Origin of the sequence: Streptomyces sp. NPDC050674, from assembly GCF_040654575.1 — a bacterium.
In the GTDB taxonomy this organism is placed as follows: Bacteria; Actinomycetota; Actinomycetes; order Streptomycetales; family Streptomycetaceae; genus Streptomyces.
Genome location: NZ_JBFAIG010000006.1, coordinates 56485 through 171827, shown reverse-complemented (window position 1 = coordinate 171827; position 115343 = coordinate 56485). Strand labels below are relative to the sequence as shown.

Genomic DNA, 115343 nt, shown 5'->3' with positions numbered 1-115343 from the left:
CCACCATCAAGCACGTCTTCATCGGCCACGGCGACAGCGACAAGCTCGCCAGCGTCAACCCGTACAGCAAGGTCTACGACGAGGTGTGGACGGCCGGCCGCGCGGGCCGCGACCGCTACGCCATCGCCGACGTCGGTGTCCGCGACGACGACATCGTCGAGGTGGGCCGCCCGCAGCTCGCCCCGATCCAGACCTGGCAGGGCGTGCCCGAGGGCCGCATCCCGACCGTGCTGTACGCCCCCACCTGGGAGGGCTGGGACGGCAACCCGGGCAACACCTCGATCGTGCTGGCCGGCGAGAACATCGTGGAGAAGCTGGTCGCGGCCGACCCGCCGGTCCGTGTCCTGTACAAGCCGCACCCCTTCACCGGCACGGTCAGCAAGGAGGCCGGCGCCGCGCACCGGCGGATCACCGCGCTGGTGCAGAAGGCCGCTGAGGAGCGCGCCATCAACACCCGGTTCATCGCCGACACCGCCGTCCAGGCCCAGGCCAAGGCCGAGCTGGAGCGGATCGAGGCCCGTCTCGCGCAGCTGTCCCGCTCCGGCGGCGACCGCGGTGACGAGGCCGAGGCCACCCGCGACGGGCTGATCGACACCGCGAAGCACCAGGAGGTCGCCCGGCTCCGCGCCGAGTGGAACGACGCCTACTGGCGTTCCTTCCCCTCCTGGGAGCACCGCGTCATCACTGGCGCCGAGCCGCGGCTGTACGACTGCTTCAACGTTTCCGACGCGATGGTCTCCGACATCTCCAGCGTGGTGTCCGACTTCATCGCGAGCGGCAAGCCCTACGCGGTCACGGACTCCGCCGGGGTGGGCGTCGAGGAGTTCAAGCGGAACAACACGGCGGTGCGCGCCGCGGTGATCCTGTCCAACAGCGCCTCCGAGCTGGGCGAGCTGCTGGGCGCGGTCCGTGACCCGGCGGCCGACCCGCTGGCCGAGGACCGCAAGGAGCTCAAGCAGTACCTGCTGGGCCCGGACGAGCCGACCTCCCTGGAGCAGTTCAACACCGCCGTCGCGAACCTCGCGCTCAAGGCCGAGACGCGCAACGTCGGCCAGGCGTCCCGGATGGCCGCCGCCGGAGCCGACACCGAGCTGGCGAACGCCGTTCCGGGGCAGCGGGTTTCCACCGCCGGTGACACGGACGGTGTCGGGACGGGCTGACCCGCTCCCGCCGCGCACAGGGCCCGGCCCCGAGGATTTCTCCTCGGGGCCGGGCCCTTTCGTTTCTCCGTTTCCTGTCCGTTCACTTTGTGAGCTGAACCACTAACACGTGTGTCCGAGGCAACCGCTTGCCTCGATCACCCGTCTACCAAGTAGCGAATGAGGCGATACGGGGGGAATATCCCAGTGACTAGGGGGAAAAGTGACCGTTGCGCAGCCTGATGTGAGTGTGATCATCGGGGCGTACGAAGCGATGCCGTATCTGATCGAGTGCCTGGCGTCCGTCGAGGCACAGACCATCGATCCGAAGCGCGTCGAGGTCATCGCTGTGGACGACGGGTCGACGGACGGAACCGGGCAGTACCTGGAGGAGTTCGCCGAGCGCGCTCCCATGCGGGTCCTGGTGATCCGGCAGGAGAACTCCGGCGGCCCCAGCGGCCCGCGCAACGTCGGCCTGGGCAAGGCGAGCGGGCGTTACGTCTTCTTCCTCGACGCCGACGACCGGCTGGGACCCGAGGCTCTGGAACGCATGGTCGCCATGGCCGACCGCGCCGGCACGGACGTCGTGCTCGGCAAGGTCGAGGGGGTCAACCGCTCGGCGCCGAAGTCCATGTGGGGTGCCACGGTGGAGCGGACGGACGTCTTCTCCTCCAATATCAAGTTCACGCTCAGCGCGCAGAAGCTGTTCCGCCGCGCGCTGCTGGAACGGCACGGCATGCGGTTCGACGAGTCGCTGTTCACCGGCGAGGACGCGCTGTTCACCATGGAGGCGTACCTGCGGGCGGACGGCGTGTCCGTGGTCGCCGACCACACCTGCTACTACCTCGTCGGCCGGGACGACGGCAAGCACGTGACCAAGAGCGGCAGTTACACGCTGCGCTTCGACTCCGCGCGGGCCCTGATGGAGCTCATCGCCGAGCTCGTCCCCGCGGGCGGCCGGCGTGACCAGCTGATGGTCCGGCCCTTCCTCATCACGCTGCTGCCGCAGTTCGGGCCCAAGTACCTGACGGACAGCGAGGAGATCCGCCGGCACAAGTTCGAGCTGGCCAAGCCGCTGATGGACGCCTACTGGAGCGAGGGGGTGGCCCAGCGCCTCAAGGTCCACGAGCGGCTGCGGCTGCACCTGGTCGCCGAGCAGCGGCCCGAACTGCTCCTGGACGTCGTGAAGTTCGTCAAGGCCAAGAAGCAGGCGGCGGCCCTCCTGGAGAGGAAGGGCCGCCGTGTCTACCTGGCCTACCCGCACTTCCGCGACCGTGCCGCCGGTGTCCCCGACTCGGTCTACCTCGCCGAGCCCCGGGAGGCCCGGGCCTTCCCGGGCTACCGCGAGGGCGGCGTCGACACGTTCATGCGCCGGGCGGTGCGCAAGGCGCGACGGGTGCTGACGGCCCGTGAGGTGCGGCACGCGGCGTGAGCGCGCGTACCGCCGCTCGGCGGGGTGTGGACGGGACCGTTCAGCGGGGTGTGGACGGGATTGTTCAGCGGGGTGTGGACGGGATCGTTCAGCGTGGCGCGGTCGGGAGCGCGGTCCCGGTGCGCTGACCGGGCACCGCGGCCAGCCGCTCTGTCACCCGTGCCCGGTGCTCCCGGGCCTCCGCGCTCAGCGCCCGGACGGCCTCGTTGAAGCGCTCCTGAGACGTCGGCTCCGCCGGGCCCAGCAGACGCAGCTTCAGCTCGGCTCGCGCCTCGGCCAGTTCGTCGTGCTCCGGGTGCCGGACCGCCTCCAGCAGGTCCGGCACACCGGCGGCGTCCGGCGTCAGCACCGTCGCCGCGACCACCGTCGGGAACGCCGTACGGAAGGTGTCCTCGGGCAGCCCGCTGGTGTTGGCCACCGCGTACGGCTTCTCGCTGGCGAGGAAGTCGCTGATCACGCTCGACACATCACTGATCAGCAGGTCGGCCACGTTGAAGCAGGAGTACAGCGTGGGCCGGGCCTCCGTGATGATCTGGTGTTCGCCCTCCGGCAGCGAGGCCCAGTACGCCTCCTCCCACGCGGCCGTCGCGCGCGCCACCGCCTGTGCCCGGCCCGGCTCCGGCGCCGACTGCACCAGCATCCGCTCCACGGTGTCGGCCCCGGCCCGGAACACCGACGTGGTGAGCCGGTCCAGTTCGGCGGTGCGGCGGGTGAGCTCCGCCCCGTCCGACGCACGCGCCCCGGCCCGCTCCCGGTTGGCCGCCCGGATCAGCTCCCGGATCCGCAGATCGGCCGCGCCCGCGCGGGGATCGACCGAACCCGTCAGCGGGTGCGGCTTGTACAGCAGCCGTACTCCCGGGTCGGCGAGCAGCGCCCGCACCAGGTTCTCGCCGGCCGCGATCACGGAGGTGTTGCCGGGGTTGCCGTCCCAGCCCTCCCAGGTCGGCGCGTACAGCACCGTGGTCCTCGGCCCGGTCGGCGGGCCCGCGTAGGGCAGCACCCCGTCCAGCTGGGGGCGGCCCGTCTCCACCACGTCCTTGTCCTCGACCCCGACCTCGGCCAGCGCGTACCGCTCGCGCGCGGCGGGCCCGGCCACCCACACCTCGTCGTACGCCTTCGCGTACGGGTTGCACGAGGACAGCTTGTCGCTCTCGCCGTGGTTGACGAAGGTGTGCTTGATCGTGGGGATGCGCAGCACCTGGGAGGTCTTGCCGGAGTTCGACGGATGGATGAGGACCTGGAGTGTGGAGTGCTCCAGCCGCATCAGTGTCGACACCTTCGGCAGGCACACGATCGGGATGTCCGTCGCGGCGATCTTCTGCACCATGAACCGCTCGCGCAGGATGATGACCGGCCTGCCCTCCAGCCCGGCGATCGGCTCCAGCCACATGTTCGCCTGGTAGGCCGAGGCGGCACCGCCGGAGAAGTACAGGCCGACGGTCGGCCGGTAGTCGGCCAGCCACCCGTCGAACCATTCGAGCACCTCCTCCTCGCCGGCCGGACGCCGACCGGGCAGCAGCCGCAGGAGCAGCACCCCGAGGCCGCACAGCCCGAGGACGAGGGAGAGGGCGATGCCCGCCGCCGCGTACACCGGCCGGTCGCCCGGCGCGCTGGCCAGCAGTCCGGCCGTCGCGGGCAGGCCGAACACCAGCAGCCGGTGACCGGGGCGGCGCAGCAGCACGGCGGGGGCCGGCGACAGCCGCAGCGCCGAGGCGTCGATGTTGCGGGTCACCACCGGCAGGGTGCGGGTGCGGCGCACCAGCACGGAGACCGCCTGGATCGCGCAGTGCAGCGCGTAGAAGACGAGCAGCCCGGCCACCAGCGGGGCGTACACCGTCTCCCGGTCCTGCTCGCCGAGCCGCAGCAGGCCCACCACCAGCAGCAGGTCCCGCAGGACGTGCCGCACGGTGATGTCGGCGTGGGACTTGGCGAACAGCGACAGCACCCCGCGCTGCCAGCGGTACAGGACGCCCTCGGTGGCGAGGGACACGACGGTCGCGGCGAGCAGCAGTGGAACGTGGGGCAGCAGGGCCGCGACCGCCTGTGCGGCGAACGCGGCGGCCAGAACGACGGTGACCAGCCCCTTGAGGAGGGCCTGTGGGCGGGGGAGAGGTACGGGCACTGCGGTCACTCCAGGAGCGTCGGGTCGGCGCAGGTCGGCCGTCCGGGTTAACGCGCGGCGACCTCCTGACGACACGCGCGTGTCGTCAGGGCGTGGGGGCGGCGGGCCGTCCGGCGTGTCGTCGGACGGTAGCGGAAGATCCCGTTCCTGTCGTGAGGTGAGTCCGGAACAGGCGGAAGGTCGGTTTCCGGCCATGAGCGGCCGAGCTGGGCGGGCGGACGATCGGCTCCCCGTCATGGGCGCGAGGCGGTGGTGATCGGCTGCTGCCATGGGGCGGAGAGGGGCGAAGGGCCGGCTCACGCCGTGGGCCGAGAGGTACGGGACGTCGACTTTCGGCCAGGCCGGGGCCGAGCCGAGGGGCGGATGACCGGCTCCCCGGGGGTGCGGTCAGGGGACGGTCGGTCGACTCTCCGGTGTGGGGTCCAGGGAGACGGTCAGTCGACTCCCCGGTGTGGGGCCCAGGGGGACGGTCGATCGGCTCCCCGGTGTGGGACCCGAGGGGACGGTCGGCCGACTCTCCGGTGTGGGGCCCAGAAGGGACGGTCGATCGGCTCCCGGGTGTGGGCCCCAAGGAGATGGTCGATCGGCCGCCTGCCCCGGCCTCGAAGGGGGGACAGTCGCTCGGCTCCCTGCCCGAGGCCCGCGAGGGGCGGCGATCGGCTCGGTCCGCAGTCGTGCGGACCGGGGGAGGGCTGCCGTGTTCCCGTGACGTGGGCGGCACCGTCCGTAACGTGGACCGGCGCCGCACCACGCCCGGCAGTCCCGTAGATTTCCTGGTGAGGGAGCGAATCGACGCGAGGGGACGGACGGCGACGTGGCAGGGGCAAGGCAGGCCGTGGGCGAGGCCCGCAGGATCGTCGTCAAGGTCGGGTCCTCTTCGCTGACCACCGCCTCGGGCGGCCTGGACGCGGACCGCGTGGACGCGCTGGTCGACGTGCTCGCCAAGGTGCGCAGTGGAGGTGAGCGCGAGATCGTCCTGGTCTCCTCGGGCGCCATCGCCGCCGGCCTCGCCCCGCTGGGCCTGCGCCGCCGCCCCAGGGACCTCGCCCGGCAGCAGGCCGCCGCCAGCGTCGGCCAGGGCCTGCTGGTGGCCCGCTACACCGCCTCCTTCGCCCGCTACGGCGTCCGCGTCGGCCAGGTGCTGCTCACCTCGGACGACATGAGCCGCCGCTCGCACCACCGCAACGCCTCGCGCACCCTCGACGAGCTGCTCGCCATGGGCGCCGTCCCGATCGTCAACGAGAACGACACCGTCGCCACGGACGAGATCCGCTTCGGTGACAACGACCGCCTCGCCGCCCTCGTCGCCCACCTCGTCCACGCCGACCTGCTGGTCCTGCTGTCCGATGTGGACGGCGTCTACGACGGGGACCCCGCGAAGCCCGGTACCTCCCGCATCGACGAGGTGCGCGACCCCGCCGACCTCGCACACGTCGAGATCGGCAGCGCGGGCAAGGCGGGCGTGGGCACCGGCGGCATGGTCACCAAGGTCGAGGCCGCCCGGATCGCGGCCGCCGCCGGCGTGCCCGTCGTCCTCACCAGCGCCGTCCACGCCGCCGACGCCCTGACCGGCCAGGACACCGGCACCTTCTTCCACCCCACCGGCAAGCGCTCCGCCGACCGGCTGCTGTGGCTCCAGCACGCGTCCACCCCGCAGGGCGCGCTGACCCTGGACGAGGGCGCCGTGCAGGCCGTCGTGGACCGCCGCAAGTCGCTGCTGCCCGCCGGGGTCGCCGCCGTCGAGGGCGAGTTCAGCGCCGGCGACCCGGTCGAGCTGCGGGACCGCACGGGGCACGCGGTGGCCCGCGGGCTGGTCAACTTCGACGCCAAGGAGATCCCCCGGCTCATCGGCCGCTCGACCCGGGAACTGGCCCGCGAACTCGGACCCGCGTACGAACGCGAGGTCGTACACAGGGACGACCTGGTGGTCCTGCACCCGTAATGTGTCGAAACGTCCGCCCCCGGTGGTGGACGTTCCGCAAAACCGCCACGCGACGCCGTGCGGCCTGCTCAACTTTGTCCCAGGGAACTGTTCCGCAGCAGAGCCGAGCGCGAAGGAGGCCGTCGTGAGACGAGTGCGCCCGGGGACCCAGGCGTCCCGCGGTGGTGCCGGCTCCCGTGCGGCCGGTGAGGAGCGGGCCCTGACGAGCGTGGCCGCCGGGGACCGCTTCCAGGGCGAGGAACCGGGCGACACCCCGCGCCTGTGGCACGTCACCCTCAGCGTCTCCGGCAAGGAGGCCCCGCTGACGGAGGTCCGGCGCGCCCTGGAGCAGCTCGCCCATGACCACCCCTTCTTCCTGACCAGCCGGTACGCGGTCGACCACGCGGAGATCCGCTACTGGGAGGAGGCCCGCGACCTGCACGACGCGGCCGCCGTCGCCCTGCGCCTGTGGGGCGAGCACCGGCAGACCGCGGGGCTGCCGCCCTGGGAGATCGTCGGTCTCGAGGTCATCGACCGCGTGACGTACCACCAGCGCATCGCCGAGGGATACGGACCGCCCCCGGCCTCACCGGTCGGAGTTCACCCGTTTTGATCCGGTCCGGGGCGCGTCTCGGGGTGTGAAACGCGCGATGAACGGATCCGCCCGGCGCACTACCCTTCCCTCATGACCACGCTTTCGCCGTACGACTCCATGTCCCCGGTCACCGAGGCCGCCTACCGCGCCAAGGCCGCCGCCGCGACCCTCGCGCCGCTGCCCCGGGCCGAGAAGGACGACGCGCTGCTCGCCGTCGCGGACGCGCTGGAGGTCCGTGCGAGCGAGATCGTCGAGGCCAACGCCAGGGACGTCGCCAAGGCCCGCGAGGCCGGCATCAGCGAGGGCATGATCGACCGGCTCACGCTCACCCCCGAGCGGATCCGCGCCATCGCCTCCGACGTACGCGACGTCGCCGCCCTGCCCGACCCGGTCGGCGAGGTCGTGCGCGGCAACACGCTGCCCAACGGCATCGACCTGCGCCAGGTCCGCGTGCCGCTGGGCGTCGTCGGGATCATCTACGAGGGCCGGCCGAACGTCACCGTCGACGCCGCCGCCCTCTGCCTGAAGTCCGGCAACGCGGTCCTGCTGCGGGGCTCCTCCTCGGCGTACCAGTCGAACACCGCCCTCGTGCGGGTCCTGCGCGACGCCGTGGGCGGGGCCGGGCTGCCCGCCGACGCCGTCCAGCTCGTCCCCGGCGAGAGCCGGGACAGCGTGCGCGAGCTGATGCGCGCTCGCGGCCTGGTCGACGTGCTCATCCCGCGCGGCGGCGCCTCCCTGATCAACACGGTCGTCCAGGAGTCCGTCGTCCCGGTCATCGAGACCGGCACCGGCAACTGCCACGTCTACGTCGACGCCCAGGCCGATCTCGACATGGCCGTCGAGATCCTGATCAACTCCAAGGCCCAGCGGGTCGGCGTCTGCAACGCCGCCGAGACCCTCCTGGTGCACCAGGACATCGCCGCCGCGTTCCTGCCCCGCGCCCTGGACGCCCTCGCCGAGGCCGGGGTCACCGTGCACGCCGACGAGCGCGTGCAGGCCTACGCCAAGGACTCCAAGGCCACCGTCGTCGAGGCCACGGCCGAGGACTGGGAGACCGAGTACCTCTCGTACGACATCGCCGCGGCCGTCGTGGACTCACTGGACAAGGCCGTCGAACACATCCGGCTGTGGACCTCCGGGCACACCGAGGCCATCGTGACGACCTCGCAGCAGGCCGCCCGCCGCTTCACCCAGCTGGTCGACTCCACCACCGTCGCCGTGAACGCCTCCACGCGCTTCACCGACGGCGGCCAGTTCGGCTTCGGCGCGGAGATCGGCATCTCCACGCAGAAGCTGCACGCCCGCGGCCCCATGGGCCTGCCGGAGCTGACCAGCACGAAGTACATCGTCACAGGCGACGGGCACGTGCGGCGCTGACCGCTGCGCGCCTGTGCGGTGGGCCGAACGGCCGTACGGGCCGCCCGGGGGTGCGCAAGCGCGCGGACGGAGTGCGCCGGGCGTGCGTGCGCCGTCCGCACCCCTGTGGACGCCGTCTCAACCGGCGGATGAATTTCCGTACCGTCTGCCCAAAATGACCCCCCAGGTCTACTCTGGATCCGTGCCGGAGGACGTGGGGGGCACGCCGTTTCCGGACGGCCGGGAGCCCGACGACGACCACGACCGCGGGGTGTCGGACGAAGAGTTCGCCTCCGTGGTCTTCGACGAGGCCTTCGTACGCGCGGCCGTGGTCCACGAGCCGAGCGCGGTGGAGCGCCTCCTGGCCGCGGCACAGGCGAGAGCCGAGGCCTCCGAGGCGGAGGCCCGCCGCACCCACCCCAGAGGCGAGCGCTACGACGACGGGTACGGCAGGGGCCGGCGCGGCGATTTCGGCCATGATCCCGATCTCGACGACCTGGACGACCCCGATGTCCTGGAGGACCACTACGGCAGCACGGGGTCCTACTCCAAACAGGTGCGCTGGCACCGCCCCGTGGCCTGGCTGCTCGCCCTCGTGATGGGCATCGGCATGGTCGCCCTGGCCTTCACGGCGGTCTACCGGAGCGCCTCCTCCGACCGGGAGGAACCCGCGCCGCCGCCCGCCTCCACCGGGCTGGAACAGGGCGCCGGAGCAGCCCCCTCGGCGTCCGCCGACTACTCCCGGCCGGCCGTCTCGGTGATCCCTCCCCGACCCTGACCGGAACCCGCCCGTCTTGGTGAGAACCTGTCAGAACTTGTGGCGCAGGGGGGCGTTTACCCGCGCTTGTGGCGACCTACCCTGAAGATATGGGCGGGCCTGGAAACCCACCTGAGGGGACTCCCGAGGGCGCCCCCGGAGGTGGCGAGGACGAGTACCGATCCGTCGTCTTCGACGAGTCGTTCGTCCGTGCTGCCCGCCTCCAGGAGTTCTCCGCCCAGGAGCGCATCGCCGACCACGCGCCGGCCGTGCGACGCCGACCGCCCCTGCGGCGGGGTCTGTCCCGGCAGGCGCTGGTCCTGGTCCTGCTGATCGCCGTCGCCTTCGGCACCGCGATCTACATGGGCGTCCGGCAGCCCTATCAGAGCCCCGCCGCCCGGGAGCCCATCGAGCCCCTGCGGATGACCGTCATCCCGCTCGTCCCCGAGGGCGAGGTGCCCGGCACGGCCGACGCGGCGTTCCTGTACGAGCACAGCCCCGCCGCACAGTTCAAGACCGGCGCGGAAGGGGTGCCGCTGCCCGCCTCCCGGCGCACCGCGCACTTCTCGGACAGCCAGGTCGTGAGCGCCCTGACCACCGCCAAGGACTACGTCGTGCGGTCCTCCCTGGACCCGGAGGTGCTCACCGGCGGTGAGGTCCGTGCCGTCCGGGTGCTGCTCGACCCCGAACAGCTCGACCAGTTCGACCAGAGCTTCGCCCGGCCCACCCCCGACGGACGCCACGCTCCCACCGGCTGGCTGGTCCGCTTCGACCCCTCGCGCGCCGAGCTCGCCGACCGCAGGGTCAGGGTCCAGGGCACCTTGCAGGCCGCCGAGGCCGACGCGTCCACGCTGGAGGTCACCGCCGACCACACGTCCGTGTACGCGCTGCGGGCGGCCGGGGGCGGCGACAAGGACAAGGTCTCCCTGTTCACCCTGCGCCGCGAGCTGCACTTCCGCTTCGACCGCGACGACCTGCGGATGCACCAGGCCCAGCTCGTCGTCTCCTATGTCCAGGCCGGCCCGCTGTCCTGCGCCGAGGACTCCACGAACCACCTGAGGCCCCTCCTGGCCGGCCAGACGGCCAAGGAGGGCGGCCCGGCGGGCACGGACCCCTACGCCACGGGCGGCGCGACGGCCCTGTGCGGCTCCCTGGCGAGGAGCGCGCAGCCCAAGGTGTGAGGCGAGCCCGTCGAAGTGCCTAGCTCTCGCCGCGTGGCGGCCGGTCGTCCCCCGGGGCGTCCGGCGTGTCCGTCCCCGGCCCCTGCGGAGGCTTCGCGGACGGGGCGCCGAAGCCGCCGAAACCGCGCCGGACCCGGTCGCCCAGGTCGCCGGCACCGCCCGCGAGGTCCGTGACCAGCTTCATCAGGGGGTCCTTGGAGTTCTTCACCTGGCTGGTGTAGTGGTCCGCCGAATCCCGCCAGGAGTCCCGCACCGAGGTGTCCTTGTCCTCGTCGCGCCGCGGGTAGTGCCCGTCCATGATCCGCTGGTAGTCCCGCGACTCGGCCCACTTCTTCAGCTCGGCCGCGCGCACGGTGGTGAAGGGGTGGGAGCGGGGCAGCACGTTCAGGATCTTCAGCACCGAGTCGCGCAGATCGCCCCCGGCCTCGTACTCCTCGGCCTGGGCGAGGAACGCGTCCACGTTCATCTCGTGCAGGTGGTTGCCGCCGGCGATCTTCATCAGACCCCGCATGGAGGCCTGCACGTCCTGCCCGACCAGCAGCCCCGCGCGGTCCGCCGACAGCTCCGACTTGCGGAACCACTCCCGCAGCCCGGTCACGATCCCCATGATCGCGAGGTTGCCCAGCGGGATCCAGGCGACCCGGACGGCGAGGCTGGTCAGGAACAGGAGGATCGTGCGGTAGACGGAGTGCCCGGACAGCGCGTGCCCGACCTCGTGGCCCACGACCGCCCGCATCTCCTCCTCGTCGAGCAGCTCCACCAGGCCCGTCGTCACGACGATGATCGGCTCGTCCAGGCCGATGCACATCGCGTTGGGCTGCGGGTCCTGGTTCACGTACATCGGCGGGACCTTCTCCAGGTCCAGGATGTAGCAGGCGTCCCGCAGCATCACGTTGAGGTGGGAGAACTGCTGGTCCGAGACGCGCACCGAGTCGGACAGGAACAACAGCCGCAGACTGCGCTCGGGGAGCAGGCCGCTGAGCGCCTTGAACACCGTGTCGAAACCGCTCAGCTTGCGCAGCGCCACCAGGGCGGAGCGGTCGGCCGGGTGCTCGTACGTGCGCGAGGAGATCCCGGGGAAGCGCCGGCGCTGCCTGCCCGGCACGTGCTCGTGGTGCTCCTGGCCGTCGGACATGTCTTCCCCCATGCGTCTGGTGTGACCTTTGCGGCCCCTTGTGCGGCCTTTTGCTTCCCCGAGGCGAGGCCCAGCCTAGGCGGAGTTACGGTGGTCGGGCAGTACGGCGAAGGGAACCAACCGTCATGGAGCACCACCCCGCGACCGCCTGGCTCGCCTCGGCCGCGAACGCCGCCGAGGGACACGGGCCGGGGATGCTGAGGATCGTGCTGATCGTGATGATCCTCGGCTGTGTGCTGACCGCGTGGTTCCTGCTGCGTGGCTACAGACGGAAGGACGACTGAGGCCACCCGAAGGTTCCCCGCCGGGCCCCGGGACCGGGCCCGGCGCGGCGCGTACCACCGCCCGGGGCACGAACAGGCGGAGTCGGGGTGATCGCGAAACGGGCGCCCGCTTACGATGAGCCGACGTCTTTATCCCGCCCACACGCGATAGGTCCTGCCGAAGATGAGCTTCCACAGCACCGCTGCCCAGTTGGTCACCCTCGCCGCCGAGGGCGAGGAGCACGGCGGAAACCACGAGAGCCTCAGCCCCTACCTCACCGGTGGCGGTGCGCTCTTCATCCTTCTGCTCCTGCTGTGGGTCACCACCCGCTTCAACCGCGACCGCTGAGACCGGCAGGGCATCCGGCGGAGGATGCCCGGGGGACCACGGGGGCGGCCGGAGCTCCCAGGCGGGGCCGGTAGGGTCTGCACGCATGGGAGAGCAGGACATGCCTACCGGTCCGGCGAACGAGACGCCGCACGACCCGGCACAGGACACGGCGAGCGGCACCGAGCCACACTCGGAGCCCCGCCGTGCCGCCGCGGTGGCCCGCCGGGCCGACGGCACCGGGCGGAACCCGTCACGGCCGGGCAAGCGCCGCCTCGGCGTCATGGGCGGCACCTTCGACCCGATCCACCACGGGCACCTGGTGGCGGCCAGCGAGGTGGCCGCGGCGTTCCACCTCGACGAGGTCGTCTTCGTCCCGACCGGCCAGCCCTGGCAGAAGAGCCACCGCAGTGTCTCCCCGGCCGAGGACCGCTACCTGATGACGGTCATCGCGACCGCCGAGAACCCGCAGTTCTCCGTGAGCCGCATCGACATCGACCGCGGCGGTCCCACCTACACCGTGGACACCCTGCGCGACCTGCGCGCGCTCAACCCCGACACGGACCTGTTCTTCATCACCGGCGCCGACGCGCTCGCCCAGATCCTCACCTGGCGCGACAGCGAGGAGCTGTTCTCCCTGGCGCACTTCATCGGGGCCACCCGGCCGGGCCACCACCTGGACGACTCAGGACTCCCGGAGGGCGGCGTCTCGCTCGTGGAGGTTCCCGCCCTCGCCATCTCCTCGACGGACTGCCGTGCGAGAGTCGCCAAGGGGGACCCCATCTGGTACCTGGTGCCGGACGGAGTCGTGCGCTATATCCACAAGCGCGAGCTGTACCGCGGCGAGTGAGCCGAGAGGGGCACCGGTGAACGACCGATACGACGCGGGAGCCGCGGACCACGGGGCCGACCCGTACGAACTCGTCGGCTACGACGAGTACGGCCGGCCTGTCTACCGGCAGGTCCCGGCCCGACAGACCCCGCAGCAGACCTACGACCCGTACGCCCAGCAGCACCAGCAGCACCAGCAGGGCTACGGCTACGACCCGTACGGGCAGCAGGGGCAGCAGACCCCTCAGGCCTACGACGACGGCACGGGCCGGCAGGCCCCCTCCTCCTACGGCGCCTACGACCCGTACGCCACCGGCGTGTACCAGGGCGGCCCCGTACAGGACCCGGCCTACGACCCCTACGGGCAGGCCCAGGCCGGCAGCGCCACCGGCGGGCAGCCGCGCGTCGCCGAGCAGGCCGCCCCGCAGACCGCCCACATCCCGCAGCAGGCGGGCCCGGCCGACCACGAGGACGCCGCAGAGCCGCAACGGGAGTACCACACCGAGCAGTTCGCCTTCGTCGAGGAACCGGACGCCCACTCCGAAGACGTCATCGACTGGCTGAAGTTCACCGAGAACCGCACCGAGCGCCGCGAGGAGGCCCGCCGCCGCGCCCGCGGCCGGATCGTGGCCCTGGGCGTCGTCCTCGCGCTCGTCGTGACGGGTGGCGTCGGCTACCTCTGGTACGCGGGGAAGCTGCCCGGCCTGTCCTCCGACGACTCCACGACGGGCACCGCGACGGCCGCGGGCGCCCAGAAACGCGACGTGATCGTCGTCCACCTGCACGACACCAAGGGCGGCGGCACCTCCACGGCCCTGCTCGTCGACAACACCACCACCCGGCGCGGCACCACCGTCCTGCTGCCCAACTCCCTGGCCCTGACCAGCGACGACGGCACCACCACCACGCTCGCCAAGTCGGTCGAGGACGACGGCTCCGACGGCACCCGCGACGCGCTCGACACGGTCCTCGGCACCGACATCGAGGGCACCTGGCGCCTGGACACCCCTTACTTGCAGAACCTCGTCGACCTCGTCGGCAACATCGACGTCGACACCGACGCCGCCGTCCCCGACCCGGACGCCAAGAAGAAGGGCCAGGCCCCCCTGGTCAACCAGGGCGAGGACCAGACCCTCAGCGGCAAGATGGCCGTCGCCTACGCCACCTACCGCGCCCCGGGCGAGAGCCAGAACGCCCAGCTGGAGCGCTTCGGGCAGGTCATGCAGGGCGTCCTGCGCAAGCTGTCCTCCGACCCGCAGGGCGCGACGGTCACCATCCAGACGCTGAACCAGATCCTCGACCCGTCCCTCACCGACAAGGACCTCGGCACCTTCCTCGCCGGGCTCTCCGACCTCGCCAAGGGCGGCGACGTCAAGACCGACCTGCTGCCCGTCCAGAACGACGGCACGCTCAGCCCCCGGGCGAGCGCGGGCGTGGTCAAGAACGTCCTGGGCGGCACCGCCAAGAGCCCCGACAAGGACGCCGCCGTCAGCGTCGCCGTCCAGAACGCCACCGGCGTCGAGGACAACACCGAGAAGGCCCGCGTCGTGCTCCTCAACGGCGGCTTCACCTTCCTGGAGAGCGGCACCGCCACCGCCCGGGCCACCTCCCGGGTCGTCTACGCCGACGCCGCCGACAAGGCGAACGCCGCCGAGGTCGCCAAGACCCTGGGCCTGCCCGCGAGCGCCGTCACCCGGGGCAAGGTCTCCGCTAGCGCCGACGTCTCCGTGGTCCTCGGCCAGGACTACAAGCCGTCGTCCGGCTAGCCGGCACCCGCGCGCTCCCCACGTGATCCCCGCCATCGCGTGGGGGGCCCGCTGCGGTCCGTGAGACCCTTGGGTGTCAAGTGTCCGACGACCGAAAGCCGCGCAGTGACCGTGACCGACCGCTCTCACGAGCTGATCAACACCGCCGCCCAGGCGGCCGCCGACAAGCTGGCCCACGACATCGTCGCCTACGACGTCAGCGAGGTGCTGTCCATCACGGACGCCTTCCTGCTGGCCTCCGCGCCCAACGACCGCCAGGTCAAGGCGATCGTCGACGAGATCGAGGAACGCCTCTCCAAGGACCTCGGCGCCAAGCCGGTGCGCCGCGAGGGCGACCGGGAAGCACGCTGGGTGCTGCTGGACTACGTCGACATCGTCGTCCACGTCCAGCACAGCGAGGAGCGCGTCTTCTACGCCCTGGAGCGGCTGTGGAAGGACTGCCCCGAGCTCGAACTGCCCGAGGAGGCCAAGGCCACCCGCGGCAAGGCCGAGGAGCACGCCAAGCTGCGCGCGGCCGAGGAGGCGGCGGAGCTGGACGGTGACTGGCGGTGACCTCCTCCGGTGAGGCGACCGCCGGGAAGGGCCGGGGCCGCCGCATCATCCTCTGGCGGCACGGCCAGACCTCGTGGAACGTGGAGCGCCGTTTCCAGGGCAGCACGGATGTCGAGCTGACCGAGACCGGCGTCGCCCAGGCCCGCCGCGCCGCCCGGCTCCTCGCCTCGCTGAAGCCGGACGCGATGGTCGCCTCCGACCTCCGGCGCGCCGCCGCCACGGCCGCCGAGCTGGCCACGCTCACCGGCCTCGACGTCACCCACGACGAGGCGCTGCGCGAGACCTACGCGGGCGCCTGGCAGGGCCTCACGCACGAGGAGATCATCTCCCGGTACGGCGACGAATACGCCGCGTGGAAGCGCGGGGAGCCCGTCCGCCGCGGTGGGGGCGAACTGGAGACCGAGGTGGCCGACCGTGCCGCCCCCGTGGTGCTGCGGCACGCCGAGAAGCTCGCCGAGGGCGGCACGCTCGTCGTGGTCAGCCACGGCGGCACGATCCGCACCACCATCGGCCGCCTCCTCGGCCTGGACCCCCACCACTGGGAGAGCTTCGGCGGACTCTCCAACTGCTGCTGGTCGGTCCTCGGTGAAGGCGCCCGTGGCTGGCGCCTGCTGGAGCACAACGCCGGCACCCTGCCGGAACCGGTGCTCGGCGACGACGACTGACCCCGGATTTCACTTTCCGGCAGGTCGCAGGCTAAAGTTCTTCTTGTTCGCCCCGCCAGCGGGGGGAACAAGAATCATCATGCGGCTCCGCCGCGTGGCGAGGGGCTATAGCTCAGTTGGTAGAGCGCCTGCATGGCATGCAGGAGGTCAGGAGTTCAATTCTCCTTAGCTCCACAACAAGATCCCGTTCCCGCGAGGGGGCGGGATTTTTCATGCTCCGGGCTTGAGTCGCTCGGCCCCCGCGCGGCGTATACCTCTACGGCCCCGCCGGGGTGCCGTGTCCGGACTGGTACTGAGGCGTCGCTGACCGTATTGGTCCGGCCGTGGCAGAATCAAACGGCCGGAAGGGGGCGCGACCCGACGGGAGGAGTAGCGATGCCTGCGAGCATCCGCGAGGAGGCCGACCACCTCCTCGAAGCAGCGTTGACCCGGGAGATGTCCACCCGACTCAGCTGCCCTTCCTGCGGTTCCGCGCACGTGGCCCAGATGCTCGGCGACAACGGCGGAGTTTCCTACGTGTGCACGGCCTGCGGCCACAGCTGGAGCTGATCGATGGGTGCACACAGGCGAAAGTGCGACTGGTGCGGCAGCGGGACCCCGATCGTCCGTGACATGGAGCCGATCAATCCCGACTACCAGTACTGGTGCGAGGAATGCGCGCGGGCGCTGATCATAAAAGGCGACCCGATCGAGACGTACCGCGAGTTGGAGGGCGAGCCGATCTACGGCCGGCTCCTGGAGGAGCACTGCACGCTCAAGCGGTTCTACTCGTTCGTGACGGCATAACGGTCATTTCGGGCAAAGGGAAACCGATTTGGTGTTGGGCCTGATGGGCCAGTAATGTTGGCTTCGCCGCCGGGGAAACCCGGAAGGGCACAGGCAAGGGGCTATAGCTCAGTTGGTAGAGCGCCTGCATGGCATGCAGGAGGTCAGGAGTTCAATTCTCCTTAGCTCCACAGAAGTTGAGAAGGCGGGTCATCCGATCGGATGGCCCGCCTTCTTGTTGTGCGTACGCGTACGGCGGGCCCCCCGAAGGGAGCCCGCCGCAGGGGTGCTCAGCGGCCGAGAGCGCGCCGTCCGCGGCCCTGCGAGAGGACCGGGAGGTTGCGGGACGGCGTGCCCGGCGCGCGCGATTCCTCGATGCGCAGGGCAAGCGCCGGGCAGCGGCGCACGGCGCGCAGGGCCTTGGCCTCGGCGTACCGCGGCACCTGCGCCTGCGCCACCGTCGGGAATCCGTCGGCGCCCAGCTGGAACACCTCGGGCAGGATGTCCGCGCACAGGCCGTGGCCCCGGCACAGCGTCCAGTCCACGAAGATCTTCTGGCGGCTGGGGCCGTTCTCCTCGGACTCCGCGCCGCCCGGGAGGCCCGTAGGGGCCCTGCCCCCCTCGAAGAGCGGCAGAACGCCCTCCACGGGCCGTCCGCAGCCGTTGCCGAGGACATGGGCGGCCAGGTCGTCCGTGAACGCCTTGATGGTCGACTCGATGAACATCGCCGAGCCGTCCGGGTGGGAGCACGCGCCGCGCCGCTTCACGTTCTTGGCGACCTGCTTGAGCGCCTCCAGGGCGGCCGGGCCGCCGCCGTTGAGGATGTCCTCGAGGCCGCGCGCAGCGGCCGGCAGGCCGAGGTAGCAGGGGCCGCACTGGCCCGCGCTCTCCTCGGCCAGCCACTGCGCCACCCGCAGCGACTCGCCCAGCGGGCACGTCTCCTGAGTGATCGGCAGAATCGCGCCGGCGCCGAGCGCGCCGCCCACCGCGTCCAGGGAGTTGCGCGAGACGATGGCCTCGTTGACCGTCGCAGCGTCGATCCACTTGCCGTGGTAACCGCCGGTGAGCACACCCTGCGGCACCGGCGGCGCGCCGGCCAGCTGCAGCACGTACCGCAGCGGCACGCCCGTGGGCACCTCGATCACCATGGGGCGGGCGACCGCGCCGGAGACCGTGAGCATGACGGTGCCCGGCTCGTCGTACAGGCCGGTGTTGCCGTAGCGCTCCGGGCCGATGCGGGCGGCGATGGCCAGCTGGGCGAAGGTCTCGGCGTTGGACAGCAGCGTGGGTGCGCCGCCGACGCCGTTCTGCGAGGCGCTGACCTTGCGGCCGGGCGGGATGGCCGGACCGCCGTCGATCGAGCGGATCACCGAGGCGGCGGCGCCGGTGACCATGCGGATCGGATTGCGCTGCACCCGCGCCCGCAGGGCCGAGCGGCGGCCGTTGCTGAGGCCGCGTTCGGCGAGCGCGGCCTCCATCGAGCGCTGGGTGGACTCACGGGTGACCCCCACCACGAGCGTGCGGGCACCCAGGGCCTCGGCGCACAGCAGCGCGCCGTCCAGGATCAGATGAGGGGCACGGTTGATCAGCACCGTGTCCTTGCGGCAGGCCGGCTCGTCCTCGCTTCCGTTCACGACGACGACCGGCCGGACGCCGCGCTTGATCGCCGCCTCGGCGACCGAGCGCAGCTTCTTGTGGAAGGGGAAGCCCGCGCCGCCGCGGCCCTTGAGGTTGATGCGTTCGGCGAGCTGCGCGAGCTGCTCGCCGCCCATCGGCTCGAGCGGCCCGTGCACCTTGAGGTGCATGGGCAGATCGAGCCGATCGACAAGGTCGAAGCCCGACGTGAGCTGGGGAAGTCCGACCACGCGGACTTCGGGTACGTCGGGCAGGGCCTCGTTCACTTAAAGCCTCCGGAAGGCGTGTTCCAAGGTTCGCCCGAGCCCGGTGCGTCGAAGTCGTAGGACGCACCGGGGTTTGTTTCATTGGCGGGACCGCTGTTGTACGTGTCGTTCGGGTAGTACGTGTCGTAGACCGCGTTCGTCTCACCCGTGTCGTACACGTCACTCGATCCATAGCCGGTGGCGCCTGGATTGCCGTAGGCCGGGATGCTTTGTCCGGTGTCTTGCAGGGGGTCGTAGGGCGGGATGTTGAAGCCGGTGTCCTGGAGCGGGTCGTAGGCCGACGGCGGGGCCTCGCCGACCGGCGGCGGGGACGGGATGGGCCAGTTGCCCGAGGTGCTGGAGGGGCCGTCCACGGTCGGGATGGTCTCGGTGGCCTGAAGGTCGAGCGGCAGCTGCATGCTGGTCGTCGGTCCGGGCGCGAAGGCCTGCCGGCCCTGGGGAGGAGCCGAGACGGCGCGGTAGGCGGCGGCGAAGCCCTTCGCGGGCTCCTTGGCCGCGGTGCGTTCCGCCGTCTCGTACAGCGGCCCGGACGCGGTGGCGCCGGTCTTCGCGCGGGGCTCCCGGCTCTCGTAGCCGGGCAGCGTCGAACCGCCGCCGGCCCGGGCCCGGCTCTCCTCCAGGTCCCTGCGGCCCGGGCCCTCACCGGGTCCGATGAATGAGGCGACCTTGTCGGCGACCTTGCGCTTGACCTGGCGCGGAGCCGCGCGCAGGGCGAGGGCCGCGGTCACTCCGGCCAGGGAGAGGCAGTACAGGATGACGAAGATCGGCTTGGCCGAGCGACCCGCGTAGAGTCCGTGGACCAGGGCGGCGCACCAGGCGGGGTAGGCCAGCATGTGCATGGCCCGCCAGCGGGCCGCGACGGGCGCGGGGGACGCGAAGCGGTTGCGCAGCACGCCCGTGACGGCCACGAAGATCATGAGCAGGCTGGCCAGGGTGCCGAGGCCGACGAGGAACGACCGGCCCATGAGCCTGTCCTCGTCGCTGGCGAGGAGTCCGAAGGGGACGAACACCGCGACCCACGTGGTGTGGGCGAGCGCCAGTTTGACGCCGATGTGCACCAGCAGGAAGACGATCGAGGCGACGGCCGTGGTCCGGTGCACGGCCTGCGCCAGGATGCGCCTGCGGGTGTCCAGCAGGACCCGGTCCTGGGCGACCAGGCCCCAGATGACCGAGCAGGTGAGGCACACCAGGGCCAGCACGCCCGCGCCGAAGTTGAGGAAACCGGCCAGGGAGTCGTCCGCCGTGGAGTCGTTGGTCACGGCTGTCCTCCCCACGTCCCGGCGGCCGGGCTGAGCGAGGTGTTACTGCGATGAGGGTTCATGGGGGCAACTCCGAGCGGTTCGGGAAAGCAGCGGTCCCGCGCCGAACTCTAAGCGGAGCCATACCGATGAGTACGAGGTTTGAGTTATTGCGCTGTTATGAAAGGACAATGTGCTTGTAGTGATGTCCCTTAGCGGCTGTTACGCGAAGTAACCATTGACCTTGGTTCAGCTTTTCGGGCGCGTGGACGGCTCTCGGAAGCGCGTCGCGACGCGCTGAGGGCCTGCGGTACCCTAGCGCCATGCGTGCCGTACGCCTTCTGCTTAGCGGGCCGCGCTGATCAGTCCCGGCCACCGGATGAGTCGAGTGGCCGGAATCGGCGCGGCGTCCCCTCCTGTGCGAGGGGATTTTTCGTTTCTCGAACCACACAGCCGCAGGCAGAGACGATCGATGGAGCTTTGAGGATCATGAGCGAGACGAACCCCGCCGCCACCTCCGAGGTGGCGGCGCCGCACCGCTACACGGCCGCCATGGCTGCCGAGATCGAGGCACGCTGGCAGGACATCTGGGACGCCGACGGCACCTACGCGGCGGCCAACCCCAAGGGCGACCTGGCCGGCGCCCCGGAGACCGCCGCCAAGCCCAAGAAGTTCATCATGGACATGTTCCCGTACCCCTCCGGTGCGGGCCTGCACGTCGGCCACCCGCTGGGCTACATCGCCACGGACGTCTTCGCCCGCTTCCAGCGGATGACCGGCCACAACGTCCTGCACACCCTGGGCTTCGACGCCTTCGGCCTGCCCGCCGAGCAGTACGCGGTGCAGACCGGCACGCACCCGCGCGTGTCCACCGAGGCCAACATGGAGAACATGAAGGCCCAGCTGCGCCGGCTGGGCCTGGGCCACGACAAGCGCCGCTCGTTCGCCACGATCGACCCGGACTACTACAAGTGGACCCAGTGGATCTTCCTGCAGATCTTCAACTCCTGGTACGACCACGACGCCCGGCGGGCCCGCCCGATCGCCGAACTGGTCGAGCAGTTCGAGTCCGGTGAGCGGCCCGTCCCGGGGCACACGCGCGCGTGGAGCGAGCTGAGCGCCGCCGAGAAGGCCGACGTCCTGGGTGAGTTCCGGCTGGCCTACGCCTCCGACGCGCCGGTCAACTGGTGCCCCGGGCTGGGCACCGTGCTGGCCAACGAGGAGGTCACCTCCGAGGGCCGCTCCGAGCGCGGCAACTTCCCGGTCTTCAAGGCCAAGCTGCGCCAGTGGAACATGCGCATCACGGCCTACGCCGACCGGCTGCTGGAGGACCTGGAGGAGCTGGACTGGCCCGAGGCCATCAAGCTCCAGCAGCGCAACTGGATCGGCCGCAGCGAGGGCGCCCGCGTCGACTTCCCCATCGACGGCGAGCGCATCACCGTCTTCACCACGCGCCCGGACACCCTGTTCGGCGCCACCTACATGGTGCTGGCGCCCGAGCACCCGCTGGTCGAGAAGTTCACCCCGGCCGCCTGGCCGGAGGGCACCCACGAGGTGTGGACCGGCGGCCACGCGACCCCGGGTGAGGCCGTCGCCGCCTACCGCGCGCAGGCCGCCTCCAAGTCCGACGTGGAGCGCCAGGCCGAGGCCAAGGACAAGACCGGCGTCTTCATCGGCGCGTACGCGACCAACCCGGTCAACGGCGAGCGGGTCCCGGTCTTCATCGCCGACTACGTCCTGATGGGCTACGGCACCGGCGCGATCATGGCCGTGCCCGCGGGCGACCAGCGCGACTTCGAGTTCGCCCGTGCCTTCGAGCTGCCGATCACCTGCATCGTGGAGCCGACCGACGGCCGCGGCACCGACACCTCGACCTGGGAGAACGCCTTCTCGTCGTACGACGCGAAGATCATCAACTCCTCGAACGACGAGGTCAGCCTGGACGGCCTGGAGGTCGCCGAGGCCAAGGCGCGCATCACCGAGTGGCTGGAGCGGTCCGGCGTCGGCGAGGGCACCGTCAACTTCCGGCTGCGCGACTGGCTGTTCAGCCGCCAGCGCTACTGGGGCGAGCCCTTCCCGATCGTCTACGACGAGGACGGCATCGCCCACGCGCTGCCCGAGTCGATGCTGCCGCTGGAGCTGCCCGAGGTCGAGGACTACAGCCCCCGCACCTTCGACCCGGACGACGCCGACACCCAGCCCGAGACGCCGCTGTCGCGCAACGAGGACTGGGTCAACGTCACCCTGGACCTGGGCGACGGCCCGAAGCGGTACCGGCGCGAGACCAACACCATGCCCAACTGGGCCGGTTCCTGCTGGTACGAGCTGCGCTACCTGGACCCGCACAACAGCGAGAAGCTGGTCGACCCCGAGATCGAGCAGTACTGGATGGGCCCGCGCGAGGGTCAGCCGCACGGCGGTGTCGACCTGTACGTCGGCGGCGCCGAGCACGCCGTGCTGCACCTGCTGTACGCCCGCTTCTGGTCCAAGGTCCTGTACGACCTGGGGCACGTCTCGTCCGCCGAGCCGTTCCACAAGCTGTTCAACCAGGGCATGATCCAGGCCTACGTCTACCGCGACAGCCGGGGCATCGCGGTGCCCGCCGCCGAGGTGGAGGAGCGCGACGGCGCGTACTACTACCAGGGCGAGAAGGTCTCCCGGCTGCTGGGCAAGATGGGCAAGTCCCTGAAGAACGCGGTCACTCCGGACGAGATCTGCGCCGAGTACGGCGCCGACACCCTGCGCCTGTACGAGATGGCCATGGGTCCGCTGGACGTCTCCCGGCCGTGGGACACGCGCGCGGTGGTCGGCCAGTTCCGGCTGCTCCAGCGGCTGTGGCGCAACATCGTCGACGAGGCGACCGGCGAGGTCACCGTCGTCGACACCGAGGACGCCGACATCGACGTGGAGACGCTGCGTGCCCTGCACAAGGCGATCGACGGGGTCCGCGGGGACCTGGAGGGCATGCGGTTCAACACCGCCATCGCCAAGGTCACCGAGCTGAACAACCACCTGACCAAGGTGGGCGAGGCCGTCTCCCGCCCGGTCGCCGAGGCCCTGGTGCTGATGGTCGCGCCGCTGGCCCCGCACATCGCCGAGGAGCTGTGGCGCCGGCTGGGGCACACCGACTCGGTGGTGCACCGGGACTTCCCGGTGGCCGACCCGGCGTACGTCGTCGACGAGACCGTGACCTGCGTCGTGCAGGTCAAGGGCAAGGTCAAGGCCCGGCTGGAGGTCTCGCCGTCGATCTCCGACGACGAGCTGGAGAAGGTCGCCCTGGCGGACGAGAAGGTCGTCGCCGCGCTGGGCGGTGCCGGGATCCGGAAGGTGATCGTGCGCGCGCCGAAGCTGGTGAACATCGTTCCGGCGTAGTCGCCGACGGGCGCTGACCACCCTCGGGGTGGTCCCCTACGGGCAGGTTCGGGGTTTTTCTGGAACTCCGGACCTGCCCGTTGCGTTTACCGTGGAGGAGCGACGAGGCGCCGTGCCGTCCTGAGGAGGAGCCCTTGTGGAAGCAGTGATCGCAGTCTTCGCCCTGCTCTTCGTGCTCTTCATCGGGCTCGGGGCGTACGCCACGGTGAAGGCGGTCGGCGCCGCCAAGCGCGGCGTGGACCGCGGCATCACCCAGGCCCGCCGCACGGTCGAGGACCACACCCTGCGCGCCAAGTCCTTCGTCCAGCCCGGCGCCGCGGGCGAACTCGCCCAGCTCCGGCTGAAGCTGCGCACCTCGATGCGCGCCACCCAGGAAGCGCTGCACGCGGCCGTGGCCGAGGACGAGTCCCTGAAGGAATCCGTCGGCCTCTTCGAGCGGCTCAGCGCGCACGGGCACGAGCTGGACGGCGAGCTGAGGCGCCTGGAGGCGGAGCCGGACCGCGCCGCGCTCGGTGAGCGGCTCCCCGGGCTGCGCGAGCGCACCGAACGCATCACGCACGCGGCGGACTCGCTGCGCTGGGCGGCCCGCGACCGCGCCCGCCGCTTCGCGGAGGACGACCTGGACTCGCTCAGCGCGCAGATCGACCTGGAGTCCGGAGCGCTGCGCCACTGGACGGCGACGGAACCGCAGCCGGCGCCGGCGCAGCAGTCGGCGTCGCCTCGGCAGTCCGCCGCGCCCCCCGAGCCCGCGGCGCGGCCATGGCCCGAGGCACCCGCGGCGGACACTCCCACGACCGGTCAGACCTGGCCGGACGGCGCGCAGTCGAGCCCCGCGCGGGAGCCGGAGCGGCCCGCCATCACACCGCCGGTACCGCGCCCGGTCTACCCCTGGCAGAAGAAGCCCCGCCCGGAGAGCACCACTTGATCCCGCCACGGGCGCCGCAGGGCGCGGGGCCCGGGCTGCCGCACCGGCGCTACGGCAGGTAACCTCCAGCTCATGTCCCGCCATGTCGCGATCGTCACCGATTCAACGGCCTACCTGCCGGCCCGGACGATGGAGCGGCACGGCATCACAGCGGTCCCTCTGACCGTGGTCCTCGGCGACCGGGCCCTGGAGGAGGGCACCGAGATCTCGACCCGTGCCCTCGCCCAGGCTTTGCAGAAGCGGCGCCCCGTGACGACCTCGCGGCCCAGTCCGGCGGTCTTCGAGGAGACGTACCGCAGGGTCGCCGCCTCCGGTGCCACCGGCATCGTCTCCCTGCACCTGTCCGCCGAGCTCTCCGGCACCTACGACGCCGCCGTTGCCGCCGCGCGGCAGGCGCCGGTGCCCGTGCGGGTGGTGGACACCGGCATGATCGCGATGGCGCTCGGGTTCTGCGCGCTGTCCGCGGCGCAGACCGCCGAGTCGGGCGGCACCGTGGACGAGGCCGTCACGGCCGCGGAGAAGCGGGCCGCGGGCACATCCGCCTACTTCTACGTCGACACCCTCGACTACCTGCGCCGCGGCGGCCGCATCGGCGCCGCCGAGGCCCTGCTGGGCTCGGCGCTCGCGGTGAAGCCCCTGCTGCAACTGGCCGACGGCCGGATCGGGCCGCTGGAGAAGGTGCGCACCGCGTCGAAGGCGATCGCCCGCCTGGAGGAGATCGCCGCCGAGCGCGCGGGTGGGGCACCGGTGGACGTCGCCGTCCATCATCTCGCCGCGCCGGAACGGGCGTCGGCCCTGGCGGACCGGTTGCGGACGCGGCTGCCGGGGCTGGCCGATCTGCATGTCAGCGAGGTCGGGGCGGTGATCGGGGCGCATTCGGGGCCCGGGCTGCTGGCGGTTGTCGTTTCGCCGCGGTGAACATTGCCGAGGATCGCCGCGGGGAACGTCGCCGCGGGCCCCGCTCACCCGTGTGAGGGGCGGAGTTTTCCACAACCGGTGGACCGTCCCCGGAAAATGACCATGATCGACGCGGGCGGGGCGAGGTCGCCGATCCTCGTCCCATGGCACTTCGATCACCTTCACGCACAGCGACCGCGACCAGTGGGCCGGGCCGAGGGCCGGCGTCCGACGGGCGCGTCCGTCATCGCCGGTCCGTTCCGCGCGGGCGGGCCCGGCAGCGTCATGCCTCGGCGGAGGAACTCCGGCGGCGCGCGGGGGTGTTGTTCGGCGAGCATCCCGCGCGGATCGACCCGGACGAGTGGACCGCGCCGCCCGCACCCGCCGAACGCGCGGGGGTGAGGCGGGAGTCGGGGCAGGACCCGCCGGGACCACCGGGCCACGAGGGTGCCGAGGAGACCCGGCCAGGGGATGGCGCCCATGCGGTGCCTCCGGCTCCCCAGGGCGCCTTCGCCGGTGCTCTCGCCGAGGCGGACCACGTGGACGGCCGCTCGGCGGAGGGAGCCTGGCGGGAGCGGGCCGGGCTGGCGCTGCGCGAGCGTATGCCGTTGTGGATGCAGACGCGGTGTGGCCTGGAGCGGCGCAGTGTGCTCGCGCTGAGCGTGGTGCTCGTCGTCGCCGCGGCCTTCGCCGCGCAGCACTTCTGGACCGGCCGGACCCAGGCGGTGCGGCCCCCGGAGGTGGTGCGGGCGGCGGTGCCGTTCGGGGAGGGACAGGCAAGCGGGCAGGCGGAGGGGGAACGGCATCCGGGCGTCGGTGCTTCCGCGGGGGCCGCTTCGGGGGCAGGTGCTTCCCCGGGAGCCGCCGCTGGGGCCGGGAAGGCGGGTGCACCCGAGATCGTCGTGGACGTCGGCGGCAAGGTCCGGGAGCCGGGGATCCACCGGCTGCCGGCCGGCTCACGGGTGGCGGACGCCCTCAGCGCGGCCGGTGGGGTGAAGCCGGGCACGAACACCGACGGGCTCAACCGCGCCCGGTTCCTCGTGGACGGCGAGCAGGTGATCGTCGGGGGACCGGCTCCCGCCGCGGCACCGGGATCGGGCGGCGGCCACACTCCCGGCGCTCCGGCCGGAGGGGCCGGCGCCCCGGCGGCCCCCGTCTCCCTCAACACCGCCACCGCGGACCAGCTCGACACCCTGCCGGGGGTCGGTCCGGTCCTGGCGCAGCACATCATCGACTACCGCACCCGGCACGGCGGTTTCCGCTCGGTGGACGAGCTGCGAGAGGTGAACGGCATCGGCGACCGCCGCTTCGCCGACCTGCGCCCTCTCGTACGGCCATGACGGGCGCCCCGGACGCCCCGGCGCGGCAGGAGGAGGCCGCGCCCGGGCTCCACCTCACCCGGGCGTCCGTGCACGCTTCCTCCGGCAGGCGCCTCGGCGCCGCCCGCCCACGCCAGGAAGGGCCGACGGACCTGCGGCTCGTACCCCCGGCCCTGGCGGCCTGGGCGACGGCGGCGCTGGTGCTGGGCGCCTCCCCGGGGTGGGCCGCCGGCATCGTGATCGGCTGCCTGGGGGCCCTCGCCGTGCTGCCGTTGGTCCGGAGGCACGCAGCGGCGTCCTGGCCGCGCGTCTCGGCCGCCGCCCTGCTGCTGTGCGTCGCGGCGGCCGCCGCCTCGGCCGGGCTGCACGGGGCGGATCTGCGCCGGGGCCCCGTGCCCGGCCTGGCGCGGGAGTACGCGACGGTGACCGTCGAGGTCGAGCTGACATCCGACCCACGGCTCACCCGGCCCAGGGTCCGCGGCGACCACGTGGCTCCGACCGCCGTGCTGATCGACGCCGACGTGCGGCACGTCGAAGCGGGTGGCGCGGCGGTCGCCACACGGACGCCGGTGCTGCTGATCGTCGACATGGACTCGTCCCGTCACGGCGCGGCCGCCGGTGGGCCGGTGCGGTCCCCGTGGCTCGGCCTGCTGCCGTCGACGCGGCTGCGGATCAGCGCGCGGCTGGCGCCCGCGATGACGGGCGGGGACCGGGTCGCGGCCGTGCTGCGGGTGCGCGGAAGAGCCGCGCCGGACGTGGTGGGCGAGCCCTCGGCCCCGCAGCGCCTGGCCGGGCGCCTGCGCGCGGGCCTGCGGGAAGCGACCGACGGGCTCCCCCCGGACGCCCGGGCGCTGTTGCCGGGCCTGGTGGTGGGGGACACCTCGCGGATCACCCCGGAGCTCGAGGAAGCCTTCAAGGAGACCGACCTCACCCACACGCTGGCCGTCTCGGGAGCCAACTTCACGATCCTCCTCGCGCTGCTGCTCGGGCCGCCCGGCCTGGCCCAGCACGCGGAGCGACGAGGGCTGGCGCCGCGGCTCGGTGTCTCCCTGCGGGGGACGGCGGTGCTCGGGGGCGCGCTCTCGCTCGGGTTCGTGATCGTGTGCAGACCGGATCCGAGCGTGGTGCGGGCCGCGGCCTGCGGTGCGGTGGCGCTGCTGGCCCTGGCCACCGGACGCCGGAGGTCGATGATTCCCGCGCTGGCCACGGCGGTCCTGCTGCTGGTGCTCCACGACCCGTGGCTGGCGCGCAGTTACGGGTTCCTGCTCTCCGTCGTGGCGACCGGTGCCCTGCTCACGCTCGCGCCGCGCTGGAGTGCCGGGCTGCGGCGGCGCGGGGTGCCGGCGAGGCTGGCCGAGGCGCTCGGTGCCGCCGCGGCCGCGCAGGCCCTGTGCGCGCCCGTCGTGGCCGTGCTCTCGGCGCGGGTGAGTCTGGTGGCGGTGCCGTGCAATCTGCTCGCGGAGTTCGCGATCGCGCCGGCGACCGTCCTGGGGTTCGCGGCCCTGGCCCTGGCGCCGGTGTCGATGCCGGTGGCCGAGGCCCTGGCATGGTGCGCGCATTGGCCCGCCGAGTGGATCGCGCGGATCGCCCGCGCCGGGGCCGCGCTGCCGGGCGGGGGCATCGACTGGCCGGGCAGCTGGGCGGGTGCGGCGCTGCTCCTCGCCGCGACACTGACCGTGGTGCTCGTCGGACGGCGACTGCTCGGGCATCCCTGGTGGTGCGGGGCCTGTGGCCTGCTGCTCGCGCTGGCGGTGGTGCAGCCGCCGCCGCTGACCCGGGTGGTCACGGGCTGGCCGCCCGCGGGCTGGCGGCTGGTGATGTGCGACGTGGGGCAGGGCGACGCCATGGTGCTCGCCGCGGGCGGGGGGAGCGGTGTCGTGGTCGACGCGGGGCCCGATCCGCAACTCGTCGATCACTGCCTGCGCTCGCTCGGCATCACCAGGATCCCGCTGGTCGTTCTCACCCACTTCCACGCCGACCATGTGGCCGGTCTGCCCGGGGTGCTGCGCGGACGGGCGGTGGGCGCGATTGAGACGACGGGTTTCGAAGAGCCGCCGGACCAGGCCGCGTTCGTGCGCAGACTGGCGGCGGCGCGGCGGATCCCCCTGACGCGGGCGGCGGCCGGGGAGCAACGGCGCACGGGGGAGTTGTCCTGGGAGGTGGTGTGGCCGCCGCCTCCCGGCCCGCCGCCGGGCTCGCCCGGGTGGGCGTCTGCGGGGGTGCCTGCGGCGGCACTTCCGGGGATGTTTCCGGCGCACCCCGTGCCGGAGGGACCGAACGACGCCAGTGTCGCCATGCTGGTCCGCTCGGCCGGACTGCGCCTGCTGCTCCTGGGGGACCTGGAGCCCCCGGCCCAGAGGGCGCTGGCGCGATCACCGGCGGCCGAGGCGCTGGAGGGAGTGGACGTGCTGAAGGTCGCCCACCACGGCTCCGCCTACCAGGACCCCGGCCTCATACGCCGGGCGGCACCGCGGCTGGCCCTCATCTCCTGCGGCGAGGACAACTCCTACGGCCACCCGGCGCCGGGGACCGTCGCCGCGCTGCGCGCCGGGGGCGCGGCGGTGCTGCGGACGGACCGGGACGGGGCGCTCGCGGTCGTGGGAGGGGGCGGGGAGCTGAGCGTGGCGCGAGACTGAGGGCATGAACTCAGCTCAGGCCGACGCCTACCTCCGCCGCATCGGAGCCGAGCCCCCGGCGTGGCCCACCGTCGACGCGCTGCGCGAACTGCACCTGCGGCACTTGCGGACCGTGCCGTTCGAGAACCTCTCGATCCATCGGGGCGAGGAGATCGTGCTGGAGGAGACACGGCTGCTGGACAAGGTGGTCGGGGCCCGCCGGGGTGGGTTCTGCTACGAACTCAACGGTTCCTTCGGGGCGTTGCTCGCCGCGCTGGGATTCGACGTGGCGCTGCTGGCGGCACGGGTGTACGGGGACGGGGAGCGGCTCGGGATCCCGTACGACCATCTGGCGCTGCGGGTGCGGACGGTGGACGGGGGCGACTGGCTGGCCGACGTCGGGTTCGGGGCGCACAGCCACTTCCCGCTGGCGCTCGGGGACCGGGGGGAGCAGAAGGATCCGGGGGGCACCTTCCGGATCGTGGAGGCGGGGCCGGACGCGGCCGGGGTGCGCGGTGGGCACGCCACGGTGGAGGCGGCGGACCTCGACGTGTTCCGGGGTGACCGACCGCAGTACCGCCTGGAGGTGCGGCCGAGGGCGCTCGGCGACTTCGCGGCGGGGGCCTGGTGGCACAGCACGTCGCCGGTGTCGCACTTCACGCGGTCGCTGGTCTGTTCACGGGTGACGGAGGACGGAGGCCGGATCACGCTCAGCGGACGCAGGCTCACGACGACGGCCGCCGACGGCAGCCGGAAGGAACGAGAACTGGAGACGGACGAGGAGGTGCTGGGCGCGTACCGGGAGCGGTTCGGCATCGAACTGGACAAGGTGCCGGCACTGCGGAATCCCGTGTAGCGGCCTGGCGGGGCGACCGACGGCGTGGAGGGCGGGACCCGGTCGGCTGCCGGGGCCGCCGCGCGGTGTCGGACAATGTCCGGCGTGAGTGATGTGCGACATGTGCTGGTGCTGCCCGACCGTGATGCCGCGGAAGAGGTGGTGGACGCGCTGAAGGAACGGTTCGGGGTCACCGAGGAACCCCAGGTGGTGCGGGACGCGCTGGCGGGTGAGGACGACGCCGAGGACGCGCAGTGGCTGGTCGTCCTGCGCGACGAGGACGCGCGGCTGGACGCCGGGGACCTCGACCGGCTGGCCGGCGAGTGGGAGGGCTGGCGGGAGGAACCGTAGGCCTCCGCGGTCGGGGAGGACCGTAGGCCTCCGGCCCCACGCTCCCTGGGTCCTGCTGTCAGTGGCGCGTGGGATGCTTGTCGCGATGGCCAGGAAGACTGCGAATGACGACCCCCTCGCCCCGGTGACGCTCGCCGTGGGCCAGGAGGACCTGCTCCTCGACCGCGCTGTGCAGGAGGTGGTGGCCGCCGCGAAGGCCGCCGACGCCGACACGGACGTGCGGGACCTCGGCCCGGACCAGTTGCAGCCCGGCACGCTGGCCGAGCTGACGAGCCCGTCGCTCTTCGCCGAGCGCAAGGTCGTGGTCGTACGCAACGCGCAGGATCTGTCGGCCGACACGATCAAGGACGTGAAGGCCTATCTCGGCTCGCCCGCCGAGGAGATCACCCTGGTGCTGCTGCATGCCGGTGGCGCCAAGGGCAAGGGGCTGCTCGACGCGGCGCGCAAGGCGGGCGCGCGTGAGGTGGCCTGCCCGAAGATGACGAAGCCGGCGGACCGGCTGGCGTTCGTACGGGGCGAGTTCAGGGTGACGGGCAGGTCCGCCACACCGGAGGCGTGCCAGGCGCTCGTCGACGCGATCGGCAGTGACCTGCGGGAGCTGGCCTCGGCGGTGTCGCAGCTGGTCGCCGACGTCGAGGGGACGATCGACGAGGCGGTCGTCGGCCGGTACTACACCGGGCGGGCCGAGGCGTCGAGCTTCACGGTCGCCGACCGGGCGGTCGAGGGGCGGGCCGCGGAGGCCCTGGAGGCGTTGCGCTGGTCGCTGGCGACCGGGGTCGCGCCGGTGCTGATCACGAGCGCGCTCGCGCAGGGCGTCCGGGCGATCGGGAAGCTGTCGTCCGCGCGCGGGGGCCGGCCGGCCGATCTCGCGCGGGAGCTGGGCATGCCGCCCTGGAAGATCGACCGGGTGCGCCAGCAGATGCGGGGCTGGACCCCGGACGGCGTGTCGGTCGCGCTGCGGGCCGTCGCCGAGGCGGACGCGGGGGTGAAGGGCGGCGGGGACGACCCCGAGTACGCCCTGGAGAAGGCAGTGGTCACCATCGCCCGGGCAGCCCGCTCCAGAGGCCGCAGCTGACGGCCGGGGGCCGGTTGCAGCGGGTCCGTGCGCGCTCCGGAGCCGACCGGCACGGGGCCGACGGACCGGAGCCGACCTGACCGGGGCCGACGGACCGGAGCCGACCGGCACGGAGCCGACCGGCACGGAGCCGACCGGCACGGGGCCGACCGGCACGGAGCCCACTGGAGCTGACCGGACCGGAGCTGACCGGACCGGGGCCGACCGGACCGGGGTCGACCGGCACGAAGCCGCCGGCACGGAGCCGACCGGAGCCGACCGGACCGGAGCCGACCGGACCGGGGCCCTGGCGGCGGCCCGGCGGGCGTGGGTTCGCTGCGGGGAGTCAGGCTGCGGCTACGCCGTCCGGACCCCTGTGTCCGCCGTGCCGTGATCGAGTCGCCCTCTTCTTGCCGAAGAGGACAATCGGGTGTATCAGCCGCACGTCGCCAAGTGACGGAGAGAGGCGAGGGACATGGCTGAACACCCGCACGCAGCGCTGGTCCGCAAAGGCTTCGAGGCCTTCTCGCGCGGTGACATGGACACCCTGCGGGAGCTGATGGCGGCCGACGCCACCCATCACGTACCCGGAAATCACCCCTTGTCGGGTGACTTCAAAGGGGTGGACTCGATCATCGAGATGTACGAACGGCTCGCCGCGGAGACCAATGGGACGATGCGCGCCGATCTGATCGGCATCTGCGTCGACGGCCGAGGTCACGCGGTCGGCATGAGCCGGTTCACCGCGGAGCGCAACGGCAAGCGCCTCGACGACACCGGCTGCATCGTCTTCCGGATCGTCGGCGACAAGGTCACCGACCTCGACGAATGCGTCGAGGACATCGACAAGAACAACGAGTTCTGGTCCTGAGCAGCCCGAAGGCCCCTTCTTCAGCTCTGGGGAGAGCGGAAGAAGGGGCCTTCGGTTCAAGATGCTGGATCCGCGCCCGCGTGGCGAACGCAGGCCGCGCGCGGATCCGAGGGGTGCCGGACGGGAGCGGATGAGAGAGGGCCCGCTCGATTCCCTCCGGCGTCACATCAGATGTCAGCCCTTGAGCGCGTCGACCTTCGAAGCCAGCGCCGACTTCTTGTTGGCGGCCTGGTTCTTGTGGATGACGCCCTTGGAGACGGCCTTGTCGAGCTGACGCGCGGCGAGGCGCTGGTACTCGGTGGCCTTCTCGGTGTCACCCGCGGCAGCAGCCTCACGGGCCTTGCGGATCGCGGTCTTGAGGGAGGACTTGACGGCCTTGTTGCGCAGCCGAGCCTTCTCGTTGGTCTTGATCCGCTTGATCTGGGACTTGATGTTCGCCACGAAGGAGCCTTCTCAGGTTCTGGCACGAGCCGCACGCAGAGCGCACGATTCCCGCACCGGGTGATTTCTTGAGGTCGTACCTCCTGCGAGAGGGCATGAGGCACAGCCACCCAGGCTACCAGCGGCCCCTTCCACGGCCCAAACCCGTCCATGGTCGCCACCCGTGGGACCATGGAGGCTACGTATCGATCCGACCCGAGACCGCAGACCCTGCGGACGCCTCAAGAATCAGGACCCTGCGTGCCCGCGACCCCCAGCCACGTGCCCGAGCCGAGCCGTACCGACCCGGCTCTGATCCGCAACTTCTGCATCATCGCGCACATCGACCACGGCAAGTCCACGCTCGCCGACCGGATGCTCCAGCTGACCGGAGTGGTCGAGCAGCGGCAGATGCGCGCCCAGTACCTCGACCGCATGGACATCGAGCGCGAGCGTGGCATCACGATCAAGTCACAGGCGGTGCGTCTGCCGTGGGCTCCCACCCACGACAAGAACGACACGCACATCCTCAACATGATCGACACTCCCGGGCACGTCGACTTCACCTACGAGGTCTCCCGGTCGCTCGCCGCGTGCGAGGGGACCATCCTCCTGGTCGACGCCGCCCAGGGCATCGAGGCGCAGACCCTCGCCAACCTGTACCTGGCGATGGAGAACGACCTCACGATCATCCCCGTGCTGAACAAGATCGACCTGCCGGCCGCGCAGCCCGAGAAGTTCTCCGAGGAGCTCGCCAACCTGGTCGGGTGCGACCCCGAGGACGTGCTCAAGGTGTCGGCGAAGACCGGTCTGGGCGTCGAGGCGCTGCTCGACAAGGTCGTCGCGGAGATCCCCCCGCCGGTCGGTGTCGCGGACGCTCCCGCCCGCGCGATGATCTTCGACTCGGTCTACGACTCCTACCGCGGTGTCGTGACGTACGTCCGTGTCATCGACGGCCAGCTCAACAAGCGCGAGCGGATCCGGATGATGTCCACCGGCGCCACGCACGAGCTGCTGGAGATCGGCACCAACTCGCCGGAGATGCTGGCGGCCGACGGTCTCGGCGTCGGCGAGGTGGGCTATCTGATCACCGGTGTGAAGGACGTCCGCCAGTCCAAGGTCGGTGACACCGTCACCAGCCAGCACAAGGGGGCCACGGAGGCGCTCGGGGGGTACAAGGACCCCAAGCCCATGGTCTTCTCCGGGCTCTACCCGCTGGACGGCTCGGACTACCCGGAGCTGCGCGAGGCCCTGGACAAGCTCCAGCTCAACGACGCCGCGCTGGTGTACGAGCCGGAGACCTCCGCCGCCCTCGGCTTCGGTTTCCGCGTCGGCTTCCTCGGCCTGCTGCACCTGGACGTGATCCGCGAGCGGCTGGAGCGCGAGTTCGGCCTCGACCTCATCGCCACCGCGCCGAACGTGGTCTACCGCGTCCTCATGGAGGACGGCACCGAGCACACCGTCACCAACCCCAGCGAGTTCCCCGAGGGCAAGATCTCGGAGGTCTACGAGCCGGTCGTGCGGGCCACCATCCTCGCGCCCAGCGAGTTCATCGGCTCGATCATGGAGCTGTGCCAGACCCGGCGCGGCACCCTGCTCGGCATGGACTACCTGTCCGAGGACCGGGTCGAGATCCGCTACACCCTGCCGCTCGCCGAGATCGTCTTCGACTTCTTCGACCAGCTGAAGTCCAAGACCCGCGGTTACGCCTCGCTCGACTACGAGCCCACCGGCGAGCAGACCTCCAGCCTGGTCAAGGTCGACATCCTGCTGCACGGCGACAAGGTCGACGCCTTCTCGGCGATCACGCACAAGGACGCCGCGTACGCCTACGGTGTGCGGCTCGTCGCCAAGCTGCGCGAGCTCATCCCGCGGCAGGCCTTCGAGGTGCCCATCCAGGCGGCCATCGGCTCCCGGGTCATCGCCCGCGAGACCATCCGCGCCATCCGCAAGGACGTCCTCGCCAAGTGCTACGGCGGTGACATCTCCCGTAAGCGGAAGCTGCTGGAGAAGCAGAAGGAGGGCAAGAAGCGGATGAAGATGGTGGGTTCCGTAGAGGTTCCGCAGGAGGCCTTCATCGCCGTCCTGTCCAGCGATGACAGCGCGGGGTCGGGCAAGGGCAAGAAGTAATCACGGATTACCGAGGGTTACACCGCAATCCGGGTTGAACAGGGGCTCGCCGCGCGAAAGTGCGGCGGGCCCCTGCGCGTTTCCGGGGTAGCTCTCTGTACGAAGTGACAGGCCGCGGCCCCTTACGCGGCGGCCGGTCGCCCTCTACTCTGATCCCTGCTCCATAGTTACTCGCGAGTTAAACAACGGCTCGTGACCTGCACCTCGTGAGTGAAAACCAGCCGCACCTGAGCCAGCCGCACCGTCGCGGGCCCCGGAGGATGTCGTGAGCGACACACAGACCCTGATCGAGAACCGTCCGCCGTCCGTGGCGGGCCTCTTCCTGGAGCGCGTGACGGCCACGCCGGACGCCGAGGCCTATCGGTATCCGGCCCCGTCGCCGGCGGGCCAGGGGCCGGACGAGTGGAAGTCGCTGAGCTGGGCGCAGGCCGCCGAGCGGGTCTACGCCATCGCGGCGGGGCTCATCGAGCTGGGCGTGCAGCCCGAGCAGCGCGTGGCGCTCGCTTCCAGCACCCGGATCGAGTGGATCCTCGCCGACCTCGGCATCATGTGCGCCGGAGCGGCCACCACCACGGTGTATCCGCAGACCAACGCCGACGAGTCCGCGTACATCCTGTCGGACTCCGAGAGCCGGGTGCTGATCGCGGAGAACGCCGAGCAGCTGGCGAAGGCGAAGGAGAAGCGCGCCGAACTGCCCGAGCTGACGCATGTCGTGGTCGTCGACGCGGCCGGTGTCGAGACCGCCGACTGGATCCTCACCCTGGACGAGCTGGAGAAGCGCGGCGCGGCCCGGCTGGAGAAGGACCCCGACCTGATCAAGGAGCGGGTCGGCGCGATCACCAAGGACCAGCTGGCCACCCTCATCTACACCTCCGGCACCACCGGCCGCCCCAAGGGCGTGCGCCTGCCGCACGACAACTGGTCGTACATGGCGAAGGCGATCGCCGCGACCGGACTGGTCAGCGGCGAGGACGTGCAGTACCTGTGGCTGCCCCTCGCGCACGTCTTCGGCAAGGTGCTGACCTCCGGGCAGATCGAGGTCGGGCACGTCACCGCCGTGGACGGCCGGGTCGACAAGATCATCGAGAATCTGCCGGTGGTGCAGCCGACGTACATGGCGGCCGTGCCCCGCATCTTCGAGAAGGTCTACAACGGCGTGGCGGCCAAGGCCCGGGCGGGCGGCGGGGCCAAGTACAAGATCTTCCAGTGGGCCGCCGAGGTCGCCCGCGAGTACGCCAAGGTCTCGCAGGACAACTTCCGGCGCACCGGGACGGCGTCCGTGCCGTTCGGGCTGGGCGCGAAGCACAAGGTGGCCGACGCGCTGGTGTTCGCCAAGATCCGTGAGGCCTTCGGCGGCAGCCTGCGGGCGTGCGTCTCGGGTTCCGCGGCGCTGTCGCCGGAGATCGGCTACTTCTTCGCGGGAGCCGGCATCCACATCCTGGAGGGCTACGGCCTGACGGAGTCCTCGGCGGCGTCCTTCGTGAACCCGGGCGAGGCCTACCGCACCGGCACGGTCGGCAAGCCCCTGCCCGGCACGGAGGTGCGGATCGCCGACGACGGGGAGATCCTGCTGCGCGGCCCGGGCATCATGGAGGGCTACCACAAGCTGCCCGAGAAGACTGCCGAGGTGCTGGAGCCGGACGGCTGGTTCCACACCGGGGACATCGGGGAGCTGTCGCCCGACGGATACCTGCGGATCACCGACCGCAAGAAGGACCTCATCAAGACCTCGGGCGGCAAGTACATCGCCCCGGCGGAGGTCGAGGGACAGTTCAAGGCGGTGTGCCCGTACGTCTCCAACATCCTCGTGCACGGGGCCGACCGGAACTTCTGCACGGCGCTCATCGCGCTGGACGAGCCCGCGATCACCGAGTGGGCCAAGGAAAACGGTCTCGAAGGCACGTCGTACGCGGAGATCGTCGCCGCGCCGCAGACCGTCGAGATGGTCGACGGTTATGTGAAGCAGCTCAACGAGGGGCTTCAGCGCTGGCAGACCATCAAGAAGTTCCGTCTGCTGCCGCGTGACCTCGACATCGAGCACGGTGAGATCACGCCGAGCCTGAAGCTGAAGCGGCCGGTGGTCGAGCGCGAGTACAAGCACCTGATCGAGGAGATGTACGCGGGCTCCCGCGAGGCGTAGGGGGTCGCGGGGGCTGTGTGGCAACCTCGGGTTCGTCGGGGTCGTCCGCGCGGTTCCCCGCGCCCCTAACCGCGTTCCCCCGCTCGGCGTCTGAGGTCCTGGATCTCCCTCTTCAGACGCTCCACCTCTCTTCCCTTGCGGTAGAGGTCCAGGAAGACGCTGACCTTGGCCCTGAGGACCCACGGGTCGAAGGGCTTGGTCAGGTAGTCGGCGGCGCCGGTGGCGTAACCGCGGAAGGCGTAGCCGGAGTCGTCGTCCGTGCCGGTGAGGAAGATGATCGGCACGTCCCGGGTCTGGTCGAGGCGTTTGATCTGGGAGGCGGTCTCGAAGCCGTCCATGCCGGGCATCCGGATGTCCAGCAGGACCAGGGCGATCGGCTGCCGCAGCAGGGCCTTCATCGCCTCCTCGCCCGAACGGGCCCGTATCAGCGGCTCGTTGAGGGAGGCGAGGACGGCCTCCAGGGCGGTCAGGTTGTCCTCCATGTCGTCGACCAGGAGGATTCCGGCGCGTCCGGGATCCAAGGCGGCGCCGCTCATGCCTCTTCGTCCGTGCCCTCGGGGTCCAGCAGCGCGCACACGACCGTCAGCAGGCCGTCGATGTCCACCGGTTTGGGCACGTACTCGTCGGCGCCGCGGGCGATGGACTTCTCCCGGTCACCGGGCATCGCCTTGGCGGTCAGCGCCACGATCGGCAGCTCCGCCCAGCGCGGGGTGCGGCGGATCGCGGAGATGGTCTCGTAGCCGTCCATCTCCGGCATCATGATGTCCATCAGGACCAGTGCGACGTCCGGGCTGCGCTCCAGCGTCTCGATCCCCTCGCGGCCGTTCTCCGCGTACAGCACGGTCATGCCGACCCGGCCCAGGACATGGGTGAGGGCGAAGACGTTGCGGATGTCGTCGTCCACGATCAGCACCCGCCGCCCGGCCAGGACCCGCCCCGGCCTGCCGGTCGTCCACGCCTCCAGCCTGGTGGGTGCGGGCCACCCGTCGTCCGTGTCCTGCGCGACCGGGAAGGACGCGGCGGCCGGCCGGAGCGGCAGGGGCAGGCCGGCGCGGTCCTCCGGGAGCGGCACGGGAGCCGGGTGGCCGGGGCTGACGACGGGGACGTAGAGGGTGAACGTGGAGCCCCTGCCGGGTTCGCTCTCGGCGACGATCCGGCCGCCGAGCAGGCCCGCGATCTCCCGGCTGATGGACAGGCCGAGGCCGGTCCCGCCGTACTTGCGGTTGGTGGTGCCGTCGGCCTGCTGGAACGCCTCGAAGATCACCGGGAGTTTCTCCGGCGCGATCCCGATGCCGGTGTCGGACACGGTGAAGGCGATGACGTCGTCGCTGTCCCGGACTCCCTCACTCCCGGATTCGCTCGTACGGGTGGACCCCCATCGGTGCTCGGTGTCCTGCACCCGGTCCACCCGCAGCTCCACCTTGCCGTTCGCGGTGAACTTGATCGCGTTGGACAGCAGGTTGCGCAGGATCTGCTGGAGCCGCTGCTCGTCCGAGTACATCTCGCGCGGTACGTCCTCACCGACCGCCACCTCGAAGGCGAGACCCCGGTCCAGGGTGAGCGGGCGGAAGGTGGCGTGGACGTAGTCGAGCAGCTTGATCAGCGGCAGCCGCTTGGGGCGCACGTCCATCCGGCCGGCCTCGATCTTCGACAGGTCCAGGATGTCGTTGATCAGCTGGAGGAGGTCCGAGCCCGAGCGGTGGATCGTCGTCGCGAACTGCACCTCCTGGTCGGACAGCCGGCCGTCGGGGTTGTCGGAGAGCAGCCGGGCGAGGATCAGCAGGGAGTTCAGCGGCGTGCGCAGCTCGTGCGACATGTTCGCCAGGAACTCCGACTTGTACTGCGAGGACGTGGCCAGCAGGGCGGCCTTCTCCTCCAGTTCGGCGTTGGAGCGCTGGAGTTCGCCCTGCTGCTTCTGGAGTTCGTCCGAGCGTTCCTGGAGCTGCATGGCCAGGCGCTGGGACTCGCCGAGCAGGGACTCCGTGCGGGAGTTGGCGATGATCGTGTTGATGGCGACGCCGATGGTGTTGACGAACTGGTCGAAGAACGCCAGGTGCACATCGGAGAAGCGGGAGAAGGAGGCGAGTTCGATGACGCCGAGGAGCTTGTCCTCGAAGAGGATGGGGATGATGACGATCGTGGTCGGGGCCGCTTCCCCCAGCCCGCTGTTGATCTTTATGTAGTCGGGCGGTGCGCCCTCCACCAGGATCCGCTTCTTCTCCCGGGCCGCCTGGGCGACCAGGCCGTGCACGGGCAGGCCGCCGGTCTCGACGGTCGCGTCCTGGGCGGCGCCGTAACCGGCGATGAACGCCAGACCCTTGGTGGGCACCGTCGCTCCGTCCTCCTCGGGATCGGCCAGGTAGAAGGCGCCGTACTGGGCGTTCACCAGCGGCGTCAGCTCGCGGAGTATCAGGTCGGCGACCTCCATCAGGTCCCGGTGGCCCTGCATCAGCGCGGCGAGCCGGGCCAGATTGGACTCCAGCCAGTCCTTCGCGCGGGTCGTCTCGCGCAGGTTGGCCACCATCAGGTTGATGTTGTCCTTCAGCTCGGCGACCTCGCCCTGCGTCTCGACCGTGATCGAGCGGGACATGTCGCCCTGGGCCACGGCGGAGGCGACCTCCGCGATCGCGCGGACCTGGGTGGTGAGGTTGGAGGCGAGTTCGTTGACGTTCGTCGTCAGGCGCTTCCAGGTGCCGTAGACGCCCTCGACCCGGGCCTGGCCGCCGAGCCGGCCCTCGCTGCCCACCTCGCGGGCCACGCGCGTGACCTCCGAGGCGAACGAGGACAGCGTGTCGACCATGGTGTTGATGGTGGTCTTCAGCTCCAGGATCTCGCCGCGCGCGTCCACGTCGATCTTCCGGGACAGGTCGCCCTGCGCCACGGCCGTCGCGACCTGGGCGATGTTGCGCACCTGGGAGGTGAGGTTGTCGGCCATGTAGTTGACGTTGTCCGTCAGGTCCCGCCAGACGCCGGAGACACCCAGCACCTGGGCCCGGCCGCCGAGCCGGCCGTCGGTGCCGACCTCGCGGGCCACGCGCGTGACCTCGTCGGCGAAGGCCCGCAGCTGCTCCACCATCGTGTTGACGGTGTCCTTGAGTTCGAGGATCTCGCCGCGCGCGTCGACCGTGATCTTCTTCGACAGGTCGCCGTTGGCCACGGCCGTGGTGACCTGGGCGATGTTGCGGACCTGGGAGGTCAGGTTCAGCGCCATGAAGTTGACGTTGTCGGTGAGGTCCTTCCAGACGCCGGAGACGCCGCGCACCTGGGCCTGGCCGCCGAGGTTGCCCTCGGTGCCGACCTCGCGGGCGACGCGGGTGACCTCGTCGGCGAAGGCGGACAGCTGGTCCACCATCGTGTTGATCGTGGACTTCAGCTCCAGGATCTCGCCCTTGGCCTCCACCGTGATCTTCTTGCCGAGGTCGCCCTGGGCGACGGCGGTGGAGACCAGGGCGATGTTGCGGACCTGGGAAGTGAGGTTGTCGGCCATGAAGTTGACGTTGTCGGTGAGGTCCTTCCAGACCCCCGAGACGCCCCGGACCTGAGCCCGGCCGCCGAGGTTGCCCTCGGTGCCGACCTCGCGGGCGACCCTGGTCACCTCGTCGGCGAAGGCGGACAGCTGGTCCACCATCGTGTTGATGGTCGACTTCAGCTCCAGGATCTCGCCCTGCGCGTCGACCGTGATCTTCTGCGACAGGTCGCCGTTGGCCACGGCCGTGGTGACCTGGGCGATGTTGCGGACCTGCGAGGTCAGGTTCGACGCCATGAAGTTGACGTTGTCGGTGAGGTCCTTCCAGACGCCGGAGACCCCCCGGACCTGGGCCCGGCCGCCCAACCGGCCCTCGGTGCCGACCTCGCGGGCGACGCGGGTGACCTCGTCGGCGAAGGCGGACAGTTGGTCGACCATGGTGTTGACGGTCAGCTTCAGCTCCAGCAGCTCGCCGGTCGCCTCCACCGTGACCGTGCGGGTCAGGTCGCCGCGGGCCACCGCCGTCGTCACCGCCGCGATGTCCCGGACCTGGGCCGTCAGCCGGGACGCCATCGTGTTGACGGCCTCCGTCACGTCCCGCCAACTGCCCGACAGGCCCTGCACCTTGGCCCGGCCGCCGAGCCGGCCCTCGGTGCCCACCTCACGCGCGACCCGCGTCACCTCGCCCGTGAACAGGGAGAGCTGGTCCACCATCTTGTTCACGGCCAGGCCCAGACGCCGCAGGTCACCGCGCAACTGGCGGGTGCCGTCGTGCAGGTCCACCCGCTGGGTGAGATCCCCGCCGGCCACCGCGTCCAGCACCCGCGTGGCGTTCGCCGCCGGGGCGACCAGGGCGTCGAGCAGCTGGTTCACGTCGTCGACCCGGGACGTCCACAGGCCCTGGCCCGGGCTGGCCGAGAGCCGCTCGTCGAGCCGGCCGTGCCGCACCAGCTCCCGTCTGACGCGCCGCACCTCGGAGGTGAAGTGGACGCTGCGGTCCATGATCTGGTTGTGGATGGCGGTGAGTTCGGCCACCAGCCCGTGGCCGGATTCCGGCACCTTGGTGAAATCGCCGTCGCGTGCCGCTGTCATGGCGGCGAGCAGGGGACGCAGATCGGATGCACGAATCTGACCGTCTCCGTACCGGTCTTCGACCACAGGAGTAGCACTGTTCTCACTCATGGCGGCCCACTTCGGTAACTCGGCGCTTATGGGCGCGGTCAGTCTGTCACTCTGTCGGCATCGACTGTGGCGTATTCGTACGAACTGCCCGGGGAGCTGTCCATGGGGGCCATTCCGACGCAACGGGAGACCGCCTCCCGTGCCTCAGAAGCGCCTGCGCACGCCGGAGTGACACCCGTGCCGGTCCAAGAGGGGCCCGTTTCCGAGGAGCCGGCGCCGCCCGCGGAGGTGCCCACACCGTCCGCCGGGGCGTTCGCCCCCGATCCCTGCGCGCCTGCTCACGCGGCGCCCGAAACGGCTCAGGGAGCGCTCACGCAGGAGCGTGCGCGGGCGCACGCGACCCTGCCCGGCAGCTCTCTCGCGCCGGGCGCCGCCCGCGCCCTGGTGCGCGCGGCGCTCGCCGAGTGGACCGGGCTCGGCCTGCCCGGCGCCGCGTTCCTCACCGGCCGCATCGCCGACGACGCCACGCTCGTGGTGAGCGAACTGGTCACCAACGCCGTCGTGCACGCCGGCACCGACGTCGAGATGGAGTGCCGGCTGGAGGGCGACACCCCGGACACGGCCGCGGTCGTCGTCGAGGTCTCCGACCACCACCCCTCACGCGCCCCGCGCGGCAGCGAACCGGAGACGCCGCACGACCCGCCGGAGTACGGGCGCGGCCTGCGGCTGGTCGGCGCGCTCTGCGAGGCGTGGGGCATCACCTACCGCACGGGACGGAAGACCGTGTGGGCCCGGCTGCCCGCCGGAGGCTGCGCCGCGGGCGAGCAGATCGAGGCGTACGCCGGGGAGCACGCGCTGGCGCGGGGCCTGCGCATGGCGGAGATCCTCGCGCCCGAACCCCGCCCGGGCGACGAGGCGGGGGACACCGTCCGCGCCTGGCGTGCCGGGGGAGACCTCTGGGACACCGGTGAGGGAGGGGAGACGTGGGACTCACGGGAAGGCGGCGAGGCCCGCGAGTGGCCCGACCTGCGCGAGCCCCGCGACCTGCGCGACTGGAACGACTTACGGGACTGGCGGGACCGGCACGAGAACCGGCAGGGGCGCAACGGACCCGACGGCGCCTGGCTCGGCCGCGGCGCCCTCTCCTTCCTCGCCGAGGCCTCCGACCTGCTCGCCGGGCAGCTCGACGAAGACCTGGTCGCGGCCCTCGCCGGACAGCTGATCGTGCCCCGGCTGGCCGACTGGTGCGCCGTGTGGCTGGAGGACGAGGCCACCGGCGGCGGCTGGGGTGGCTCGGCGGGCGCGGGCGGAGCGCGGCTCGCCCGGGTCTGGCACGGCAGCGAGAACCGCATCGAGGAACTGCGCCGCGCCCTGGAGAAGAACCCGCCGCAGCCGTTGGACCCGGTCGGGGCGGCCCCGTTCGAACGCGGCCGGGAACAGGGCGGTTCCGGGCCCGCCGCCTACCCGTGGCCCGGGGAGGCGCTCGCTGACGAACCCGGCGAGCCCGGCGCGGCCCTCGCCTACCGGCTGGTCGCCGGCGGCCGCCCGCTGGGCACCCTCGTCATCGGCAGGTCCGGCGCGGCCGGCTTCCTCGACGAGATCACCGGCCTCGTCGAGGACCTCGGCCGCCGGGTGGCCCTCGCCATCGGCGCCGCCCGCCAGTACGCCCGCCAGGCCACCATCAGCGCCGTGCTCCAGCGCGGCCTGCTGCCCGGCGCCGTGGCCGAGATCCCCGGCATGCGCAGCGCCTTGGTCTACGAGCCGTACGACAAGGGCGGGCCCAGCGGCGACTTCTACGACCTGTTCCCGGCCGGCGACGGCCGCTGGTGCTTCGCCGTCGGCGACGTCCAGGGCAAGGGGCCCGAGGCGGCCGTCGTGATCGGCCTGGCCCGGCCCTGGCTGCGGCTGCTGGCCCGCGAGGGCTACCGGGTCGCCGACGTCCTCGACCGCCTCAACCAGCTGCTGCTCGACGACGCCACGGAGGCGGCCGACGCGGCGGCCCGGGCGCTGGTGGCCGCGGGAGCCCGGCCGACCCCGCCCGGCGACGGCCCCCAGACGCGCTTCCTGTCCCTGCTCTACGGCGAGCTGGTGCCCTTCGACGGCGGTGTCCGCTGCACCGTCGCCTCCGCCGGGCACCCGCTGCCCCTGCTGCTCGGCGCGGGCGGCGAGGTCCACACGTGCGCGCAGCCGCAGACCCTCCTCGGCGTCGTCGAGGACGCCACCTACACCAGCGACACCTTCGAGCTGCGCTCCGGCGACACCCTGCTGTGCGTCACCGACGGCGTCACCGAGCGCCGCTCGGGCTCCCGCCAGTTCGACGACGGTGACGGGCTCGCGGCGGCCCTGGCCGGGTGCGCCGGGCTGGACGCCGAGCTGATAGCCGAGCGGATCAAGCGGCTGGTGCACGAGTTCGGGGCGCGGCCACCGGCGGACGATCTCGCGCTGCTGGTGCTCCAGGCGGACTGACCGCGCGGGTGCTGGACAATGGAGGGCATGCCTTCCGCACTCCCCGACGGCGAGCCCGTCCCCGACGACGGCGCGCTGCCCGCCTCCGCGCTCGCCGGGGCCGCCGACCGCCCGCTCGGGTTCTACCTGCACGTCCCGTACTGCGCGACCCGCTGCGGCTACTGCGACTTCAACACGTACACGGCGACCGAGCTGCGCGGCACCGGCGGCGTGCTGGCCTCCCGCGACAACTACGCCGAGACGCTGGCCGACGAGATCCGGCTGGCGCGCAAGGTGCTGGGGGACGATCCGCGACCGGTGCGCACGGTGTTCGTGGGCGGGGGCACCCCCACGCTGCTGGACGCCGGTGACCTCGTCCGGATGCTGAAGGCCGTCCGGGACGAGTTCGGACTCGCGGACGACGCGGAGGTCACGACCGAGGCGAACCCGGAGTCCGTCGATCCCGCGTATCTCGCGGCGCTGCGCGAAGGGGGCTTCAACCGGATCTCCTTCGGGATGCAGAGCGCGCGGCAGCACGTGCTGAAGGTGCTGGACCGCACGCACACGCCCGGGCGGCCCGAGGCGTGTGTGGCGGAGGCCCGCGCGGCCGGGTTCGAGCACGTCAACCTCGACCTGATCTACGGCACACCCGGTGAGTCCGACGACGACTGGCGGGCCTCGCTGGACGCGGTGCTGGGGGCCGGGCCGGACCACGTCAGTGCCTACGCGCTGATCGTCGAGGAGGGCACGCAGCTGGCCCGCCGGATCCGGCGCGGCGAGGTGCCGATGACCGACGACGACGTGCACGCCGACCGGTACCTGATCGCGGACGAGGTGCTCTCGGGCGCGGGCTTCGAGTGGTACGAGGTGTCGAACTGGGCGACCTCGCCGGCCGGGCGGTGCCTGCACAACGAGCTGTACTGGCGGGGGGCCGACTGGTGGGGGGCCGGACCCGGGGCGCACAGCCATGTGGGCGGGGTGCGGTGGTGGAACGTGAAGCATCCGGGGGCTTACGCGGCCGCGCTGGCGGCGGGGCGGTCGCCGGGGGCCGGGCGTGAGGTGCTGTCGGAGGAGGACCGGCGGGTCGAGCGGATCCTGCTGGAGCTGCGGCTTCGGGAGGGGGTGCCGTTGTCGCTGCTGCGGGAGGAGGGGCTGGCGGCCTCGCGCAGTGCGCTGTCGGACGGGCTTTTGGAGAAGGACCCGTACGACGAAGGGCGGGCCGTGCTCACACTGCGGGGGCGGTTGCTGGCGGACGGGGTTGTACGAGACCTCGTGGACTGAGGTGCTCGGGGTGGGGGCTGCGCCCACCCGTGCCGCCCTCAGCGGCACGCATGCCCGCAGCTGGGTGTGGCTGTGGCGCCGTGTCCGCAGCCGAGAGCAGCTACGGCGCCGTGACGAAGTCGATCAGTTCCTCGACCCGGCCCAGCAGCTCCGGCTCCAGGTCCTTGTACGAGTGGACCCCCGACAGGATCCGCTGCCAGGCCGCGCCCGTGTTCTCCGGCCAGCCCAGCGCCCTGCACACGCCCGTCTTCCAGTCCTGGCCGCGCGGGACGCGGGGCCAGGAGCCGATGCCCAGGGACGACGGCTTCACCGCCTCCCAGATGTCGATGTACGGGTGGCCCACGACCAGGGCGTGGTCGCTGGTGACGGCGTGGGCGATGCGCCACTCCTTCGAACCCGGGACCAGGTGGTCCACCAGGACGCCGAGGCGGGCGTCCGGGCCGGGGGCGAAGCTCTCGACGATCGACGGCAGGTCGTCGACGCCCTCCAGGTACTCCACCACCACGCCCTCGATGCGCAGGTCGTCGCCCCACACCTTCTCGACCAGCTCGGCGTCGTGGCGGCCCTCGACGTAGATGCGGCCGGCGCGGGCCACGCGGGCGCGGGCGCCGGGGACGGCGACCGAACCGGAGGCCGTGCGGGTGGGACGCGCGGGACCGCCCGGCGCGGGGCGGACCAGGGTCACCACCCGGCCCTCCAGCAGGAAGCCGCCCGGCTCCATCGGGAACACCCGGTGCTTGCCGAAGCGGTCCTCCAGCGTCACCGTGCCCGCCTCGCAGCGGATCACCGCCCCGCAGAAGCCCGTCCCCGGCTCCTCCACCACCAGGCCCGGCTCCGCCGCGACCTCGGGGACCGGCTTCGGCTTCTTCCACGGCGGGGTCAGATCGGCGGAGTACTGGCGCATTCGAATGACGATAGGAGAAGGCGGACGGCGATCACCGCGACACGCCGAAACGCGCCGCCAGCGCGTCCCGTTGGGCCCGCACGAACGCCGCGTCCACCACCGCTCCGTGACCGGGCACGTACACCGCGTCCTCGCCGCCCAGGCCGAGCAGCCGGTCGAGGGCGGCAGGCCAGTGCGACGGCACCGCGTCGGGACCCGCCTGGGGCTCGCCGGACTCCTCGACCAGATCACCGCAGAACACCACCTCCGGATCACCGGGCACCAGCACCGCCAGGTCGTGCGCGGTGTGCCCCGGCCCGACGTTCGCCAGCAGCACCTGCCGGCCGCCGCCCAGGTCGAGCGTCCGCTCGCCGGAGACCGGATGGCCGGGCGGGACCAGCCGCAGCGACGCCTCCTCCGCCGTGGGCGCCGCCAGCCCGTTGCGGACCGCGTCCGCGCGCAGCTCCTCCCGGTCCCGCACCCGTGTCAGCACCGCGTCCACGCCCACCGCCCCGAACACCTCCGCGTCCGGGAACGCCGCCGCCCCGAAGACATGATCGAAGTGCGCATGGGTCAGCGCGAGATGTGTCACATGCTGCCCCGTGAGCGATCGCGCCTGGGCGCGCAGCTTCGCGCCCTCCGCGAGACTCGACCCCGCGTCGATCAGAAGGGCCGCGCCCTCCCCGGCGACCAGGCCCGCCGTGCAGTCCCACACCGGCAGCCGGCACCGCCCCACTCCGGCGGCCAGGCGCTCCCATCCGAGGTCTTCCCAAGTCACCGTCATGCGGCGACGCTAGCGGTGCGCCCCGTCCGGGCACGGCACCGCACGACCAGCCTTGCCGGGGGAGTACCCCACCGCCGTACACTGGGCCGGGGAATGCTGGCACTCGCACGCGCAGAGTGCCAGGCCGGACCGGCCGGGCAAGCAGGCGAAGACTTCTGGAGGTGTGCGCGATGCTCAGTGAACGCAGGCTCCAGGTGCTGCGCGCCATCGTCCAGGACTACGTCGGCACCGAGGAGCCGGTCGGCTCCAAGGCCCTCACCGAGCGGCACAACCTCGGCGTCTCCCCGGCGACCGTGCGCAACGACATGGCGGCCCTGGAGGACGAGGGGTACATCGCCCAGCCGCACACCAGCGCCGGGCGCATCCCCACCGACAAGGGCTACCGGCTGTTCGTCGACAAGCTCGCCGGCGTCAAGCCGATGACCGCGCCCGAGCGGCGCGCGATCCAGAACTTCCTGGAGGGCGCCGTCGACCTCGACGACGTCGTGGCGCGCACGGTACGGCTGCTCGCGCAGCTCACCCGCCAGGTCGCCGTCGTGCAGTACCCGTCGCTGACCCGCTCGACCGTGCGGCACGTGGAGTTGCTCTCCCTGGCGCCCGCGCGGGTGATGCTCGTGCTGATCACGGACACCGGGCGGGTCGAGCAGCGGGTGGTGGACTGCCCGGCGCCCTTCGGCGAGGCCTCGCTCGCGGATCTGCGCGCGCGCCTCAACAGCCGTGTGGCGAACCGCCGTTTCGCGGATGTGCCGAGTCTGGTGGAGGATCTCCCGGAGGCGTTCGAGCACGAGGACCGGGGTACGGTCTCCACGGTGCTCTCCACACTCCTGGAGACGCTCGTCGAGGAGAACGAGGAGCGGCTGATGATCGGCGGCACCGCCAATCTGACCCGCTTCGGTCATGACTTCCCCCTCACGATCCGGCCCGTGCTGGAGGCGCTGGAGGAGCAGGTCGTGCTCCTCAAGCTGCTCGGCGAGGCGAAGGATCCGGGCGTGACCGTACGGATCGGTCACGAGAACGCCCACGAAGGACTCAACTCCACGTCCGTCGTGTCGGTCGGCTACGGTTCGGGCGGCGAGGCAGTCGCCAAGCTCGGCGTGGTCGGACCGACCCGCATGGACTACCCGGGAACGATGGGAGCGGTACGCGCAGTGGCACGGTACGTCGGACAGATCCTGGCGGAGTCGTAGTGGCCACGGACTACTACGCCGTACTCGGCGTGCGCCGCGACGCGTCGCAGGAAGAGATCAAGAAGGCCTTCCGGCGGCTCGCCCGCGAGCTGCACCCGGACGTCAACCCCGATCCGAAGACCCAGGAGCGGTTCAAGGAGATCAACGCCGCTTACGAGGTGCTGTCGGACCCGCAGAAGAAGCAGGTCTACGACCTCGGCGGCGATCCGCTCTCGCAGTCCGGCGGCGCCGGCGCGGGCGGCTTCGGAGCCGGCGGCTTCGGGAACTTCTCGGACATCATGGACGCGTTCTTCGGCACGGCGTCGCAGCGCGGACCGCGCTCGCGCACCCGCCGCGGCCAGGACGCCATGATCCGCATCGAGATCGAGCTCGACGATGCCGCCTTCGGTACGACCAAGGACATCCAGGTCGACACGGCCGTCGTCTGCAACACCTGCAACGGCGAGGGCGCGGCCCCGGGCACCTCCGCCCAGACGTGTGACATGTGCCGCGGCCGCGGTGAGGTCTCGCAGGTCACCCGGTCCTTCCTGGGCCAGGTCATGACCTCGCGCCCCTGCCCCCAGTGCCAGGGCTTCGGCACGGTCGTGCCCACCCCGTGCCCCGAGTGCGCGGGCGACGGCCGCGTCCGGTCCCGCCGCACGCTCACGGTCAAGATCCCGGCCGGTGTGGACAACGGCACCCGCATCCAGCTCGCCGGCGAGGGCGAGGTCGGCCCCGGCGGTGGCCCGGCCGGTGACCTCTACGTCGAGATCCATGAACTGCCCCACGCGCAGTTCCAGCGCCGCGGCGACGACCTGCACTGCACGGTCACGCTCCCCATGACGGCGGCGGCCCTCGGCACCAAGGTGCCGCTGGAGACGCTGGACGGCATGGAGGAGGTCGACATCCGCCCGGGCACCCAGTCCGGCCAGTCGATCCCGCTGCACGGCCGGGGCGTCACACACCTGCGCGGCGGCGGACGCGGCGACCTCATCGTCCACGTCGAGGTCCAGACCCCGACCAAGCTCGACCCCGAGCAGGAACGCCTGCTGCGCGAGCTTTCCAAGCTCCGCGGCGAGGAACGGCCCACGGGGCAGTTCCAGCCCGGTCAGCAAGGGCTGTTCTCGCGGTTGAAGGACGCCTTCAACGGGCGCTGAGACCGGGCGTGCTTCTGGTCTATGCCAGTCGGCAGGCCGAGTTCGGAGTAGTGCGGAGGACGTGACAACATGCCGTCATGTCCTCCGCACTGACCGATCTCTTCCCCCACCCGATCGTGCAGGCCCCCATGGCGGGCGGCGTCTCCGTGCCGCAGCTCGCCGCCGCCGTGTGCGAAGCGGGCGGGCTCGGCTTCCTCGCCGCCGGGTACAAGACCGCCGACGGGATGTACCAGGAGATCAAGCAGATCCGGAGCCTCACCGGCAGGCCCTTCGGCGTCAACGTCTTCATGCCGCAGCCCGAGTACCCCGACCCCGCCGCCGTCGACGTCTACGCCCACCAGCTGGCCGGCGAGGCCACCTGGTACGAGACCGAGCTCGGCGATCCGGACAGCGGACGCGACGACGGCTTCGAGGCCAAGCTCGTGGTGCTGCGCGACAACCCGGTGCCGGTGGTGTCGTTCCACTTCGGTGTCCCGAGCCGTGAGGTCGTCGACACCCTGCACCGCGCCGGCAGTTTCGTGCTGGCCGCCGCGACCACCCCGGACGAGGCACGGGCCGTGGAGCGCGCGGGCGCGGACGCGGTGATCGCGCAGGGCGTCGAGGCCGGCGGTCACCAGGGCACCCACCGGGACATCCCCGAGACGGACGGGTCCGGCATGGGACTGCTGTCGCTGATCGCCCAGGTGCGCGAGGCCGTGAACATCCCGATCATCGCCGCGGGCGGCATCATGCGCGGCGGCCAGATCGCCGGAGTCCTCGCGGCGGGCGCGAGCGCGGCCCAGCTGGGCACCGCCTTCCTCGCCACGCACGAGTCGGGCGCGCACCCCCTGCACAAGCAGGCGCTGACCAACCCCCTGTTCGTGCGCACGGAGTTGACCCGGGCGTTCTCCGGCCGTCCGGCACGTGGCCTCGTCAACCGGTTCGTGCGCGAGCACGGCCCGTACGCGCCCGCCGCCTACCCCGAGATCCACCACCTCACCTCGCCGCTGCGCAAGGCCGCCGCCAAGGCCGGTGACGCGCAGGGCATGGCTCTGTGGGCCGGCCAGGGGCACCGGATGGCGCGGGAGCTCCCCGCCGGGCAGCTGGTCGAGGTGCTGGCCGGTGAACTGGCCGCCGCCCGTGCCGCGTTGACGGGCGGTGGCGTGCTGTGACCGCGCCGGTGTTCGTGGTCGAGCGCGTCGAGGCGGGCGGTGGCGGACGGTACGTCCTCGACGGGCCCGAGGGGCGGCACGCCGTCTCGGTGAAGCGGCTGCGCGCCGGTGAGGACGTCGTCCTCACGGACGGGGCCGGGCGCTGGGCGGACTGCGTCGTGCTCGACACCGAGGGCAAGGACCGGCTGATCCTGCAACTGGACGCGGTGCACGAGGAGCCGCCGGAGCAGCCGCGGCTCACCGTCGTCCAGGCGCTGCCCAAGGGCGACCGGGGGGAGCTGGCCGTCGAGACGATGACCGAGACCGGCGTCGACGCGATCGTGCCCTGGGCGGCGTCGCGCTGCATCACGCAATGGAAGGGCGAACGCGGGCAGAAGGCGCTGGGCAAGTGGCGCGCCACCGCCCGTGAGGCCGGCAAGCAGTCACGCCGGGTGCGCTTCCCGGAGGTGGCGGAGGCGGCCACGACCAAGCAGGTCGCCGCCCTGCTGGCCGGGGCGCGGTTCGCGGCCGTGCTGCACGAGAGCGGGGACACGCCGCTGGCCACGGCCGACCTGCCGGCCACCGGCGACATCGTGCTGGTCGTCGGGCCCGAGGGGGGCGTGGCGCCGGAGGAACTGGCGCTGTTCGAGGAGGCGGGGGCGAGGCCGTACCGCCTCGGGCGCAGTGTGCTGCGCACATCGACCGCCGGGACGGCCGCCGCGGCCGTGCTCCTGGCACGCACCGGACGTTGGTCCTGACCCCGTCCCGACCCCCTGGAGGCACCGTGGAACTCGCACAGGTACGTCTGCTCGTGACCGACTTCTCCGCCTGTTACCGCTTCTACGGCGAGGTCCTCGGCCTCAAACCGCAGTCGGGGGCGGCCCACGGGCCGTACGAGAAGTTCAGCCCCGCGGTCGGTTCCGCGGGGATCGCGTTGCAGGACCGGTCGATGATGGCCGAGGTGCTCGACGAGATGGGCGACACGGCGGCGGGCCACCGCTCCCTGGTCGTGCTGCGGGTGGACGGGCTGGACGCGTACTGCCAGGAGATCACCCTGCGCGGCGCCACGATCCTGCACGGCCCGGTACCCATGACCGACCGCATGCGGGTGGCCCATCTCAAGGACCCCGAGGGCAATGTGGTGGAGCTTCAGGAGTGGCTGCTGCTGCGCGGCTGACGCCTTTGCGCCCTACCGCGCGGCCCCCGACAGTGGCAGGCTCCCCTTCATGGGGGCTTCGATGAGTCATCTGCTGGGGCCGCGCGGGCGGCGCGTGGCGGTCGCTGCGACGTTCGCCGTGGTGGCGGTGGGCGGCGCGGTCGCCTGCGAGCCGGGCAGTGTGAGCGCCGCGTCCGTCGCCTACACCACCGACGAGACCGTGACCAAGGAGCTCAACCGGCAGAAGGCGGGCGTGCGGTGGCTCACCTGCACCGCCTCCTACGGGCAGAGCGGCACGAAGGCGTCACCCTCCGCGCGTGAGCGGACCGTGGCGACCGTCGACTGCGAGGGCGAGACCGACGACGGCAAGGACATCACCGTCGACGGCAAGGTCACCCACGCGGTGGACGGCGCCTGCGTACGCGGCGACATCACCGCCAAGGTGGACGGCAAGGTGTGGTTCGAGGTCGACGGACTCGGCGACTGCGACTCCACCAGCCCGCCCCCCGTCGGCGGGCCGCCGAACGGGCAGCCCGGGCCGACCGTCACGGTGACCGTCACCCAGACCATCTGGTGCGAGCGGTACCCGGACTGCCGCCCCGTCGAGGGCAAGTGATCCGAACCCTGTCCGCGCGGCGGCGTCCCTGCATAGGGTGATCGGGTGACATCGCCTGCTTACCTCCGGTTCCCCCATGTGCACGGTGACCTGGTCGCCTTCACCGCCGAGGACGACGTCTGGCTCGCTCCGCTCGGCGGCGGCCGGGCCTGGAGGGTCAGCGCCGACAACATGCCGGTGACCCAGCCCCGCATCTCGCCCGACGGCACCACGGTCGCCTGGACCTCCACGAGGGACGGCGCCCCCGAGGTGTTCATCGCCCCGGTGGACGGCGGTCCCGGCAAGCGGCTGACGTACTGGGGCAGTCTCAAGACCCAGGTGCGCGGCTGGACCGAGGACGGCCAGGTGCTGGCGATCAGCACCGAGGGCCAGGCGAGCCTGCGCCGCACCTGGGCGCGCGCCGTCCCGCTGGACGGCGGCCCGGCCACCACCCTGCCGTACGGGCCCGTCGGTGACGTGGCCCACGGCCCGCACACGGTGCTGCTGTCCGCGCCGATGGGGCGCGAGGCGGCCTGGTGGAAGCGCTACCGGGGCGGTACGGCGGGCAAGTTGTGGATCGACCCGGAGGGCGACGGGCAGTTCGTGCGGCTGCACGAGCAGCTCGACGGCAACATCGAGTACCCGCTGTGGGCGGGGGTGGGGGTCCCCCCTGTTCGAGCGGAGCCGAGAACTCGGGGGAGGATCGGGTTCCTCTCCGACCACGAGGGCACCGGAGCGCTCTACTCCTCCCTCGCCGACGGCTCCGACCTGCGCCGGCACACCCCGCTCGGAGGCTTCTACGCCCGGCACGCGGCGAGCGACGGCACCCGTGTCGTCTACTCCAGCGCCGGTGAACTGTGGGTGCTGGACGACCTGGAGGGCGCCGAGCCGCGGCGGCTGGAGGTGCGGCTGGGCGGCCAGCGCGCCGACCTCCAGCCCTTCCCGGTGAACGCCTCCCGGTGGTTCGGGTCGGCGTCCCCCGACCACACCGCGCGCGGCAGCGCCGTCGCCGTACGCGGCTGTGTGCACTGGGTCACCCACCGCTCCGGGCCGGCCCGCGCCCTGGCCGCGACGCCCGGGGTGCGGGCCCGGCTGCCGCGCACGTTCCGCGCGGACGGCGAGGAGTGGGTGGTGTGGGTGACGGACGCCGAGGGCGACGACGCCCTGGAGTTCGCGCCCGCCACCGGACTCGCCCCCGGGGCGACTCCGCGCAGGATCGCCGCAGGACAGCTCGGCCGGGTCCTCGACCTCGCCATGGCACCCGACGGCAGCCGGGCCGCGGTCGCCTGCCACGACGGGCGACTGCTGCTCGTGGAGCGGGAGACGGGCGAGGTGCGCGAGGTCGACCGCAGCGAGAACGGCGATGTGTCGGGGCCCGTCTTCTCGCCCGACTCGTCCTGGCTGGCCTGGTCCCACCCCGGCCCGCGGCCCCTGTGCCAGCTGAAACTCGCCAACACCACCGACCTGTCGGTCACCGAGGCCACCCCGCTGCGCTTCCAGGACTACGCGCCCGCGTTCACCATGGACGGCAAGCACCTCGCGTTCCTGTCGACCCGCTCCTTCGACCCGGTCTACGACGAACACGTCTTCGACCTGGCCTTCGTGGTCGGCGCCCGGCCGCACCTGATCACCCTCGCGGCCACCACGCCCTCCCCGTTCGGGCCGCAGCGGCACGGCCGGTCCTTCGAGACGCCCGACCGGGACGAGACCCCCGACAGCGAGGGCACTCCCACCACCCGCATCGACCTCGAAGGCCTCGCCGACCGCATCGTGCCCTTCCCGGTCGAGGCCGCCCGCTACTCGAACCTGCGCGCCGCCAAGGACGGCGTCCTGTGGCTGCGCCACCCGGTCACCGGCGTGCTCGGCGCGTCCCGGGCCACGCCCGACGACGCCGACCCCAAGTCCGAGCTGGAGCGCTACGACCTCGCCCAGCAGCGGGTGGAGCATCTGGCCGCCGACGCCGACCACTTCGCGGTCAGTGGGGACGGCAAGCGGGTGCTGCTGTGGACCGACGGACGGCTGAAGGTCGTCCCCAGCGACCGGCGCGCGTCGAGCGACGAGGACAGCGACACCAACATCACCGTCGACCTGAGCCGCGTCCGCCAGCTCGTCGACCCGGCGGCCGAGTGGCGTCAGATGTTCGACGAGAACGGCCGCATCATGCGGGACCACTTCTGGCGGCCCGACATGAGCGGCGTCGACTGGGACGGCGTCCTCGACCGCTACCGGCCGGTAGTCGAGCGCATCGCCACCCACGACGACCTGGTCGACCTGCTGTGGGAGGTGCAGGGCGAACTCGGCACCTCCCATGCCTACGTCATCCCGCGCGGCGGCCACGGCGGCGGCCCCCGCCAGGGCCTGCTCGGAGCCGACATCTCCCGCCACGAGGACGGCAGTTGGCGCGTCGACCGCATCCTGCCCTCCGAGACCTCCGACCCGGACGCCCGCAGTCCGCTGGCCGCGCCCGGCGTCGCGATCCGCCCCGGGGACGCCATCGTCGCGGTCGCGGGACAGCCGGTCGACCCGGTGACCGGCCCCGGCCCGCTGCTGATCGGCACGGCGAACAAGCCGGTCGAGCTGACCGTCTCCCCGTCCGGCGGCGGCGACCCCCGGCACGCCGTCGTCGTCCCGGTCGCGGACGAGGAACCCCTGCGCTACCACGCCTGGGTAGCCGACCGTCGCGCCTACGTCCACGAGACGTCGGGCGGCCGTCTCGGCTACCTCCACGTCCCGGACATGCAGGCGCCCGGCTGGGCCCAGATCCACCGGGACCTGCGCGTCGAGGTCGCCCGCGAGGGCCTGGTCGTCGACGTCCGCGAGAACCGCGGCGGCCACACCTCGCAGCTGGTCGTGGAGAAGCTGGCCCGCCGCATCGTCGGCTGGGCGGTGCCGCGCGGCATGCGCGCCTACAGCTACCCGGAGGACGCCCCGCGCGGCCCCGTCGTGGCCGTCGCCAACGAGTTCTCCGGTTCCGACGGCGACATCGTCAACGCGGCGATCAAGGCCCTGGGGCTCGGCCCGGTCGTCGGCACCCGCACCTGGGGCGGTGTCATCGGCATCGACAGCCGCTACCGCCTGGTCGACGGCACCCTGGTCACCCAGCCCAAGTACGCCTTCTGGCTGGAGGGCTACGAGTGGGGCGTGGAGAACCACGGGGTGGATCCGGACGTGGAGGTCCTGCAACGCCCGCAGGACCACGCGGCGGGGAGGGACACCCAACTGGACGAGGCCATCCGACTGGCACTGGAAGCGCTGGAGTCAGCACCCGCCAAAACGCCCCCGGTCCTGCCCACCTGAGGGACGCGGGGAACGGCGCGACCAGCCACAACGCACCCGCACCCGACGACGATACGATGCCCCAGTCGGACCGCACCGGCCCAACCCACGGAGGAGACATGGCAGGGGAGCCCCAGGAAGACTGCCTGTTCTGCAAGATCGTCGCAGGCACCGTCCCGGCGACGATCGTCCGCCGGACGGACACCACCATCGCGTTCCGCGACATCAACCCCCAGGCCCCCACCCACGTCCTGATCATCCCCAAGGCCCACTACGAGAACGCCGCCGCCCTCGCCGCCGCCGACCCGGCCCTCACCGCCGACGTGCTGCGCGAGGCCCAGGCCGTCGCCGACGAGGAGCAGCTCGACAGCTACCGCCTGGTCTTCAACACCGGCAGCGGCGCCGGCCAGACGGTGTGGCACGTCCACGGCCATGTGCTCGGCGGCCGCGGCCTCGCATGGCCCCCCGGGTAGCCCGCCTTGTCCGTACGTGAACTCGTGGTGCTCGGCACCGCCAGCCAGGTCCCGACCCGGCACCGCAACCACAACGGCTACCTGCTGCGCTGGGACGGCGAGGGCATCCTCTTCGACCCCGGCGAGGGCACGCAGCGCCAGATGCTGCGTGCCGGGGTCGCCGCGCACGACCTCAACCGGATCTGCGTCACGCACTTCCACGGTGACCACTCCCTCGGCCTCGCCGGAGTGATCCAGCGCATCAACCTCGACAAGGTCCCGCACGAGATCACCGCCCACTACCCCCGCTCCGGGCAGCGCTTCTTCGACCGGCTGCGGTACGCCACCGCCTACCGCGAGACCGTCGGCATCACCGAGGCGCCCATCGACACCGACGGGCCCCTCGCCCGCACCGGCGGCTACACGCTGGAGGCCCGGAAGCTGTCGCACCCGGTGGAGTCGTACGGGTACCGGATCGTCGAGCCGGACGGCCGGCGCATGCTGCCCGAGCGGCTCGCCGCGCACGGCATCAAGGGCCCGGACGTCGGCCGCATCCAGCGCGAGGGAGAGCTCGGCGGAGTCTCACTCGACGACGTCAGCGAGACCCGGCGCGGGCAGCGGTTCGCCTTCGTCATGGACACCCGGCTGTGCGACGGCGTGTACGCGCTCGCCGAGGGCTGCGACCTGCTCGTCATCGAGTCGACCTTCCTCGACGAGGACGAGGAACTCGCCGTCGAGCACGGACACCTGACGGCTGCTCAGGCCGCGCGGGTGGCCCGGGACGCCGGAGTGCGGCACCTCGTGCTGACCCACTTCAGTCAGCGCTACACCGACCCGGAGGAGTTCGAGCGGCAGGCCCGGGCCGCCGGGTACGACGGCGAGCTGACCGTGGCCCGCGATCTGCTGAGGGTGCCGGTTCCGAAGCGTCGGTGAAACGGCCGTACGATGAATTGATGTCCCTCCCCAAAGCCGAACTGCACCTTCACATCGAAGGCACCCTGGAACCGGAACTCGCCTTCGAGCTCGCCGCGCGCAACGGCGTCACGCTGCCGTACGCCACCACGGACGAGCTGCGCGAGGCCTACCGCTTCGAGGACCTCCAGTCCTTCCTGAACCTGTACTACGAGCTCATGGCCGTCCTGCGCACCGAGCGGGACTTCGAGGACCTGGCGAACGAGTACCTCGCCCGGGCGGCCGCGCAGGGCGTGCGGCACGCGGAGATCTTCTTCGATCCGCAGGCCCACACCGGCCGCGGCCTGGAGCTCGGCGCCGTCGTCGAGGGGCTGTGGCGCGCGCTCGGGAACAGCGAGGCCAACCACGGTGTCTCCACCCGGCTGATCCTGTGCTTCCTGCGCGACGAGTCCGCCGAGTCGGCCCTGGCCACGCTGGACGCCGCCAAGCCCTATCTGGACCGGATCACCGGCATCGGACTCGACTCCGCCGAGGTCGGGCACCCGCCGGTGAAGTTCCGCGAGGTCTACGAGGCCGCCGCGGCGCTCGGTCTGCGGCGGGTCGCCCACGCCGGTGAGGAGGGCCCGCCGGAGTACATCACCGAGGCGCTGGACGTCCTCGGCGTCGAGCGGGTCGACCACGGGCTGCGCTGTGTGGAGGACCCGGCGCTGGTGGAGCGGCTGGTGCGCGACCGGGTGCCGCTGACCCTGTGCCCGCTGTCCAACGTCCGGCTGCGCACGGTCGACACCCTCGCCGACCACCCGCTGCCCGCCATGCTGGAGGCGGGCCTGATGTGCACGGTCAACTCCGACGACCCGGCCTACTTCGGCGGCTACGCCGGCGACAACTTCGATGCCGTGCGCGCCACCCTCGGCCTCACCGAGGAGCGGCTGCGCGAGCTCGCCCGCAACTCCTTCCTCGCCTCCTTCCTGGAGGACGACGAGGAGCTGCGGGCGCGGTATCTCGCCGAGGTCGAGGCCTACACCTTCGGATAGCCCCCGGCCGGCCTCAGTAGACCTCCGACCCCGCCTTGCCGTAGGCACGCTGGGCGGGGACGGCGGCGGCCTCCACGGGGATCTCCACCACCGGCTGTTCCGGGGCGCCGATCTCGGGGACCACGCCGGTGGGGGTGCCGGTGGCGGCGGCGACCAGGGCGGCCGGGTGGCCGCCGCGGCGGCGGATGGCCCCGGGCAGCAGCGGGCGTCCGCCGGTGTGCAGGGCGACGGCGGTCATCGGCAGGGCGATCACGAGCAGGCCCGCGCCGAGCACCGCGCCCATGACCGGGAACCCGGCCTGCGCCGAGAGCACGCTGCCGGTCAGCGGCCCGGCGGCGGTGCCCAGCGAGGACGCCGAGCCGACCAGCACCGCCCAGCGGCCGCGCGGGTCGAGCGAGGCGGCGAGTCCGATGAGATACGACAGCACCACCGGGTAGAGCGTGTTCCAGGCGATCTCGCCGGCCGCGAAGCCGCCCAGGCCGGTCGCGGAGGCGCTGAGGGCGATGCAGGCGGCGATGAGGATCGTGCCGCCGCCGATGGGCACGGCACGTCCCAGCCGGGCCCCGAGGGCACCCGCCGCGAGGACACCGGCAAGGCCGGCGCCGAGCCCGAGCGCGAAGACGACTCCGACGGTGGCCTCGCCGAGGTGCACCTGCTCGATCCCGATCCGGCCGCTCACGCCCCACAGCGCGTTCTGGGCGAGCGACCAGCACACCATGGCGGCGGCCAGCACCAGCCCCGAACGGGCATGGGGCAGCCGGGCGTTGTCGTGCCGGGCGGGGGCGGCGGGCGTACCGGCGGGGAGGCGGCCGGTGAGCGGCCACACGGCCAGGGCCGTGAGCGCGATCGCGGCCAGCGGCAGACCGTGCCCCGGGCCGAGGTGCGGCACCGTCAGATACACGGCGCCCGCGAGGGCGGAGACGCTCAGCAGCCCGGCCGTGGAGGCCCGGTGGGGGTCCTTCTGACCCGCTATGAGGGTCGCGGCGACGGTGGTCGCCGTGCCGGAGCCGAAGCCGCCGACCATCGCGCCGGCGACCACGACGGGAATCGTGGTGCTCAGGGCGGCACCGCCGTAGCCGAGCAGGGCCAAGGCGAGGCCGAGCCGGGCGAGGGCGCGGGCTCCGATCCGTTCGACCCGGGAGGCCAGGGCGAATCCGGCGGCGGCCGAACTCAGCAGCAGGGCGCTGCCGACGGCTCCGGCCTGCGTGGCGGAGAGGGGAAGGTCCGCATCGAGTCTGCCGACGGTGGTGGGCAGCAGATACGGAGCGAGGTACCCGGCCGTGAAAAGGGCGACGAGGGGCCAGGGAGTGGTGCGGGGGGCGAACACGGGCGTTCCCAGGGCATGCGAAAGGAGCGGCGAGAAAGGGGGATTGGGCGACGACCGTCGACGGACAGGAACGCGCGAGCAATTTGTATCAAGCACATAGTCGGACACGGGAGCCCGGGGCGTGTGATCTGGAGCACGTTGCGTTTGGGGTGGTGAAGCCCGGGTAAACGAGAGCCCCCCGCCGGGCGTCGCCGGTGTTCCCGCTAGCGCCAGTGCACCGATCCGGACCCCGTCGGAACCGTCGCCTCGGCCTTGATCCGGATCTCCCGCATCACCGCGACGATCCGCTCCTCGTGCGCGGGTGTGAGCCGGGCGACCGGCACCGAGCAGCTGATGGCGTCCAGCGCGGGGGTGTCGTAGCGCAGGGCGAATCCGAAGCCGACGATGCCCGTCACGCCCTCCTCGCGGTCGACGGACCAGCCACGGGCCCGGACCTGCGCGAGGTCGGCCGCCAGGGACTCCCGGCTGGTGTGCGAGTTCGGCGTCAGTGCCTCGTACGGACCCTCGGGCAGCTCCGCGTCGGGGCGTTCGGCCAGCAGGGCCTTGCCCAGGGCGCCCACGTGGGCGGGCAGGCGCCGCCCCACCCGGCTGATCGTCCGCAGGTACTCGTGCGATTCCCGCGTGGCCAGGTATGCCACGTCCCGGCCGTCCAGGCGGCCCATGTGGATGGTCTCGCCGAGCGCCTCGGACGCCTCGTCGAGATACGGCCGCACCGCCCGGACCCGGGGATCGGAGTCGAGATAGCTCGTGCCGGTGAGCAGCGCGTGGATGCCGATGCCGTAGAGGGAGCCGGTGACGTCGGTGCGGACCCAGCCGCGCGAGATCAGGGTCTGGAGCAGCGCGTACATCGAGCTGCGTGGCACGCCGAGCGCGTCGGCCAGCTCCTGGAGCCGGGCCGGGCGGTCGCCGCGCGCGGCGAGGAGTTCCAGCAACTCGACCGTGCGCGCCGCCGACTTCACCTCGCGGACGCCCCCTGTGTCTGGCATGCGCCGATGGTAGTCGCGCCGCCCGGGCGGTTGACGTTCGTATACCCAACCCTCATTCTCATATATGGATGAGGTCTACATGAGGAGATGGGAGATGACCGTGAGCGCTGGTCCTACGGCGGTCGCGCGGCGGCTGAGGGACGGAATGGCGGGCGGCGTGCTGTCGTTCCCGCTGACCGCCTTCCACGACGACGGCACCCTCGACCCGGACGGCTTCCGCGCCCACGTCGCGGGGCGGCTCGCCGCCGCGCCCGGCGCCGTCTTCCCGGCCTGCGGCACCGGCGAGTTCTTCTCACTCGACGAGGACGAGTACCGGCAGGTCGTCACCATCACCGTCGAGGAGGCCGCGGGCCGCGTCCCCGTCGTCGCGGGCACCGGCTACGGCTGGGCACAGGCCACCCGGTTTGCGCGCATCGCCGAGGACGCCGGAGCCGACGCACTCCTCGTACTGCCGCACTACCTGGTCGCCGCCCCACAGGACGGCCTGGTCGCCCAGCTGGAGCAGATCGCCGCCCGCACCACGCTGCCCCTGATCGCCTACCAGCGCGGCCAGGTCGCCTTCACCGCCGACTCGCTGCGCCGCGTCGCCGCCCTGCCGAACGTCATCGGCCTCAAGGACGGCCACAGCGACCTCGACCGGCTCCAGCGCCTCACCCTGGCCGCGCCCGAGGACTTCCTGTTCTTCAACGGCGCCTCCACCGCCGAGCTCCAGGCCCGCGCCTACGCCACCGTCGGAGTCCCCGCCTACTCCTCCGCCGTCCACGCCTTCGCCCCCGAGATCGCCGGCGCCTTCTTCACCGCCCTGAACGACGGCGACCACGGCACGGTCGACAAGCTGCTGCGCGACTTCTACGTCCCCTTCGTCGAACTGCGCGACCGCGTCCCCGGATACGCCGTGTCCCTGGTGAAGGCGGCGGCCCGACTGCGCGGGCACCCGGTGGGGCCGGTGCGCGCCCCGCTCACCGACCCCTCGCCCGCCGACCTCGCGGCCCTCACCGCCGTCCTCACCACCGGACTCGAGCTCGTGGGAGCCGCCCTGTGAACCTCGCCATCGCCGACGTACGGCTGACGCCGGTCCTGGTCGCGGACCCGCCGCTGCTGAACACCCAGGGCGTGCACCAGCCGTACACACCCCGGCTGATCGTCGAGGTCGTCACGGCCGACGGCATCACCGGCGTGGGGGAGACCTACGGCGACACCAAGTACCTGGAACTGGCCCGGCCCTTCGCCGAGCGGCTGAAAGGACGCCAGGTCAGCGATCTGAACGGCCTGTTCACGGTCGCGGACCAGGTCGCGGTGGACGCCTCCCGCGTGCGCGACGCCGTGGACGTCGGAGGGCTGCGCGGCGTCCAGACCGCCGACAAACTGCGGCTCTCCGTCGTCTCCGGCTTCGAGGTCGCCTGCCTGGACGCCCTCGGCAAGGCGCTCGGACTGCCCGTGCACACCCTCCTCGGCGGCAAGGTCCGCGACGCCGTCGAGTACAGCGCCTACCTGTTCTACAAGTGGGCCGCCCATCCGGAGGGCGTCGCCTGCGAGAAGGACGACTGGGGAGCCGCCGTCGACCCGGCCGGAGTGGTGGAACAGGCCCGGCGGTTCACCGAGCGCTACGGCTTCACCTCCTTCAAGCTCAAGGGCGGCGTCTTCCCGCCCGACCAGGAGATCGCCGCCGTACGGGCCCTCGCCGAGGCCTTCCCGGGGCATCCGCTGCGGCTCGACCCGAACGGCGCCTGGTCCGTCGAGACGTCCGTGAAGGTGGCGGGGGAACTCGCCGGCGTCCTGGAGTACCTGGAGGACCCGGCGCTCGGCACCCCCGCCATGGCCGAGGTCGCCGGGCGCACCGGAGTACCGCTCGCCACCAACATGTGCGTGACGACCTTCGCCGAGATCGAGGAGGCGTTCACCCGGGGCGCCGTCCAGGTCGTGCTCTCCGACCACCACTACTGGGGCGGGCTGCGCAACACCCAGCAGCTCGCCGCCGTCTGCCGCGCCTTCGGCGTGGGCGTGTCTATGCACTCCAACACCCACCTGGGCATCTCGCTGGCCGCGATGACCCACGTGGCGGCCACCGTCCCGGACCTCCACCACGCCTGCGACTCCCACTACCCCTGGCAGTCGGAGGACGTCCTCACCGAGCGGCTCGCCTTCGAACACGGCAAGGTCGCCGTGTCCGACGCCCCCGGCCTCGGTGTGGAACTCGACCGCGAGCGGCTGGCCGCGCTGCACCGGCGGTGGCTGGACGACGACGGTGCCCTGCGGGACCGCGACGACGCGGCGGCGATGCGGATCGCGGACCCCGGGTGGGTGACGCCCGCCATGCCGCGCTGGTAGCGCCGCTGTCACCGGGGCGGGGGGCGCGCGAGGGGCCACCGTGCGCTGACGGGACGGGCGGCTCCGGCGTGATCGACGTCCTGCCCTGGGCGACGTGGTGCAGACTGGCCTGATCCGCACCACGTCAGGGAGCGCATCGTGATCGCGTCCGCCACCCCGGCCGGGAAGGGCCCGGGAAGGGGATCGCACCGCCAGAGCCAGGTCGATCCCCTCGCCCCGCTGCGCACACCGGACGACCCGCCCTGGGACGTCTACCTCACCGGCACCGTCTTCCTCGACATCATCTTCACCGGCCTCGACACCGCCCCGGTGCGCGGCACCGAGTCCTGGGCGCGCGGCATGGGGTCGAGCCCCGGCGGCGTCGCCAACATGGCGACCGCCCTGGCCCGCCTCGGCCTGCGCACGTCCCTCGCGGCGGCCTTCGGCGACGACCACTACGGCGACTACTGCTGGGACGCCCTGGAGCACGGCGAGGGCATCGACCTCTCCCCGTCGCGCACGGTGCCCGGCTGGCACTCCCCGGTGACCGTCTCCATGGCCTACGAGGGCGAGCGCACCATGGTCTCGCACGGCCACGAGCCGCCCCCCGAGGAGCCCGCGCCCGAGTGCCCTCCCCGCGCCCGCGCGGCCATCGCCTCCCTCGCCCCCGGCGTGAGCGCGCCCTGGATCGCCCAGGCCGCGAGCAACGGCACCCGGGTGTTCGGCGACGTCGGCTGGGACGACACCGGCGCCTGGGACCTGGCCGGTCTGCCCGACCTGCGGCACTGCGAGGCGTTCTTGCCCAACGCCGAGGAGGCCATGCGCTACACCGGCGCGGACTGCCCCCGGGCCGCCGCCCACGCCCTGACCGAGTACGTGCCGCTCGCCGTGGTCACCCTCGGCGCGGAGGGGGCGTACGCCGTGGACCGGCGCACGGGCGAGACGGCGGAGGTGCCGGCCATCGCCGTCGAGGCGCTCGACCCGACCGGCGCGGGCGACGTGTTCGTCGCCGGGTTCGTGACCGGGACCCTGGCGGACTGGCCGCTGGCCGACCGGCTGGCCTTCGCCGGGCTGACGGCGGCGCTGTCGGTGCAGGAGTTCGGAGGGTCGCTGTCGGCGCCGGGCTGGTCGGAGATCGCGGCGTGGTGGCGCGAGGTGCAGTCGGTCCAGGAGCAGTCGCCGCAGGCCCTGGAGAGGTACGGGTTCCTGGCGGGGCTCGTGTCGGAGGAGTTGGTGAGGCCCTGGCCGTTGCGCAGGGCCGTCCCCACGATCGGCTTCCGCCGCTCGGCGTGACGCCCCGGTGAAAAGCCCGCCCGGCAAAACCCCTACGGCGTTGTCACTCCCCCGTCGTACCCTGGGAGTCGCGAGGCCGCCCTCAGCTGCGCGGCCGTGACGAGGAGGAACCGCAGGCCTTCAGCGCCGGCCCATGACTCAGACACCCACAGCTCACACCCCCGCGCAGGAGCAGGCGAGAGCACAGCTCACCGTCCCCGCCCAGCACCCCATGGTGACCGTTCTGGGGTCCGGCGACTCCCTCCTGCGCGTGATCGAGAAGGCCTTCCCGGCGGCCGACATCCATGTCCGGGGCAACGAGATCAGCGCGGTGGGCGACCCCAAGGACGTCGCCCTCATTTCGCGCGTGTTCGACGAGATGATGCTGGTGCTCCGCACCGGGCAGCCGATGACGGAGGACGCAGTGGAACGCTCGATCGCCATGCTCAAGGCGAGCGACAACGGCGAGAGCGACGGCCAGGAGACGCCGGCCGAGGTGCTCACGCAGAACATCCTGTCCTCGCGCGGCCGCACGATCCGTCCCAAGACGCTCAACCAGAAGCGCTACGTCGACGCCATCGACAGGCACACCATCGTCTTCGGCATCGGCCCCGCCGGCACCGGCAAGACCTACCTGGCCATGGCCAAGGCCGTGCAGGCCCTGCAGTCCAAGCAGGTCAACCGCATCATCCTGACCCGCCCCGCCGTCGAGGCCGGAGAGCGGCTCGGCTTCCTCCCGGGCACGCTCTACGAGAAGATCGACCCCTACCTGCGCCCGCTCTACGACGCGCTGCACGACATGCTGGATCCGGACTCCATCCCGCGCCTGATGGCCGCGGGCACCATCGAGGTCGCGCCGCTGGCGTACATGCGCGGAAGAACCCTGAATGACGCCTTCATCATCCTGGACGAGGCCCAGAACACCAGCCCCGAGCAGATGAAGATGTTCCTCACCCGCCTCGGCTTCGACTCGAAGATCGTGATCACGGGTGACGTGACGCAGGTCGACCTCCCCGACGGGACGAAGAGCGGTCTGCGCCAGGTGCAGGACATCCTGGACGGCGTGGACGACGTCCACTTCTCCCGGCTGTCGTCCCAGGACGTCGTCCGGCACAAGCTGGTGGGCCGTATCGTCGACGCGTACGAGAAGTACGACACCACGCACGGCACCCAGAACGGCACGCACAAGAGCCGGGGCAAGTCCGGGCACAAGGGGAAGTAGACACACACAGCACCATGTCGATCGACGTCAACAACGAGTCCGGCACCGAGGTCGACGAGCAGGCGATCCTCGACATCGCCCGCTACGCGCTGGCGCGGATGCGCATCCACCCGCTCTCCGAGCTCTCGGTGATCGTCGTGGACGCCGACGCCATGGAGCAGCTCCACATCCAGTGGATGGACCTCCCGGGCCCCACGGATGTCATGTCCTTCCCGATGGACGAGCTGCGGCCGCCCTCCAAGGACGACGACGAGCCGCCGCAGGGCCTGCTCGGCGACATCGTGCTGTGCCCCGAGGTCGCCGAGAAGCAGGGCAAGGAAGCCGAGACGCAGCACTCCATGGACGAGGAGCTCCAGCTGCTCACCGTCCACGGCGTGCTGCACCTGCTGGGCTACGACCACGAGGAACCGGACGAGAAGGCCGAGATGTTCGGCCTCCAGGCGGCCATCGTGGACGGCTGGCGCGCGGAGCGGGGCCTGACCGGCCCCTCCCCGGCGCCGACGGTCTCCTGAGCCGCCGATGAGTCCTCAACTCGCTCTGGGCGCCATCGCCCTGGTCGTCGTGGCCTGGCTCGCCGCCTGCGCGGAGGCGGGCCTCGCCCGGGTCTCCAGCTTCCGGGCCGAGGAGGCGGTGCGCTCCGGCCGCCGCGGCAGCGCCAAGCTCTCCCAGGTCGCCGCCGACCCCACCCGCTACCTGAACGTGGCGCTGCTGGTCCGTGTCGCCTGCGAGATGGCCGCCGCCGCGCTGATCACCTACGGCTGCCTCAAGGCGTTCGACGGCACCACCGAGGCCCTCCTGGTCGCCATCGCGGTCATGGTCCTCGTCTCGTACGTCGCCGTCGGCGTCTCCCCGCGCACCATCGGCCGGCAGCACCCGCTGAACACCGCGACGGTCTCCGCGTACGTCCTGGTGCCGCTGGCCCGGATCATGGGCCCGATCCCGTCGCTGCTCATCCTCATCGGCAACGCGCTCACCCCCGGCAAGGGCTTCCGCCGCGGTCCGTTCGCCTCCGAGGCGGAGCTGCGCGCGCTGGTCGACCTCGCCGAGAAGGAGTCCCTGATCGAGGACGAGGAGCGCCGCATGGTGCACTCGGTCTTCGAGCTCGGCGACACCCTCGTGCGGGAGGTCATGGTCCCGCGCACGGACCTGGTGGTCATCGAGCGCTTCAAGACCATCCGCCAGGCCCTCACCCTCGCCCTGCGCTCCGGCTTCTCCCGCATCCCGGTGACCGGCGAGAGCGAGGACGACATCGTCGGGATCGTGTATCTGAAGGACCTGGTCCGCAAGACGCACATCAGCCGCGACGCCGAGTCCGAGCAGGTGTCCACGGCCATGCGCCCGGCGTTCTTCGTGCCCGACACCAAGAACGCCGGCGACCTGCTGCGCGAGATGCAGAAGGAACGCAACCACGTCGCCGTCGTCATCGACGAGTACGGCGGCACGGCCGGCATCGTCACCATCGAGGACATCCTGGAGGAGATCGTCGGCGAGATCACCGACGAGTACGACCGGGAACTGCCGCCGGTGGAGGATCTCGGCAAGGACCGCTTCCGGGTCACCGCCCGCCTCGACATCGGGGACCTGGGCGAGCTGTACGGCCTGGAGGCCTTCGACGACGAGGACGTCGAGACGGTCGGCGGTCTGCTGGCCAAGGCGCTGGGCCGGGTGCCGATCGCGGGCGCGTCGTCCGTCGTCGCGCTGCCCGACGGCCGGGAGCTGCGCCTGACCGCCGAGGCCGCGGCCGGCCGCCGGAACAAGATCGTGACGGTGCTGGCGGAGCCGGTGGAGCCGGCGGACCCGCCCAGGGAGGAGGAAACGGAATGACCCCGCAGGAGCTGCGCGCGTTCTGCCTGTCCTTCAACGCGGCCGTGGAGGACTTCCCGTTCAGCCCGGAGATCTCGGTCTTCAAGGTGCGGGGCAAGCTCTTCGCCCTGTCGTTCCTCGACGCGCGCCCCCTGAAGGCCAACCTCAAGTGCGACCCGGAGGAGGCGATCCGCCTGCGCCGCGAGCACGAGGGGCTGATCGTCCCGGGCTGGCACATGAACAAGCGCCACTGGAACACGGTCACGGTGGACGGCGGGCTCCCGGACCAGCTGGTCCGGGAGCTCATCGAGGACTCCTACGACCTGGTCGTGGCCGGCCTACCGCGCGTCGAGCGGCTGCGCCTCGACCGCTCCTGACACCGTCGCCGCGTCCGTCCCGCGGCCCCGCAGGCCGAGGCCGACCAGGAGGGCCACCGCCAGGACGATCGCCGTATCCACAGCCAGGACCGTGTGCAGGCCCGTCAGCAGGTCCGACGAGGTGGTGGCGAGGACGCCCAGCAGAGGGATGCCGATGGTGATGCCGACCTGCTGGGTGGAGGTGACCAGACCGGTCGCCAGGCCCTGCTCCGCGTCGGGGACACCGGACGTGACCGTCAAGCCGTAGGAGACGATCGCGCCGAGGTGGCACATGCTCGCCAGGGAGACGGCGGCCGTGGCGAGCCACACCGACCAGACGTGGGCGTCCAGACCCAGCAGCGCCCCGGTCAGCACCCCCTGTCCGGCGAGCGAGCCGACGAGCGTGCGGCGGGCGCCGAAGCGGCCGATGACCCTGGCGGCGACGGTCCCGGCGACCGCCGACAGCACGCCCTGCACGCCGAAGACCAGCCCGGTCTCGAAGGCGGACAGTCGCAGCGTCTCCTGGAGGTACAGGGTCAGCACGAACACCACCGTCGACATCATCGAGAAGGTGACCAGACCGCCCACGTTGCCCCACGCCACGGTGCGCCGGCGCAGCATCGGCAGGGAGACCAGCGGCGCCTCGGTGCGGGACTCGACGAGCGCGAAGCCGGTGAGCAGCGCCGATCCCGCCACCAGGGACACGATGACGTCGAGGTGGCCGAAACCGCGCTCCGCGGCGGTCGACAGGGCGTAGATCACCGACAGCAGACCGCCGGTGACGGTGACGGCGCCGGGCACGTCCAGGCGCGGGCGCTCAGGGGTGCGGGACTCCGGCAGCAGACCGGGGGCCAGGGGCAGCACGACCAGCGCGAAGAGGGCGAGCACGCCCATGGTGGAGCGCCAGCCCAGCACGTCGGTCAGGACACCGCCGGCCACCATGCCGACGGTGAAGCCGAGCGAGAGCAGCGTGCCCGAGATGCCGAGGGCGCGGTCGCGGGCCGGTCCCTCCGCGAACGTCGTGGTGAGCAGGGACATCCCGGTCGGCACGATGGCCGCCGCGCCGACCCCCTGTAGCGCCCGCCCGGTCAGGAACGACGCCGGGTCCCAGGCGAAGGTGGCCAGCAGCGAGGCCGCCCCGAAGAGGGCGAGTCCGGTCAGGAACAGCCGTCGGCGGCCGTACAGGTCGCCGACCCGGCCGAAGAGGAGCAGGAAGCCGCCGGACGGCAGCGCGAACGCGGTGACCGCCCACTGCAACGCCGACTGGCTCATGCCGAGATCGGCGCCGAGGACGGGCAGTGCCACGTTCAGCACGGAGAAATCGAGTGCCACCATGAACTGGGCGGCGCACAGGACCAGCAGGACGAGTCTGTCGCGCGTCGAGAGCCGCGGGATGCCGAGCGGTGTGGGTACGGGAGTGGTGTCGGTCGCCATGGGCAAGAGCCTGCGGCCGGCGGAATAGCCGTGGGGAGCGGCAGGTTGTCCTGGTGGTCACACCACCAGACACGAGGGGGATCGGTCCGTGCCCGTGGACGAGCTCAAGGCCCGGCGCCGAAGCGAACTGCGCGAGTTCCTGATGAGCCGCAGGGCCAGGGTCAGTCCGGCCGAAGCCGGACTTCCGGACGGTGGCGGCCGCCGCCGCACCCCGGGGCTGCGCCGCGAGGAGGTCGCCGTGCTGGCGGGTGTCGGCGCCTCCTGGTACCAGTGGCTGGAGCAGGGCCGGGACATCTCGGTCTCCCCCCAGGTTCTCGACTCCGTCGCCCGCGTCCTGCGGCTGAACAACGCCGAACGCCGCCACCTCTACGTCCTCGCCGGCATGAACCCGCCCGTGCCCCAGGTCGAGCCGGACAAGCAGCGGGACATGTGCCAGGGACTGCAGCGGCTGATCGACGCGTGGATGCCGTATCCGGCCCACATCATGGACACGTACTACAACTGCGTGCTGTACAACGACGCGGCCGCGATGGTCCTCGGGATGCGGCCCGGCATCACGCAGAACTGCATCGTCGACTTCTTCACCGACCCGATGTACCGCTCCCGGGCGCTCAGTTGGGAGCAGAACGCGCGCACGGTCGTCGCCCAGTTCCGGGCCGCCTGCCTGGCCAGCCCGGACGACGAGGGGTTCCAGGCGGTGGTGGCCGAACTGAAGGCGGCGAGCGCGGAGTTCACCGACCTGTGGGAGCGGCGGGACATCGAGGAGGCCGGGCAGATCCGCAAGGAGATGGACCACCCGCTGGTGGGGCTGCTGTGCTTCGAGTCCAGCGTGATGAAGCTGCCGGCGCGGCCGGACCTGGCGATCGTGCTGCACACACCCCTGGACGAGGCGGACACCGCGGCCAAGCTGGAGTGGCTGGCGTCGCCGGAGGGGCGGCGCGGGGCGATGTACCCCGTGGCGGGATAGCGGCGGTGCTTGTTCGTATGCTCAGGACATGACCGACAGCAGCGCGCTCGACCCCGAGGACCGCAAGATCGTCACCCTGGCCCGTACCGCGCGGGCCCGCAACGGTGTGCCCGAGGGCGCGGCCGTACGGGACGAGACCGGACGCACTTATGTCGCGGGCACCGTGGCCCTCGACTCCCTGAAGCTCAGTGCCCTGCGGACGGCGGTGGCGATGGCGGTCGCCTCGGGCGCGACGTCCCTGGAGGCGGCGGCGGTCGTGACGCAGGCGGAGACCGCCTCCGAGGAGGACCGGGCGGCCGTGCGCGACCTCGGTGGCGCGGAGACGCCCGTGCTGGTGGCGGGATTCGACGGGGTCGTCCGGCTGACGGTCTCGGCGGGCTGAGGCCCGAGGGGGCCGCGCCTGCGGCCCCCTCGGCGCGAAAAGCCCGTCCGCACGCTCCGGACGAGCCGGTGGCCGTCGGCCGACGCGTCCGGCGGCCCGCCCGGTGGAACTCCGGTGTGACCGCCGGCGAGCGGCGCGGCCTCCGCTGTCAGAGCGCGTCGGGGCCGCGTTCGCCCGTCCGCACCCGCACGACCGTGTCGACGGGCAGCGCCCACACCTTGCCGTCGCCGATCTTCCCGGTGTGCGCGGCCTTCACGACCGCGTCGATGACGGCCTCGGCGTCGGCGTCCTCGACGACGACCTCGATCCGGACCTTGGGCACCAGGTCCACCCGGTACTCGGCGCCGCGGTACACCTCGGTGTGGCCGCGCTGACGGCCGTAGCCGCTGGCCTCGCTCACGGTCAGGCCGTGCACGCCGAGTTCCTGGAGGGCGTTCTTGACCTCGTCGAGGCGGTACGGCTTGACGATCGCGGTGATGAGCTTCATGCCTGGGGGGTGACCTTCTGGGCGGGGGAGACGACGGAGGAGGAGACCGGGGCGCCGTGGCCCAGGACCCCGTGATCGTAGGCCGTCTCGGCGTGCACCGTAAGGTCCAGGCCGGTCTGCTCCTGCTCCTCGCTCGCCCGGAAGCCCATGACGGTGTCGATCAGGCGCCCGATCCCGTACGTCACGCCGAACGCGTACCCCGCCACCACGACCACGGCCAGGAGCTGCCTGCCGAGCTGGGCGAGGCCGCCGCCGTACAGGAGGCCCTCGGCGCCGCCCGTCATCGACTCGACGGCGAAGACGCCGATGAGGAGGGTGCCGATGATCCCGCCGACCAGGTGGACGCCGACGACGTCCAGGGAGTCGTCGTAGTTCAGCTTGAACTTCCAGCTCACGGCGTACGAGCAGACGGCACCGGCGGCCAGCCCCACCACCAGCGCGCCGAGCAGGGAGACGGACCCGCAGGACGGGGTGATGGCGACCAGGCCCGCGACCGCGCCGGACGCGGCGCCCAGGGTCGTGGGATGGCCGTCGCGCTTCTGCTCCACGAAGAGCCAGCCCAGCAGGCCGGTGCAGCCCGCGGCCAGGGTGTTGAGGAACGCGGCGGCCGCGAGGCCGTTGGCGCCGAGCGCGGAACCGGCGTTGAAGCCGAACCAGCCGAACCAGAGCAGACCGGCGCCCAGCATCACCATGGGCAGGTTGTGCGGGCGCATGGCGTCCTTCTTGAAGCCCAGGCGCGGGCCCAGGACCAGGCACAACGCCAGCCCCGAGGCACCGGAGACGATCTCCACGGGCAGCCCGCCCGCGAAGTCCAGGGCACCCAGCCTCTCCAGGATCCACCCACCCGGGCCCCACACCCAGTGCGCGACCGGAACGTATACGAGCAGCGCCCACACCGGCACGAAGACCAGCCACGCGCCGAACTTGGCCCGGTCGGCGACCGCGCCGCTGACCAGGGCGGCCGTGACGATCGCGAAGGTGAGCTGGAAGGTGGCGAACAGGACCGTCGGGACCGTGCCCTGGACGCTGTCCGGGCCGAGGCCGCTCATCCCGGCGTGCTCCAGGCCGCCGATGAGGCCCCCCGCGGTGTCCTCGCCGAAGGCCAGGGAGTAACCGGCCGCCAGCCACACCACCGTCACCAGGGCGATGGACACGAAGCTCATCATCAGCATGTTGAGCACGCTCTTCGTACGGACCATGCCGCCGTAGAAGAGGGCCAGGCCCGGGGTCATGAGCAGGACGAGGGCGGTGGCGGCGAGCAGCCAGGCGGTGTCGCCGGTGTCGGCGGTTGCGGCGGCCAGAGGCACGGTGTCTCCAACGGGTGGGGGCTCCGGGGGCTCGTCGAAGGTTCACCGTCCCGCGTTTCCGGTTGCGTACGGGTGTGTTTCCGTGACGTTTCGTTGCGTAAGGGTTTCGAGGAGCTCACGAGAGGCGTCCGGTGCCAGGCGGCTTCGTGGATCAGGGACAATGGGCGCCATGAGCGTTCGTACCCAGTCATCCGAAGAGCCGGCCGGAGCTGTGCACAGGGCCGGCTTCGCCTGCTTCGTGGGCCGCCCCAACGCGGGCAAGTCCACCCTCACGAATGCTCTGGTCGGCCAGAAGGTGGCGATCACGGCGAACCAGCCGCAGACCACGCGGCACACCGTGCGGGGCATCGTGCACCGCCCGGACGCCCAGCTGATCCTGGTCGACACCCCGGGGCTGCACAAGCCGCGCACCCTGCTCGGCGAGCGGCTCAACGACGTCGTGCGCACGACGTGGGCCGAGGTCGACGTGATCGGTTTCTGCCTCCCGGCGAACGAGAAGCTCGGTCCCGGCGACCGCTTCATCGCGAAGGAACTGGCGTCCATCAAGAAGACGCCGAAGATCGCCATCGTCACCAAGACCGACCTGGTGGACAGCAAGACGCTCGCCGAGCAGCTGATCGCCATCGACCAGCTCGGCAAGGAGCTGGGCTTCGAGTGGGCCGAGATCGTGCCGGTCTCGGCCGTCGCCGACCAGCAGGTGGATCTGCTGGCCGACCTGCTCGTCCCGCTGCTGCCCGAGGGCCCCGCGCTCTACCCCGAGGGCGACCTGACCGACGAACCCGAGCAGGTCATGATCGCGGAGCTGATCCGCGAGGCCGCGCTGGAGGGCGTCCGTGACGAACTGCCGCACTCCATCGCGGTCGTCGTCGAGGAGATGCTCCCGCGTGAGGACCGCCCCGCCGACAAGCCCCTGCTCGACATCCACGCCTTCGTCTACATCGAGCGCCCCAGCCAGAAGGGCATCATCATCGGCCCCAAGGGCAAGCGCCTGAAGGAGGTCGGCATCAAGTCCCGCAAGCAGATCGAGGCGCTGCTGGGCACGCCGGTCTTCCTGGACCTGCACGTGAAGGTCGCCAAGGACTGGCAGCGCGATCCCCGGCAGCTGCGCAAGCTCGGTTTCTGACCCCGCGGAGCGCTACAGGGCCGTCCGCAGGCTCGCCCACACAGCGTTGCCACCCGTCAGGGCCGAGCGGGTGATGCCCCAGCTGTCGGCCATCTCCCGCACGAGCAGCAGGCCCCGGCCGCCCTCGTCGTCGAGGCCGGGGCGGCAGTCCGGGATGCCGTGGCCGGTGCGGTCGCCGTCGTGCACCTCCAGCCGGAAGCGCGCGTCCGCCATCAGCTGGACGCCGCACAGGATCCGCTCGCTGAGCGTGTGCAGCACGGCGTTGGTGACCAGCTCGGACACGAGCAGCACGGCGTTCGCGCACACCTCGTCGGGCACCTGCCACGACACCAGCCGGGCGCGCAGCGCCTGACGGGCGGCTCTGGCGCTGGTGCGCTGCGGCGGCAGCTCCAGCCAGTCGGTGCGGCCCGGGCGCACCGCGTCCAGGAACCGGGGAGTGGATGTCGTGTGGGGGGACACGGCGATCGCCTTCCGTGGGGGGTGGGCGAAGTCATGGAAGGGCCGAGCGGGCAACGGACCGGACGGGAGGAGGAGTTGACTCGTTGGCAACCCTGGCCGCACAAGCAACTATGCTGGCAAGGCAGTTCACGCTGCAACCATCTCCCTGATCGGTTTCGCCCGGATCAAGCGGTGGGCGCCTGCGCCCGCAGCAGCTCCCGGTACCAGTGGTAGGACGCCTTCGGGGTCCGCTCCAGGGTGTCGAAGTCGACGTGGACCAGGCCGAAACGGCGCGCGTAGCCCTCCGCCCACTCGAAGTTGTCGAGCAGGGACCACACGAAGTAGCCGCGCACGTCGACACCGGCCTCCACCGCCCGGTGCAGGGCCCGGACGTGGCCGTCCAGGTAGGCGACGCGGTCCTGGTCGTCGACGCCCGGGTAGGAGCAGCCGTTCTCGGTGATGACGACGGGCGGGAGCCGGTCGCCGTAGCGGTCGCGGAAGGTCGTGAGGAGCTCGGTGAGGCCCTCCGGGACGACCGGCCAGCCGAAGTCCGTCACCGGGCGTCCCTCGATCTCGCGGACGGAGAAGGGCAGTTCGGCGGGCATGGTGATCCCGCCGAACTCGATCTCCGCGCCCTGCGGGGCACCCACCCGGGTCGGCGCGTAGTAGTTGATCCCGTACCAGTCGAGCGGCTCGGCGATCACCGACAGGTCGGCCTCGACGTCCCCCGGCATCAGCTCGCCGATGCCGTCCGGGTACCGGCCCAGCAGCAGCGGGTCCGCGAACAGGCGGTTCAGCAGCAGGTCGTAGAACTCCGCCGCCTCCAGGTCCGCGGCCTCGGTGGACGCGGCCCAGGTCGGGCCGTGCGAGTTGGCGATGCCGATGTCGCCGGCACCCGAGGCGCGCAGGGCCCGGACGGCCAGGCCGTGCGCGAGCAGCTGGTGGTGGGCGGCCGGCAGCGCGTCGAACATCAGCCGCTTCCCCGGCGCGTGCGTGCCCAGGGCGTGGCCCAGCAGGGTGTGCTCGGCGGGCTCGTTGAGGGTGATCCACTTCGTCACGCGGTCGCCCAGCCGCCCCGCGACCCGCGACACGTGCTCGGCGAAGCGCTCGGCGGTGTCCCGCTCCAGCCAGTCCAGGTCCGCCGGCAGGTCCCAGTGGAACAGCGTCGGCACCGGGCGCACGCCGGCCGCGCACAGGTCGTCGACCAGCCGGTCGTAGAAGTCCAGGCCCTTCTCCGAGCGCGCTCGGGGCCAGGAGACCGAGAAGCGGTAGGCGTTCACGCCGAGGCCGGCCAGGAGTGCCACGTCCTCGCGGTGGCGGTGGACGTGGTCGCAGGCCACCGCCGCCGTCGAGCCGTCCTTCACCCGTCCCGGCACGCCCGTGAACGCGTCCCACACGGACGGCTCGCGTTCGTCCGCGGCGCCCTCGATCTGGTGCGCCGAGGTGGACACGCCCCAGAGGAAGCCGTCGGGGAAACGGGGGATCGGGTTGCCTGCGTCAGTCGCCATGCGCTGGATCATCCGTACCCTCGGTAACGGAAGTCAACGCCCGGGCGGGAAGCAGCCGTTACGCCCCTTCCTTCAGCACCCGCGAGATCAGCTCGCGCTGCTCCCGCGTCAGCCGGGGGTCCGCGCAGTACACGGTCCTGCCGTCCACCGTGAGCTGGTAGGCGAACCCGTCCGGGACCCCGACGGGGGGCGTGCTCCGGGCGTCGGCGACCGCCCGCTCGGTCAGGGCGTGCCACTCGGAGGCATCGGCCCGGCCCGAGGTGTCCACCTCGGCGTGCCGCTCGATGCCCGCGAACCCGCCCGTGCGCCTCACCTGAATCCGCATGCCCCCTGTCTAGTACGGAACTACGGGGTCCGCACCCCGACCTGCTCCCAGGCCTTCGCCACGGCGTCCAGTTCCTCTCCGTCGCCGAACCGCTCCCGGGCCGTCTTCACGGTGAGGCCCGCGAAGTCGGCGAACAGAGCCTGCTGCGTGAGCTCGCCGCCGGTCAGCACGTCGTACCAGACCTGTCCCGCGCGCTCCCAGGCGTGGCCGCCGAGGGCCGTGGCCGCGAGGTGGAAGGCGTGGTTCGGGATGCCCGAGTTGATGTGGACGCCGCCGTTGTCCCGCCCGGTGCGCACGAAGTCGTCCATCGTGGCGGGCTGCGGGTCCTTGCCCAGGACGTCGTCGTCGTAGGCCGTGCCCGGTGCCTTCATGGAGCGCAGGGCCGTGCCCGACACCCGTGGGGCGAGCAGGCCCGCGCCGATCAGCCAGTCGGCCTCGGCGGCGGTCTGGCCGAGCGTGTACTGCTTGATCAGGGCGCCGAAGACGTCGGACAGGGACTCGTTGAGCGCGCCGGGCTGGCCGAAGTAGGTGAGGTTGGCGGTGTACTGCGTGACGCCGTGGGCGAGTTCGTGGCCGATGACGTCGATCGGGATCGTGAAGTCGAGGAAGATCTCCCCGTCCCCGTCCCCGAAGACCATCTGCTCGCCGTTCCAGAACGCGTTGTTGTAGTCGCGGTCGTAGTGCACCGTCGCGTTCAGCGGCAGGCCGTTGCCGTCGATGGAGTCGCGCCGGTAGGCCTGGAGGAACAGCTCGAAGGTGGCGCCGAGCCCTGCGTAGGCGCGGTTGACGGTGGCGTCCTTGCCGGGCTTGTCGCCCTCGCCGCGGACCTTGTGGCCGGGCAGGTCGGTGCCGTGCCGGGCGTCGTGGACGGTGCGCTGGGGCCTGCCGTCGGCGAGCGCGGCGACGGCCCGCGCGCCGATGACGGTGGTGAGGCGGCGCTGGGTGCGCTCGTAGGCGTCGCGCTGGAGGGTGCGGCGGGCCGGACCGGCGAGCGCGGGGTCCTCGGCCTGGGCGAGCCGGTCGAGGACATGAGGCGGAACGATGGTGCAGAAGACGGGCTCGAAGCCCCCGTGGGTCGTCATGCCCGGCACCCTTGCACTGCGTGACGAAACTGTCACTAGTCGCCACCATGATTGCTGAAATACCGGGACAACGGTGCTCACTCTCCGTGGCGGAGTGGTATAGCGCACTTTTTGTCCCGTTTGCGTGCCGGGTCCCGCATACTGATACGACCCCACGCGCCGGGAGAGGCTCGGCTAGCATGCTGCGCATCATGCGTTTCGGGCTGCTTCTCCTTAGCTGCCGCGGCGAGGGCCTGTAGTCGAGGCCGACTCCCTCCCCGCGGAGCTTGGTGCTGCGTCGTCGGCCGTCCTTCCGGACACCCCTTGAGGAGCCCCCGCATCATGGCGAACCGCCAGCAGCCCAGTTCCATGCCGATCCACAAGTACGGCCGCTACGAGCAGGTCGACATCCCGGACCGCACCTGGCCGGACAACCGCGTCACCACCGCCCCCCGCTGGCTCTCCACCGACCTGCGCGACGGCAACCAGGCCCTGATCGACCCCATGTCGCCGGCCCGCAAGCGCGCCATGTTCGACCTGCTGGTGAAGATGGGCTACAAGGAGATCGAGGTCGGCTTCCCCGCCTCCGGCCAGACCGACTTCGACTTCGTGCGCTCCATCGTCGAAGAGCCCGGGGCCATCCCCGACGACGTCACCATCTCCGTACTGACCCAGGCCCGCGAGGACCTGATCGAGCGCACGGTGGAGTCCCTGAAGGGCGCCAAGCGCGCCACCGTCCACCTGTACAACGCCACCGCCCCGGTCTTCCGCCGCGTGGTCTTCCGCGGCTCCAAGGACGACATCAAGCAGATCGCCGTCGACGGCACCCGCCTGGTCATGGAGTACGCCGAGAAGCTGCTGGGCCCCGAGACCGAGTTCGGCTACCAGTACAGCCCCGAGATCTTCACCGACACCGAGCTGGACTTCGCGCTGGAGGTCTGCGAGGCGGTCATGGACGTCTGGCAGCCCGGCCCGGGCCGCGAGATCATCCTGAACCTGCCCGCCACCGTGGAGCGCTCCACCCCCTCCACGCACGCGGACCGCTTCGAGTGGATGGGCCGCAACCTCTCCCGCCGCGAGTACGTCTGCCTGTCGGTCCACCCCCACAACGACCGCGGCACCGCCGTCGCCGCCGCCGAGCTGGCCCTGATGGCCGGCGCCGACCGCGTCGAGGGCTGCCTGTTCGGCCAGGGCGAGCGCACCGGCAACGTCGACCTGGTCACCCTGGGCATGAACCTCTTCTCCCAGGGCGTCGACCCGCAGATCGACTTCTCCGACATCGACGAGATCCGTCGCACGTGGGAGTACTGCAACCAGATGGAGGTCCACCCGCGCCACCCGTACGTGGGCGACCTGGTCTACACGTCCTTCTCCGGCTCCCACCAGGACGCCATCAAGAAGGGCTTCGACGCCATGGAGGCCGACGCGGCCGCCAAGGGCGTCACCGTCGACGACATCGAGTGGGCCGTGCCGTACCTGCCGATCGACCCCAAGGACGTCGGCCGTTCCTACGAGGCGGTCATCCGGGTCAACTCGCAGTCCGGCAAGGGCGGTATCGCCTACGTCCTGAAGAACGACCACAAGCTGGACCTGCCGCGCCGGATGCAGATCGAGTTCTCCAAGCTCATCCAGGCCAAGACGGACGCCGAGGGCGGCGAGGTCACGCCGAAGGACATCTGGTCGGTCTTCCAGGACGAGTACCTGCCCAACCCCGAGAACCCCTGGGGCCGGATCCAGGTCAAGAACAATCAGTCGACGACCGACACCGACGGCGTGGACACGCTGAAGGTGGAGGCCACGGTCGACGGCCAGGACACCGTGCTGACCGGTTCCGGCAACGGTCCGATCTCGGCCTTCTTCGACGCCCTCCAGTCCGTCGGCATCGACGTACGCCTGCTGGACTACCAGGAGCACACGATGAGCGAGGGAGCCTCCGCGCAGGCCGCCTCCTACATCGAATGCGCGATCGACGACAAGGTCCTGTGGGGCATCGGCATCGACGCCAACACCACGCGGGCCTCGCTGAAGGCGGTCGTCTCGGCCGTCAACCGCGCGGCTCGCTGATCAGCCGTACGGGTCCGCGGCCGGAGGCCGCAGCCACACGCCACAGGGGCTCCGTCCGCCGATGTACGGCGGGTGGAGCCCCGTCGTATACCGGCCATTCCGTGTGGAGGTCACGGAAAGGTCTCCTCCGGGGTGCTGACTCCTCGTCGCCGATGTGGCTAACATCACGCAAGCGCGGCGACGTTGCCGTGCGGCGTGACGGAGGTGCGACGTGCTGCCAGGACGGGGACGAAACGGCCATGCCGCCAGGCTTTCGCGCATCCTGGGCACCCGCACCGCGTGGACGGCCGCCGGTGACGGGGAGTTCTTCTGCCCCGGCTGCGGCGGCGACCGCAACTACCAGCGGCTGACCGGACAGCGCCGCTTCACCCTGCTCGGCCTGCCCATGCTGCCGCGCGGCGAGACCGGCCCGGTCGTCGAGTGCGCCGCCTGCCGCCGCCACTTCGGCACGGACGTCCTCGACCACCCGACCACGACCCGCTTCTCGGCGATGCTCCGCGACGCCGTGCACACCGTCGCCCTCGCGGTGCTCGCCGCGGGCGGCGCCGGGTCCCGTACGGCACTGGAGGCGGCCGTGCTCGCCGTGCGCGCGGCCGGCTTCGAGGACTGCACCGAGGAGCAGCTGGCCGCCCTCGTCGAGGCGCTGGAGGCCGACACCGGGCGGATCACCGGCGAACCCTGCGGCGCGGGGCTGGCCATAGAGCTGCACGAGGCGCTGGACCCGCTCGCCCCGCACCTCGCCGGCGTCGGCCGCGAATCGATCCTGCTCCAGGGCGCCCGCATCGCCCTGGCCGACGGGCCGTACACCCCGGCCGAGCGCGATGTGCTGGCGACGGTCGGGGCGGCGCTCACCATCTGCTCCGACGACGTGACCCGGCTGCTGGCGGCGGCACGCACGCCGTCGTAGAGCAGCCCCGGAGCAGCCCCCACTACTCCCCGGGGAGTAACGCCCGGCCGGGCCCGCCCCCGGCAGTAGCCCCCGGCTCGCCCTCAGGCCCGACGAAACGGCCCCCGCCCGACGGGAGTCTGGAGACCGATCCAGACACCGACCGGAGGGAGCCGGACATGGGGGCCGTAAGGACGCGTACCGGGCGGAAGCGGGCCGTGCCCTGGGTGGTGGTCGGGCTGTGGCTCGCCGCGCTCGTGCTGCTCGGGCCGCTCGCGGGCACGTTCTCCGACGTCCAGCAGAACCGCGCGGTCGACTACCTGCCCGACGGCGCCGACTCCACCCAGGTGGCGCGGATCCAGGACGAGTTGCCCGGCGGCGAGGCGACCGACCTGGTGCTCGTCTACCACCGGGACGGCGGCCTCACCGCCGCCGACCGGCACACCGCCGGCGAGCAGCTCGCCGAGGTGAGCGGCGCCTACGACCTGGCCGCCGAGCCGCGGGGCGTCCCGTCGAAGGACGGCTCCACCCTGATGTACCCCGTCTCCAGCACCCAGCCGGGCCAGGACGAGGAGGCCCGGGACGCCTTCGTCGACGGGGTGCGCGAGATCGTCGAGGGCGACGGCGGGCTGAGCGCCGAGGTCGGCGGGCCCGGCGCGCTCAACACCGACATGAACGAGGTGTTCGGGACGCTCGACGCCACCCTGCTGCTCGCCACGCTCGGCGTCGTCACCGTGCTGCTCGTCCTCATCTACCGCAGCCCCTTCCTGTGGCTGGTGCCGCTCGCCGTGGCGGGGGCCGCCGCCGTCACGGCGATGGCCGCCGGGTACGGGCTGCACCGACTGCTCGACGTCACCGTCACCGGACAAAGCGGCGGTGTGATGACCGTGCTGGTCCTCGGTGCCGGCACCGACTACGCGCTGCTCGTCGTCTCCCGCTACCGCGAGGAACTGCGGCGCCACGAACAGCCCTACGACGCCATGCGCGCCGCGCTGCGCGGCTGCGGACCGGCCGTCCTGGCCTCCTCCGGGACCGTCGCCGCCGCACTGCTGTGCCTGCTCGCCGCGGACCTCAACAGCAGCAGCGGCATGGGGCCGGTCGGCATGGCCGGGGTGCTCGCCGCACTGGCCGCCATGACGACCCTGCTGCCGGCCGTCCTGGTGCTGCTGGGACGGCGGGTCTTCTGGCCGCTCGTCCCCGCCTTCGGCAGTGAGCCGAAGGCCCGGCGCTCGCTGTTCGCCGCCATGGGCACCTCGGCGACCCGGCGGCCCGCCACCGTGCTGGCCGCGGGCGGCGTGCTGCTCGGCGCCCTCGCGCTCGGCACCCTCAACCTGTCCGGGGGCCTCAGGCAGGAGGACTCCTTCACCGAACGGCCCGAGTCCATCACGGCGATGCGGACGCTCGCCCGGGAGTACCCCGAGCGCAGCAGCCGGCCCGTGACGGTCATCGCGCCCGAGCAGCGGGCCAGGGCGGTGCTGGAGCGGGCCCGCGCGACCGACGGCGTCGCCGAGGCGGTGCCCGGGCGCGGCGGCTCGGGCTGGACCGAGATCGCCGTCTTCACCACCGCGGCCCCCGAGACCGCGGCCGAGACCCGCACCATCGAGGCGCTGCGGGACGGGCTCGACCCGCAGGGCGCGTACGTCGGCGGGCCCAGCGCCCAGCAGATCGACCTGGCCGCCGGCGAGGCGCGGGACCGGAAGGTGATCGTGCCGCTGGTGCTGGCCGCGGTGTTCGTCATCCTGGTCGGGCTGCTGCGCAGTCTCGTCGCGCCGCTGCTGTTGCTGGCGGCGGTGGTGGCGGTCTGGGGCGCCGCGCTGGGCATCGGAGGCCTGGTCTTCGAGCCGGTTCTCGGATTCGCCGGGAACGATCCGGGGCTCGGGCTGCTGTCCTTCGTGTTCCTGGTCGCCCTCGGGGTCGACTACGGCATCTTCCTGATGCACCGGATGCGGGAGGAGTCCGTGCGCGGGGCCGAGCCGGAGGAGGCGGCGCTCACCGCGCTGCGGACGACCGGCGGGGTCATCGCGTCGGCGGGGGTGGTGCTGGCGGCGACCTTCGCGGTGCTGACCACGCTGCCGATGGTCGGGCTGGTGGAACTCGGGTTCGTCATCGCCGTGGGGGTGTTGCTGGATACGTTCCTGGTGCGTACGTACCTGGTGACCACGGCGAGTGTGCTGCTGAAGCGGCGGGTGTGGTGGCCGGGGAAGCTCTCGAGTGTGCCGGAGCCCGGCGCCGGTGCCGGGGCCGGGGTGATCCGCGACCCGGCGGAGCGGGGTGCCGCCGCGCCCGCGGGGGCCGCCCCGGGCGGCACGCGTGCCCGCGGCTGAGCGGGCCCCCTCCCGCAGGGTGCCTTTCCAGCCGAGGATGAGGACCGTGCCCGCACCCACCACCCCGCAGCCGACCTGGTCGCGGTCCGCCGAGCGGATCATGGCCGCGATCAACCGCGACCCCCTGACCGCTCCGCACGCCGCCCGCAACGACGCGCTGCTCGCCCTGGTCGCCGCCGCGCTCGCCGTCGCCCTGGCCCTGCTCGTCGACGACGGGCGCGGACCCGACGCGCTGGGCTGGACGCTGCTGCTCGCCTGCAACGTGCCGATCGCGTGGCGGCGCCGCCGGCCGCTGCTCGTACTGCTCGCCGTCGTGCTCTGCGTCGCCCCGTACCACGCCCTCGACAACCCCCACTCCGCGCCGACCCCGGCGGCCTACATCGCGCTCTACACCGTGGCCGTCACCGGCCGCCCGCTGCGCACCGTCCTGGTCGGGATCGGTGTCGTCGGTCTCTCGGCCGGCGTGATGCTCACCGTCAGCATGCACGAGGCGCTGGAGGTGCTCCGGGTCTCGGGCTGGGTCGTCGCCGTGCTGTTCTGCGGTGCCGACGTGCGCGTCTACCGCCAGTACGTCGCCTCGATCGTGGAGCGCGCCGAACGGGCCGAACGCACCCGGGAGGAGGAGGCGAGGCGGCGGGTCGCCGAGGAGCGGCTGCGGATCGCCCGGGACCTGCACGACCTGCTCGCCCACAGCATCACCCTCATCGGCGTGCAGACCTCCGTCGCCGCCCATGTGCTGTCCGCCGACCCCGAACGGCTCGACCGGGAGACGGTGGCCAAGGCCCTCGACGACATCGCCGAGACCTGCCGCAGCGCCCGCGGCGAACTCCGCACCACCCTGGAGGTGCTGCGCGAGCACGGCCCCCCGGACGCCCGCGGCCCGCTGCCCGGCCTCGACGGGCTGCCCGACCTGGCGCGGGCGGCGCGGCTGGCCGGCGCCCAGGTCGAGCAGACCGTACGGGTGCGCCACGCAGCGCCCGCCGTCGGCGCCGCCGCCTACCGCATCGTCCAGGAGGCCCTGACCAACGCGGTCCGGCACGCGGGGCCCGAACCGGCCGTCCGCGTCGAACTGGACGAACGGGAGGGCGCCCTGCACCTGTCGGTCCGCGACGACGGCACCGGACCGGACGCGGCCGGCACCCCCGGCTTCGGACTCGTCGGCATGCGTGAGCGGGCCCGCAGCGTCGGTGGCACACTCGACGCCGGACCGCGCGCCGGGGGCGGGTTCGAGGTGACCGCGGTGCTGCCGCTGACCACGACGGGGGAGAGAACCGGATGACCGTACGGGTGCTCCTCGCGGACGACCAGACCCTGGTCAGGGAGGCGTTCGCGATGCTCGTGGAGTCGGCCCGCGACATGGAGGTCGTCGGCCGGGCCGCCACCGGACGCCAGGCAGTCGAACTGGCCCGCGGCGCTCGCCCCGACCTCGTGGTGATGGACATCCGCATGCCCGACCTGGACGGCATCGAGGCGACCCGGCGCATCGCCGCCGACGAGGACCTCGCGGACGTCCGGGTGCTCGTCCTCACCACGTACGACACCGACGAGAACATCGTCGACGCCCTGCGCGCCGGTGCCTCCGGGTTCCTGGTCAAGGACACCAGGCCCGCCGACCTCCTGGACGCCATCCGCACGGTCGCGGCCGGGGAGTCCCTGCTGTCTCCCGGGCCCACGACACGGCTGATCGAGCGGTTCCTGCGCGCCCCCCGCGCACCGCGGACGGGCGGGCCCGAGTGCCTGTCCGGCCGGGAGCGTGAGGTGCTCGCACTGGTCGCGCGCGGCCTCACCAACGCGGAGATCGCCGACGCGCTGGGCCTGAGCCCGCTCACCGCGAAGACCCACGTCAGCCGCATCATGGGCAAGCTGGCGGCCCGGGACCGGGCCCAACTCGTCATCGTGGCCTACGAGTCGGGGATCGTGACGCCGGGAAGCGTCTGACGGGCGGGCCCGGTCAGCACACCGGGAGCAGCCCGGCCGCCGCGAGGTACTTGCCGACCTGCTCCACCTCGTCCGGCGACAGCGGGATCTGCGGCTCCGCCGTCGCCGGGCAGTCGATCACCCCGCGCAGGTACAGCGCGGCCTTGAAGGCGCCGATCGCCGAGGAGTTGGGGCCCATCCGGGCCGGATCGCCGACGGTCGTCATGCCGAACAGGGCGCACAGGCGCTCCTGTTCGGCACGGGCCCCGTCCCAGTCCCCGGCGCGGCACAGCCGGTCCAGGCGGGCGTAGCCGTGCGGGTCGACGTTGCCGAGGCCCGGCACCGTGCCGTCCGCGCCGATCGCGAGGGCCGCGTCGACGATCAGCTCGGAGCCGGTCAGCACGCTGAAGCCGGTGACGTCCTGCCGGTTGCGCACCCCGGTCACGACCCGGCGGAAGGCGGCCAGGTCACCGCTGGAGTCCTTGAGCCCGGCCACGACACCGTCGGCGGCCAGCTCCAGGACCACGTCGGCCGGCAGCTTGGTGTGGACGGCTGCGGGAAGGTCGTAGGCGATCACCGGGACCGGGCTCGCGGCGGCGACCGCGCGGTAGTGGCGGGCGATCTCCGCCGGGTGGGTGCGGGCGTAGAACGGGGCGGTGACGACGACCGCGTCCGCGCCCGCCGCCGTCACGGCCGCGACATGGTCGAGGACCCGGGGCGTCGTCATGTCGATCGCCCCGGCCAGCACCGGGAGCTGCCCGCCCACGTGGCCGGTGACCGCCTCGACGACCAGCCTGCGCTGCCGGTCCGGCAGATACGCGGCCTCGGAGGTCGAGCCGAGCACGAACAGCCCGTGCACCCCGCCCGCCACCAGATGGTCGACGAGCCGGGTCAGCGAGGGGAGGTCCACCTCGCCGTCCGATGTCAGGGGCGTACAGACGGGCGGGATGACACCGGTCAGCGGGGTGAAACTCATGGAGCCTCCATCGGGTCGCGTCGGCGGACGAGGTCGCGGGTCGACTCGTCCTCCCGGACAGGATGGTGGCAGCGGAAGCGGTGCCCCGGTGCCGACGCGGCGGAGAAAGCCGGCATCTCCCGCGCACAGGTCCCGTCGGCCTTCCAGCAGCGGGTGCGGAACGGGCAGCCGCTCGGCGGCCGGGTCGCCGACGGCACCGGACCGGACAGCGGGATCGGGTCGACGGGGTCGAGCAGGCCCGGTGTGGCGGAGAACAGGGCACGGGTGTACGGGTGCCGGGCCCGGTCGGTGACCAGGGCGGCCGGGGACTCCTCGACGATCCGGCCCAGGTACATGGTGATGACCCGGTCGCTCATCCGCCGCACCGTCTGGATGTCGTGCGAGACGAACACCAGCGCCAGCCCCAGGCGTTCCTTCAGGTCCAGCAGCAGATTGAGGATCTGGGCCCTCACCGACACGTCCAGGGCGCTCGTCGGCTCGTCGGCCACCACGAGGTCCGGCTCGAGCGTCAGCGCCCGGGCGATCGCGACCCGTTGGCGCTGCCCGCCCGACAACTGGCCCGGCACCGCGCCCGCGAGGGCCCGGGGCAGACCGACGAGGGCCATCAACTCACGGACCCTGTCGTCGCGTTGCCTCCTGGTGCCCCGCTCGTGCACGTCCAGCGGATCCCGCAGGATCTGCCGGACGGTCAGGCGGCGGTTGAGCGCCGTCGACGGATCCTGGAAGATCATGCCGGTGCTGCCGCCGACGGTCCGGCGGCGTTCGGCCGCCGGCATCGCCCACAGGTCCCGGCCCCGGAACGACACCGTCCCGCGCACCGGCCGTTCCACCCCCACCAGCACCTTCGCCAGGGTCGACTTCCCGCAGCCCGACTCGCCGACCACGCCGACGGTCTCGCCGGGCGCGATCGCCAGGTCGGCGCCCGTCAGCGCGTACACCCGGTCACGGGCGAAGAGAGAGCCGCTGCGGGCCTTGTGGACGACATGGGCGTCGGACAGCTCCACCAGGGCGTTCATGTCACGGCCTCCGAGGCGGCCAGGTCGATCGCGGCGTGGTGGCAGGCCGCCGTGTGCGTCGGCGTGCCCCGCAGCACGGGAGGTGTCGTACGGCAGAGCTCGGTGGCCCGCGGGCAGCGGTCGGCGAAGCGGCAGCCCGGCGGGAAGTCGGCCGGGGCCGGCACCACGCCCCTGATCTGCGTCATCCGCTCCTGCGCCGACTCCAGCGACAGCACACTGCCGAGCAGGCCGCGCGTGTAGTGATGGGCCGGGGCCTGCACCAGGTCGGCGGTCACGCCGGTCTCCACGATCTGCCCGCCGTACATCACCACCACCCGGTCGGTGACGTCCGCGATCAGCGCCAGGTCGTGCGAGACCAGCAGCAGCGCGAAGCCGAGCTCCTCGCGCAGCCGCAGCAGCAGCTCCATGACCTGCGCCTGCACGGTCACATCGAGGGCGGTCGTCGGCTCGTCGGCGACGATCAGCCGCGGGTCGCGGGACAGGGCCATGGCGATCAGGACGCGCTGGCGCTGCCCGCCGGACAGTTCGTGCGGGTAGCTGCGCAGGGTGCGCCCGGGGTCGAGGCCGACCAGCGACAGCAGCTCGGCGGGGCCGCGCTGCCCACCGCGCCGCACCACCTGCTTCAGCTGGGCGCGGATCGTCATCGCCGGGTTCAGCGACGACAGCGCGTCCTGGTAGATCATCGCCATCTCGTGGCCGAGCAGCTTGCGGCGCACGCGCATCGGCTCGGCGAGCAGGTCCCGCCGCTGGAAAAGGACCCGGCCGCCGATCCGCGCCCCCTTCGGCTCCAGGCCCATGATCGCCAGCGCGGTCAGGGACTTGCCGCAGCCCGACTCGCCGACCAGCCCGAGCACCTCCCCGGGGTGCACCTCGAAGCTGATGCCGTCCACGATGTCGACACCGCCGTGCCGCCGCTCGAAACCGATGGTGAGGTTCTCCACGGCGAGCACCGGCTGCCCGTGGCGGGGCAGCTGACGCGCCCGGGCCCGCAACCGCCGCGCCGCTTCGGCCAGACCGGGCAGCCGCACGACCTCGCCGCCGGGCTCCGGTGCCTCCACCGGGTCGTCGCCGGGGTCGACCTCCCGCGCCGACGGGGCCGCCCAGGCGTCGGACACGCCCTCGGACAGGACGTTCAGCGACAGCACGGTGACCAGCATCAGCAGCCCGGGGAACACCGTCGCCCACCAGCCGCCGGTCAGCACCATGTTCTTGCCGTCCGCGATGACACTGCCCCAGGAAGGGTCCGGCGGCCGTACGCCCGCCCCGATGAACGACAGCGACGCCTCGAAGACGACCGCCTCGGCGACCTGGACGGTGCAGAACACCAGCACCGGCGCGGCGCAGTTGACCGCCACGTGCCGCAGCACGATGTGCGCGGTGCGCGCGCCGATCACCCGTTCCGCCGTCACATAGTCCTCGCCGAACTGGTCGAGGACGTTCGCGCGGACCACGCGCGCCACCGGCGGCGTGAACAGGAACGCGATCGCGCAGATGAGAACGGTGATCCCGCCGCCGAACACCGCCACCAGCACGGCCGCCAGCGCGATGCCCGGAAACGCCATCACGACGTCCAGGCAGCGCATCAGCGTCTCGTCCACCGCCTTGCGGGAGGTCGCCGCGATCGCCCCGAGGAGCGCTCCCGCCACCAGGGCCAGCCCGGTCGCGCCGAGCCCGATGGCCAGCGACCAGCGCGCCCCGTACATCAGCCGGCTGAGGATGTCCCGGCCGAGGCTGTCCTGCCCCATCCAGTGCCCGGCGGACGGATGCCCGGTGCCGTCGGCCGGCGGCTGCTGGTCCAGCGGGTCGTGCGGGGCGAGCAGCGGTGCGAGCAGCGCCGTCAGGGCGACGACCGCCAGGAAGCAGACGGCGGTCTTCGACAGCGGCGGCAGCCTGCGCCAGCCGCGCAGCCGCAGACCGGGCCGGGACAGCGCCGCGGTGAGACTCTTGCGGGTCGTCATGGGGCCGCGTCCCTCAGTCGTGGGTTGACCAGCAGATACAGCACGTCGATGACGAGGTTCACCACGACGAACCCGGCCGCCGTGGTCAGCACCACGCCCTGGACGACGGCCGGATCGCCGTTCTTCACGGCGTCGATCATCAGCTTTCCCATGCCGGGCAGCGAGAAGATCGTCTCGATGACGACCGCGCCGCCCAGCAGGTAGCCGACCCGCAGGCCGAGCACGGTGAGCGGGTTGATGAGCGCGTTGCGCAGCACGTTGCGCCCCACGACCACCCGTGGCGGCAGCCCGCTCCCGATCGCGGTGCGGACGTAGTCCTTGTCCAGTTCCTCCACCACGGCCGTCCGCACGATCCTGGTCAGCTGCGCCGCCACCGGCAGCGACAGCGCCAGGGCGGGCAGGGTCATGGTCCTCAGCCAGCCGGTGAAGGAGTCGGCCGGGTTGATGTAGCCGCCGCTCGGGAACCAGCCCAGGTCGACCGCCAGGTACTGGATCATCAGCAGCGCCAGCCAGAAGCCGGGCGCCGCGACCCCGGTGAGCGAGACGACCCGGATGATCTGGTCGGGCAGCCGGTCCCGGTGGATCGCCGCGGTCACCCCTGCGGCGAGGGACAGCACGACCGCGATGCCCAGGCCGAGGAACGTCAGTTGGAGGGTGAGCGGCAGCGCGGTGGCGACCTGGTCGATGACGGGCGCCCGGGTCAGCGCGCTGGTGCCCAGGTCCCCGTGGAGCAGGTCGGCGACGAATCCGGCGTAGCGCACGGGCAGCGGGTCGAGCAGGCCGTGTTCCTCGCGGAAGTCGTGCAGTTGCTGCGGCGTGGGGTTGGCGCCCTGGAAGAACGCGGAGGCCGGGTCGACGTCCGAGAACCGCATCACCAGGAACACGAACAGCACGATGCCCAGCATCAGCGGCACGAGCAGGGCGACACGGCGGAGCAGGATCCGCAGGACGGCCGTCATCCGCTCAGGCCCACTTGGCCCGGAGGAGGTTGATGCCCGGGTAGGGCTGTGCCCTTATCCCGCTGAGCCGCTCCGGGTCCCAGGCGGTCATCAGCTCGTTGTGGACGACCGGGTAGAGCACGGCCTGTTCGGCGATGACGTCGAAGCAGTCCTGCACGATCGTCTTCTTCCGCGCCGGGTCGGGCTCCCGGGTGGCCCGGTCCATGTCCTTGAAGAGCTGCTTGGCGACCGGGTCGGAGGCCCAGCGGGTGTACCGCATCCAGAGGTTCCCGGGCCCGTGGTTGTAGCGCATGATCAGGTCGGCGTCGAGGCCGAACTGGTTGGGGTTCGAGGCGGCCACCACCACCTGGTAGTCCTGCCTCTGGTCCATCTTCGTGAAGACGGCCGTGGTCTCCTGCGGGGACAGGGTGGTCCGCACCCCGATCGCGTCCCAGGACGCCTTGATGGTGGGCAGACAGTCGACGATCCAGCTGACGTTCACCGCCAGGATGTCGATGCTCAGGCCCGTGACCCCGGCCGCCTTCAGCAGGGCCTTCGCCTTGTCCGGGTCGTGGTCGTAGACCGTCCTGGCCCGGCGGTAGGACGGGTTGGCCTCGTCGAGGAAGGAACTGGCCGCCTTGCCGTGCCCCTTGAGGGCGACCTCCACCATCTTCTCGGTGTCGATGGCGTAGTGCAGAGCCTGGCGCACCCGCACGTCGTCGAAGGGCTTGTGCCGGGTGTTGAACATCAGGAACAGGTTGTTCATCCCGGCCCCGCCGGCGACGGTCAGGCCGCCGCTCTCCAGCTGCCCGATGTTGGCGTAGGGGATGTTGTCCGCGATCTGCGCGCCCGCCCCGGCGCCCGAGATCTTCGCGACACGGGGGGCGGCGTCGACGATGGTCAGCCAGTTCATCCTGCGGAAGGCGGGCTCGCGCGGGCCGTTGTAGCCGTCGAACGCCTCGAAGGTCGTGTTCGACTTCGGGTGGTGCGCGGTCTGCCGGTAGGGCCCCGAGCCGATCGCCTTGCCCTTGATGGCGTCGTCCCAGGCCCCGGGCCGGGAGAACACGTGCTTCGGCATGATCTTGGCGAGGGTCAGCCGCGCGAGCCCGTCCGGGAAGGGGAACTTGAGCACCAGCTCGACGCTGCGCGCGTCGATCTTCCGGACCTCCTCCAGCCAGCTCGCGAAGAAACCCTTGGCGAGGGTCTGGGTGTCCGGGTCGAGGATCCGGTCGAAGACGAACACCACGTCGTCGGCGGTCACGGGCTTGCCGTCGTGGAAGGTCGCACCCTCCCGCAGCGTGAACGTCCACGACGTGCCGTCCGGGTCCTTCGGCATCTCGGTGGCCAGCGCCGCGTACGGCTCACGGGAGATCGGGTCGGTGTCCAGCAGCCCCTCGTAGATGTGGTGGTTGGCGGCCATGCAGAACGCGGACGCCGTCTGGGTGGGGTCCCAGCTGCCGTCGTTGCCGTAGCCGATCACCGCGGTGAGGGTCCGGTCCCGGCCACTGCCGCTGCCGGTGTCGTTGGTGGACTCCGGCCCGGAGGAACAGGCCGACAGCGACGCGGAGACGGCGGCGGCCGCCCCGAGCGCCCCGGTGTGCTTCAGGAACGCCCGGCGGTCCGGCGCCGGCACGTCGGGGGTCACGTCGCGCACGGGTCCTCCAGCGAGGTCTGGGGGGAAGGGGCCGACCCAGGAGATACGACGTCCTACGTCCTGCGGTCAGCGCGACCATAGGAGGGGGTGCCGGGGCGGTCAAGAGGGCCCACACGAATGGCGTATCCGTCAGAGGTCGGACCAATGGCGGGGCATAAGGGGCGAGTTGACGTCCTATCAGTCCCCGGGCGGGCCAGGAGCCGTGGGGGGCAGATGCTTGCGCGGGTGATTCCGTCCCCCCGGCGTGGGCGTGCGGAGCATGATGAGGGCGTGAGCGAGCTGTGGAGCGAGAGTGGCACCGGCGTCCTGCGCCTGCCGTCGGGACGCCTGATCCGCGGCCGGGGCCTGCGCCACGCCCTGGACCCCACCGCGCCCCGTCCCTCTTACGGCGTCTACCTGCTCGGCCGGCGGCCGCCCGAGGTCCCCTGGGAGTCGGGCTGGATCCGGTGGCCCGACTTCCGGCTTCCGTCGGACCGGGCGGCCGCCCGCGCGGTGCTGGCCGAGGTGTGGGAACGGGCCGCCGGGGAGCGGGTGGAGATCGCCTGCGGCGGAGGCCGCGGCCGCACGGGCACGGCCCTGGCCTGTCTGGCGGTGCTGGACGGAGTGCCGGGGGAGGAGGCGGTGGGGTACGTCCGCCACCACTACGACCGGCGGGCGGTGGAGACGCCCTGGCAGCGGCGGTACGTGCGCCGGTTCGGCGAGGGGTGAGCCTCTGCTCCGGCCCGGAGTGGACGGGGGAGACGACGCGGTGGCCCGCCGCCCCGTGGCGGCGGGCCACCTGACCTCTCAGTCGCAGTAGAGGTCGGAGCCGGGCCGTTCGCCGGTGGCCAGGAAGCGGGAGACCGTCCGGTCGCCACAGGCGTTGCCGTTGGCCAGGTAGGCGTCATGGCCGGTGGAGTTCACGGTGACCATGACGGCCCGGTCGCCCAGGGCCCGGCGCAGCTTGCGGGCTCCGGCGAGCGGGGTGGCGACGTCCCGCCGGTTCTGGACGAGCAGGATGGTGGAGGGACCGCGGTCGGTGATCCGCACGGCCGGCTCCTTCGGGGTGTACGGCCAGGCCGCGCACACCATCGGCCCGCGTGGCATGCCCGCGGTGAGCGGGTACGCGGTCCGGCTCCGGTCGACGGCCTTCTGGTAGGCGGCGGCCGAGTCGGGCCAGTCGACGTCGTTGCAGATGGTTCCGGCGCCGACCGCGGTGACGTTCTGCAGGACCGGCTCGGGCGGGGCCTCGGGCGCGGGCGGCACGGTGCCCTTGCGGGCGGCCCGGACGGTCTCGGCCAGGGCCGGGTAGTCGTCGGGGTCGTAGAGGCTGGACAGCATGGTCTGGCGGAGCGTGTTCCCGTCCAGCCGCGGCGGGTTGGCGCCGGGCCAGGGAAGAGGCCGGCGGTCCAGCCGGGCGGCGAGCCGCAGGAAGCCGGAGCGTACCTCGGCGGGTGTGCGGGCGAGCCGGTGCGGATTGCCGGGCCGGGACGCCCACCTGGCGAACTCGGGGAAGTTGTCCTCGACGCCGACCTCGAAGGAGGCGAGCCAGTTGCGGGTCACCCGGGTGTGATCGGGGTCGTTGTTGCTGTCGAGCACGATGCGGTCGGTGCGGTGCGGGAACAGCTGGCTGTAGACGGCCCCGACGTAGGTGCCGTACGAGACGCCCCACGCGGAGATCTTCTCGTCGCCGAGGGCGGCCCGGACGCGGTCCAGGTCGCGTGCCTCGTTGGCGGTGCTGATGTGCCGGATCAGCTCACCGCCGTTGCGGGCACAGGCCGTCGCCGTACGCCGGGCGGTGGCCATGTTCTCGGCGACGGAGTCGTCCGGACCCGGCCAGGGCAGCAGCTTCGTCACGCCGAGGTCGGCCGGGTCGAGCCGGCAGTCCACGGCGGTGGAGGGCGCCATCCCGCGCGGCGCGAACCCCACCAGGTCGTACATCTCCCGCACCTTCCGCGGCAGTTTCTGTCCCTTGCCGGAGGGGTCGGCGAGGCTGTCCCCGCCGGGCCCGCCCGGGATGAGCACCAGGCTGCCCCGCCGGGCGGACGGTTTCTGAGCGGGGATCCGGGAGACGGCGATCCGGATCTCCGGGCTGTCGGGGTCGGAGTAGTCCATGGGCACGCCGACGGTGGCGCACTGCTGCCGGGGATCGAGCCCGGAGCCCTCACACGCACCCCATGCGATCCCCTCCCCACCGGCCGCGGACGCCCCACCGGGCCCGGCGAACCCGAGGACGACGCCGACGGCGACGGCCAGTACCGCGCATGTCCTGATCTGCTTCATACCAGCAGCCTGACGGACCCCGGGGAACGGCCCCATCCGGGTAACTGCCGTCTGTGTACGGGGGATTGCCCCAGTGAGGGCCGGAATCGAGCGCCCGGCCGAGCCCGAGGTCCGATCGCCGCCCCGAGTCGCTCAGGTCGCCCGAGGAGTCGGTCCGGGCCAGCAGGGTGCGCAGGACCGCCGAGCCCGCGCCGCGGCCGCGGAGCTCCGGGGCCAGGTGGTCTCACAGCCGCATTCTCCCGGCTGTTTGTCACACTCCGGGCCGAACCTCATTGCGTCGCACCGCAGTTGTACGACACAGACCCTTCCTCAGTGTAGACGCGGAGTGTGACCGTGAGGATGCGAAGAGTGAAATCGCGCAAGGGAGGGGAGCAGGGTGGAGGCACGACACTCGGCGCTCTGCGCCGAAGAAGCGGAGGACGTGATGAAAGAAGTGCGGGCAGAACTCGCCAAGGCCGGAATGATCCTGCCCTCACCGGGGCTTGGCCCGGTGAATTTCGTGCGGGAAGCGCCCTGCCCGCTCATGACACGGGGCCGGGGCTCCGCGCGGACCGCCGGACGGCTCGCGGCGGTGCCGCGATGAAGCCTCCCGTCGGCGCGTACGTCGTGGACACCCGAAGCGGTCGCATCGGCATCGTGATGGGGCATGAGGGGCCCTATGTGCAGTTGCGGCCGTACGGCGGCGGCAGGGAGTGGGACGCCGACCCCGGAGCCGTCCGGCACGCCACCCCCGCCGAGCGGCTGCGCGCGGCGACCGCGTACGCCAACGCCCGCAGCAGGGGTGAGGTCCCTTGACGTGACGGCCCTGCGAGAATGGTTCCATGAGTCTGTTCCGCGACGACGGCATCGTGCTGCGCACCCAGAAGCTGGGTGAGGCGGACCGGATCATCACGCTGCTCACGCGCGGTCACGGACGGGTACGCGCGGTGGCCCGGGGCGTGCGCCGGACGAAGTCGAAGTTCGGAGCGCGTCTCGAGCCGTTCTCGCACGTCGACGTGCAGTTCTTCGCCAAGGGGAGCGAGCTCATCGGGCGCGGGCTGCCGCTGTGCACCCAGAGCGAGACCATCGCGCCGTACGGTGGCGCGATCGTGAGCGACTACGCCCGGTACACGGCCGGGACCGTCATGCTGGAGACCGCCGAGCGGTTCACCGACCACGAGGGGGAGCCCGCCGTGCAGCAGTACCTGCTGCTGGTCGGCGGGCTGCGCACCCTCGCCCGGGGCGAGCACGCGCCGCACCTCGTGCTCGACGCCTTCCTGCTGCGCTCCCTCGCCGTCAACGGCTACGCCCCGAGCTTCACCGACTGCGCGAAGTGCGGGATGCCCGGCCCCAACCGGTTCTTCTCGGTCGCGTCGGGCGGTTCCGTCTGCGTGGACTGCCGGGTGCCCGGCAGCGTCGTACCCTCGCCCCAGGCCCTGGAACTCCTCGGCGCCCTGCTTACGGGAGACTGGGAGACCGCGGACGCCTGCGAGGCGCGCTACGTCCGGGAGGGCAGCGGGCTGGTGTCCGCGTATCTGCACTGGCACATGGAGCGCGGACTGCGCTCCCTGCGCTACGTCGAGAAGTAGGCCCGCACAGCAGCAGGCCCCACACACGCAAGCAAGCACGAGGAGACGAGAAACACATGGCCGTACGCGGGATCCTGGGGCGCCAGCGCCGGGAGTACAGGACGCCGGAGCCCCACCCGTCCGGCGCGCGGCCCCCGAAGATCCCCGGGGAGTTCGTACCGCAGCATGTGGCGATCGTCATGGACGGCAACGGCCGCTGGGCCAAGGACCGGGGGCTGCCGCGCACCGAAGGGCACAAGGTCGGTGCCGAGCGGGTGCTGGACGTGCTCCAGGGCGCCATCGAGATGGGCGTCGGCGCCATCTCCCTGTACGCCTTCTCCACCGAGAACTGGAAGCGGTCGCCGGACGAGGTGCGCTTCCTGATGAACTTCAACCGGGACTTCATCCGCAAGACCCGCGACCAGCTCGACGCGCTGGGCATCCGGGTGCGCTGGGTGGGCCGTATGCCCAAGCTGTGGCGCTCGGTCGCCAAGGAGCTCCAGGTCGCCCAGGAGCAGACGAAGGACAACGACAAGCTCACCCTGTACTTCTGCATGAACTACGGCGGGCGGGCCGAGATCGCCGACGCGGCGCAGGCGCTTGCGGCGGATGTGAAGGCCGGCCGGCTCGACCCGTCCAAGGTCAACGAGAAGACCTTCGCGAAGTACATGTACTACCCGGACATGCCGGACGTGGACCTGTTCCTGCGCCCCAGCGGTGAGCAGCGCACCTCGAACTACCTGCTCTGGCAGAGCGCCTACGCCGAGATGGTCTTCCAGGACGTGCTGTGGCCGGACTTCGACCGGCGTGACCTGTGGCGCGCCTGTCTGGAGTTCGCCTCCCGTGACCGCCGCTTCGGCGGAGCCGTCCCGAACGAGGAACTGCTGGCCATGGAGGGCGAACAGCAGTGACCCCATGGCCCGGCCCCCTCAAACGGCGGCCGGGCCACAGCAGCACTCCTCAAGGGCGCGGGAAACTGCGCGGTCGGGGGCGCGGGGAACTACGCGGTCAGGGGCGCGGGGAACTGCGCGAACACGCCCACGCACCCGCACCCCACGGCGAGCAGGCACAACCGGCTCAACCGCCGGAGGCCCCCGCACAGTCGGCACACGTCCCGAAGATCTCCACCGTATGAGCCACGTTCACATAACCGTGCTCCGCGGCGATCGCCTCGGCCCACTTCTCCACGGCCGGCCCCTCGACCTCGACGGCCTTGCCGCACCCACGGCACACGAGGTGGTGGTGATGGTCGTCGGTGGAGCAACGCCGGTACACCGACTCGCCGTCGGCGGTGCGCAGGACGTCGACCTCACCGGCGTCGGCGAGGGACTGGAGGGTGCGGTAGACCGTGGTGAGCCCGACCGAGTCGCCCTTGTGCTTGAGCATGTCGTGCAGTTCCTGCGCGCTGCGGAACTCGTCGACCTCCTGAAGGGCCGCCGCCACAGCGGCCCGCTGCTTGGTGGCGCGGCCCTTCACGGACGGTCCAGCGGTCGTCACCGTTGCCTCCTCACGTCTGCCTTGCCCGGGCCATTGTGCCAGCCCGGTGCGGGGGCGGTCAGACGCCGACCTCGTCGGTCGCCTGACGGCTGCCCGGGATCGCGCACTCGGCGGGGTCGGCCCCGCCGAGCGCGGCCGCCCGCGCCCGGGCGCGGCGACGGGCCAGCGGGGCCGCGAGCGCCGTCAGCACGATGAACGCGCCGATGGTCAGCAGCACGATCGTCGCGCCGGGCGGCACGTCCTGGTAGTACGAGGTGACGGTGCCGCCGATCGTCACGCTCACGCCGATGGCCACGGCGATCACGAACGTCGCGGCGAAACTGCGCGCGATCTGCTGCGCGGCCGCGACCGGCACCACCATGAGCGCGCTGACCAGCAGCAGCCCGACCACGCGCATGGCCACCGTCACCGTGACGGCCGCGGTGACCGCCGTCAGCAGGTTCAGGACGCGCACCGGCAGGCCCGTCACCCGGGCGAACTCCTCGTCCTGGCTGACCGCGAACAGCTGCCGTCGCAGACCGAGGGTGACCAGGACCACGAACGCGGCCAGGACGCAGATCGCCGTGACGTCCGACTCGGACACCGTCGACAGGGAGCCGAACAGGTACGACGTCAGGTTGGCGTTGGAGCCCGTCGGCGCGAGGTTGATGAACATCACACCGCCGGCCATGCCGCCGTAGAACAGCATCGCGAGGGCGATGTCGCCGCGGGTCTTGCCGTACCAGCGGATCAGTTCCATGAGGACCGCGCCGAGGACGGAGACCAGGGTCGCCATCCACACCGGGGACCAGGTGAGCAGGAAGCCGAGGCCGACGCCGGTCATCGCGACGTGGCCGATGCCGTCGCCCATCAGCGCCTGGCGGCGCTGGACCAGGTAGATGCCGACCGCGGGGGCGGTGATGCCGACCAGGACGGCGGCGAGCAGGGCCCGCTGCATGAAGGCGTAGTCGAGGAAGTCCATCAGCTCAGCAGTCCCGTGCGGATCGGTTCGGCGCCCGCGGGTGCGTGCGGGTGCACGTGGTCGTGGCCGGGCAGCGCGTGCTGTCCGACGGCCTTCGGGGGCGGCCCGTCGTGCACGACACAGCCGTCGCGCAGCACGACCGCCCGGTCGATGAGCGGCTCCAGGGGGCCCAGTTCGTGCAGCACGAGCAGCACGCTGGTGCCCTGGGAGACCTGTTCGGTGAGGGTGTGCGCGAGGACCTCCTGGCTGGCCAGGTCGACGCCGGCCATCGGCTCGTCCATGATCAGCAGCTCGGGCTCGGAGGCGAGGGCGCGGGCGATCAGGACGCGCTGGTGCTGGCCGCCGGAGAGGGCGTCGACCGGGTCCTTGGCGCGGTCGGTCATGCCGACGAGGTCCAGGGCGCGCCGTACGGCCTCGTGGTCGGCCTTGCGCAGCACGCCGAAGCGGGCCCGGGACAGGCGGCCGGAGGAGACCACCTCGGTCACCGTGGCGGGCACGCCGCCGGCGGCCGTGGTGCGCTGCGGGACGTAGCCCAGGCGGTGCCAGTCGCGGAACCGCGCGCGGTCGGTGCCGAACAGCCGGATCTCGCCGGCGCCGGTCTGCACCTGGCCGATGATGCTGCGCACGGCCGTGGACTTGCCCGAGCCGTTCGCGCCGAGCAGCGCGACGACCTCACCGCCGTGCACGGTGAGGTCGATGCCACGCAGTACGGGGCGTGAGCCCAGGTCCGCGCGGACGCCGCGCAGGGATACGACGGGCTCGGTCATGCCGTCCTCCGATGGGTCGGTCACTTGGCTCCCAGGGCCTTTCGCAGGGCCTTGAGGTTGGCTTCCATGACCTGGAAGTAGTCGTCACCGCGGGACCTGTCGGTGATGCCCTCCAGGGGATCGAGGACGTCCGTCCTCAGGTTCGCGTCGCGGGCGAGGGTCTTCGCGGTCTTGTCGGACACCAGTGTCTCGTAGAAGACGGTGGTGACGCCGTCGGCCTTGGCCTCCTGCTGGAGCTCCCGCACGCGGGCGGCGCTGGGCTCGCTGTCGGGTTCGATGCCGGAGATGGCCTCCTGGGTGAGGCCGTAGCGCTCGGCGAGGTAACCGAAGGCGGCGTGGTTGGTGAAGAAGACCTTGCTGCGGGTGTCCTTCAGGCCGTTCTCGAAGTCGGCGTTCAGGCCGTTGAGCTTCTTCACCAGGGCCGCGGTGTTCTTCTTGTAGTCGGCCGCGTGGTCCGGGTCGGCCTTCTCGAAGGCCTTGCCGACGCCCTGGGCGATCTCGGCGTACTTGACCGGGTCGAGCCAGACGTGCGGGTCGCGGCCGTGCTCGTCCTCCTCGGAGTGGCCCTCCTCGGAGTGGCCTTCCTCGCCCTCGTGGGTGTGGCCGCCGGTGCCGTGGTCCTCGAGGTGAGTCAGGGTGGCCGCGTCGATCTTCGTCTTGATGCCGGTCTGGCCGACGGCCTCGTCGACGGCGGGCTGGAGGCCCTTGAGGTAGAGCGCCGCGTCGGCCTCCTCCAGCTGCGCGCGCTGCTGGGTGCTGATCTCCAGGTCGTGCGGCTCCTGGCCGGGCTCGGTCAGACTGGTGACGTGGGCGTGGTCGCCGCCGATCTGCTCGGCGAGGAACGCCATCGGGTAGAACGACGCGACGACGTCGAACTTGTCCGTGTTGCCCGAGGCCGCGCTGTCGCTGGAGCAGGCGGTCAGGGCGCCCAGGCCGAGAGCGGAGGCCAGGGCGGCGGGTATGAGGCGTCGTCGTACGTTCATGACACTCATTTTCAACAAATATGGAAACCGTTGTCAACAAACCGTCTCATCGGGGCCTTGAGGGCCTAGGAGGGGGAGCGATTTGATTGAGGGGGCGCCCCCGCCGGTAACCTGAGTCATTCGCTGGAAGCAACTCGCTTCGCCCGCCCGCCGCCCGACCACCACCCCTCATCGAGGCGCTACGCGCCGCACCGTCAGTATCAGTCGTCGTAATGAAGAGAGCACCGTGGCCGCCGACAAGATCGACACCATCGTCAGCCTGAGCAAGCGCCGTGGCTTCGTATTCCCCTGTAGTGAGATCTACGGCGGCCAGCGCGCCGCTTGGGACTACGGCCCCCTCGGTGTCGAGCTCAAGGAGAACCTCAAGCGCCAGTGGTGGCGCTACATGGTGACGTCGCGCGAGGACGTCGTCGGTATCGACTCGTCCGTGATCCTGGCCCCCGAGGTCTGGGTCGCCTCCGGCCACGTCGCCACCTTCACGGACCCGCTGACCGAGTGCACCTCCTGCCACAAGCGGTTCCGCGCGGACCACCTGGAGGAGGCCTACGAGGCCAAGCACAAGCGCCTGCCGGAGAACGGCCTGGCCGACGTCAACTGCCCCAACTGCGGCAACAAGGGCCAGTTCACCGAGCCCAAGCAGTTCTCGGGCCTGCTGTCCACCCACCTCGGCCCGACCCAGGACTCCGGCTCCGTCGCCTACCTGCGTCCCGAGACCGCGCAGGGCATCTTCACCAACTTCTCGCAGGTGCAGACCACCTCGCGCCGCAAGCCGCCGTTCGGCATCGCCCAGATGGGCAAGTCCTTCCGCAACGAGATCACGCCCGGCAACTTCATCTTCCGCACCCGCGAGTTCGAGCAGATGGAGATGGAGTTCTTCGTCAAGCCGGGCGAGGACGAGAAGTGGCAGGAGTACTGGATGGAGCAGCGCTGGAACTGGTACACCGGCCTCGGCCTGCGCGAGGAGAACATGCGGTGGTACGAGCACCCGAAGGAGAAGCTCTCCCACTACTCCAAGCGCACCGCCGACATCGAGTACCGCTTCCAGTTCGGCGGCAGCGAGTGGGGTGAGCTGGAGGGCGTGGCCAACCGCACCGACTACGACCTCGGCGCCCACTCCAAGGCCTCCGGCCAGGACCTGACGTACTTCGACCAGGAGGCCGGCGAGCGCTGGACCCCCTACGTCATCGAGCCCGCGGCCGGTGTCGGCCGCGCGATGCTGGCGTTCCTCCTGGACGCCTACGTCGAGGACGAGGCGCCCAACGCCAAGGGCAAGCTGGAGAAGCGCACCGTGCTGCGCCTGGACCACCGCCTCGCCCCGGTGAAGGTCGCGGTCCTGCCGCTGTCCCGCAACCCGGAGCTGTCCCCGAAGGCCAAGGGTCTCGCCCAGGCGCTCCGCCAGAACTGGAACATCGAGTTCGACGACGCCGGCGCCATCGGCCGCCGCTACCGCCGTCAGGACGAGATCGGCACGCCGTTCTGCGTGACCGTCGACTTCGACACGCTCGAGGACAACGCGGTCACCGTCCGCGAGCGCGACTCGATGAAGCAGGAGCGCGTCTCCCTCGACCAGATCGAGGGCTACCTGGCGGCCCGCCTGGTCGGCTGCTGACCGCCTCTTTCCGCGTCACGGTGCCGGGTTCCTCCACGGAGGGGCCCGGCACCGCCGCGTTTCACAGGTCCAGGTCGACGTAGACGGCCGCGTGGTCCGAGGCGCGGTTCCACTTCGAGGTGACGGTGTCGAAGGACTTGATGGTCGACGGCGCCCAGACGCCCCGCCGTTCCACCTCCACGTGCTGCACCTGCTCCCACAGCGGCGGCGGCAGCAGGATGTAGTCGAGCTTCTGGCTCTCGGAGGTGCCCGTGCCGTGGGTGCCCGGGGCGCCCCGGTAGGACGGGTGACTCATCACGTCCCGCAGGCCCGTGCCCAGCAGCGCCCCGATCGCCTCGCTGGACGGCTCGTCGTTGAGGTCACCGGCGACCACGACGTACGGGGAACGCTCCAGCGCGGCCTGGTAGATCGACGCCACCCGCCGGGCCTGGGCGAGGCGCAGTTCCGGGTCGTCGCCGCTCTGGCTCTTGAGGTGGTTGCCCAGCAGCCACAGCGGCGTGCTGCCGAGCTGGATCTCGTACTCGGGGCAGTCCCGGCTGAACAGCAGCTCGCCCGGCCGGTCCGGGTCCGGGTCGAAGACGTGCGACCGCAGGGACGTGATCGGGTGGCGGCTGAGGACGCCCACGTCGATGCCCCGCGGGTCGTTGCCGTCGATCACCATGTCGTACGGGTAGGGCGTCTTCTTCAGGTCGGCGCCCAGCACCTGGTCGTTGAAGCGGCGCAGGGTCGTGCGGTCCTCCACCTCCACCGTGAGCAGGATGTCGGCGTCGATCTCGGCGATCACCCGGCCGGTGTTGTGCACGGCCTCCCAGTCGAGGGCGTCACGGACCAGCTCCACCCAGCCCGTCCACCCCGAGCGGCCCTTGGCCACGATCTCGAAGGTGACGTGTTCGCCGCCGCCCTTCGTCTTGAAGAGCGTGCCCTGGCCGCGTGTCTCGTTGACGAAGAACGGCCTGTCCCCGCGCGAGTCGTGTACCCGGTGCTTCTTCAGCAGAGCGGCGATGCGGGTCTTGGTGTCGTCGTCGTAGGTCTCCTTCTCCAGCAGGGAGACCAGCTCGGCGTGGTCGTCGAGGACCTCGCGGCGCTGCTTGTCGCCCGGGAGACGGAAGACAGCGGGGCGGCGGAAGAGGTTCTCCGTGTTGAAGGTGGCGATACGGATCGTCATGGCGCGCTCCCTCGGGCGGCGCGGAGTTCCGCGCGACCGGTGGGCGGGCGCCGCCGGGAGACCGCTCACCGGCACTTTCCATTGTCCGAGCCGGTGTGAACGGTGTCGAACCGTGGGGCTCCTGCGGCCGCTGGGATACGGGGGATTGGCCCTTGAGCGCCGGGGCCGAGTGGCCCTGTTCCCGGGCCGGGGGGCACGCCAGGGTGACGGCATGAGCATCGCGTTCCTGCTGACCACCCTGGTCGTCGTCGCCACGCCGGGCACCGGCGTCGTCTACACCCTCGCCGCCGCGCTCTCCCGGGGGCGCCGCGCGAGTGTCGTCGCGGCCGTCGGCTGCACGCTGGGGATCGTGCCGCATCTGCTGGCCACGGTCACCGGCGTCGCCGCGCTGCTGCACGCGAGCGCCACCGCGTTCCAGGTGCTGAAGTACGCGGGGGTCGCCTACCTGCTGTACATGGCGTGGGCGACCGTGCGGGACAAGGAGGCGCTCGTGGTGGAGGAGCGCGGGAAGGCCCCGGAGGTGTCCGCGCGCCGGGTGATCGTGCGCGGGGTGCTGATCAACATCCTCAACCCGAAGCTGACGATCTTCTTCTTCGCGTTCCTGCCGCAGTTCGTCAGCCCGGGGGAGCCGCACGCGGTGCTGCGGATGGCGGGGCTGGGCGGCGTCTTCATGCTGGCGACCTTCGTGGTGTTCGCCGCGTACGGGGTGCTGGCCGCCTCGGTCCGACGGCACGTCGTGGGCCGCCCGGGGGTGATGGCCTGGCTGCGGCGGGGCTTCGCGGGCTCGTTCGTGGCGCTGGGCGCGAAGCTGGCGTTCACGGCGCGGTAGCCGCCGACCGTCAGCCCGGCCGGCGGACGGGGCGGGTGCGGGGGAGTGGGTGCTGACAAGTATCGAAGGACAGATATTGAAATCTGTCAGCTGTCATGGCATGCTGGGGGCATGACGATGCGCACCCGCTCCCTCGGAACCACCGGCCCCCAGGTCTCCGCCCTCGGCCTCGGCTGCATGGGCATGTCCGCGCTGTACGGCGAGGCGGACCGGGCCGAATCCGTCGCGACCCTCCACGCGGCGCTCGAAGCAGGCGTCACCCTGCTCGACACCGGCGACTTCTACGGCATGGGTCACAACGAGATGCTGATCGGCGAGGCCTTGCGCTCCGCCCCCGCGGCCCTGCGCGAACAGGCCCGTGTCAGCGTGAAGTTCGGCGCCCTGCGCGGCCCGGACGGCAGCTGGCTGGGCTACGACGGCCGGCCCGCCGCCGTGAAGAACTTCGCCGCCTACTCCCTCCAGCGGCTCGGCGTGGACCACATCGACGTCTACCGCATCGCCCGTCTCGACCCGGACGTGCCGATCGAGGAGACGGTCGGCGCCACGGCGGAGCTCGTCGAGAAGGGCTACGTACGGCACATCGGCCTGAGCGAGGTCGGCGCCGAGACCATCCGCAGGGCCGCCGCCACGGCCCCCGTCTGCGACCTCCAGATCGAGTACTCCCTCATATCCCGCGGCATCGAGGACGAGATCCTGCCCACCACCCGCGAGCTGGGCATCGGCGTCACGGCGTACGGGGTGCTCTCCCGGGGCCTGATCTCCGGCCATTTCACCGCCGACCGGCAGCTCGGCCCGGGCGACTTCCGGGCGATGTCGCCGCGCTTCCAGGGCGACAACCTCCGGCACAACCTCGACCTCGTCGAGGCGCTGCGGAAGATCGCCGAGCAGAAGGGCGTCACCGTCGCCCAGATCGCCATCGCCTGGGTGCTCTCCCGTGGCGAGGACATCGTGCCCCTGGTCGGCGCCCGTCGCCGCGACCGGCTCTCGGAGGCGCTCGGCGCACTGGACGTGACGCTGGAGCCCGCCGACCTGGCCGCGATCGAGGCGGCCGTACCGGCCGGTGCCGCCGCCGGTGACCGCTACCCGGCGGCCCAGATGGCGCACCTCGAGAGCTGAAGCGGGATCCGGGTACGGTCAGGGGCATGGCACCGACCAGCGAGACACTGACCGCCGAGCGCATCCTCGAAGCCACCGAGGAGGTGCTGCGCCGGCACGGCCCGGCCAAGGCCACGGTGGTGGACGTGGCCCGGGCGCTCGGCGTCAGCCACGGCAGCGTCTACCGCCACTTCCGGACGAAGGCGGCGCTGCGCGAGGCCGTCACCAAGCGCTGGCTGGACCGCACGTCCGGGGAGCTGTCCGGGATCGCCGCCGCGGACCGCGTCCCGGAGGCCCGGCTGCGGGACTGGCTCGCCGCGCTGTTCGCCGCCAAGCGCCGCAAGGCGGGGGAGGACCCGGAGCTGTTCGCCACCTACATGGTCCTCACCGACGAGAGCGGCTCGGCGGTGGGCGAGCACATCACCGACCTGGAGTCCCAGCTGACCCGCATCATCCAGGCCGGCGTGGAGAACGGCGACTTCGCCGCCACCGACCCGGAGGCCTCGGCCCGCGCGGTCTTCCAGGCCACGGGCCGCTTCCATGACCCCCGCTACGCCAGGGAGTGGGACGAGCCGGAAACCGAAACCGACTTCACGGCCGTCGTCGACCTGCTGGTGCAGGGACTGCGGCGCGATCCACACGGCACGACCTAGCCCGGGCACCCCGCCCCTACGCCGCCGTCGGGTCCACCGTGGCCTGGTGCGCCTCCAGCAGGTGCTCCTGCGCCTTCAGCCAGGGCAGGAACTGGGCGCCTCTGTGCCAGCCGCAGGTGTCGCATCTGAGCGTGCGCTGCACGCCCGTGCGTTCCACCCGCACCACATGCTCCCGGCCGTGCTGGTCCCACCGGCTGACCTTGCTCGTGTCGATCTGTGTCATGACCCCTCCCGCGTCTGGGACGTCCGGCGTTCCGGTCCGCCCGCAGCAAGGAGTGTGCGGCAGGACCGACATCAACAGGGTTTCCCCGCACGCCGGTTGTCAGGCCGTCAGAGGGCTCAGGCGACGGTACGGGGCAGCCGCAGGCTCAGCAGGCCGGTCAGCACGACACCGCCGAGCTGCACCAGCAGGGTCGTGACCAGGGCGTCCCGCATGCCCAGCCGCGGGACCAGGGACAGGAACAGCGTGCCCAGGGTCGCCACCCCGAGCGCCAGGGCCGACTGCTGGGTGGTGATCATCACACCGCTGCCGACGCCGGCGCGCACGGGCGGCACTTCGGAGAGGACGACCCGGTAGATGACGGGGAGTTGCAGCGCCTGGCCCGCCCCGGCGACCGCCGCGCCCGGGAGCAGTTCGACGAAGCCCAGGTGCGGCCAGAACCGCCAGGCCGCCAGTGCCATCAGGGCCAGCCCCACGCCCTGGAGGACGGCACCCGCAGTCACCACCCGGGTGCCGTACCGGGCGACCAGGCGCGGCCCCAGCAGCGAGAACACGAAGAACACCACCGCGAGCGGGGCGAGCGCCAGGCCCGCGGCGACCGGATCGAGTCCCGCGCCCTGCTGCAACGCCACCGCGATCACGAACATGAAGCCGCTGAAGCCGATGGAGAACGGCAGCACCAGCAGCAGCCCGCGCCGCAGCGAGGTGAGCGCGAACAGGCTCGGCGGCACCAGCGGCGTACGGCCCGCGCGGTCGGCGCGGCGCTCCACCGCGTAGAACGCCGCCGTCACGAAGGGGAACGCCGCCAGCGACAGCCGCGTCCACAGCGGCCAGCCCGCCGCCCGGCCCTCGGTGAGCGGCACGAGCAGGGTGAGCAGGGAGGCCGCGAGGAGGAACGTGCCCGGGACGTCGACGGGCTCCGGGCGCGGCGAGCGGGTCTCGGGGACGGCACGGACGGCCAGCACCAGCCCGGCGAGCACCACCGGCACGTTGACCAGGAACACCGAACGCCAGCCGGTCCCCGCGATGTCCGCGGCCACCAGCACCCCGCCCAGGATCTGCCCGGCGACCATGGCCAGCCCCGCGGTCGCCCCGTACAGGCCCATGGCCTTCGCCCGCCGGGGTTCGGTCGTGGTCGCCTGGATGGTGGCGAGCACCTGCGGCAGCATCGCGGCGGCCGACGCGCCCTGCGCGACCCGGGCCGCGACCAGCGACCAGGCGCCGGGGGCCAGTCCGCAGGCCAGTGACGTCAGCCCGAAGGCGGCCATGCCGGCCAGGAACAGCCGCCGCCGCCCGAACAGGTCGCCGAGCCGGCCCCCGAGGACCAGCAGGACGGCGTACGACACCCCGTACCCGGCGACGACGAGTTCGAGGACCGACTCGCTCGCGGCGAGGTCGGTGCCGATGGTGGGCAGTGCGACATTGACGATGAAGAAGTCGATGAGAGGCAGGGCCGCGGCCAGCAGCACGGTGAACAGCCCGAGCGCGCCGAGCGAGGGGGAGGCCGCCGCGGCGGGCGGACGTACAGGACGGGAGGCAAGGGATTCGGTGGTCACGTTCCCGAGCCTGCGGTGTCGCTCAGGCTGGTACCAGAGTGTTCTTATCCTGGTAGCGGAAGCACCTGGAAACAGGGTCCGGACCACGGCAGGCTGGAGCCCATGACGACCCTCGCGCAGGAGACGACGCGGCGCACCTCCGGGGCGCCCGGGGACGCGGAGATCCGCCGGCACGAGCTCGCGGCGTTCCTGCGCAGCCGCCGGGAGCGGATCGCCCCCGAGCAGGTCGGACTGCCCAGGGGCCGCCGGCGGCGCACGCCGGGGCTGCGCCGCGAGGAGGTCGCCCAGCTCTCCGCGGTGGGCGTCACCTGGTACACGTGGCTGGAGCAGGCCCGTGACATCCAGGTCTCCGTCCAGGTCCTGGACGCGCTGGCCCGGGCGCTGCTGCTCGACCCGAGCGAGCGCGCCCACCTCTTCCGGCTGGCCGGGGCGGCGGATCCGACCCCGGCGACCACGTGCCCGTCGGTCACGCCGGCGATGCGGGCGGTGCTGGAGCAGGTCGAGCCGTTCCCGGCGTGCCTGCAGAACAGCCGGTACGACATCCTCGCCCACAACCGCACGTACGGGCTGCTGCTGTGCGACCTGGACACGGTGCCGCCCGAGGACCGCAACTGCATCCTGCTGTCCTACACGCACGCCGAGTGGCAGTCGTCGATCGTGCACCTGGAGGAGACCCAGCGCCTCATGGCCGCCCGCTTCCGCGCCACGATGGCGGGGCATCTCGCCGAGCCCGCCTGGACGATGCTCCTGGAGCGCCTGTGCAAGGAGTCCGCCGTGTTCCGCGCGGCGTGGGACCGCCACGAGGTGGTGGCCCACCGCACCAAGCGCAAGGAGTTCCGCAACCGCCACGTGGGCCGCATCACCGTCGACCACACGGACCTGTGGCTGACCCCGGGGACGGGCCCGAGGATCGTGACGTACGTACCGGCGGACCCGGAGTCCCGGGAACGGCTGGAGCGGCTCCAGCAGATCGCCGTGCGGCGGGCCACGGCCACGGTGTAGCGAGGGCGGCTTGGCCCGGTCCCTCAAGTCCCTCAGGGTGCGGGTGCGCGGCGAACGGCACCCGGTCCCACGCGAGCGACCAGGTCCCGTCCCGGCGAGGCTCAGCCGTTCGTCCCGACCGTCTGCCGTACCTCCGGCGACTCCAGGCTCCGCGCGGCCCGTTCGGCGGTTTCCCGGGCCCACCGGCCGTTCGTCACCGCTCCCAGGGCCAGCACCGCGAAGCCGCACGCCGCGAGGATCCACCAGCCGGGCCGTGCCGCGGACACGAACGTGTCGCGGTACGAGGAGGAGCCGACGCCCGAGGCGAGGACCGAGCCCAGCACGGCCACCCCCAGGGTCTGGCCCAGCTGCCGGCTGGTCGAGGCGACCGCGGCGGCCACGCCCGCCTGGGCGCGCGGCATGCCCGAGACCGCCGTGTTGGTGATGGGCGCGTTGACGAACCCGAAGCCGATGCCGAACAGGACGTACCCGGCGAAGAGCGTGACGTCGGAGGTCTCGGCCTCGAAGGCGGCGAAGAGGACGCCGCTCGCCGTCATCGCGCAGCCCGCGATCAGCAGCGGCGGACGCGGGCCGCGCGCCCCCACCAGGCGGCCCGACAGCGGGGCGCACAGGAACGTCGGGACCGCCATCGGCAGCATCCACAGACCCGCCTCCAGGGCGGTCAGGCCGCGCACGTTCTGCAGGTACAGCGTGGACAGGAACAGGAAGCCGCCCAGCGCCGCGAACGCGCTGATCGCGATGACCGTCGCGCCGCTGAACGGCGCCGAGCGGAAGAAGCGCAGGTCGATCAGCGGTTCCTCGCGGCGCGGCTCGTACAGCAGCAGTCCCGTCAGGGCGGCCAGGGCGACGACGACCAGCGGCGCCAGGGACCCCAGGGAGGTGCTCGGCGCCTCGATGATCGCGTAGGTGAGCGAGCCGAACAGCGCGATCACCAGCACCTGCCCGACGGGGTCGGGGCGACGGGCCCGCGGTGCGCGTGACTCGGGGACGAAGCGCAGCGTGAGCAGCAGGGCCGCCAGGCCCACCGGCAGGTTGATCCAGAAGATGGAGCGCCAGCCGACCGAGTCGACCAGGAGACCTCCGACGAGGGGGCCCGCGGCCATCGAGATGCCGACGACGGCGCCCCAGGCGCCGATCGCCCGGGCCCGCTCGCGCGGGTCCGTGAACGTGTTGGTGATGATCGACATGGCGACCGGGTTGAGCATCGAACCGCCCACCGCCTGCACCATCCGGAACGCGACCAGCGCCTGGAGGTTCGGCGCGAGGGAGCACAGGACCGAGCCGAGGGTGAAGACGACCAGGCCCGCCATGAAGACCCGCTTGCGCCCGATCCGGTCGGCCGTGGATCCGGCGAGCATCAGCAGCGAGGCCAGGACGAGGGTGTACGCGTCGATCGTCCACTGAAGGCCCGACGTACTGGCGTGCAGGTCCTGCTGCATGGAGGGCAGGGCCACGTTCAGGACCGTGTTGTCGAGGCTCACGATCAGCAGGCTCATGCAGCAGATCGCGAGCACCAGCATGCGGCGGCGGTGACTGAGCTCGGGCATGCGCTCCATCGTACGCCGATTTCGATAGTGTGGTTAACTAACGAATTTTGCCATCTCATTGCACGGCACAATGGAGGCATGTCCACGCCCCTGCAGATCGGCCCGCACACCGTCCAGCCGCCCGTCGTCCTGGCCCCCATGGCCGGGATCACCAACGCGCCCTTCCGCACCCTGTGCCGGGAGTTCAGCGGGGGCAAGGGCCTGTTCGTCAGCGAGATGATCACCACCAGGGCGCTGGTCGAGCGCAACGAGAAGACCATGCAGCTCATCCACTTCGACGCCAGTGAGCGGCCCCGGTCGATCCAGCTGTACGGGGTGGACCCGGCGACCGTCGGCAAGGCCGTTCGCATGATCGCGGAGGAGGACCTCGCCGACCACATCGACCTGAACTTCGGCTGCCCGGTGCCGAAGGTCACCCGCAAGGGCGGTGGCTCCGCGCTGCCGTACAAGCGGAACCTGCTGCGGGCCATCCTGCGCGAGGCCGTCAGCGGCGCCGGGGACCTGCCGGTGACGATGAAGATGCGCAAGGGCATCGACGACGATCACATCACCTTCCTGGACGCCGGCCGGATCGCCGTCGAGGAGGGCGTCACCGCCATCGCCCTGCACGGCCGCACCGCCGCCCAGCACTACGGCGGCACCGCCGACTGGGAGGCCATCGCCCGGCTGAAGGAGCACGTGCCGGAGATCCCCGTGCTCGGCAACGGCGACATCTGGTCGGCCGAGGACGCCCTGCGGATGGTGCGCGAGACCGGCTGCGACGGCGTGGTCGTGGGCCGTGGCTGCCTGGGGCGGCCCTGGCTCTTCGCCGACCTGGTCGCCGCCTTCGAGGGCCGCACCGAGGACATCGCCCGGCCCGCGCTGCGCGAGGTCGCCGACGTCATGGTCCGGCACGCCACCCTGCTCGGCGAGTGGATCGGCGACGAGGCCCGGGGCGTGATCGACTTCCGCAAGCACGTCGCCTGGTACCTCAAGGGCTTCGCGGTCGGCTCCGAGATGCGAAAGCGCCTCGCGATCACCTCGTCCCTGGAGGAACTGCGCTCCGGTCTGGACGAACTGGACCTCGACCAGCCCTGGCCCACCGGCGCCGACGGGCCCCGGGGCCGCACCTCCGGCAACAACCGCGTGGTGCTGCCGGACGGCTGGCTGAAGGACCCCTACGACTGCGCCGGCGTCGGCGAGGACGCCGAACTGGACACCTCGGGCGGCTGATCAGCCCGTGGAGGGGTGCGGTGTGGAGCCGAACGCCTTCAGGAAGCGGTCGCGGAAGGAGCTCATCTTCCACACCGGCGCGTCGCGGTCCGGTTTCAGGCCCTCCGTCCAGTTCCAGTCGGCGACCTTGTCCAGGACCTTCGGGTCCTTCGCGACGATCGACACCGGCACGTCCCGGCTCGCGCCGTTCCCGCTGACCCGGGCGATGGGCTGGTGGTCGCCGAGGAAGACCAGGACGGTGTCGTCGGTGCCGTAGCGCTCCAGCCACTGGGTGAGGCCGGTGACCGAGTACTGGACGGACTTTCCGTACTCCTCACGGGACTTGGTGGTGTCGGTGATGACGTCCGACGCCTTGTTGCCGGCCTTCTGGATCGCGTCGAAGACCGAGCCGTCGCCGAGTTCGTCCCAGCCGACCATCTTCGGGATGGGCGCCCAGGGCTGGTGGCTGGAGGTCAGGATGACGAACGACATCAGCGGCTTGTCCCGCTTCTTCCCGTGCACCCGGCGCTGGAACGCCTCCAGCGCGTACTGGTCGGGCATGGTCGACCAGCTGAACTTCGGCCCCCGGTAGCCCAGGTCGAAGGCGTCGTACAGCTTGTCCAGGCCGTACCACTTCTCCTCCGGCCAGCCCTTCTGCACGCCCGGCATGACGCCGACCGTGTCCCAGGCGCCGGTCTTCTGGAAGGCCTTGGTGAGGGTGAGGTGGTCGCCGGCGCTGACCGTGCGGTAGCGCCGCTGGTTGTCGATCCACAGGCCGGACATGGTCGTGGAGTGGCCGAGCCAGCTGCTGCCGCCGTACGTCGCCGAGGTCAGCCAGCCGCTGCGGGCGGCGAAACCGGCCTTCTCCAGGGCCTTGGTGCTGGTGTCCAGGGTCCGGCCGACGCCGGGTGCCATGACCGGGTCCTCGATCGCGCTGCGGCCGTAGCTCTCGATGAACGTGAAGATCACGTCCTTGCCGCGCAGGTCCGGCAGCAGTTCGGCGGGCGGGGTGTCGCCGAAGGAGTCCGCCCTCGACTGCTTCACGAACGCCGCCTCGTCGCGCAGCGACTCCACCGTCCGCTGCGCGTGCGCCTTGAGCGCCCCGGCACCGCGCTCGGAGGCGATCGGACCGCCGGACAGCGTCAGGCCCAGCGCGGAGCAGGTGACCCAGACGGTGCCGGCGATCAGGGCGCCCTTGGTCGCCCGCACCCGGTGGCGGGCCAGTACGTTCGCGAGCCGGACCGACGCCGCGACCATCACGGCCGCCACCAGCAGCACGAGCACCACCGCGCCGACGGCGACCGCGGTCGCGACGCCCTCGCCCAGCGTGTCCCGGACGTACGCCTGGGCGTCCGGCAGCAGGTCCCAGTCGAGCGCCGCGTTGAAGCCCCGCCCCAGGTACTCGTTGAACCCCATGTCGAGCAGGTTCACCGTGGTCAGCACGGTGAGCCCGAGCCCGTACAGCACCGCCGCGAGCAGCCGGGGCCGGCGCGGCAGCGCGAGCACGACGACGGCCCCGAGGACCGCCTCGGCCGGGATCCGCGCGAAGGCGACCGCTCGCAGGGCGGGCAGGGTGTTGGGCAGCAGCAGGGCCCCGAGGACCAGGGTGGCGGCGAGGGCGGTGGTGGTCAGGCGCAGCGCGCGGGCCGCCCGGGGACGACGGGTGCGCCAGGTGCGCCGACCACGGGTGGGGCGCACCCCGGCATCGGCGCTCTCCGCTACCACGCGCGCCGCGGCGGCCCCGGCCCCGCCGCCGCGCTCCGGATCCTCCGCCCCGGCCCCGGACGTGCCGCCGTCCGGCCGCGACGACTGGTGGAAGCGTGTGAAGACAGGCACCCGGAGGTCCTTCCGTGCGGAACCGGTACGTGGCGGACCCGGGTGGGGGTCCGGGTCCGTCGCCGTTCCGTACGGGGTGTCCCGCCGGTGCGTTCAGCCCGCCGGGCCGGCGCTCGGCAAACACCCGGCAAACCCCGGCCGGCCGGCCCTCAGACCACGCCGACCGCCGTCAGCAGCGCCAACGGGGCGGAGGCCGACCGGGATTCACGCACACACGCGTGCGGGTACGGCACCGGCTCCGGGTGGGTGTCGCGACCGTAACCCGCGAGGACCTCCGGGAGCCGCTGGCCGGTCGCGCCCGCCGCGTCGACCAGGCCGCGGGCGATCGCGCGGGCCTCGTCGTGCAGTCCGTAGCGGGCCAGGCCCAGGGCGATCAGCGCGTTGTCGTGCGGCCAGACCGAGCCGCGGTGGCAGGAGAGCGGGTGGTAGGCGGGCTGTCCGGCCGCCAGGGTGCGCACGCCCCAGCCGGAGAAGAAGTCCGGTTCGAGCAGCCGCCGTCCGACGAGTTCGCCGTACTCCTTGTCCAGCAGGCCCGACCACAGCAGGTGCCCGGCGTCCGAGGCGAGGGCGTCGACCTGCCCGCCCCGGCCGTCGAGCGCGAGGGCCGGGAAGGAGTGCTCGGACATCCAGAAGTCCCGCTGGAAACGGTCGCGCAGGTCGCCGGCCGTCTGCTCCAGCAGGTGGGCGTACGTGGTGTCCTGCCAGACCGTGCGGGCGAGGCCCGCCGTGCGGCGCAGGGCGTCGTAGGCGTAGCCCTGGGCGCCCGCGGCCGTCACCGGCCCGTGCGGGCGGGTGCCCTCGGCGGAGCAGATGGCGCCGGGGGAGTCCTTCCAGTTCTGGTTGGCGAGACCGCCCCGGTCGGCCCGGTGGACGAGGTAGCCGCGCGAAGTGAGGCCGCCGTGGTCGAGCATCCAGGTGACGGCGGCCCGGGCGTGCGGTTCGAGGCGGCGGGCCAGGGCGGTGTCGCCGGTGTGCTCGGTGTACGCGCCGAGCAGCACGAGGAAGAGCGGGGTGGCGTCGACCGAGCCGTAGTAACGGCCGAAGGGGACCTGGCCGAAGTGGGCCAGTTCGCCGTGCCGTACCTCGTGCACGATCTTGCCCGGCTGGGCGATCCCGTCGTCGCCGCTCCCGGTGGCCTGCGTCGCGGCGAGCGCGGGCAGGGTGGCGGCGGCCAGGTCCGGCCGGTAGGGCAGGGCGAACAGCGAGGTCAGCAGGGCGTCCCGGCCCAGCAGGGTGAGGAACCAGGGGGCGCCGGCGGCCGGGACGCGCACCTCCTCGCCGTCGGGGCCCGTCGCCGGGATCCGCAGGGCGGCGAGGTCGGCGAGCCCCCGGGTGCAGGCGGCGGTCAGCTCGGGCCAGCCGCTGGGGAAGGCCACGCCCCGGATGAACTCCTCCTCATGGGCGCGGACCTGGGCTCGGACGGCGGCGGGGGAGCGGGGGACGCGCAGGGCGCGCCGGTCACCGTGCGGGCGGGCCACGACCCGCAGGGTCAGCTCGGCGGTGCCGTGCGGCGCGAGGTCCAGGGTCCAGGACAGTCGGCGGGCGCCGGTGCCGGTCTCCTCCACGGCGTCCGGCCGGGGGTCGGCCGTCACGGTCGTGACGGAACACCAGGCACCGCGCCGGTAGCCGAACTCCACCCCGTGGCTCAGCACCTGGCGGGTGCGCACGGCGCCGGGCTTGGTGTAGGTGCGGTGGTCGGAGCGCAGCTCGAACTGGTCGGTGAAGTCGGCGTCGGCGGTGAGCGCGAGGTGGACCGTCGTCGGCACCGGGCGATTGCTGGTGACGCGCAGCGACTCCACGAACGAGGAGTCCCCGACGGCCTGTTCGCGGAAGAGCGTGTACGCGGGCGGCTCGTCACGGCCGCCGCGCGGGACGAGCACACAGCGCGCGGTGTCCCCGTCGGCCACCGGTGTGAGTGTCTCGGGCACCGCCCCGTCGACGGTGAGCTGCCACCGGCTCAGATGCCGGGCGTCCCGGACGAACATGCCGTCCGGGGCGCTGCCGCCCCGGTAGCCGCTGATGTCGCCGCGGTCGCCGACGGCGGCGAACGTCCGGCCGTGCACGAGCAGATGATGCCGGTCGGTCATCCTCGGTCCCCTCCCTTGGTCGCCGTGAGGCCGTTCCCGCCCCGTGCGGGCCGGTCGTGCAGCAGGTCGAGCGTGAGCGCGGCGGTCCAGCCGAAGCCGGTGACGCCGCAGGGCTGTGCCGTGTACGGGTCGACGTACTCCGCGAAGCCGGAGGTGCCGGCGGTGTGCAGCATGCCTCTGCGCAGGGCGTCGGCCCGGCCCCGCTCGCCGTGCAGCCGCAGTCCGCGCTCCAGCAGCCAGTTGGTGTTGAACCAGGCCGGCCCGCGCCAGTAGCGGTGCGGGTCGAAGGCCTCACCGAGCAGGTCGTAGCTCGGGACCAGGCGGGTCGTGCCGCCGAGACCGAAGTGCGGCCCGCACGCCGTGCGGACCAGGGTGGCCGCGAGGCCGGGCGGCAGGGCCGGCAGCAGCAGCGGGACGAGTCCGGAGACACCGCGCTCGGGGATCGCCTCCCCGGCGCGCACGTCCCGGCACAGGAACAGGCCCGCCGCCGGATCCCACAGCCGCTCCACCAGAGCCGCCGTCAGACGCTCCCCGCGGGCCCGGCGCGCCGTGCCCGCCACGCCGAGCTCGTCGGCGATGTCGGCCAGGGCGTACTCGGAGGCGATGAGCAGCGCGTTGAACGCCGGGTCCTCCACGGCGAACTCGCCCATCGTGTCGGCGTATCCGCGGTCCCGGTAGTCGGCCGCCAGCCGTACGTACCGTCCGTAGTCCAGATCCGTCGGCCGGTCCTCGGGGACGCCGTGGTCGAGGTCGGCGCGGCGGAAGGAGCGGGCCGGAGCCGGAGCGACCCGGGACAGCGGGCGGTCCCAGCAGGGGCTGTTGTCCATACCCTGTTCCCAGGGGTGCACGACGGACACCAGCCCGCCTCCGCCGAGGTCGCGCCGGCGCAGCAGGTAGCCGTGCCAGGCGGCCAGCCGGGGGTACACCCGGGTGAGGAACCCGCGTGCCCTGGACAGGCCCGGGTCGGCGAGGTGCACCAGCCACGCGGCCAGCGCGTGCACCGGTGGCTGCACGATCCCGGAGGTCTGTACGGTGCGCGGGGCGCCGGCCGCGCGCCCCGCCGCCGACGAGCGCCAGAAGTCGGGGCTCGGGAAGTACGCGTCGAGGGGGACGGAGGGGTTGAAGACGATGTGCGGGATCCGCCCGTCCGTCCACTGGGCCGCCAGCAGCGTCTCCAGCTCCGTCTGGGCCCGTAACGGCGACAGGTGCCTCAGGCCGATGGCGATGAACGCCGAGTCCCACGACCACTGGTGGGGATACAGACGGCGCGAGGGCACGGTGGACGTGCCCGTCCAGTTGCCCTCCAGCACGTGCGCGGCCCTGACGTGCAGGGAAGGCGGCGCGACGGCCGGATCGTATGCGGTCTCGCGCCCCGCGGGACGCGTGGTGAGCTGGGCGATGCGATCCACTCGGGGCTCTCCCAAAGACGTACTCCTGACCAGGATCGGCAGGGGCTACCGTAGGGTTACGTCTATTTAACACGCAAAACTCAATATGTAATGCAAGGTTGGGAAACACAAGGGGGTGTGCATGACCGGACAGCCCGGGAGAACCGGACGAGGCACGGGTCAGGCGAGCGCCGGCGATCTGCTCGAACTGGTGCGCAGTCGCCGCGCCGTGACCCGGGGTGCGCTGCAACAGGCGACCGGCCTGTCCCGGGCCACGGTCGGTCAGCGGCTGGACCGGCTCTTCCGCGCGGGCTGGCTGCGCGAGGGCGCCGGGGGGCCGGTGGACTCCCCGCTGGGCGGACGGCCCTCCATCACCCTGGAGTTCGACGACGAGCACGCGGTGGTCCTCGCCGCCGACCTCGACACCCGGCACGCCCGGGCGGCGGTGCTGTCGCTGAGCGGCGAGATCCTCGCCGAGCACTCCGGCATCCTGGCGGTCGAGGACGGCCCGGACCTCGTGCTCGGCGAACTCGGGCGGTGGTGCGCCGAGTTGCTGGAGAAGACCGGACGCGGCGCCGAGGCCGTCTGCGGGATCGGGCTCGCGGTGCCCGGCCCGGTCGACACCGGGACCGGCCGTGTCGTCCAGCCGCCGATCATGCCCGGCTGGGACGGCTACGACATACGGAGCCGGCTGGCCCGGGCGCTCGGCGAGCACGCGGGCACCGCCGAGGTGCCGGTTCTGGTCGACAACGACGCCAACCTCATGGCCTACGGCGAACAGCGCGCCGGCTACCCCGACTGCTCGGCCTTCGTGCTGGTGAAGGTCTCCACCGGCATCGGCGCCGGGGTCGTGGTGGACGGCTCGGTGTTCCGGGGCATCGACGGCGGCGCAGGCGACATCGGGCACATCCGGGTTCCGGAGGGCGCCGGGGCGCTGTGCCGGTGCGGTTCCTACGGCTGTCTGGCCGCCGTCGCGAGCGGTGGCGCGGTGGCGAGGCGGCTGGCGGAGGCCGGGGTGCCCGCGGCCTCCGGGTCGGACGTGCGCGACCTGCTCGCGGCCGGGCACCCGGAGGCGGTGGGGCTCGCCCGGGAGGCGGGGCGCCGGGTCGGGGACGTCCTGGCGACCGTCGTGACCCTGCTCAACCCGGGCGTGCTGATGATCGCCGGGGATCTGGCCGGAACTCCCTTCCTGACGGGCGTGCGGGAACTGCTGTACCAGCGGGCGCTGCCCCGCTCCACCGCCCACCTCGACGTGGTCACCGCGCGGCTGGGTGAGCGGGCCGCGCTGGTGGGAGCCGGTGCGATGGTCGTCGAGCACCTCTACGCGCCCGAGCGGGCCGAGGAGCGGCTGCGCGCGCTCGGGGTGTGACGTCCA

The 115343-nt window shown here is 72.1% G+C and carries 99 protein-coding genes and 2 tRNA genes (1 of these 101 running past the window's edge); 66 read left to right on the top strand and 35 right to left on the bottom strand.

Annotated features, from left to right (window positions below; all coding sequences use genetic code 11):
• Both AB0I06_RS12820 and AB0I06_RS12815 read left to right on the top strand, forming a co-directional pair.
• Positions 1–1160: the 3' portion of a hypothetical protein gene (locus AB0I06_RS12820; protein WP_363118921.1), read on the top strand. The gene continues 919 nt to the left of window position 1, outside the view; only the last 1160 of its 2079 coding nucleotides appear in the window; its start codon lies beyond the left edge, outside the window; it ends in the stop codon at positions 1158–1160.
• Positions 1161–1362: 202 nt separating this feature from the next.
• Positions 1363–2571 (top strand): glycosyltransferase family 2 protein, encoded by a 1209-nt coding sequence (locus AB0I06_RS12815; RefSeq protein ID WP_363118780.1) that lies wholly within the window; start codon positions 1363–1365, stop codon positions 2569–2571.
• Between the two features lie 88 nt (positions 2572–2659).
• Here AB0I06_RS12815 and AB0I06_RS12810 read toward each other — a convergent pair whose 3' ends face one another.
• Positions 2660–4693, bottom strand: coding sequence for a hypothetical protein (locus AB0I06_RS12810; protein WP_363118779.1), 2034 nt, complete (start codon positions 4691–4693; stop codon positions 2660–2662).
• 835 nt (positions 4694–5528) lie between these two features.
• Between AB0I06_RS12810 and proB the strand changes: the two genes are divergently transcribed.
• The 5 genes from proB to AB0I06_RS12785 all read left to right on the top strand — a co-directional run bounded on the left by proB (position 5529) and on the right by AB0I06_RS12785 (position 10503).
• On the top strand, positions 5529–6635 hold the full coding sequence (proB, locus tag AB0I06_RS12805; protein WP_363118919.1) for a glutamate 5-kinase: 1107 nt from the start codon (positions 5529–5531) through the stop codon (positions 6633–6635).
• 133 nt (positions 6636–6768) lie between these two features.
• Positions 6769–7227 carry a hypothetical protein gene (locus AB0I06_RS12800; protein ID WP_363118918.1) on the top strand — a complete coding sequence of 153 codons (459 nt, stop codon included), beginning with the start codon at positions 6769–6771 and terminating at the stop codon, positions 7225–7227.
• A gap of 72 nt (positions 7228–7299) precedes the next feature.
• On the top strand, positions 7300–8586 hold the full coding sequence (locus AB0I06_RS12795) for a glutamate-5-semialdehyde dehydrogenase (RefSeq protein WP_363118778.1): 1287 nt from the start codon (positions 7300–7302) through the stop codon (positions 8584–8586).
• Between the two features lie 154 nt (positions 8587–8740).
• Entirely contained in the window at positions 8741–9343 is a 603-nt protein-coding gene (locus AB0I06_RS12790) for a hypothetical protein (RefSeq protein ID WP_363118777.1), read from the top strand.
• 89 nt (positions 9344–9432) lie between these two features.
• On the top strand, positions 9433–10503 hold the full coding sequence (locus tag AB0I06_RS12785; RefSeq protein WP_363118776.1) for a hypothetical protein: 1071 nt from the start codon (positions 9433–9435) through the stop codon (positions 10501–10503).
• A gap of 19 nt (positions 10504–10522) precedes the next feature.
• Here the strand turns inward: AB0I06_RS12785 and AB0I06_RS12780 are convergent, their stop codons facing one another.
• Positions 10523–11638: a M48 family metallopeptidase gene (locus AB0I06_RS12780; RefSeq protein ID WP_363118917.1), complete on the bottom strand. Its 1116-nt coding sequence runs from the start codon at positions 11636–11638 to the stop codon at positions 10523–10525.
• A gap of 125 nt (positions 11639–11763) precedes the next feature.
• Between AB0I06_RS12780 and AB0I06_RS12775 the strand changes: the two genes are divergently transcribed.
• The 10 genes from AB0I06_RS12775 to AB0I06_RS12730 all read left to right on the top strand — a co-directional run bounded on the left by AB0I06_RS12775 (position 11764) and on the right by AB0I06_RS12730 (position 16999).
• A complete protein-coding gene (locus AB0I06_RS12775) occupies positions 11764–11922 on the top strand; it encodes a hypothetical protein (RefSeq protein WP_363118775.1) in 159 nt (52 codons plus the stop codon).
• A gap of 163 nt (positions 11923–12085) precedes the next feature.
• Positions 12086–12250, top strand: a complete 165-nt coding sequence (locus AB0I06_RS12770) for a hypothetical protein (RefSeq protein ID WP_363118774.1) — start codon at positions 12086–12088, stop codon at positions 12248–12250.
• A gap of 85 nt (positions 12251–12335) precedes the next feature.
• The gene (gene nadD / locus AB0I06_RS12765; RefSeq protein WP_363118773.1) at positions 12336–13079 is read left to right on the top strand and encodes a nicotinate-nucleotide adenylyltransferase; all 744 of its coding nucleotides are present in this window, start codon (positions 12336–12338) and stop codon (positions 13077–13079) included.
• Positions 13080–13095: 16 nt separating this feature from the next.
• A complete protein-coding gene (locus AB0I06_RS12760) occupies positions 13096–14826 on the top strand; it encodes an LCP family protein (RefSeq protein ID WP_363118772.1) in 1731 nt (576 codons plus the stop codon).
• A gap of 105 nt (positions 14827–14931) precedes the next feature.
• On the top strand, positions 14932–15378 hold the full coding sequence (gene rsfS, locus AB0I06_RS12755; protein WP_363118771.1) for a ribosome silencing factor: 447 nt from the start codon (positions 14932–14934) through the stop codon (positions 15376–15378).
• Positions 15369–16043 carry a histidine phosphatase family protein gene (locus AB0I06_RS12750; RefSeq protein WP_363118916.1) on the top strand — a complete coding sequence of 225 codons (675 nt, stop codon included), beginning with the start codon at positions 15369–15371 and terminating at the stop codon, positions 16041–16043. Before rsfS ends, AB0I06_RS12750 begins: the two co-directional genes overlap by 10 nt.
• Positions 16044–16144: 101 nt before the next feature.
• Positions 16145–16217, top strand: a tRNA-Ala gene (locus AB0I06_RS12745).
• 201 nt (positions 16218–16418) lie between these two features.
• The gene (locus AB0I06_RS12740; protein ID WP_363118770.1) at positions 16419–16592 is read left to right on the top strand and encodes a hypothetical protein; all 174 of its coding nucleotides are present in this window, start codon (positions 16419–16421) and stop codon (positions 16590–16592) included.
• Between the two features lie 3 nt (positions 16593–16595).
• Positions 16596–16829 carry a hypothetical protein gene (locus AB0I06_RS12735; protein WP_006136074.1) on the top strand — a complete coding sequence of 78 codons (234 nt, stop codon included), beginning with the start codon at positions 16596–16598 and terminating at the stop codon, positions 16827–16829.
• Positions 16830–16926: 97 nt separating this feature from the next.
• Positions 16927–16999 (top strand) — tRNA-Ala (locus AB0I06_RS12730).
• Positions 17000–17098: 99 nt separating this feature from the next.
• Here the strand turns inward: AB0I06_RS12730 and AB0I06_RS12725 are convergent.
• Together AB0I06_RS12725 and AB0I06_RS12720 are read right to left on the bottom strand one after the other, a co-directional pair.
• A complete protein-coding gene (locus AB0I06_RS12725) occupies positions 17099–18709 on the bottom strand; it encodes an NADH-ubiquinone oxidoreductase-F iron-sulfur binding region domain-containing protein (RefSeq protein ID WP_363118769.1) in 1611 nt (536 codons plus the stop codon).
• Positions 18706–19968 (bottom strand): cytochrome b/b6 domain-containing protein, encoded by a 1263-nt coding sequence (locus AB0I06_RS12720; RefSeq protein ID WP_363118768.1) that lies wholly within the window; start codon positions 19966–19968, stop codon positions 18706–18708. The genes AB0I06_RS12725 and AB0I06_RS12720 overlap by 4 nt, the downstream gene beginning before the upstream one ends.
• Positions 19969–20436: 468 nt before the next feature.
• On the opposite strand from AB0I06_RS12720, the gene leuS reads away from it, so the two are divergent.
• The 9 genes from leuS to AB0I06_RS12675 all read left to right on the top strand — a co-directional run bounded on the left by leuS (position 20437) and on the right by AB0I06_RS12675 (position 32186).
• Positions 20437–23319, top strand: a complete 2883-nt coding sequence (leuS, locus tag AB0I06_RS12715) for a leucine--tRNA ligase (protein WP_363118767.1) — start codon at positions 20437–20439, stop codon at positions 23317–23319.
• Between the two features lie 136 nt (positions 23320–23455).
• On the top strand, positions 23456–24244 hold the full coding sequence (locus AB0I06_RS12710; RefSeq protein WP_363118766.1) for a hypothetical protein: 789 nt from the start codon (positions 23456–23458) through the stop codon (positions 24242–24244).
• A gap of 72 nt (positions 24245–24316) precedes the next feature.
• Entirely contained in the window at positions 24317–25162 is an 846-nt protein-coding gene (locus AB0I06_RS12705) for a DegV family protein (RefSeq protein ID WP_363118765.1), read from the top strand.
• A gap of 143 nt (positions 25163–25305) precedes the next feature.
• A complete protein-coding gene (locus tag AB0I06_RS12700; protein ID WP_363118764.1) occupies positions 25306–26481 on the top strand; it encodes a ComEA family DNA-binding protein in 1176 nt (391 codons plus the stop codon).
• The gene (locus tag AB0I06_RS12695) at positions 26478–29096 is read left to right on the top strand and encodes a ComEC/Rec2 family competence protein (RefSeq protein ID WP_363118763.1); all 2619 of its coding nucleotides are present in this window, start codon (positions 26478–26480) and stop codon (positions 29094–29096) included. The genes AB0I06_RS12700 and AB0I06_RS12695 overlap by 4 nt, the downstream gene beginning before the upstream one ends.
• A 4-nt stretch (positions 29097–29100) precedes the next feature.
• Positions 29101–29931, top strand: coding sequence for an arylamine N-acetyltransferase (locus tag AB0I06_RS12690; protein WP_363118762.1), 831 nt, complete (start codon positions 29101–29103; stop codon positions 29929–29931).
• Between the two features lie 84 nt (positions 29932–30015).
• On the top strand, positions 30016–30261 hold the full coding sequence (locus AB0I06_RS12685; RefSeq protein ID WP_363118761.1) for a hypothetical protein: 246 nt from the start codon (positions 30016–30018) through the stop codon (positions 30259–30261).
• Positions 30262–30346: 85 nt separating this feature from the next.
• Positions 30347–31336, top strand: a complete 990-nt coding sequence (gene holA / locus AB0I06_RS12680; protein WP_363118760.1) for a DNA polymerase III subunit delta — start codon at positions 30347–30349, stop codon at positions 31334–31336.
• Between the two features lie 454 nt (positions 31337–31790).
• Positions 31791–32186, top strand: coding sequence for a nuclear transport factor 2 family protein (locus AB0I06_RS12675; protein WP_363118759.1), 396 nt, complete (start codon positions 31791–31793; stop codon positions 32184–32186).
• Between the two features lie 174 nt (positions 32187–32360).
• Here AB0I06_RS12675 and rpsT read toward each other — a convergent pair whose 3' ends face one another.
• Positions 32361–32627, bottom strand: coding sequence for a 30S ribosomal protein S20 (gene rpsT, locus AB0I06_RS12670; RefSeq protein WP_363118758.1), 267 nt, complete (start codon positions 32625–32627; stop codon positions 32361–32363).
• A gap of 240 nt (positions 32628–32867) precedes the next feature.
• Between rpsT and lepA the strand changes: the two genes are divergently transcribed.
• The gene (gene lepA, locus AB0I06_RS12665) at positions 32868–34736 is read left to right on the top strand and encodes a translation elongation factor 4 (protein ID WP_363118757.1); all 1869 of its coding nucleotides are present in this window, start codon (positions 32868–32870) and stop codon (positions 34734–34736) included.
• Positions 34737–35001: 265 nt separating this feature from the next.
• Positions 35002–36876, top strand: coding sequence for an AMP-dependent synthetase/ligase (locus AB0I06_RS12660; RefSeq protein ID WP_363118756.1), 1875 nt, complete (start codon positions 35002–35004; stop codon positions 36874–36876).
• Between the two features lie 65 nt (positions 36877–36941).
• On the opposite strand, the gene AB0I06_RS12655 is transcribed toward AB0I06_RS12660, so the two are convergent.
• A complete protein-coding gene (locus tag AB0I06_RS12655) occupies positions 36942–37412 on the bottom strand; it encodes a response regulator (protein ID WP_363118755.1) in 471 nt (156 codons plus the stop codon).
• Positions 37409–41524, bottom strand: coding sequence for a HAMP domain-containing protein (locus AB0I06_RS12650; protein WP_363118754.1), 4116 nt, complete (start codon positions 41522–41524; stop codon positions 37409–37411). The genes AB0I06_RS12655 and AB0I06_RS12650 overlap by 4 nt, the downstream gene beginning before the upstream one ends.
• Positions 41525–41626: 102 nt before the next feature.
• Between AB0I06_RS12650 and AB0I06_RS12645 the strand changes: the two genes are divergently transcribed.
• A complete protein-coding gene (locus AB0I06_RS12645; protein WP_363118753.1) occupies positions 41627–43930 on the top strand; it encodes a SpoIIE family protein phosphatase in 2304 nt (767 codons plus the stop codon).
• Positions 43931–43957: 27 nt separating this feature from the next.
• Positions 43958–45190 (top strand): radical SAM family heme chaperone HemW, encoded by a 1233-nt coding sequence (gene hemW / locus AB0I06_RS12640; RefSeq protein ID WP_363118752.1) that lies wholly within the window; start codon positions 43958–43960, stop codon positions 45188–45190.
• Positions 45191–45290: 100 nt separating this feature from the next.
• On the opposite strand, the gene AB0I06_RS12635 is transcribed toward hemW, so the two are convergent.
• Together AB0I06_RS12635 and AB0I06_RS12630 are read right to left on the bottom strand one after the other, a co-directional pair.
• On the bottom strand, positions 45291–46094 hold the full coding sequence (locus AB0I06_RS12635) for a DUF3097 domain-containing protein (RefSeq protein ID WP_363118751.1): 804 nt from the start codon (positions 46092–46094) through the stop codon (positions 45291–45293).
• Positions 46095–46125: 31 nt separating this feature from the next.
• Positions 46126–46857: an MBL fold metallo-hydrolase gene (locus AB0I06_RS12630; protein WP_363118750.1), complete on the bottom strand. Its 732-nt coding sequence runs from the start codon at positions 46855–46857 to the stop codon at positions 46126–46128.
• A gap of 170 nt (positions 46858–47027) precedes the next feature.
• Here AB0I06_RS12630 and hrcA point away from each other — a divergent pair, with 170 nt between their 5' ends.
• The 10 genes from hrcA (at position 47028) to AB0I06_RS12580 (ending at position 57735) form a co-directional block, all read left to right on the top strand.
• Positions 47028–48044 (top strand): heat-inducible transcriptional repressor HrcA, encoded by a 1017-nt coding sequence (gene hrcA, locus AB0I06_RS12625; protein ID WP_031111606.1) that lies wholly within the window; start codon positions 47028–47030, stop codon positions 48042–48044.
• The gene (gene dnaJ / locus AB0I06_RS12620; RefSeq protein ID WP_363118749.1) at positions 48044–49180 is read left to right on the top strand and encodes a molecular chaperone DnaJ; all 1137 of its coding nucleotides are present in this window, start codon (positions 48044–48046) and stop codon (positions 49178–49180) included. Before hrcA ends, dnaJ begins: the two co-directional genes overlap by 1 nt.
• A gap of 77 nt (positions 49181–49257) precedes the next feature.
• A complete protein-coding gene (locus AB0I06_RS12615) occupies positions 49258–50331 on the top strand; it encodes a nitronate monooxygenase (RefSeq protein ID WP_363118748.1) in 1074 nt (357 codons plus the stop codon).
• On the top strand, positions 50328–51068 hold the full coding sequence (locus AB0I06_RS12610) for a 16S rRNA (uracil(1498)-N(3))-methyltransferase (protein ID WP_363118747.1): 741 nt from the start codon (positions 50328–50330) through the stop codon (positions 51066–51068). The genes AB0I06_RS12615 and AB0I06_RS12610 overlap by 4 nt, the downstream gene beginning before the upstream one ends.
• 26 nt (positions 51069–51094) lie before the next feature.
• Complete coding sequence (locus tag AB0I06_RS12605; protein WP_363118746.1) at positions 51095–51487, top strand: VOC family protein; 393 nt, start codon at positions 51095–51097, stop codon at positions 51485–51487.
• A 49-nt stretch (positions 51488–51536) separates the two neighbouring features.
• A complete protein-coding gene (locus AB0I06_RS12600) occupies positions 51537–52082 on the top strand; it encodes a hypothetical protein (RefSeq protein ID WP_363118745.1) in 546 nt (181 codons plus the stop codon).
• A gap of 45 nt (positions 52083–52127) precedes the next feature.
• On the top strand, positions 52128–55358 hold the full coding sequence (locus tag AB0I06_RS12595) for a S41 family peptidase (RefSeq protein WP_363118744.1): 3231 nt from the start codon (positions 52128–52130) through the stop codon (positions 55356–55358).
• Between the two features lie 98 nt (positions 55359–55456).
• Positions 55457–55810, top strand: coding sequence for a histidine triad nucleotide-binding protein (locus AB0I06_RS12590; RefSeq protein WP_363118743.1), 354 nt, complete (start codon positions 55457–55459; stop codon positions 55808–55810).
• 6 nt (positions 55811–55816) lie between these two features.
• Positions 55817–56722: a ribonuclease Z gene (locus AB0I06_RS12585; RefSeq protein WP_363118742.1), complete on the top strand. Its 906-nt coding sequence runs from the start codon at positions 55817–55819 to the stop codon at positions 56720–56722.
• 20 nt (positions 56723–56742) lie between these two features.
• Positions 56743–57735 (top strand): adenosine deaminase, encoded by a 993-nt coding sequence (locus tag AB0I06_RS12580; RefSeq protein WP_363118741.1) that lies wholly within the window; start codon positions 56743–56745, stop codon positions 57733–57735.
• A gap of 13 nt (positions 57736–57748) precedes the next feature.
• On the opposite strand, the gene AB0I06_RS12575 is transcribed toward AB0I06_RS12580, so the two are convergent.
• Together AB0I06_RS12575 and AB0I06_RS12570 are read right to left on the bottom strand one after the other, a co-directional pair.
• Positions 57749–59062, bottom strand: a complete 1314-nt coding sequence (locus AB0I06_RS12575) for an MFS transporter (protein ID WP_363118740.1) — start codon at positions 59060–59062, stop codon at positions 57749–57751.
• A 203-nt stretch (positions 59063–59265) separates the two neighbouring features.
• The gene (locus tag AB0I06_RS12570; protein WP_363118739.1) at positions 59266–60048 is read right to left on the bottom strand and encodes an IclR family transcriptional regulator; all 783 of its coding nucleotides are present in this window, start codon (positions 60046–60048) and stop codon (positions 59266–59268) included.
• Between the two features lie 94 nt (positions 60049–60142).
• On the opposite strand from AB0I06_RS12570, the gene AB0I06_RS12565 reads away from it, so the two are divergent.
• The 7 genes from AB0I06_RS12565 (at position 60143) to AB0I06_RS12535 (ending at position 67029) form a co-directional block, all read left to right on the top strand.
• Positions 60143–61090, top strand: coding sequence for a 5-dehydro-4-deoxyglucarate dehydratase (locus AB0I06_RS12565; RefSeq protein WP_363118738.1), 948 nt, complete (start codon positions 60143–60145; stop codon positions 61088–61090).
• Positions 61087–62376 (top strand): glucarate dehydratase family protein, encoded by a 1290-nt coding sequence (locus AB0I06_RS12560; protein WP_363118737.1) that lies wholly within the window; start codon positions 61087–61089, stop codon positions 62374–62376. The genes AB0I06_RS12565 and AB0I06_RS12560 overlap by 4 nt, the downstream gene beginning before the upstream one ends.
• Before the next feature lie 138 nt (positions 62377–62514).
• Positions 62515–63648: a PfkB family carbohydrate kinase gene (locus tag AB0I06_RS12555; protein WP_363118736.1), complete on the top strand. Its 1134-nt coding sequence runs from the start codon at positions 62515–62517 to the stop codon at positions 63646–63648.
• Positions 63649–63781: 133 nt separating this feature from the next.
• The gene (locus AB0I06_RS12550; RefSeq protein ID WP_363118735.1) at positions 63782–64849 is read left to right on the top strand and encodes a PhoH family protein; all 1068 of its coding nucleotides are present in this window, start codon (positions 63782–63784) and stop codon (positions 64847–64849) included.
• Positions 64850–64863: 14 nt separating this feature from the next.
• Positions 64864–65361 (top strand): rRNA maturation RNase YbeY, encoded by a 498-nt coding sequence (ybeY, locus tag AB0I06_RS12545; RefSeq protein ID WP_030239729.1) that lies wholly within the window; start codon positions 64864–64866, stop codon positions 65359–65361.
• Positions 65362–65368: 7 nt separating this feature from the next.
• Entirely contained in the window at positions 65369–66673 is a 1305-nt protein-coding gene (locus AB0I06_RS12540; RefSeq protein ID WP_363118734.1) for a hemolysin family protein, read from the top strand.
• Entirely contained in the window at positions 66670–67029 is a 360-nt protein-coding gene (locus tag AB0I06_RS12535; RefSeq protein ID WP_363118733.1) for an MmcQ/YjbR family DNA-binding protein, read from the top strand. Before AB0I06_RS12540 ends, AB0I06_RS12535 begins: the two co-directional genes overlap by 4 nt.
• Here the strand turns inward: AB0I06_RS12535 and AB0I06_RS12530 are convergent.
• A complete protein-coding gene (locus AB0I06_RS12530; RefSeq protein ID WP_363118732.1) occupies positions 66991–68442 on the bottom strand; it encodes an MFS transporter in 1452 nt (483 codons plus the stop codon). The two genes, AB0I06_RS12535 and AB0I06_RS12530, sit on opposite strands and share 39 nt — an antisense overlap.
• A gap of 142 nt (positions 68443–68584) precedes the next feature.
• Between AB0I06_RS12530 and AB0I06_RS12525 the strand changes: the two genes are divergently transcribed.
• Positions 68585–69409 carry a helix-turn-helix transcriptional regulator gene (locus tag AB0I06_RS12525; RefSeq protein ID WP_363118915.1) on the top strand — a complete coding sequence of 275 codons (825 nt, stop codon included), beginning with the start codon at positions 68585–68587 and terminating at the stop codon, positions 69407–69409.
• A 28-nt stretch (positions 69410–69437) separates the two neighbouring features.
• The gene (locus AB0I06_RS12520) at positions 69438–69791 is read left to right on the top strand and encodes a cytidine deaminase (protein WP_363118731.1); all 354 of its coding nucleotides are present in this window, start codon (positions 69438–69440) and stop codon (positions 69789–69791) included.
• Between the two features lie 148 nt (positions 69792–69939).
• Here AB0I06_RS12520 and AB0I06_RS12515 read toward each other — a convergent pair whose 3' ends face one another.
• Together AB0I06_RS12515 and AB0I06_RS12510 are read right to left on the bottom strand one after the other, a co-directional pair.
• On the bottom strand, positions 69940–70278 hold the full coding sequence (locus AB0I06_RS12515; protein ID WP_362232660.1) for a P-II family nitrogen regulator: 339 nt from the start codon (positions 70276–70278) through the stop codon (positions 69940–69942).
• On the bottom strand, positions 70275–71585 hold the full coding sequence (locus AB0I06_RS12510; RefSeq protein WP_363118730.1) for an ammonium transporter: 1311 nt from the start codon (positions 71583–71585) through the stop codon (positions 70275–70277). Before AB0I06_RS12510 ends, AB0I06_RS12515 begins: the two co-directional genes overlap by 4 nt.
• A gap of 160 nt (positions 71586–71745) precedes the next feature.
• Between AB0I06_RS12510 and era the strand changes: the two genes are divergently transcribed.
• On the top strand, positions 71746–72708 hold the full coding sequence (era, locus tag AB0I06_RS12505) for a GTPase Era (protein ID WP_363118729.1): 963 nt from the start codon (positions 71746–71748) through the stop codon (positions 72706–72708).
• A gap of 12 nt (positions 72709–72720) precedes the next feature.
• On the opposite strand, the gene AB0I06_RS12500 is transcribed toward era, so the two are convergent.
• The 4 genes from AB0I06_RS12500 to AB0I06_RS12485 form a co-directional block, all read right to left on the bottom strand.
• Positions 72721–73167: an ATP-binding protein gene (locus AB0I06_RS12500; protein ID WP_363118727.1), complete on the bottom strand. Its 447-nt coding sequence runs from the start codon at positions 73165–73167 to the stop codon at positions 72721–72723.
• 164 nt (positions 73168–73331) lie between these two features.
• On the bottom strand, positions 73332–74654 hold the full coding sequence (locus AB0I06_RS12495; RefSeq protein ID WP_363118726.1) for a GH1 family beta-glucosidase: 1323 nt from the start codon (positions 74652–74654) through the stop codon (positions 73332–73334).
• A gap of 58 nt (positions 74655–74712) precedes the next feature.
• Positions 74713–74979, bottom strand: a complete 267-nt coding sequence (locus tag AB0I06_RS12490) for a protealysin inhibitor emfourin (RefSeq protein WP_363118725.1) — start codon at positions 74977–74979, stop codon at positions 74713–74715.
• 20 nt (positions 74980–74999) lie between these two features.
• Positions 75000–76061, bottom strand: a complete 1062-nt coding sequence (locus AB0I06_RS12485; RefSeq protein ID WP_363118723.1) for a M4 family metallopeptidase — start codon at positions 76059–76061, stop codon at positions 75000–75002.
• A 321-nt stretch (positions 76062–76382) separates the two neighbouring features.
• On the opposite strand from AB0I06_RS12485, the gene leuA reads away from it, so the two are divergent.
• From leuA to AB0I06_RS12460, 5 genes are all read left to right on the top strand, one after another.
• Positions 76383–78104 carry a 2-isopropylmalate synthase gene (gene leuA / locus AB0I06_RS12480; protein WP_363118722.1) on the top strand — a complete coding sequence of 574 codons (1722 nt, stop codon included), beginning with the start codon at positions 76383–76385 and terminating at the stop codon, positions 78102–78104.
• Between the two features lie 211 nt (positions 78105–78315).
• Complete coding sequence (locus AB0I06_RS12475) at positions 78316–79011, top strand: TerB family tellurite resistance protein (protein ID WP_363118721.1); 696 nt, start codon at positions 78316–78318, stop codon at positions 79009–79011.
• 158 nt (positions 79012–79169) lie between these two features.
• The gene (locus tag AB0I06_RS12470) at positions 79170–81314 is read left to right on the top strand and encodes an MMPL family transporter (RefSeq protein WP_363118720.1); all 2145 of its coding nucleotides are present in this window, start codon (positions 79170–79172) and stop codon (positions 81312–81314) included.
• 100 nt (positions 81315–81414) lie between these two features.
• On the top strand, positions 81415–82593 hold the full coding sequence (locus AB0I06_RS12465; protein ID WP_363118914.1) for a histidine kinase: 1179 nt from the start codon (positions 81415–81417) through the stop codon (positions 82591–82593).
• Complete coding sequence (locus AB0I06_RS12460) at positions 82590–83252, top strand: response regulator transcription factor (RefSeq protein WP_363118719.1); 663 nt, start codon at positions 82590–82592, stop codon at positions 83250–83252. Before AB0I06_RS12465 ends, AB0I06_RS12460 begins: the two co-directional genes overlap by 4 nt.
• A gap of 13 nt (positions 83253–83265) precedes the next feature.
• Here AB0I06_RS12460 and AB0I06_RS12455 read toward each other — a convergent pair whose 3' ends face one another.
• The 5 genes from AB0I06_RS12455 to AB0I06_RS12435 are packed head-to-tail and all read right to left on the bottom strand — an operon-like array spanning position 83266 to position 89773.
• A complete protein-coding gene (locus tag AB0I06_RS12455; protein ID WP_363118718.1) occupies positions 83266–84207 on the bottom strand; it encodes a dihydrodipicolinate synthase family protein in 942 nt (313 codons plus the stop codon).
• Positions 84204–85223: an ABC transporter ATP-binding protein gene (locus AB0I06_RS12450; protein WP_363118717.1), complete on the bottom strand. Its 1020-nt coding sequence runs from the start codon at positions 85221–85223 to the stop codon at positions 84204–84206. The genes AB0I06_RS12455 and AB0I06_RS12450 overlap by 4 nt, the downstream gene beginning before the upstream one ends.
• The gene (locus tag AB0I06_RS12445) at positions 85220–87181 is read right to left on the bottom strand and encodes a dipeptide/oligopeptide/nickel ABC transporter permease/ATP-binding protein (protein WP_363118716.1); all 1962 of its coding nucleotides are present in this window, start codon (positions 87179–87181) and stop codon (positions 85220–85222) included. The genes AB0I06_RS12450 and AB0I06_RS12445 overlap by 4 nt, the downstream gene beginning before the upstream one ends.
• Positions 87178–88140 (bottom strand): ABC transporter permease, encoded by a 963-nt coding sequence (locus tag AB0I06_RS12440; RefSeq protein WP_363118715.1) that lies wholly within the window; start codon positions 88138–88140, stop codon positions 87178–87180. The genes AB0I06_RS12445 and AB0I06_RS12440 overlap by 4 nt, the downstream gene beginning before the upstream one ends.
• A gap of 4 nt (positions 88141–88144) precedes the next feature.
• On the bottom strand, positions 88145–89773 hold the full coding sequence (locus AB0I06_RS12435) for an ABC transporter substrate-binding protein (RefSeq protein WP_363118714.1): 1629 nt from the start codon (positions 89771–89773) through the stop codon (positions 88145–88147).
• 270 nt (positions 89774–90043) lie between these two features.
• Between AB0I06_RS12435 and AB0I06_RS12430 the strand changes: the two genes are divergently transcribed.
• Positions 90044–90481: a protein phosphatase gene (locus AB0I06_RS12430; RefSeq protein WP_363118713.1), complete on the top strand. Its 438-nt coding sequence runs from the start codon at positions 90044–90046 to the stop codon at positions 90479–90481.
• 78 nt (positions 90482–90559) lie between these two features.
• Here AB0I06_RS12430 and AB0I06_RS12425 read toward each other — a convergent pair whose 3' ends face one another.
• Positions 90560–92035, bottom strand: a complete 1476-nt coding sequence (locus AB0I06_RS12425; RefSeq protein ID WP_363118712.1) for an alpha/beta hydrolase — start codon at positions 92033–92035, stop codon at positions 90560–90562.
• Positions 92036–92614: 579 nt separating this feature from the next.
• Here AB0I06_RS12425 and AB0I06_RS12420 point away from each other — a divergent pair.
• The 3 genes from AB0I06_RS12420 to AB0I06_RS12410 are packed head-to-tail and all read left to right on the top strand — an operon-like array spanning position 92615 to position 94493.
• Entirely contained in the window at positions 92615–92830 is a 216-nt protein-coding gene (locus AB0I06_RS12420) for a hypothetical protein (protein ID WP_030836519.1), read from the top strand.
• Positions 92831–92856: 26 nt separating this feature from the next.
• Positions 92857–93603, top strand: coding sequence for a DNA repair protein RecO (gene recO / locus AB0I06_RS12415; RefSeq protein ID WP_363118711.1), 747 nt, complete (start codon positions 92857–92859; stop codon positions 93601–93603).
• 56 nt (positions 93604–93659) lie between these two features.
• Positions 93660–94493, top strand: coding sequence for an isoprenyl transferase (locus AB0I06_RS12410; RefSeq protein WP_363118710.1), 834 nt, complete (start codon positions 93660–93662; stop codon positions 94491–94493).
• Positions 94494–94659: 166 nt separating this feature from the next.
• Here AB0I06_RS12410 and AB0I06_RS12405 read toward each other — a convergent pair whose 3' ends face one another.
• From AB0I06_RS12405 to AB0I06_RS12390, 4 genes are read right to left on the bottom strand one after another with little or no spacing between them, the layout of a single operon-like run.
• On the bottom strand, positions 94660–95079 hold the full coding sequence (locus AB0I06_RS12405; protein ID WP_363118709.1) for a transcriptional repressor: 420 nt from the start codon (positions 95077–95079) through the stop codon (positions 94660–94662).
• Between the two features lie 58 nt (positions 95080–95137).
• Positions 95138–96040, bottom strand: coding sequence for a metal ABC transporter permease (locus AB0I06_RS12400; RefSeq protein WP_363118708.1), 903 nt, complete (start codon positions 96038–96040; stop codon positions 95138–95140).
• The gene (locus tag AB0I06_RS12395) at positions 96040–96807 is read right to left on the bottom strand and encodes a metal ABC transporter ATP-binding protein (protein ID WP_363118913.1); all 768 of its coding nucleotides are present in this window, start codon (positions 96805–96807) and stop codon (positions 96040–96042) included. Before AB0I06_RS12395 ends, AB0I06_RS12400 begins: the two co-directional genes overlap by 1 nt.
• A 20-nt stretch (positions 96808–96827) precedes the next feature.
• Positions 96828–97790, bottom strand: coding sequence for a metal ABC transporter substrate-binding protein (locus AB0I06_RS12390; RefSeq protein WP_363118707.1), 963 nt, complete (start codon positions 97788–97790; stop codon positions 96828–96830).
• A 226-nt stretch (positions 97791–98016) separates the two neighbouring features.
• Here AB0I06_RS12390 and AB0I06_RS12385 point away from each other — a divergent pair, with 226 nt between their 5' ends.
• On the top strand, positions 98017–99399 hold the full coding sequence (locus AB0I06_RS12385; protein WP_363118706.1) for a glycine--tRNA ligase: 1383 nt from the start codon (positions 98017–98019) through the stop codon (positions 99397–99399).
• Positions 99400–99460: 61 nt separating this feature from the next.
• Here AB0I06_RS12385 and AB0I06_RS12380 read toward each other — a convergent pair whose 3' ends face one another.
• Positions 99461–100564 carry an endonuclease/exonuclease/phosphatase family protein gene (locus AB0I06_RS12380; protein WP_363118705.1) on the bottom strand — a complete coding sequence of 368 codons (1104 nt, stop codon included), beginning with the start codon at positions 100562–100564 and terminating at the stop codon, positions 99461–99463.
• 211 nt (positions 100565–100775) lie between these two features.
• On the opposite strand from AB0I06_RS12380, the gene AB0I06_RS12375 reads away from it, so the two are divergent.
• The 3 genes from AB0I06_RS12375 to AB0I06_RS12365 all read left to right on the top strand — a co-directional run bounded on the left by AB0I06_RS12375 (position 100776) and on the right by AB0I06_RS12365 (position 103141).
• Positions 100776–101393 carry a LysE family translocator gene (locus tag AB0I06_RS12375; protein ID WP_363118704.1) on the top strand — a complete coding sequence of 206 codons (618 nt, stop codon included), beginning with the start codon at positions 100776–100778 and terminating at the stop codon, positions 101391–101393.
• Between the two features lie 111 nt (positions 101394–101504).
• Positions 101505–102509 carry an aldo/keto reductase gene (locus AB0I06_RS12370; protein ID WP_363118703.1) on the top strand — a complete coding sequence of 335 codons (1005 nt, stop codon included), beginning with the start codon at positions 101505–101507 and terminating at the stop codon, positions 102507–102509.
• 26 nt (positions 102510–102535) lie between these two features.
• Entirely contained in the window at positions 102536–103141 is a 606-nt protein-coding gene (locus AB0I06_RS12365; RefSeq protein WP_363118702.1) for a TetR family transcriptional regulator, read from the top strand.
• 16 nt (positions 103142–103157) lie between these two features.
• Here AB0I06_RS12365 and AB0I06_RS12360 read toward each other — a convergent pair whose 3' ends face one another.
• Positions 103158–103364, bottom strand: coding sequence for a hypothetical protein (locus AB0I06_RS12360; protein WP_363118701.1), 207 nt, complete (start codon positions 103362–103364; stop codon positions 103158–103160).
• A 116-nt stretch (positions 103365–103480) separates the two neighbouring features.
• Positions 103481–104917, bottom strand: a complete 1437-nt coding sequence (locus tag AB0I06_RS12355; protein ID WP_363118700.1) for an MFS transporter — start codon at positions 104915–104917, stop codon at positions 103481–103483.
• Positions 104918–105019: 102 nt separating this feature from the next.
• Here AB0I06_RS12355 and AB0I06_RS12350 point away from each other — a divergent pair, with 102 nt between their 5' ends.
• Positions 105020–105919, top strand: a complete 900-nt coding sequence (locus AB0I06_RS12350) for a helix-turn-helix domain-containing protein (protein ID WP_363118699.1) — start codon at positions 105020–105022, stop codon at positions 105917–105919.
• A 101-nt stretch (positions 105920–106020) separates the two neighbouring features.
• Here the strand turns inward: AB0I06_RS12350 and AB0I06_RS12345 are convergent, their stop codons facing one another.
• A complete protein-coding gene (locus tag AB0I06_RS12345; protein ID WP_363118698.1) occupies positions 106021–107466 on the bottom strand; it encodes an MFS transporter in 1446 nt (481 codons plus the stop codon).
• Positions 107467–107544: 78 nt separating this feature from the next.
• Between AB0I06_RS12345 and dusB the strand changes: the two genes are divergently transcribed.
• Entirely contained in the window at positions 107545–108678 is a 1134-nt protein-coding gene (dusB, locus tag AB0I06_RS12340) for a tRNA dihydrouridine synthase DusB (protein ID WP_363118697.1), read from the top strand.
• On the opposite strand, the gene AB0I06_RS12335 is transcribed toward dusB, so the two are convergent.
• From AB0I06_RS12335 to AB0I06_RS12325, 3 genes are all read right to left on the bottom strand, one after another.
• Complete coding sequence (locus tag AB0I06_RS12335) at positions 108679–110355, bottom strand: CDP-alcohol phosphatidyltransferase (protein ID WP_363118912.1); 1677 nt, start codon at positions 110353–110355, stop codon at positions 108679–108681.
• A gap of 287 nt (positions 110356–110642) precedes the next feature.
• Positions 110643–112580, bottom strand: coding sequence for a glycogen debranching N-terminal domain-containing protein (locus tag AB0I06_RS12330; protein WP_363118696.1), 1938 nt, complete (start codon positions 112578–112580; stop codon positions 110643–110645).
• Entirely contained in the window at positions 112577–113989 is a 1413-nt protein-coding gene (locus AB0I06_RS12325) for a hypothetical protein (RefSeq protein WP_363118695.1), read from the bottom strand. Before AB0I06_RS12325 ends, AB0I06_RS12330 begins: the two co-directional genes overlap by 4 nt.
• Before the next feature lie 121 nt (positions 113990–114110).
• On the opposite strand from AB0I06_RS12325, the gene AB0I06_RS12320 reads away from it, so the two are divergent.
• The gene (locus AB0I06_RS12320; protein WP_363118694.1) at positions 114111–115337 is read left to right on the top strand and encodes an ROK family protein; all 1227 of its coding nucleotides are present in this window, start codon (positions 114111–114113) and stop codon (positions 115335–115337) included.
• Positions 115338–115343: the final 6 nt, after the last annotated feature.

Excerpts from the sequence above, each read along its gene's own strand:
- AB0I06_RS12450 (WP_363118717.1), bottom strand. The coding sequence starts at position 85,223 with ATGAACGCCCTGGTGGAGCTGTCCGACGCCCATGTCGTCCACAAGGCC.
- AB0I06_RS12590 (WP_363118743.1), top strand. The coding sequence starts at position 55,457 with ATGGCAGGGGAGCCCCAGGAAGACTGCCTGTTCTGCAAGATCGTCGCA.
- AB0I06_RS12390 (WP_363118707.1), bottom strand. The coding sequence starts at position 97,790 with ATGAACGTACGACGACGCCTCATACCCGCCGCCCTGGCCTCCGCTCTC.
- AB0I06_RS12790 (WP_363118777.1), top strand. The coding sequence starts at position 8,741 with ATGACCCCCCAGGTCTACTCTGGATCCGTGCCGGAGGACGTGGGGGGC.
- AB0I06_RS12380 (WP_363118705.1), bottom strand. The coding sequence starts at position 100,564 with ATGACGATCCGTATCGCCACCTTCAACACGGAGAACCTCTTCCGCCGC.
- AB0I06_RS12565 (WP_363118738.1), top strand. The coding sequence starts at position 60,143 with ATGACCGTGAGCGCTGGTCCTACGGCGGTCGCGCGGCGGCTGAGGGAC.
- AB0I06_RS12540 (WP_363118734.1), top strand. The coding sequence starts at position 65,369 with ATGAGTCCTCAACTCGCTCTGGGCGCCATCGCCCTGGTCGTCGTGGCC.
- recO (WP_363118711.1), top strand. The coding sequence starts at position 92,857 with ATGAGTCTGTTCCGCGACGACGGCATCGTGCTGCGCACCCAGAAGCTG.
- AB0I06_RS12735 (WP_006136074.1), top strand. The coding sequence starts at position 16,596 with ATGGGTGCACACAGGCGAAAGTGCGACTGGTGCGGCAGCGGGACCCCG.
- dusB (WP_363118697.1), top strand. The coding sequence starts at position 107,545 with ATGTCCACGCCCCTGCAGATCGGCCCGCACACCGTCCAGCCGCCCGTC.
- AB0I06_RS12630 (WP_363118750.1), bottom strand. The coding sequence starts at position 46,857 with ATGACGGTGACTTGGGAAGACCTCGGATGGGAGCGCCTGGCCGCCGGA.
- AB0I06_RS12690 (WP_363118762.1), top strand. The coding sequence starts at position 29,101 with ATGAACTCAGCTCAGGCCGACGCCTACCTCCGCCGCATCGGAGCCGAG.
- AB0I06_RS12645 (WP_363118753.1), top strand. The coding sequence starts at position 41,627 with ATGGGGGCCATTCCGACGCAACGGGAGACCGCCTCCCGTGCCTCAGAA.
- AB0I06_RS12535 (WP_363118733.1), top strand. The coding sequence starts at position 66,670 with ATGACCCCGCAGGAGCTGCGCGCGTTCTGCCTGTCCTTCAACGCGGCC.
- AB0I06_RS12320 (WP_363118694.1), top strand. The coding sequence starts at position 114,111 with ATGACCGGACAGCCCGGGAGAACCGGACGAGGCACGGGTCAGGCGAGC.
- AB0I06_RS12410 (WP_363118710.1), top strand. The coding sequence starts at position 93,660 with ATGGCCGTACGCGGGATCCTGGGGCGCCAGCGCCGGGAGTACAGGACG.
- hrcA (WP_031111606.1), top strand. The coding sequence starts at position 47,028 with ATGCTCAGTGAACGCAGGCTCCAGGTGCTGCGCGCCATCGTCCAGGAC.
- AB0I06_RS12655 (WP_363118755.1), bottom strand. The coding sequence starts at position 37,412 with ATGAGCGGCGCCGCCTTGGATCCCGGACGCGCCGGAATCCTCCTGGTC.
- AB0I06_RS12485 (WP_363118723.1), bottom strand. The coding sequence starts at position 76,061 with ATGACGACCCACGGGGGCTTCGAGCCCGTCTTCTGCACCATCGTTCCG.
- AB0I06_RS12425 (WP_363118712.1), bottom strand. The coding sequence starts at position 92,035 with ATGAAGCAGATCAGGACATGCGCGGTACTGGCCGTCGCCGTCGGCGTC.
- AB0I06_RS12550 (WP_363118735.1), top strand. The coding sequence starts at position 63,782 with ATGACTCAGACACCCACAGCTCACACCCCCGCGCAGGAGCAGGCGAGA.
- AB0I06_RS12420 (WP_030836519.1), top strand. The coding sequence starts at position 92,615 with ATGAAGCCTCCCGTCGGCGCGTACGTCGTGGACACCCGAAGCGGTCGC.
- AB0I06_RS12530 (WP_363118732.1), bottom strand. The coding sequence starts at position 68,442 with ATGGCGACCGACACCACTCCCGTACCCACACCGCTCGGCATCCCGCGG.
- era (WP_363118729.1), top strand. The coding sequence starts at position 71,746 with ATGGGCGCCATGAGCGTTCGTACCCAGTCATCCGAAGAGCCGGCCGGA.
- AB0I06_RS12705 (WP_363118765.1), top strand. The coding sequence starts at position 24,317 with ATGTCCCGCCATGTCGCGATCGTCACCGATTCAACGGCCTACCTGCCG.
- AB0I06_RS12525 (WP_363118915.1), top strand. The coding sequence starts at position 68,585 with ATGAGCCGCAGGGCCAGGGTCAGTCCGGCCGAAGCCGGACTTCCGGAC.
- AB0I06_RS12465 (WP_363118914.1), top strand. The coding sequence starts at position 81,415 with ATGGCCGCGATCAACCGCGACCCCCTGACCGCTCCGCACGCCGCCCGC.
- holA (WP_363118760.1), top strand. The coding sequence starts at position 30,347 with ATGGCCAGGAAGACTGCGAATGACGACCCCCTCGCCCCGGTGACGCTC.
- AB0I06_RS12600 (WP_363118745.1), top strand. The coding sequence starts at position 51,537 with ATGGGGGCTTCGATGAGTCATCTGCTGGGGCCGCGCGGGCGGCGCGTG.
- AB0I06_RS12440 (WP_363118715.1), bottom strand. The coding sequence starts at position 88,140 with ATGACGGCCGTCCTGCGGATCCTGCTCCGCCGTGTCGCCCTGCTCGTG.
- AB0I06_RS12675 (WP_363118759.1), top strand. The coding sequence starts at position 31,791 with ATGGCTGAACACCCGCACGCAGCGCTGGTCCGCAAAGGCTTCGAGGCC.
- AB0I06_RS12635 (WP_363118751.1), bottom strand. The coding sequence starts at position 46,094 with ATGCGCCAGTACTCCGCCGATCTGACCCCGCCGTGGAAGAAGCCGAAG.
- AB0I06_RS12330 (WP_363118696.1), bottom strand. The coding sequence starts at position 112,580 with ATGACCGACCGGCATCATCTGCTCGTGCACGGCCGGACGTTCGCCGCC.
- AB0I06_RS12400 (WP_363118708.1), bottom strand. The coding sequence starts at position 96,040 with ATGGACTTCCTCGACTACGCCTTCATGCAGCGGGCCCTGCTCGCCGCC.
- AB0I06_RS12455 (WP_363118718.1), bottom strand. The coding sequence starts at position 84,207 with ATGAGTTTCACCCCGCTGACCGGTGTCATCCCGCCCGTCTGTACGCCC.
- AB0I06_RS12460 (WP_363118719.1), top strand. The coding sequence starts at position 82,590 with ATGACCGTACGGGTGCTCCTCGCGGACGACCAGACCCTGGTCAGGGAG.
- ybeY (WP_030239729.1), top strand. The coding sequence starts at position 64,864 with ATGTCGATCGACGTCAACAACGAGTCCGGCACCGAGGTCGACGAGCAG.
- AB0I06_RS12700 (WP_363118764.1), top strand. The coding sequence starts at position 25,306 with ATGGCACTTCGATCACCTTCACGCACAGCGACCGCGACCAGTGGGCCG.
- AB0I06_RS12695 (WP_363118763.1), top strand. The coding sequence starts at position 26,478 with ATGACGGGCGCCCCGGACGCCCCGGCGCGGCAGGAGGAGGCCGCGCCC.
- AB0I06_RS12370 (WP_363118703.1), top strand. The coding sequence starts at position 101,505 with ATGACGATGCGCACCCGCTCCCTCGGAACCACCGGCCCCCAGGTCTCC.
- AB0I06_RS12570 (WP_363118739.1), bottom strand. The coding sequence starts at position 60,048 with ATGCCAGACACAGGGGGCGTCCGCGAGGTGAAGTCGGCGGCGCGCACG.
- AB0I06_RS12785 (WP_363118776.1), top strand. The coding sequence starts at position 9,433 with ATGGGCGGGCCTGGAAACCCACCTGAGGGGACTCCCGAGGGCGCCCCC.
- leuS (WP_363118767.1), top strand. The coding sequence starts at position 20,437 with ATGAGCGAGACGAACCCCGCCGCCACCTCCGAGGTGGCGGCGCCGCAC.
- AB0I06_RS12360 (WP_363118701.1), bottom strand. The coding sequence starts at position 103,364 with ATGACACAGATCGACACGAGCAAGGTCAGCCGGTGGGACCAGCACGGC.
- AB0I06_RS12395 (WP_363118913.1), bottom strand. The coding sequence starts at position 96,807 with ATGACCGAGCCCGTCGTATCCCTGCGCGGCGTCCGCGCGGACCTGGGC.
- AB0I06_RS12365 (WP_363118702.1), top strand. The coding sequence starts at position 102,536 with ATGGCACCGACCAGCGAGACACTGACCGCCGAGCGCATCCTCGAAGCC.
- AB0I06_RS12795 (WP_363118778.1), top strand. The coding sequence starts at position 7,300 with ATGACCACGCTTTCGCCGTACGACTCCATGTCCCCGGTCACCGAGGCC.
- nadD (WP_363118773.1), top strand. The coding sequence starts at position 12,336 with ATGGGAGAGCAGGACATGCCTACCGGTCCGGCGAACGAGACGCCGCAC.
- AB0I06_RS12770 (WP_363118774.1), top strand. The coding sequence starts at position 12,086 with ATGAGCTTCCACAGCACCGCTGCCCAGTTGGTCACCCTCGCCGCCGAG.
- AB0I06_RS12350 (WP_363118699.1), top strand. The coding sequence starts at position 105,020 with ATGACGACCCTCGCGCAGGAGACGACGCGGCGCACCTCCGGGGCGCCC.
- AB0I06_RS12490 (WP_363118725.1), bottom strand. The coding sequence starts at position 74,979 with ATGCGGATTCAGGTGAGGCGCACGGGCGGGTTCGCGGGCATCGAGCGG.
- AB0I06_RS12375 (WP_363118704.1), top strand. The coding sequence starts at position 100,776 with ATGAGCATCGCGTTCCTGCTGACCACCCTGGTCGTCGTCGCCACGCCG.
- AB0I06_RS12780 (WP_363118917.1), bottom strand. The coding sequence starts at position 11,638 with ATGTCCGACGGCCAGGAGCACCACGAGCACGTGCCGGGCAGGCAGCGC.
- AB0I06_RS12650 (WP_363118754.1), bottom strand. The coding sequence starts at position 41,524 with ATGAGTGAGAACAGTGCTACTCCTGTGGTCGAAGACCGGTACGGAGAC.
- AB0I06_RS12470 (WP_363118720.1), top strand. The coding sequence starts at position 79,170 with ATGGGGGCCGTAAGGACGCGTACCGGGCGGAAGCGGGCCGTGCCCTGG.
- AB0I06_RS12775 (WP_363118775.1), top strand. The coding sequence starts at position 11,764 with ATGGAGCACCACCCCGCGACCGCCTGGCTCGCCTCGGCCGCGAACGCC.
- AB0I06_RS12345 (WP_363118698.1), bottom strand. The coding sequence starts at position 107,466 with ATGCCCGAGCTCAGTCACCGCCGCCGCATGCTGGTGCTCGCGATCTGC.
- AB0I06_RS12520 (WP_363118731.1), top strand. The coding sequence starts at position 69,438 with ATGACCGACAGCAGCGCGCTCGACCCCGAGGACCGCAAGATCGTCACC.
- AB0I06_RS12445 (WP_363118716.1), bottom strand. The coding sequence starts at position 87,181 with ATGACGACCCGCAAGAGTCTCACCGCGGCGCTGTCCCGGCCCGGTCTG.
- AB0I06_RS12495 (WP_363118726.1), bottom strand. The coding sequence starts at position 74,654 with ATGGCGACTGACGCAGGCAACCCGATCCCCCGTTTCCCCGACGGCTTC.
- AB0I06_RS12515 (WP_362232660.1), bottom strand. The coding sequence starts at position 70,278 with ATGAAGCTCATCACCGCGATCGTCAAGCCGTACCGCCTCGACGAGGTC.
- leuA (WP_363118722.1), top strand. The coding sequence starts at position 76,383 with ATGGCGAACCGCCAGCAGCCCAGTTCCATGCCGATCCACAAGTACGGC.
- AB0I06_RS12615 (WP_363118748.1), top strand. The coding sequence starts at position 49,258 with ATGTCCTCCGCACTGACCGATCTCTTCCCCCACCCGATCGTGCAGGCC.
- AB0I06_RS12580 (WP_363118741.1), top strand. The coding sequence starts at position 56,743 with ATGTCCCTCCCCAAAGCCGAACTGCACCTTCACATCGAAGGCACCCTG.
- AB0I06_RS12740 (WP_363118770.1), top strand. The coding sequence starts at position 16,419 with ATGCCTGCGAGCATCCGCGAGGAGGCCGACCACCTCCTCGAAGCAGCG.
- hemW (WP_363118752.1), top strand. The coding sequence starts at position 43,958 with ATGCCTTCCGCACTCCCCGACGGCGAGCCCGTCCCCGACGACGGCGCG.